This window comes from Luteibacter sahnii, from assembly GCF_034063545.1.
GTDB classification, from domain to species: domain Bacteria; phylum Pseudomonadota; class Gammaproteobacteria; order Xanthomonadales; family Rhodanobacteraceae; genus Luteibacter; species Luteibacter sahnii.
This window is the reverse complement of record NZ_JAQLOK010000004.1, coordinates 57,672-173,014: the sequence shown is the minus strand read 5'-3', so window position 1 is coordinate 173,014 and position 115,343 is coordinate 57,672. Positions and strand designations below refer to the sequence as shown.

The window sequence follows — 115,343 nt, the reverse complement described above, 5'->3', positions numbered from 1 at the left end:
GCGAGGCGCCATCGGCTGGTGAGCCATTCTGCTGCGTCGCAGGATGACAGGGCCGAACCGCTCGCTCATTCTGCCGCCGCGATGCGTAGGGGCGCATCGACCACCCAATCAAAGCAGGGACACCGATGAATCGACGTCGACCACTCGCCGCCTGCGTGGCGGCCGTGTTGCTTACCGCCTCGTTGCACGCCCAGGACGCGACGCAGCCGCCGCCGAACGACAAGCGCCCGGTCAACCCGGACAACGCCAGCACCCTCGACGCGGTGGTGGTCACCGGCATCCAGGCGAGCATCCAGAACTCGCTCAAGGCCAAAGAGAACGCCGACAACATCATCGAGGCGATCTCCGCCGAGGACATCGGCAAGCTGCCCGACAGCAGCATCGCCGAAAGCCTCGCGCGGCTTTCCGGCCTGGCCACCCAGCGCGTGGACGGCCGCGCGAACCAGATTTCCATCCGCGGCCTGTCGCCCGACTTCGCCGGCACCACGCTCAACGGACGCGAACAGGCGACCATCGGCGAAAACCGCGGCGTGGACTTCGACCAGTATCCATCCGAACTGATCAGCGGCGCGGCCGTCTACAAGACGCCCGACGCCAGCCTCATCGGCCAGGGTCTCTCCGGTACGGTCGACCTGCACACCATCCGCCCGCTCGACCTGCCCAAGCGCGCCATCGCGGCCAACCTGCGGGGCGAGAGCACGTCCAACGGCAGCCTCAATCACGGCACCGGCGTGGGCGACGCCGGCCACCGTGCCAGCTTTTCGTACATCGATCAGTTCTTCGATCACACGCTGGGCCTGGCCGTCGGCTTCGCCCAGCTGGATTCGCCCATCCAGGAGAAGCAATACCAGGCCTGGTGGTGGAGCGTGAACAACGGGTCGCAGGGCCTGGCCGGACAGCCCGGCGGACCGGCGCCGACCCCCGGCATGCCCGACAACGTGCTCTCGCAGGAGGGCATGCAGTTGCGTGCCAAGTCGGAGAACCAGTTGCGCAATGGCCTGATGACGGTGCTGGAATGGGCACCCGACGATCATTACCACTCCACGCTCGACCTGTATTACTCGACCTTCGACCAAAAGACCTTCCTCAACGGCGCCCAGTGGGCCAGCAGTCCCTACGACAACGTGTCGTATGACAACGTGGGCGTCACCCCGTCGCAGCCCTTCCCCATCGCGACCAGCGGTCACATCGACGGCCTGAAGTCGATCCTGCAGAACGACCGCACGCGTGAGCACGACAAGCTGTTCTCGGCCGGCTGGAACAACCAGTACGACTTCGGCAACGGCTGGGCGCTGAACGCCGACCTGTCGTATTCGATGGCGCGCAAGCGACTCCACGACGCCTACCTGTTCGCCGGCCTGCCGGGGGAGGCCACCTCGTCGGCCGATTTCTACACGCCACGCGATTACCACTTCCCGCGCTTCACCCCCGGCGTCGACTTCGCCGATCCGTCGGTCATCCAGTTCACCGACCCCAACAACTACGGCTACGACGGCCGCGAGGAGTTCGACCACCAGCGCGACACCATCAAGGCGTTCCGCTTCGAGGTCAGCCACCCGGTGGGTTGGATCTTCAGCGACGTCAACGTCGGCGTGAACTACTCCGACCGCAAGAAAGACAAGCAGGCGGACGTGTTCTTCGCCTGGCTCAACGGCAACGGGTCGACGCAGGCCACCTACGTACCCGGCTTCGCCGCCCCGATCGGTCCGCTGCGAGGCATCACCGACCTGGGCTACGGCGGCATCGGACCGATCGTGAACTACGACGTGCTCGGTGCCCTTTACAGCCAGTACTACCTCACCCAGCGCAACGGCCAGGCGGACTGGAGTCGCAACTACACCGTGCGCGAGAAGGTGCCGGTGGCGTACGTGAAGTTCAACATCGACACGACGATGGGCGAGGTGCCCCTGCGCGGCAACGTGGGCGTGCAGGTCGTGCGCACCGATCAATCCTCGCAAGCGTTGCAGACCAACGGCGACGCGCTGGTCGGGCGCATCGCCGACGGGGTGACATACACCAAGTGGCTGCCCAGCCTGAACCTCTCCGCGCAGATCGGCGACCGCCAATACCTGCGCTTCGGCTTCGCCAAAAGCATGGCGCGCGGCCGCATCGACGACGAGAAGGTCGCCACCTCGGCGGGCGTGGCCCTGGTCACCGAAGGTCCGGGCACCGGTCAGGTGCTGTGGTCGGGCAGCGGCGGCAACCCGAAGCTCAAGCCGTACATCGCCGTGGGAACGGACCTGTCGTGGGAGAAATACTTCGGCACGGCTAGCTACGTCGCGGCGGCCGTGTTCAACAAGAACCTGCTGAACTACATCTACAACGAGACCACGCTCGACTACGACTTCTCCAAGTACGTCAACGACAACCCGACGCTGGTGCCGACCAGCCCCTACGGTTCGTTCACCATGCCCAAGAACGGTACCGGCGGCCGGATGCAGGGACTGGAGTTGTCCGGCACGTTCGAAGGCAGCCTGCTCACCCGCGCCCTCGATGGTTTCGGCGTGCAGGCGAACTTCTCGCTGACCAACAGCACCCTGCCGGTGAGCGCGGTGTCGACGATCCCCGGCAGCCCCTCCACCCTGCCCGGTCTGTCGCGCAAGGTGGCGAACCTGGCGTTCTACTACGAGAAATACGGCTGGTCGGTGCGCGTGGCCGAACGCTATCGCTCGTCGTTCACGGGCGAGGCCGTGGCCCTCTTCGACCAACTCGGCTACACCAAGGTGCTGGCGGACAAGCAGACCGATCTCCAGATCGGCTACGCGTTCGAGCAGGGCCCCATGAACGGGCTGTCGATCCTGCTCCAGGTCAACAACCTCACCAACTCGCCGGTCAAGACCGAGCAGATCTCGTCGCTGCCCAACAACGAAAAGATCGGCCGTCCGCTGGAGTACGACACCTTCGGACGCACCGTGATGTTCGGCGTGAACTACAAGCTCTGACACATGAAAACGGGCGGCCGATGCATCCGGCCGCCCGCACCCCCAAACTGCACCGTGATGCTTAGAAGCGGTACCCGACGCTGAACCCGTAGACCCACGGATCGACGTGCGCGGTGCCGACGCCCGCGCCGTTGACCTTCACCTTCGCGTCGATGTCGATGTAGCGTGCGTCGACGGTAAAGATCAGGCGGTCGCTCAACGCGATGTCGACGCCAGCGTGCCACGCGATGCCCCAACTGTCGTCGACGTCCACCGACGCGCCTTGCAGGGCGTTTTCGCCGTGGGCGCTGAAGAAGTGCGTGCGGTTGACACCCACGCCGAGGAAGGGCGACACCGTCCGCTCCGGCAGGAACCGGTAATTGACGCCCAGCACCGGCGGCAGTTGCTTCACCGAGACCGCGTTGCCGCCGTCCAGCCTCACCTGGTGGCGGAACGGCAACGCGGCGAGCACCTCCGCGCTCCAGTTCGGGGTAAAGCGGTATTCGATGCTCACCGTGGGCTGGCTGTCGCTGTCGATGCCCGCGCGCATGCCGGCCAGACGACCGGTGTTCGAGGTCGGGCTGACCTCATGCGCGCCCACGTGGAGGATCCACGGCAACGTGACCTCCTGGGCGGCGGACACGGCAGGGGCACTCGCCAGCACGGCAGCGGCGATGACGAAACGAAGGTTGAACATGATGGACTCCTTGCGAAAGACGTCGCCCGGCGCGGTATGGGCCGCGGTGCGAACGTGCGCTCAGGCTAGCGTCCGCCGACGGGGGCAGCGCGAATCATCAGGCGGTTGCGGCAATGTGACCGCGAGAGCCTGCCTTCGCGCCGAGGTGACACGCCGGTCAGTACGCTGCGACGATCGATTCACGGAGACTCCCGATGGCGAAACATCCCGTCGTGCTGATCGTCGGCGGTGGCGCCGCCGGCATCGAACTGGCAACCCGGCTGGGCAAGCGCGGCGACCTCGACGTCGTGCTCGTCGATCGCGATGCGAGCCATTTCTGGAAGCCGCGACTGCATGAACTGGCCGCGGGGCTGCTCGGTGACGGCGAAGAAGCCGTGCCGTTTCTCGCGCACGGCCATGCGCACGGCTATCGCTACGTGCCCGGTGCGCTGCGACGCGTGGATGTCGACCGGCGCGTGGTCCACCTGGACGAGGTACGGCTCGCCCAGGACGGTGAGATGATCCTTCCCGCCCGCGAACTGGCCTACGACGTGCTCGTGCTGGCGATCGGCAGTCGCGTCAACGACTTCGGCACGCCTGGGGTGCTCGAACACTGCGACATGCTCGACAGCCCGGCGCAGGCCGTGTCGCTGCGCCGGCGCATCCTCGCGCTGGCCCTGCGTACCGCGGGGGACCCGTCGCGGCGCATCCGCATCGGCATCGTCGGGGCGGGCGCCACCGGGGTCGAACTGGCCGCGGAACTGCATCACGCGTTCAACGACATGCATCGGTACGGCGGCCTGGATCCCGCTTCCAAGCTTGACATCACGCTCATGGACATGGCGCCCCGCGTGCTCCCCGCCGTGGATCCGCGCACCGCGGAGGTCGCACGCCGCGAACTGGAGCGCATGGGCGTGACGATTCGCGTCGGCGTTGGCGTCAAGGCCGTCGACGAAGGTGCGTTCGACCTCAAGGACGGCACGCGCGTGCCGTGCGATATCCAGGTCTGGGCCGCCGGCGTCGTCGGGCATGACCTCGTTGCCGGGCTCGGCCCCTTCCCACTGTCGAAAGATCGCCGGATCATCGTCGACGGTACGCTCGCCGCCCAAGGCGTGGCTCACGTCTACGCCATGGGCGATTGCGCGTACGTGCCCATGCCGGACGGTGGCGTGGTGCCGCCTACCGCGCAGGCGGCCCACCAGCAGGCCGCCTATCTCGCCGAGACGTTGCCCAACGTGCTGCGGGGACACCCCGCCAGGGCGTTCGCCTATCGCTCGCGCGGCACCCTGGTTTCGCTGGGTGCGCGCCACGCCACCGGCGAAGTGCCATCCGCGGGCAAGGGGCATGGCGTGATCAACATGCGGGGCGGTTTCGCGAAGCTCCTGTACGTATCGCTGCAGTACGGTCACCGGGTGACCTTGCATGGCTGGCCGCGGGCGACGGCGCTGTGGCTTGCCGATGCCTTGCGCAACACCACGCTGCCCCCGGTGAAACTGCACTAGCCAGGCGCGAAACAGGCCGCCTCGACCCCGAGGCGGCCTGACGACGGCTACTTCGCGGCGTGCTCCAGCGCTTCGAAATCCTCGTCGGACAGGGCCAGCGATGCGGCCTTGACGTTCTCCGCCAGGTGCGCGGGATCGCCCGTGCCGGGGATGGGCAGCATCACCGGCGAGCGCTTGAGCAGCCATGCCAACGCCACTTCGCCGTTGGACGCATGGAGCTTGCCGGCGATCTTCGACAGCACCGAGCCCTCGGCCGCCAGCTTGCCCGCAGCCAGCGGAAACCACGGGATGAAGCCGATGCCGTGCTGCTCGGCATAGTCGAGCACCGCCTCGCTCTGCCGGTTGCCCAGGTTATAGAGGTTTTGCACGGTCGTGACGGGGAAATACGCCGACGCGGCCTCGATCTCCTCGACGTTCACCTCGGAGAGACCCACATGGCGGATGAGGCCCTCGCGCTGCATCGCGCGGATGGCGTCGAACTGCTCGTCGCGCGGCACGGCCGGATCGATGCGGTGCAATTGCCATAGGTCGATACGCTCCACGCCGAGGCGACGCAGGCTCATCAGCACGCACTGGCGCAGGTATTCGGGACGGCCGACCGGCTTCCAGATGTCCGGGCCATGCCGCGTCAGGCCACCCTTGGTGGCGATCACCATGCCGTCGGCGTACGGATGCAGCACCTCGCGAATGAGGTCTTCACTTACGAAGGGGCCGTAACTATCCGCCGTATCGACGAAATTGACGCCGAGCTCGGGAAGCCGGCGCAGGGTGGCCAACGCCCGGTCGCGATGCTCGGGCTCGCCCCAGATGCCTTTGCCGGTGATGCGCATGGCGCCGAAGCCGAGCCGATGGACCTCGAGATCGCCACCGATCCTGAAGGTGCCGCTTGCGGATGCGTGGATGCCTGACATGGTGATGACTCCATGGTGGGTGGATAACCCCTCCGACATGGGTGCTCGCCCGACCGTTTAAAGACCGCCCGCGACTCAGAGGCGAACGGCGACCTGTTCGAGGAGTTCGTCCAGCGTCGCGCCATCCGCGGCGCGTCCCTGGAGCGCGTGCTCCAGGCGGGACAACTCGCCCGCCAGGCCGTAGGCACCGAACACGAGGGCGCTGCCGCGCATGCGGTGCGCGATGGCCCGGGCGTCGGCGGTATCCGAGGTTGCCAGCGCGTCGCGAAGCCGGTGCAGGTCGGCGAGGGATTCCTTGCGAAAGGCGACACGGGCCGAGGCCATCACCTCCGGGCGCGCGAGCGCCTCGCGAAGGGAAGCGAGGACCAGCGGTTTGCCCAACACCACGTCGACGCCGGCCTGCTCGCAGCGTTGCACGTGGTAGTCACCGGTGGTCGCGGAGATCGCGACGAAACGCGTGCGGACGCCGGGCATCGCCGACTCCTGCGCGCGCAGTTCCATCGCCACGTCGTAGCCGTGCATGTCCGGCAACTCGCAATCGAGCAGCACGGCGTCGAATCGCCCGGGCTCGAAGACGTCGATGGCGGCCTGCCCGCGATCGACCGCCACGGTGTCGAAGCCGATGTAGCGCAGCTGGGCCGCGAGGATCTGCCGGTTGGCGGGGTGGTCTTCGACCAGCAGCACCACCCCGACGGGCGCATCGGCGGTGTCCGGCGGCTCCACGGCGAGCTCGGGGGGAGGCGGGACCAGGCTGGTGGGCAGCACCACGCGCACGGTCGTGCCCGCGCCCTCGCCCGACGTGAGTTCGAGCGTGCCGCCCAGCTGGCGGACGATTTCGCGGCAGATCGGCAGGCCGAGCCCGGTGCCGCCCAGGCGCCGCGAGCGCTCGCCATGCGCCTGGGCGAACGGCTGGAAGATCGCCTTCTGCCGCTCGGGTGGAATGCCCTCCCCGGTGTCGGACACTTCGACGAACAGATGCCTGACCTCGTCGGTGGACGATTCGTCGGCGCTTTGCCAGACCGACAGCCCCACGTGACCCCGCGCCGTGAACTTGACCGCGTTGCCCACCAGGTTGTCGATCACCTGACGCACGCGGGTTTCGTCCAGCAGCAGCCACGGTAGTGGGCCCATCGGCAGGTCGAGCCGGGCTTCGACGCCGCGGGCGTCGAGGGTGAGCCGGTGCGATTCCAGCACGTCACGCAACACGCCGTAGGCGTCGCACGGCGCGAGATCGGGAATGAATCCCGCCGCCTCGCCACGGGAAAAGTCCAGGGCGCTCTTGAGCAGGCTTTGCAGGTTGCGACTGCTCGACACCGCGATGGCCAGGAGATCGCGCTGGGCCCCCTGGCCCGGCTCACGTGCCAGGAGATCGACCGACGAGGTGACCGCGTTGACCGCGTTGCGCACCTCGTGGCTCATGACGGCGAGCAGCAGGGTCTTCTGGCGTTCGCTCCGCCGCGACGCCAGCTGGGCCCGGCGCAGTTGCACCATGGCGAAAAGCAGCACGATCACCAGGGCGATGGCGAGCCCGATCTCGACCCCGTAGGACGCGAGTACCTGCGACAGCGTGGGCGGGCGCAGGTAGGCCAGCTGCAACCAGTGTTCGATGATCCGTTCGCTTTCTTTCGGGCCCACGCTGCGCAAGGCCTTTTCGATCAGGGCGATCAGCTCGGGCGCGTCGGGGCGTGCCGCCACGCGCACCGTGACCGGCAGTTCGGGCACATCGCCTGCCACCCGCAGGCTCGCCGCATAGTCACGGCGCAGGATCGGTCCGAACGAGACATCCGCTCCGATCGCCACGTCGGCGATGCCACTCTCGACCGCCACGAGTACCTGATGCAGGTCGGCCAGGGGCAGCCGGCGCACGCCGGGATGCGCGCGGGCGAGCCAGGCGTCGTAGGCACCCCCTCCCTTGTAGGCGACCTTCATGCCATCGAGGTCTCGCATGGTCAGCGCCGAGGGCCCCACGGTGCGCGCGATGATGAGTGTCCGACCTTCATAGAACGGTGCCGACAGCAGCGCCCTGCCGTCGACGTCCTTCAGCATCGCGTCGTTGGTCGACGGCAGGAGGTCGACCTGGCCGTCGAGAAACGCCTTCACCGACGCATCCCACGAGGCCGTGCGTACGGGCTGCAGCCGGATGCCCGCCTTGCGCGCGGTCAGGGACAGGTAATCGGAGACCAACGGGTTCACGCTCTCGCCGGTGATTTCCGAACCCTGCTGCGCGTCGATCGCCACGCGCACCACGGGATGCGCGACGGCCCAACGGCGCACCGCTTCGGCATCCGGCGGGGACGCCGCCGCTGCCACGCGCGTCGAACCGAGGAGAAAAACCATCACCGCCATCCTGGCGACCGTCGTGCTCACGGATGCGTACCGTCCTGACCGAGGATGTAGGGTTTGAGCCGATGCAGTTGGGCGTCGTTGGCGATATCGAGCTTGCGGTAGGCCGCGCTCTTCTGCGCGCTGATGGTCTTGACGCTGCGATCGAACTTGCGTGCGATCTCCGACACCGCCGAGCCCTGCAAAAGACAACGCACCACTTCGAGTTCCTTCGGCGACAGCAGCCCGACGCCGGGCGGCACGTCCTCGCTGACCGATGAGGAGGACACGAAAGGCTGGCCTGTCATGACCGCGTCGATGGCCCGGATGACGTCGTCCGGGTCCTGGCTCTTGGCGACGAAGCCGTCGGCGCCGGCCGACAGCAGGCCTTGCACGATGAGGCCCTCTTCATGCGCCGACACCACGAGGATCTTCAACCGTGGATGAGCTGCGCGCAGTTGCTTGACGAGCGCGACGCCGTCGACGTCGTCGCGGGACAACGAGTAGTCGATGACCGCGACGTCGACCGGCATGCTCGCGAGCAGGGCCCGGAACGGCTTGCTGTTGCCGTGGCTGCCCACCACGAGAATCGACGGCGACTTCTCGAGTTGCGCGATGAGCCCTTTCCGGACGAGCGCGTGGTCGTCCAGCAAGGCCACGCGCACTGAGCCGATGTAGGATCGCGCGGACATGAGTGGACCTGAATCGTTGAAGCGGAAAGATCAGCCATCGCCCGGATGGACGATGCGTAAAGCAACATATCGCGGGGGACTGGCGTTGTAAACGCCAAGTTCACGTTTCTCCACGCCCCGTTCAGGCGATCGCCCATCGGCCATTCGGCCAGTCGCTTAAGCGATACAGGCAGCGGCCTGGCACGTTGATACGCTTTTGCCCGCCCCTTTCCGGGGCTTGGACAGCCACCAGGGGTAACGAGCCGGCATGGACACTCTCAGCCGCGCGAACGAGGCCAGCGTGCCGACACGCGAGCCGATCGAGACAGGGCAACCCTATGTTGCCATCGAGCCATGCTCGTCGCGCCCCCTTCGGACCCTCCGCGTGGGCGTGGTAGGCCTGGGGTATGTCGGCCTGCCGCTCGCTGTCGAATTCGGCAAACACTATGCAACCGTCGGATTCGACATCAATTCTCGTCGGATCGACGAACTGCGCGGTGGTCACGATGCGACCCTTGAAGTGGACGATGAGGCGTTTCGCAATGCGAGAAATCTCATGTTCTCGTCGGGTAGCGACGATCTCGCCGGATGCGACATCTACATCGTCACCGTTCCAACCCCGATCGACGAGGCGAAGCGTCCCGACCTCGGCCCTCTCGAAAAGGCCAGCGCCACGATCGGCAAGGTACTCAAGCGCGGCGACATAGTCGTCTACGAATCCACCGTGTATCCCGGTTGCACCGAAGAGATCTGCGTACCGATCCTGGAACGGGAATCCGGATTGGTCTTCAATCGCGACTTCTTCGCCGGATACAGCCCGGAGCGCATCAACCCCGGGGACAAGGCGCATCGGGTTACGGAAATTCTTAAAGTTACGTCGGGCTCGACTCCCGGCACGGCGGATGTCGTCGACGGGCTCTATCGTTCCGTGATCACCGCCGGGACACACCGCGCGGGATCGATCCGCGTCGCGGAGGCGGCCAAGGTCATCGAGAACACCCAGCGCGACCTGAACATCGCGCTGGTCAACGACCTCGCCATGCTTTTCAACCGGCTGGGCATCGACACGCTCGAGGTGCTGGAGGCGGCGGGTACAAAGTGGAACTTCCTTCCCTTCCGCCCCGGGCTGGTCGGCGGGCACTGTATCAGCGTCGATCCTTACTACCTCACCCACAAGGCCCAGCAGGTCGGCCACCATCCCGACGTGATCCTCGCCGGCCGCCGGACCAACGACGGCATGGGCCCGTACGTGGCGAGCGAAGTCGTTCGCCTGATGGTGCGCAAGGGTATCAATCCCGTGCATGCCCGCGTGCTGATCCTCGGCCTGGCCTTCAAGGAGAACTGCCCGGACCTGCGCAACACCCGGGTGGTCGATATCGTGCGGGGCCTTGACGGCTACGGCGTCGCCGTCGACGTGCACGACCCGTGGGTAGACGCCGACGAGGCGATGCACGAATACGGGCTGCGGCCGGTCGAGCATCCCGAGCACGGCGACTATGACGCCGTGGTGATCGCGGTCGGTCACCGTCAGTTCGCCGACCTGGGCGCCGACGGCATCCGCGCGTTCGGCAAACCGGCGTCGCTTGTCTACGACGTGAAATACGTACTGCCGCGCGACGCGGTAGACGGTCGCCTCTGACGGAGTGCCGCCATGAAGGTGCTCGTCACGGGGACGGCGGGTTTCATCGGATCGCACGTCGCCCAGCGCCTGCTGGCACGAGGCGACGAGGTGATCGGCCTGGACAACCTCTCCGACTATTACGACGTGGGTCTCAAGCGGGACCGGCTCGAACGCTTCCGCCACCATCGCGGCTACGTGCACGTGCACGCCGACGTCGCCGATCGGGCGGCGGTCGAGCAGGTATTCGCCACGCATCGCCCCGAACGGGTGGTGCACCTCGCCGCGCAGGCGGGCGTCCGCTACGCGGCAACGAACCCGCACGTCTACGTGTCGACCAACGTCACCGGGTTTCTCCACGTACTCGAAGGGTGTCGGCACCACGGCGTCGGGCACCTCGTGTTCGCATCGACCAGTTCGGTGTACGGCGCGGACACGCTGATGCCGTTCAGCGAACGCCAACCCACCGAACATCCGCTCACCCTGTATGCCGCCTCGAAGAAAGCTAACGAGCAGATGGCGCACAGCTACGCGCACCTCTACGGCCTGCCCTGCACCGGACTGCGTTTCTTCACCGTCTACGGTCCCTGGGGCCGACCCGACATGGCGCTGTTTCTTTTCACGCGCGCCATCCTGGCGGGCGATCGCCTGCCGGTGTTCAACCACGGGCAACACCGACGCAGCTTCACCTACGTGGACGACATCGTCGAAGGCGTGCTTCGCACCCTCGACCGCGTGCCTGGCGCGAATCCCGCGTGGCGTGGCGACGCCCCCGATCCCGGCTCCAGCGGCGTCGCTCCCTTCCGCCTCTACAACATCGGCAACGAGCGGCCGGTGGCGTTGCTGCGTTATATCGAGGTGCTCGCGCGCTGCCTGGGCCGCCAGGCGCGGCTCGAACTGATGCCGCTGCAGGCCGGCGACGTGCCCGATACCGAGGCCTGCATCGACGCGCTTCGCAACGACACCGGCTATGCCCCGAAGGTCGACGTGGAGGAAGGCGTCCGCCGCTTCGTCGACTGGTACCTCGGGTATTACGACGTCGCCCTGACGTCGCCTTCCGATCCTCATGGAGAACGCCGTGCTGTTGGATTACCTTGACCCGTCGGTACCCAACGATTACGACGCGGATCTGTGCATCGTGGGCGGTGGCCCCGCCGGCATCGCCATCGCCCGCGCGTTCGCGGGCACTCGCGTCCGCGTCTGCCTGGTCGAGGGTGGCGGACTGACTGGCGAAGACCGCACGCAGGCGCTCTACGACGGCCGATCCATCGGGCCCTACCCGCTCGACGCCGGCACGGCCCGCATGCGGGTGCTGGGCGGGAGCTGCACGTTGTGGGGCGGCGGCTGCATTCCCTTCGCCGACAGTGACCTCGAACCCCGCGAGTGGGTGCCCGATAGCGGCTGGCCGCTGCGTTACGCGGATCTCGCGCCGTGGTACGCGAAAGCGCAGGCATTCTGCCGGATCGACGCGTCGCATGGCTTCGGTCCCGGTGCATTCGACGGCCCTACCGCGCGCCCCCTGCTCGACCTCGCGCCCGAGGCGATGACGAACTTCATCTTCGCGCGCAGCCCGATCACCTTCGGCGACGCTTACCGCGAAGACCTGCACGAACAACCCCATCTCACCGCCTTGCTTCACGCCAACGCGATGGAACTGGACGCCAATACCGATGCCAGCGCCGTGACAGGCCTGCGCATCGGATCGGTCGACGGCCGCCGCGGCCACGTACGCGCCCGGCACTACGTGCTTGCCGCCGGCGGCATCGAAAACGCGCGGATACTGCTGTTGTCAGACACCGTGGCTCCCGGGGGGCTGGGCAACGACCGCGATCTGGTGGGCCGGTATTTCATGGATCACCCCAGCGGCACGATCGGTAGCGTGTACGCCGCGCAGCCGGACCGCCTGACCCGTCCTTACGAGCGAAGCGTGGGCAAGCGACGCACGCCCGTGGCCGCCGAGATCGGCCTGTCGACCGACGCCCAGCGCACCCATCGGATCCTCAACGGGCGCGTGCACCCGTTCGCCGTGGAAGGCGACGTGCCGCGCGGCCTGAGGGCCCTGCGCGACGTGCGCGCCGCGCTGCGCCCCCCGGTGCGCGACGAAAGCGCGCTGCTTGAGGCCCGTCTTTGCGCCGCGCTTCAGAACGGTCCCTCCGGCGCCGCCGCCATGCCGCAAGGGCTCGTCGTCAGTGCTCTCCGGCTAGGCCTCAACCTCGGCGACGTGATCCGCGCGGTGAGCCAGAAAATCAACGACCGTCCCACGGTGCGTAGCGGGCATGTCGACCTGGTCGGTTTCTTCGAACAAGCGCCGAATCGCGACAGCCGGATCACGCTCGGCGACGACCGCGACGCGCTCGGCCTGCGCAAGGTGCAGGTCGACTGGCGCCTGACGGACCTCGACCGCCACAGCTGGCAGACGCTCACCACGATCACCGGCGACCGCCTCGCCGCGACCTGCGATGGTCGGTTCGAGCGCGCGGCATGGCTTTCCGACGGCGACGTGACGGCTGGCATCCACGGCACGGCGCACCATATGGGGACGACGCGCATGGCAACGTCTCCCACGCAGGGCGTGGTCGACGTGCACGGCAAGGTGCACGGCGTGGATAACCTGCACGTGGCCGGCAGTTCGGTGTTTCCCACGGGCGGCTGGGCATTTCCGACGTTTACCCTGGTAGCGCTCAGCCTGCGTCTGGCCGAGCACTTGCGCATGCTGCTGGGCGTCTGCGAAGGCGGCGTGGTCTGAACTGTCGGCGACGCCTGGCACACCGGGTTTACACCCGAATGGCCTAGCCTCACGGCACCCCCAACGACACATCGACGCCGCGAGCGGATGCCCCTAACGTCGTCGCGTCACGCTAGGGGATACCACGATGATTCGCGTCTTCAGGCAACCGATCCTGCGGTGGATCACCCTGCTCGCCACGTGCGAGTTCATGCTGCTGGCCGTGTCGCTGCAACTGGCGACACTCATACGCTTCGCCCCCTCGCCCGAAGACCAGACCGCCTCGCACGGCATGCTCGCCGCGCGCGCCGTGATGTTCGCCGTCGCGATCTTCCTCGGCATGGCCGCGCTCGGCGAATACCGCGCCACGCTGCGCATGAGCTGGCGCGGGCAGCTGGCCCGCCATGCGATCGCATTCGCGCTCGGTGGTCTCGCGCTCGTGGTCGGTTACTACGTCCTGCCGATGGCGTACGTGGGGCGCGGCGTGCTGGGCATGGCGCTGCTCATGGGATTCGCCGCCACTGCCGCATTCCGCGGCCTGTTCATGCGCCTGGTCGAGCTGGATGCGCTCAAGCGTCGCGTGGTGGTGCTCGGCGCCGGGCAACGCGCCGCGCAGATCCATACCCGCATGCGTCGCCGCTCCGACCGCCGGGGTTTTTGCCTGGTCGGTTACGTGCCGGGACACAACGAAACACCGAGCGTACCCGACGACGTGCTCATGCCACGCGGCATGACGCTCGCCGACATGGCCCGGCGCGAGCGGCTCGATGAGATCGTGGTCGGCGTGGACGACCGCCGCGGCGGCCTGCCCATGGACGACCTGTTGGCATGCCGTCAGCTCGGCGTGCAGATCACCGACCTGACGACCTTTGTCGAACGTGAAGCGGGACGCGTGCAGTTGACCCTGCTCGATCCGTCGTGGCTGGTGTTTTCCGGGGGTTTCAACGCGTCTCCGCTCGCGCTGTTCGTCAAGCGCGCCTTCGACATCGCCGCGTCGGTGGCCATCGCCCTGCTCTGCTGGCCGATCATGCTGGGCGTCGCGCTGGCGATCCGCCTGGAGTCGGGGGCCGGACAACCCATCCTTTACCGGCAGGAGCGCGTGGGTGAAAACGGACGCACGTTCTGGCTGTACAAGTTTCGCAGCATGCGCACCGACGCGGAGCGCGACGGTATCGCGCGCTGGGCATCGCGCAGCGACGACCGCATCACCCGGGTGGGGCGCCTGTGCCGCACGTTGCGCTTTGACGAGCTGCCGCAGCTGTGGAACGTGCTGCGTGGCGACATGAGCATCGTGGGGCCGCGTCCCGAGCGGCCGCAGTTCGTGTCCGACCTGGAAACCAAGATCCGCTTCTATGGCCTTCGCCACAGCATCAAGCCGGGGCTGGCGGGATGGGCGCAGTTGAGCTACCCGTATGGCGCTTCCGAGGAGGATGCCGCCGAAAAACTCAAGTACGACCTGTTCTACGTGAAGAACCACAACCTCTTCCTCGACCTGGTGATCCTGATCGAGACGGTGGAAGTGGTGCTGTTCGGCCGTGGTGCGCGCTGATTCAGCGCGGCGCGTGTTCGCTGGCGACGTGCAGCGGTTGCCAGGGCGAGCTGTACCAGTCCTCGACGCGGTCGCCGTCGAAGCGGATCCACGACGTGCCGTATTCCCAGTGCTGGCCGCCCCGCTTCGTGGGCTCACCCTCGATCGCCCACACCTGGTCGGAGGTCATGCCGCGTCGCAGGTCAGGCACGACCTCCCGCGCGGCACCCGCGCCGGATCCCCGTGCATCGGCCGGCGCCGAGGACTCGGTCACGTGCACGGGCAGCGTCGTCATGAGAACCGTGCCCGCCGCCGCGCATCCGGTGGTGAGGGCCGTCAGCCACCCGCGCCATCGGATACGCGGCACGCGTACGCTATCGACGCGGGGCCGCGTTCGGCGTGCGTCGGGGATGGATGGCGGCACGACACGACCTGCCCCGGGCAAACGCCCGTGGCGTCGCTGGAAGGCGATCGCGGCGTCGTATTGCGCCGTGACCCGTTGCAGGCGCGACGTGGCCAGTCGCTGCGCGTTGGGACTGCGGCGTCGATCCGGATGCCACTGGCTGACGTAGCGGCGATAGGCCAATCGGAAATCATCGAGCGAACACTGCGGGTCGACCCGCAACGTGCCGTACAACGCGATGAAGTCGGTTTCGTCGGTCACGCGAATGCCCCTGGCCTGTCCGCACGTATCGCTGCAGCGTGAAGCACGCCTTCACCATTGGCAATTAGACCGTTTGGAGAATCCCATGCTCTTCCACCTCATGGCGATTGCGATGAGCGGGCAGACGCCTCCCGCCCTCGGCGCCCATGTGTTCGTCGCGCAAGCCGAGGGGCTGGGCGTCAGTCCGGCCGTCACGCCGGCGCTGGAGACGCGCCCGCGAGGCAGTGTGTTCCTCGCCTTCACCGCGGGATATGCCAGCAACGACGCGGTGCCCACGGACAATTACCGAAACGCCTGGACTCCCCTGGGACACGCGGTGACCTATGAGGGATATCCGGCGTTCGACGCCAAGGCGTATGTGGTGGTGAATGCGCGTGGCGGGCCGGATTACCGCGTCAGTGTCGTGAAACCCGGCCGACCCGCCGGCGAGTTGTCGCTGCCTTTCGTGGAAGTGACGCATGCGACGCAGGCACCGCACGTGGTGCAAACCTACGCCGCCGTGTCGGCCACGATGCGCAGCGGCGACATCACCGTCGACGGCCCTGCCACGCTGCTGGCTTTCTGGTGGGGCGACGGCGGCGTCAAGCGAATGAGCGTCACGCCGGACGACGGCTTCCGGACCATCGATGCCTTCACGCGCCTGCCGGACGAGAGCGGCGTGCAGGGCGTGGTCGCGTGGCGGCACGTGGAGGCCGCCGGCACCTATCACGTGTCATGGAGCGTTTCGCCTGCGCAAGGCGCGTCGTTGTGGATTGTCGCCGTTCGCTGAAAGGATTAGGGATTGCGGACCGGTTTGTCCGGTTTCGGACACGCCGGGCCAGCACGGAGCGGGATGCGCGATGACCCACACCGCGAAACGCGCTAGGCGCGGTCCGAAAGCGGACACCCGCACCTACAACCACAGCCCTATTTTGCCAATCAAACCAATACGATAACGTAGAACCTCGATACCACCTCCGGTCTTGCCGGCGAGCGAGGGAGGCTCACGGAAGAACACGGGAGGGGAGCCCTGGGAGCCGTTGGCCGGTGTGCCGCGGAGCGCTCAAGGATCACAGGAGTGACCGACACGGCCGGGTGGTATCGACACGAGGCAAGAAAGGCCGGTTTGGCGCCGGCGTCCCTCCGAGGGGGCGCCGGCGCCGGGGGCACGATCGCCCCGTTTGCTCAAAAGGTCACGCGCACGCCCATGTGCCCGCGCCAACCGCGCATGCCATAGCCGCCGACGAACCGCTCGTAGGTCCCCTCACCATACAGCTGCACGTTGGGCGAAAGCTGGCGGGTGATGCCGCCCGAGAGTTCGGCTGCGCTGCCGACGCGCCCCGAGCCGAACCGGTCGGACACACCCCACGCGTCGCTACCGATGCGCACCGACGGATCGCCGCGATCGCTGCGGCTGAGGTCCACCCTCGCGTACGGGCTCCAGGGCGAATCGGTCGTCCGGCTGACGCGGACGCCGATGCGCGTGCGCACCTGGCGGGCCAGCCCGAGGTCGACCGCCAGTCCATCACCATCGGCGAACCGGTTCACGCGCATCGTCTGGTACATCACCTGGGCGCGCGGTTCGATCAACCATCCCGCGCCGGCGGCAAACGGTCGACCGACTTCGACGGACCATGTCGATCCGCTGGCGTGCAGACGGGCGACGTCCGAACCGCGCAGGTCGGTGGCGACATCGCCCCGATACCGGTGGCCGGCGACCACGGCGTCCACCCACCATCCGGCGCCCGATTGCCAGGTCACCCACGCCGCGCCGCCCATGGCCCGGTACCGCGCCGTGCTACGTCCGTCCACCGCCTGCGGCGATACCCGGGTCGTCCCGCGATCGAGCGCCCACCCTGCGCGGAGAGTGCCGTCATCACCATCGAACGAGACGAGTCCGCCACCCCATTGCAGGGCATGGGATTGCTGGTCGAACGCGTAGCCGTAGCGTGCAAACGAATGGTTGGCCCGATAGCGGGACTGGCTCCCCAGATAGCGTACGAACACCTCGCCCGCCAACGGGGCGCCGCGAAGACCATCGCGCAGTTCACCGAGACGTTCCCGCAGCCCCTCGTGCATACCGGCGGCATAGGTCAACAACGCGGCGGGCGCCGACAGATACGAAGGAAGCTGCGGCACGACCGCCGGGCGCGTAGGCGGCGGCTCGACGCCAGGCCCACACGTCTCGCCCTCGCACGGCCCCGGCGGAAGGATCGCCTCGCCCTCCTCCCCGTCGCCCGGCGGCGGTGGTGGCGGTGGCGGCGTGACGCCACAGTCGTTTTCGGTGCATCCCACCGTGCCCAGGCGATAATCCCAAAGCAGCGCACCCGTCGGCAGCACGTTCTGCGACGGATCAGCCTGGCCCGGTCCGAAAGCGTGCAGCGCATATTGGTAGCCACCCACGGCGACGTATCCACCCGGCAAAACGAACGCATCGGGGCGAGCGTCGCCACCGACCTGGATCAACGAGATCCCCTCATCCGCGTCGAGCCGGCCATTGCGGTTCGTGTCGGTATCGATGGCGACGCCCATGGGCACGACGCTGACCCGTGTGGTGCCGGCGCGGGTCACGTTGCCTTCGACCAGGAGGCGGTCGGTGGCCTGCGTGGCGATCGCACCCACCGCGTCCAGACGGGTGTGGAAGGCGATGTCGCCACCCGACCCCGTGAGATCGCCGCGCACGGCCAAGGCGCGATACCGCGCATCCTGGGGGGGCGCGAACGTGATGGCGCCGCCCTCCAGCGCCAACCGGCTGACCGACGACGTGCGGGTCGGCGTCCAGGTCGAACCCGACGAGATCGTGGCCGTGACATCACCGGACACGCCACCGGCGAGGGTGGCGCCCTGGCTCAGGGAAACTGTGGCCCGTGCACCTTGCGCGGCGGAGATGTCGCCGACGATGCGGCTGCGATCGGCGGTCACCACGACGTCGGTACGCTGACGCAGGTCGAACGCGACACCGTTACCACCCTGCACGATAGCGCCGTTCGTCAGCGCGATGACGGCGTCGGTGACCGAGGTTCCCTTACCTGCGTCGACCAGGATACCGCTACCCGTCGAACCGGTGACGGCCGATGCGTCGATCGACACCCGCCGGTAGGTGGGCGTCAGCGCTTCGCCGCGATCGTCGCGACGGATCGACAGGCCGGCGAGGTGTCCCGTGACGGTCGTGCCGCCGGCAAGGCTGACCTTCGCACTGTGTATCGCCATGCCGTATCCCTGGATACCGGAGATCGAACTGCCGGTCGCAACGAGATCTACGCCGGCGGACAGGCTTGCGCCGTGCGTGCCGCCGCTGACCGCGCTGCCGTCGGTCAGACGCACGATGGAGGGAAGGCCTGAACCGGGTTCGCCCGAGGCGTTCGAGACGACGATACCCACGCCGTCGGCATGGACGATGGCGCCTGCCGAGGTGAGGCGCGAGTTATTGGAGAGCATCACACTACCGCTGGCGGCGCCAGGCAGGACGGTCAGCGACGAGCGCTTCAGACGCCATGCGTCCGGGACGTCGCCCGGCGACACGGTGGCCGAGCTATCCACCAGTTCGCCGGCGGATGCGGGCGAACCGGCGATCGACGACGCGATGACACACAACGACAGGGAAAGGGGGCGCCTCCGTGAGCGCCGGAAGAGGCTTTGCATGAAACATCCATGATGACGAGCGAACCGTATCGCCCGATGGGGATCGTCGGGCGGTATCCTTGCGTCCCGTGCCGTCCGGCACGGGGGTGCTATGCGCGGTGATCGATGCCCACGCCGTGGGCCGGAGAATCAGAAGGTGACGCGCAGACCCACGTTGCCGGCCCAGCCACGCATGCCGTAGCTGCCCACGAAGCGCTGGTAGTTGCCTTCGCCGTACAGCTGTACGTTCCGCGTGAGCTGGCTCACCGCACCTGCCGCCACCCGCGCCGACCGGCCGATGCGCCCCGTGCCGAAACGATCGGACACGCCCCAGGCCTCGCTGCCGACCTCCGCCGTCGGATCGCCATGGCCTGCCTGAGTCAGGTCCATCCGGGCATAGGGCATGAAGCGTGGGTTGGCGATGCGGCTCAACGACGCGCCAATACGCGCACTCGTCTGCCGTGCCACGCCCAGGTCGACCGTGAGGCCGTCGGCATCGGTGAAGGGATCGAAGCGTACGGTCTGGTACGTCAACTGCACGCTCGGCTCGAGCGTCCACGCGTCGCCGAGGGCGAAGGGCTTGCCGATCTCCGCCGACATCAGGGTGCCGCTCGCGCGCAGCCGCGCCATGTCGGCGCCGCGCAGGTCCGTGCCCACGTCACCGCGGTAGCGTTGCGCCGACACCACGGCATCCACCCACCAACCGCTCGCTGCCTGCCAGGTCAGCCAGCCCGTGACGCCGTTGACGTCATAGCGCGTCGCACTGCGGCCGTCCACGGCCTGCGGCGACACGCGCGTGGTGCCGTGGTCGACGGCCCAGCCCGCCCGCAGGCTGCCGGTGTCGGCATCCAGCGCGACAAGGCCTCCGCCCACCTGCCATGCGTTGACCTGCTGGTCGAAGTCGAAACCGTAATCCTGGAACGATCGATTGGACTCGTAGCGCAGCTGCCCGCCGAGATAGCGCGCGAACATCTCGCCGGCGATGCCTTCGCCGTCGGCGTCCGCCCGGCGGATATCGCCCAGCCTCTGGCGAATGCCATCGTTGAGCATGTCGCCGTAGCTGAGCAACGCGGCCGGTGCCGAAAGGTACGATGGCAACTGCGGCACCACTTCGGCGCGCTCACCCGGCGGCTCGGGTTTCACCGGATCCGTCGGGCCACCGGGATCCGTTGGACCACCCGGATCGGTCGGACCGCCCGGGTCCGTGGGACCACCGGGGTCGGTCGGGCCGCCCGGGTCCGTGGGACCGCCGGGATCGGTCGGGCCACCGGGATCGGTCGGTCCGCATCCCTGGGCCGTGCATTCGGAGCGACCGAGGCGGTAGTCCCACGAGAGTGAGCCTTGTGCGAGCGCGTTCTGCGCCGGATCGGTCTGCCCCGGTCCAAACGCCTTGAGGCCGTAGCGAAAGCCCCCGATCGCGACATAGTCGCCCGCCAGCGCGAAGGCATCGGCGCGCGACTGGCCCCCGACCTGGATCAGCGAGATGCCCTCATTCGCGTCGATGCGGTCGTTGCCGTTGGCATCCGTCGGCGCGCCCCTGCCCGTGGGCACCACGCTGACCACCGTGGTGCCGGTCGTGGTCACGTCGCCCTCGATCAGCAAACGATCCGTCGCCTGCGCGGCGAGCGGGCCCACCCCGTCGATATCGGTATGCACGGTAAGCCGCCCCCCGGTGCCGGCGAAGTCGCCGGCCACCGTGAGCGACCGATAGGACGCGTTGCCCGACGGCTGGAACGTCAGGTTGCCGTCCTGGAGGTCGAGGCGGCCCACGGTGGACGATTCGCTGATTTGCCACTCGGCCTGCGACGCCACGGTCGCCGCCACATTGCCCTGCATACCGCCCAGCAAGGTCGAGCCGTTGCGCAGTGCCAGCGTGACGACGGATCCGTTCGCCACGCCGACACGGCCGACCACACGGCTGGCATCGACGTCGATCGCCGCGTTGACGTTCGCGCGTATGTCGAACGCGATGCCGTTGTTGCCGGTGACAACCGCCCCGTTCGTCAGGGTGATGGACGCGGTGGTCGTCGTGTTAGCGTTGCGCGCATCGATGAGCACGCCGCTGCCATTCACCCCGCGAACGGTGGATCCGTCGACCGCGACGCGAAGGTAGGATGGCAACAACGTCTCGCCGCGGTCATCGCGGCGGAGCCAGATGCCGGCGAGATCGCCGGTCACCGTCGAGCCATCGGTCAACCGAACGTCGGCGCTCGTCATCGCGATGCCGTAGCCAGCTTGCCCGGATATCTCGCTTCCGCTGGCGACCAGGAGCGCGCCACCAGCCAGCTTGACACCGTCCGTACTGCCCACGACGGTGCTGCCCTGCGCCAGGTTGACCTGAGATACCTGGCCGTTACCGGTTTCCGATGCGGCGTTGGATACGGAAAGGCCCACGCCGCCTGTATTGGTGATGCTCCCCGATGATGCAAGCCGTGAACCGTTGGTGAGGCTGACACCCAACGCGGAGGCGCCGGACTCGATGGTCAGCGACGAGCGTTGACGGACGGTCCAGCTCTCCGGTGTGTCACCGGCGCGAACGGTCGCGCCGCTGCCGCCGACCAGGTCGCCGGCAAAGGCGTCCGTCGCCGCGCAGGACAGCGCCGCGCAGATGGAAAGCATAAGCGTTCGGTGATGGACGTGACGGGGACGCGTCAGCATGTCGGATTCCTCGGTGGGTGGTGATCACGCGCCGCAACGCATCTGACCTCGCCTGATTGTCATCAGCCGAGGCCTACATGGCTATTGGGCGTTGTCCTAAAGAACGCCTCGCGGCGTTCGCGGCCTCTACGGAATCCGGCGTAGAAACCCTCTCCTTCACTCTAGCTTGCGCCAGGGCCGTGAAGCCAGCGTCAAGGCCAGGCCCCTACACCGTTTTGCGTATGGAGCGACGCTTTCGTTCAACCTACTCTGGCATGGCGCAGAAGGAGATCCGCGCGTCGTCCACGTTCGCAATGGAGTGCCCCATGACCGATAGAACCACGCTACCGCCGTTCAAGACCATCCTTCGTCCCCACCGCCGCGCCAGCCATCGCGTATCCGACGCGACGACCGGCGCCGGACAGATCGCTGAATTCGCCAACCCCCTGACGTTTGCGGCCGAGGATCTCGGGTTCCGCCCCGACCCCTTGCCGGTGGACAACCTGCTGAAGGTTGACGTCAAGGACGACGACCTCCTGGTCACCGTGCCGCTGGATCCGGACGAGATGGACACCGGCGACTTGATCTACCTGCAAGTGGACGGCGTCGATCACGAATCGGATGGCGTCGCCGCCGACCTTGACGTGGGCACCGCCGAGGTTCCGTTGAAAGCCGCATGGCGGCAAGGCGATGGCGAACACACCATTCGGTACGTGTGCTACTTCCAGGCCAATCAGAATACGGAAAAAGGCCCGCTACAGCGTTTCATCGTCGACACCAAGGCACCTGGCAGCGCGACGATGGCCGGCCCCCGGTTCACCGTGGATGATGGATTTCTCAAGCCGGAACATCTCGAAGCGGATGGCTCGCTCAAGGGCATGATCAGCGGCTATGAGGGACTCGCCGCGGGTGATCGTATCCAACTGACCATCGATGGCGAGGACGTCGGAGCGCTTCAGGTCGTCGAGGGCCTTCCGGGCGACGATATGCAGATCGAGGTGACCTATCCCGCCGATGACATCGCCGATATGAACGACGGGGAACGTGCGTTCGGCTATCGCGTCATCGACCGTGCCGGCAACGAATCCCTACCGTCGAATGCCACCGTCCTCGTGTCGCTCCTGGAAGGATACCTGGGCTCCGACCTCGCAGCACCGATCGTTCCCAGTTTCGACGACGACGGCATCATCAATGACGCCGATGCGCGGGCCCCCCTGGGTGTTGAGGTCGTCATCCCGGGCAACGTGCGCTACGACACCCTGCCCGGCCTTAAGTTGCGCATCAGCTGGGGCGGCACGTTTAGCCAGTTGGCGAGCGTGCCCATGACCGCCGACGATTTTTCGGCTTACCTCGGTTACGCCGCGGTCGCCGCCCTATGGTTGTACATGGCGGGGGCCGATACCGACACCCCCGTCACAACGGAGGTAAGGTACGACATCGTGATCGAACGCTCGGGAATGGATCCGCTGGTCGTCGGTCGGTCGCTTGCCACGACGGTCATCGTCAACCTGCACACCGCGGGCGGCGTGGACCCGGACCCCGGTACCCCCGAGCACGATCAGCTGGCGGGCCCGACGCTGACGTCGGCCAGCGGCGCCACGAACGCCATTCCCCTGGAGGACTACGCATCGGACGCGACGCTCTCCGCGGCGGCGATGACCGACGAATCCACGCCGAAGCCGATTTTCAGGCCGGGCGACGTCGTCACCTTCTTTCACGGCACGACCGCGCTTCCGGAATACGTTATCCCGGACGACTACGCCGACGAAGATATCGAAGTGGTGCTGGGTGCGGACGTTATCGACGATCAGGGCGTTGGCGACATCGTGGACTACTACACCGTCGCCCGTACGATCACCGGCGGCGACGCAGGCGAGTCCACTAACGTATCCACGTCACGGAAGACGCCCGTGCGGGTCTACGGCCCGGCGGAGCTGCCTGGTGGCGGCACGCCCCCGCCGGAGCCCGTCTGGACCAACCAGAACGACCGCAACACCATCGGTCCGGCCGACGAAAAGAATGGCGTGATCTTCGAGGTGCCGGTCTACAAGAACAAGAAAACGACCGATCACATCTTCCTCCGTATCCCGGTCTACGGCGTTCGCGAACACGGTAGCGATGAGGACGACCAGCAGAACGAGGTCAAGGATCGGTTCATGCTACGCGCCATACCCACGCTGGGCGAGAACGAACCGTCGTCGGTCACGATCACGAGCGGCTTCATCTACATCGGCCAGGATCCCAAGCGAACCCACGCCCACGTCACCTACAAGGTCATCCGCGACGAAGACTATGTGGAAGGCGGCGACCAGGAAACCATGAAGGGGACGGTATCCGAAGCTATCATCGTAAAGATCGACTCTCGCGGCGACTAGCGTCACGCGACGATGTGCCACCGTCGCGCCTCACCACCGTACGCGGCGCCCACGCGTCGCGTACGGCTCGATCTGGACAAGGAACGTCCCATGCCCCCCCAGTCGCCCATACGGATTCTCGAACCCAGGTTGCGTTTCCCCGAGGATGCGCTGGCCCGGCCCGCAGAGGGGCAGCCGCCCGACCAGTTGCTGAAGGCGTCGGTCCAAGACCAGGACATCGTGCTGACACTGACGTACCCGCTGCCCGATCCGCAGGAAGACGACGTGTCGGATGTCATCCAGCTCGTCGTCGACGGAAACGCGATCGGCGAGCCGCTCGAACTGCGCGCGTATGGGCCCGGCGATACGATACCGCTGCGCCTCCCGGCCAGCGAGCGTCCGACCACGACGACGCAGGATCGTCGCACGACCGGTATCAACTACAAGGTCACCTATCTTTCCGGCGGTGCCGGCGTGGAACGCGGTCCGGACGACCAGTCGTTCGTCACCGACATCGTTCGCCCCGGCGACGCGAGCATCGCGTCGCCGGTCTTTTCCGACGACGTGCTGCAACACGGTGTCCTGCTTGGCAGCCTTCGACAGGACGAAGCCGGCGCGCTTTATCTACCCGCGCAGATCAAGGGATATACCCACCAGGCGATCGGCGATCGCATCACCGGTATAATCGACGGCGGGCTTCGCTCCGCACCGGTCGAACTGACCTCGGACGATATCGGGCGCGACATCACGCTGCGGTTCTATCGCGATGTGCTCGCCGTCGTCGACGATGGCCGGTCGCACGCATTCACCTACGATGTCGAAGATCGCGCGGGCAATGTGTCGGTACGCCCCGACGCCATCGACCTGATCGTCAGCATCGCCCCCCGATTCCGTGCCGCCCTCGTCCCCGGTGCCGCGGACGGGCTCGTGACCAGCGAGGACATCGCTCCCGAGGGGGGCGTCAGGGTACTTATCCCAGGCAACGACGTCTTTCGCGGTGGCGATACCCTGCGTGTGACCTGGAACACCCACGCCTACGGGCCGTTTACGATCGACGCCGCGAACGCTGGCAACGACCCCGTGCTGGCATTCGTGGTGCCGTACCGCGATGTCTATGGCGACTGGCACGCCTCGGCCCAGGACAGCGACGTCGATGTCGAGGCCGACGTCGACTACGAGGTGTTTCGCGGCGGCCTTCCCTTCGGCCAGCCGGCGTCCCCCGCCGTCGCGCCGGTCAATCTCTTCGGCCCGGGCGGTGAAGACCCGGCGCCGGAGCGTCCCTGGCACGGCAACCTGCGGCCACCGGTCGTGCGGGCGCGCGAGGGCGATCCGCCGAACACGATTCCCGCCGATGCCATAGGCAAGGACGCCGTCGCGACCCTTCCCGGCGTCACGGCCGCGGACCCGGCCTCGGCATCGTTCCGTGCCGGCGACCGGTTGCAGCTCTACTGGGACGATCAACCCGTGGACGCCGACGTCGTCGTGGTCGACGAAGGGGTGGACGTCTTGCGCATCGTGCCCGGCGATGTCGTCCGCCCGGGAACATGGCGCGTTCATTACCTGGCCCGGCGACGCATCGCCGCCGGCTTCGATAACGTCGCCCGCTCGCCGTCGTGCGACGTCATCGTCATGGACCCGTCAGAACTGCCCGGCGCGGGGGAGCCGCTTCAGGCGGCCGTGTGGATGGAAGGAACGGACGTACCTCCGCAGATCGATTACACCGAAGCGCAAAGCGGCGGTGGTACGCCGGTGAGGATTCTTCGCTACGCCAACATGAAAGTAGGCGACCACGTATCCGCGACCTTCCGCGGCTACCGCACCACGGTTCCGAATAAGGACCCGATTGACGAATCATTGACCACCTTTCGCATCGACGTCACCGACGACGACGAACGCAACGGCTATGTCGAACTCGTGGTCCCCACCGACACGCTCATGCTCATCGATTACGGGAGCGCGACGTTCGACTACTGCGTGACCAATACGGCAGGCAGGGCCCAGGCCAGACAGGCCTGGGTTTACGTGTCGACCCGACACTGACCCAGGCGACCCATCCGCTTTGAGGACATCCATCATGGACGATCGTTACCACACCCCCACGCCTCGCACCCCGCTTCCCGCGGTGATCGTTCCTGCCGCACTCGACGGCGGATTAGGCTACGACGATCTCTACCACGATCCCGCCGGCGGCGTGATCGCCCAGGTCGGGCCGTGGGATGGTTTCGAAAACGGCGATACGGTCCAGCTCTTTCTGAGCGGCGACGATCGCCCCGTGGCCCAGGCGAACGCGGGCGAAGACGACAAGTACAAGGTCGTCACGATGACGATAAACGCCTACGCGATCATCGGCAAAGGCAGCGGTACCTACTCGCTGTTCGCGCGCGTCACCGGCGCTCTGGGCGTGCCGGTGGAGTCCACGCCCATCGACCTGCGGGTCAAGCTCGAGAAACCCGGTGGCCTGGATACCGATCCGGAGACGCCCTTCCGCAACGAGAATCTCGATCCGCCAGCCGTCGCACCGTTGATCGTCGAACCGGGCGATGGCGCCAAGGTCACGATCGCGCCCTACGAGAACATGGCTGCGGGCGACGTCATCACCGTACGCTGGGGGCGGGAGCGTAACGAGCTCGTCGTCGGACCGCTCGACGACGACGCCATCGGCAAGGACATCGTCGTCGACGTATCGCCCGAGGTCGTCGCCGACGGCGGCATCGGTGTCGACATCAACGTGAACTACCAGATCTACGATGCCGTTTCCACGTGGTCGCAGTGGTCGCCCGCCGGCACCGTGGAGGTCAGCGACCCCGACGCACCGGACGCGCCATGGGTCGAGGAGGCCGAGGTGGTCGACGATCGTGTCGTGCTCGACCTCGACACGCTGGGGGAAGCGGATGCCACGGCCAATCTCTTTGGCCTCAAAAGCGGCGACCTCGTGGTGTTGCACCTGGTCGGAACGCGCGCGACCGGGGAGGAGGTCCGCTATGCCAGCGCATCCACACCCGTCGCAAAGCCCGTGATCGACCTCCCGCTACCGAATGCCGTGTTGAGGCAGATGGTGCAAAGCAGTGGCCAGGTCTGGTATGCGCGCACCCGGGGGCAGCAAACCCTGCGATCCAATAGCCTGACCCTTCACTTCTCGGGCCGTGCCGTGACGTTGCCAGCGCCACGCGTCGTCGAGGCCGTCGGGGCCACGATCGACCCGGCGTGGGTCGCCAGCGGTGCGCACGTGGAAGTCGTCGACAACGCCTTGATCGTCAACGGCGCGAAAGTCACCTACACCATGACCGGCACGAATGCCGCCGGCGCGATCGTGTTCGACGAAGACGACCGTGTCGTGAGCGAAGGCACGCCCCGCCCGCTGACCTTTGTCACGCCCGCCGAAAAGGTGCGCGCGTTGGCGGGACGCGCCGCCACGTTCGGCTATGCGGTGGAGATCTATGACGACGTCGCCGGACGGCACCTCCGGCAGGCCGGGCAGCCCTCCCGCCTGTTACGCACCCGCCTGACCTCGCCGACGCGTACGTACACCGTTCTGGGTGACGTGAGCCCGACGCTCCGGGCACCCGAACTTCCCCAGGCGCGTGGCACCACCATCGATCCCGACGACGTCGATGGCGCCCTGGGCGTGGAAGTGACGATTCCCGAACCCTCCCTTGCCGCCGGCGATCGTATCCTCCTGACATGGCGAGGCAGCGTGTCGGGGGTGTTCAACGACGAGGTCACGCTACGCGAACCGTCCGCGCGGTTCTTCGTGGGCAAAGCCGCGCACCTGGTACCCAATCTCACGGGTACGGTCACCCTCAGCTATACGCGAATCCGCAACGGTGCCGTCGAACGCTCCGCGGAAGCGGTGTACACGGTGGGCACCGGCGTCGGCAGGCTACCCGCCCCGACTGTACCCGAAGCCAGCGGCGGTGCATTGAGCCCGGCAGCAGCGAAAGACGGCATCACGGTGCGCGTGCCGGCCTCTGTCGAATTCACGCAGGGTGACCTGGTGACCGCCCAGTTCGGCAGTTACACGTCCACCACCCAGCCGGGCGGTCCGTCCCTTGCGTTTGCGATACCCGCCCCCGAGATCGCGCCTTACCTCGGCCAATCGGTCGTCGTGACCTACACCGTGTTTCGTGCGGGCACGCCGCACGCGTCCGATCCGTTGACTCTGACGATCGGTGAATTCGCCGATGCCGATCCATCACTGCCCCGGCCCCGCTTTACCCAGGCCAACGGCACCGAACTGGATCTTGGCGCATTCGTCGGCGAACCCGTCGCCACCGTGGCGCCGTGGCCGCTGATCGCCGCCGGTCAGGCGGCATGGATCGACGTGCGTATCGACGGCGGCGACGTCGTGCGACTGCGCGATGGCACACGAGTGACGTCTACCGAGGCGATCAGCGGTCTCAGCGACAGCACGGCAATCCGTGCAAGGCTGGAGTCCCTGCCCGACGGCACCGCGCTCACGCTGGCGTGCCGGGTGGCGTTCAGGCCCCAGGGCGGCGAAAGCGACGCGGTGACGTTTCCGGAACAGGTCTACCGGCTACGGCTGCCCATCGTAGATCCGCTCACCCTGTCGGGCACCTCGCCCATGACCGTCGGCGAGACGCAGACGTACGTCGCCGCCGGGGGAACGCCGCCGTACGCGTTCTCGTCCACCCAGTCGTTCGTTGCGAGCATCGACAGCGCGACGGGGTTCTGCGAGGCATTCTCGGCGGGAACCACCTTCATCAAGGTGACCGACGCCCGAGGCGTCGGCGCGCAGGCGTCGCTTGTCGTCGACGCCGTAGCCGCGCCGCTCGATCTGGACGGGCCCAGCGTCCTGCAAAAAGGCGCGAGCGGACAGTTCCAGGCCAGCGGAGGTACGGGCGCTTACGTGTACGCGTCCAGTGTGACATCCGTGGCGATCATCCACCGCACGAGTGGATTGTGCTCCACGCTTGCGGCCGGTACCACGGAGATCTCGGTCACCGACGGCGCAGGCAAGCAGGCCACGAAGACCCTTACCGTGCAGGCCGCCACGCAGCCCCTCACCCTCAGTGGCCCAGATACGCTGAAAGTCGCCGAGAGCGGACAGTTCACGGCAAGCGGGGGCATGGGCGACTACGCATACGCATCCAGCACGACATCCGTCGCCACCATCGCCCCATCGACGGGAGCGTGCAGCGCCCTCCGGGCCGGCACCACCGTGATCTCCGTCACCGACGGTGCAGGCAACAAGGCCACGAAGACCCTTACCGTGCAGGCCGCCGCACCGCCCCTTACCCTCAGCGGTCCCACGACACTGAAAGTCACCGAGAGCGGACAGTTCACGGCAAGCGGTGGCTCGGGCGACTACGCATACGCATCCGGCACGACATCCGTCGCCACCATCGACCGATCAACGGGAGCGTGCCGCGCCCTCCGGGCCGGCACCACCGTGATCTCCGCCACCGACGGCGCAGGCAAGCAGGCGACGAAGACCCTGACCGTGACATCGACACCGCCCGCCTGGGATACGACCTTCGATTTCGACAGCTCACCCATCACCGACATCAGTTCGAAGACCAGCGGCGCACAGCTGCGTTTCGATGGCACCTTCCACTGGTTCTTCGACCGCCATCACTTGCCGTCGCAGGAGCAGTTCATCGGTGTCAAAAGCGTATCGAACGCCGTGGCGGACATGTATTCGGGTCGCGTCCTGCGTATCGGTAACGATCGGTCCAGCACCCTGGTGGAGAAGCGGGTGCTGTGTGAACTGTTCAAAAGCTGGTCACGCATCCGCTTCGCGGTAAGCAGCATCGACGACCCGATCACGCTCGACTTCTACGCCGACCTGGGTAGCAACTTCAGCGATTCGTGGAGTGCGTTGAAGCACGTATCGCTGCAAGCCTCGCCATCGGCGCAGGAGGTGCTCGTCGACGCGCCGTCCGGGAAGCAGATCAAATGGATACGCGTCATCTGCAAAGACACCATCCACCTGGATTTCTTCAAGATGAAGTCGTGATACCGCGCGATGGAACCGACGAAGGCCGCGTCCGGTGTACCGGCACCGTCCACCGGGACTCGTTCGCGGTCGCCGCATGAGGCGACCGCACGGCTAGCCCGCCTGTCGTATAGGCCTGCGTGCCTCCCATGGCTATAAATGATGTGTGAACCAAGGGGCCATCCGGCCCCTTGTCGCATCAGGGGAACCACGTGATGGTCGGTACGAGGAGAGGATGGACGCGACGCGCGGCGACGATGGACGGGACGCCATCGGGTGCCGGCTCGCCACCGTGCCGCCGGCTGGCCGTCCGGCCTAGGCCGCTCTGCCGAGCCCGGACCCGGACGGCGACGTCGGAGCGCGCGCGATGAGCCACGAACGCATGCCTTACGACGCGACCCTCGACCTCACCGTGCATGGCCGCTTCCGGCGCACCGCGAAGGCGTTCGCCGATCGCACCGCGATCGCTTCGGACGCCGGTACCCTCACCTACGCGCAACTGGACACGCGTAGCGACGCGCTCGCGGCCGAGCTTCTCGCCCGAGGCGTTGCGCCCGACAGCTACGTGGGCCTGGCGATGGACCGCTCGCCCGACGCGATCGTCGCCATCTTCGCCATCCTCAAGGCCGGGGCCGCCTACCTGCCGGTCGACACGCGCTGGCCCGACGAACGGTTGGCGTTCGTGCTGGATGACGCGCGGGTGAACGCGGTGCTGTGCAACGAGCCGTCCGGCCTGACTGGGCGGGTACCCCTCGCGCGACGCACGGTGATCGCGGCCGACGTCTCGACACGGCCTGGCACCTCGTCGTCCACATGGCGTCCCGATCACCATAACGGTGAAACGGTGGCCTATGCCATGTTCACCTCGGGTTCCACGGGACAGCCAAAGGGTGTCGAAATCCGGCACGCATCGATCCTGCGCCTGGTGCTCCGCTCCGACTTCATCGATTTCGACGCCCCGCGCTTCCTCCATGCCGCGCCGTTGGGCTTCGATGCGTCGACACTGGAAATCTTCGCGCCGCTGCTCAACGGCGGCGCGTGCGTGATACACGATGCCTGCGTGCCCACGGGCGCCAGCATCGCCGATGCCGTCCGTCGGCATGGTGCCGATCACGCGTGGCTCACCGCCGCCTTGTTCAACGCCATCGTCGACGACGACCCGCGACACCTCGCCAGTCTGCGCTGTGTGCTGACCGGTGGCGAGGCGTTGTCGGTACCCCACGTGCGCAAGGCGCTGGCTGCCCTTCCCGACACCACGCTCGTCAACGGCTACGGCCCGACGGAATGCACCACGTTCGCCACCACCTACACGATCCCTCGCGACCTGCCGGCCGATGCCGCCACCGTGCCCATCGGCACGGCCATCGGGGAGACATCGCTGTACGTCATCGACGGTGAGCTTTACGTCGGCGGCACGGGCATCGCAAAGGGATACCTCAACCGGCCGGAGCTCACGGCCGAGCGGTTCATCGCGTCGGCACACGGCAGGCTCTATCGCACCGGGGACCTCGTGCGGCAACGCGACGACGGCGCCTTCGAATTCATCGGACGTCGGGACGGCCAGGTGAAGATCCGCGGGCACCGAATCGAAACCGGCGAAATCGAAGTGGCGTTGCGTGCCCTGCCTGGCGTCGCCGATGCCGCCGTAGCGGCCCGTGACGGATACCTTGGCGAGAAACGCCTCGTCGCGTGGTACGTCGCGCGTGACGCATCGCTCGATGCCCGGGGCCTGCGCGAACGGCTTGCGGCACGGCTGCCCGATTACATGCTTCCCACGGCGTGGATGCGGCTGGATACCATGCCGATCAATGCCAACGGCAAGCTCGACCGGCACGCGCTGCCGGACCCGGGCGCGGAAAGGCCGGCACTGGCCGAGCCCTACAGCGCCCCGCAAAGCGCGACCGAAGCCCGGCTCTGCGCGATCTTCGCCGATACGCTGGGACTGGCACCGGTGGGCCGCGACGACAACTTCTTCGACCTGGGCGGCAGTTCGCTGCTGGCCACCAAGGCCATGGGACGCATACACGCGGACCTGTCCCGCACGCCGACGCTGGTCGGGTTTTTCGACCGGCCGACGCCCGCGGCGCTGGCGGCGCTCGTCGAGGGCCACGAGGCGCCGACACTGGCCGGGCGCCTCACCGAATGCGAAGCCGCCGTGGGCGAATCGGTCGCCATCGTCGCGATGGCGGGTCGCTTCCCCGGCGCCGCCGACGTGGAAACGTTCTGGGAGAACCTCTGCGCGGGTCGCGAGTCGATCCGCGTCTTCGGTCCCGATGAGCTCGATCCGTCGATCGGCGCGGAACGCGACGAGCCCGGCTACGTCGCCGCACGCGGCGTGCTCGACGGCGTCGACGCGTTCGATGACGCGTTTTTCGGCATGACCCCGCGCGAGGCGGAACTGACCGACCCGCAACAGCGGATGTTTCTCGAACTGTGCTGGGAGTGCCTCGAACGCGGCGGCTACGTACCCGACCGTCATGACGTGCCCGTCGGCGTGTTCGGCGGCATGCATAACGCCACGTATTTCCAGCGCCACCTCGCGGGACGCCAGGCGCTGATCGACACCCTCGGCGCATTCGCGGTGATGCTCGGCAACGAGAAGGATTACCTCGCCACGCGCGTGGCGTACAAGCTCAATCTCACCGGCCCGGCGGTCAGCCTCAACACCGCCTGTTCCACGTCGCTGGTGGCGATCGCCCAGGCGTTCGATGCCCTGCGGGCCGGGCGGTGCGGCATGGCCCTGGCCGGTGGCGTGTCGATCGCCTGCCCGCCGCAAAGCGGGTACGTGGCACAGGACGGTTCGATGCTGTCGCCCGACGGCCATACCCGCACGTTCGACGCGCGGGCCGGGGGCACCGTGTTCAGCGACGGGGCCGCCGTGGTGCTGCTAAAACGGCTTTCCGATGCGTTGCGCGACGGCGACACCGTGCACGCGGTGATCCGTGGCGTGGCGGTAAACAACGACGGCGCCGCTAAGGCCAGCTTCACCGCGCCCCACGCGGCCGGCCAGGCCGCTGTGATCACGATGGCGCTGCGCGATGCCGGCGTGAGTGCGCGAGACATTTCGTACGTCGAGGCACACGGTACCGCGACGCCGCTCGGCGACCCGATCGAACTCGACGGGCTGACCCAGGCCTTTCGCCAGTACACCGACGACGTCGGCTTCTGCGCCATCGGCTCGCTCAAGAGCAACGTCGGTCACCTGGTGATGGCCGCCGGCGCCGCGGGCGTGATCAAAACCGCCATGGCGATGAGCGAACGCCGCCTGCCGCCGTCGTTGCATTACACCGTGCCCAACCCCCGGCTAGGGTTGGACACCTCGCCGTTCATCGTGCAGTCGTCCCTGCGGCCATGGCAGACCGCGTGCACCCCGCTGCTGGCGGGGGTGAGTTCCTTCGGCGTCGGCGGCACCAACGCCCACGTGATTCTCGGCGAGGCGCCGCCACGCGCGCCGTCGGACCCTGCCAGCGGCAGCCAGTTGCTCGTACTCTCCGCGCGAAGCCCGGCGGCGCTGGCGACGTCTGCCGCACGGCTCGCCGACCACCTCGCCGCGCATCCGCAATCCAACCTCGCCGACGTCGCCTGGACGCTCGGCGTGGGGCGCAAGGCCTTCGCACGGCGCTGCCACGTCGTGGCAGGATCGACCGATGCGGCGGTCACGGGCCTTCGCGACATCGCCGCGGCGTCCACCGGCCGCGGCTGCCAGGATCCGCGCCCTGACGTGGTATTCCTCTTTCCCGGCCAGGGATCCCAGTACAGCGGCATGGGCCGCGAGCTGCACGCGACCGAACCGGTCTTCCGCGCCGCCTTCGACGAGGTCGCCACGCTGCTGCGCGACGCACTCGGCGTCGACCTGCGCGAGCGGCTGTTCGACAGCGATGACGAGGCGCTGAAGGCCACCGCGCTGACCCAGCCGGCGACGTTCGCGCTCGAGTATGCGCTGGCGCGACTGTGGATGAGCATCGGCGTGCAACCAGCCGCGCTCATCGGCCACAGCGTCGGTGAATTCGCCGCCGCGGCGATCGCCGGCGTCTTTACGCTGGCCGACGCCGCACGCCTGGTCGTCCGCCGCGGGCGCCTGATGCAGGCGCTCCCGGCCGGCGCGATGCTGTCGATACGCCTGGGCGCCGCCGAACTCGTCGCACGCCTGCCGGCGAATCTGTGCCTGGCCGCCGAAAACGCACCGAACGCGAGCGTGGTGTCCGGCCCCCACGGTGACATCGCGCGGTTCCGGGCCGCCCTGGAAGCCGACGGCGTGGCCTGTCGCCCGTTGCATACCTCGCATGCGTTTCACTCGTCGATGATGGATCCCGCCGTCGGCGCGCTTCTGGCCGACATCGCCGGGATGGCGCGGCGCGCGCCATCCATCCCGGTGATCTCCACCGTGACCGGCCGCCCGCTCACCGACGACGAGGCGATGTCGGCCGACTATTGGGCGCACCAGCTACGTCAGACGGTACGATTTTCGACCGCCCTGTCCTTCGCGCTCGAGAACACCCGGCATGTGTTTGTCGAGGTCGGGCCGCGGGCCAGTCTCACCCACCTCGCGCGGCAACACGCGCAAAGCCGTGGGCGGCTCGTCGTCGCCTCGCTGGATGCCGATGCGGGCGCCGAACGGCGCGTCTGGCTCGACGCCGTCGGCACGCTGTGGAGCGACGGTGTCGACATCGACCTCGGCGTGCTCGATCACCGGAGTCATCGGCGGCGGGTGCGCTTACCCACCTATCCCTTCGAGCGCAAGCGGCACTGGATCGACGCCCGCATCCCGGCATCGGTCACGGCGATCGCCGCCGCGCTTCCCCTCGACACGTCGTCCGCGCCACCCGCCCTGCCCGCCGTACCGGAGCCCCCCATGCCCATCGCCCTCGCGTCTTCCCGCACGCAACGCCTCACGGAAGAACTTTTTGCCCTTTTCGAAGACGTGTCGGGGAACGAACTCGGCGGTGTCGACGCGAACGCACACTTCGTGGAACTCGGGCTGGATTCGCTCGCATTGACCCAGGTGGCGCTGCAGCTGCAGAAAACGTATGCGCTGAAGATCCCCTTCCGCGAACTCATGGACGGCTGTTCGTCGTTCGCGGCGCTGGCGGCGCATATCGATCGGCTCCTGCCGCCCGAGGCGACGGCGCCCGTCGCGGTGCCGGTGGCGACGATCGCCGACCGCGCGCCGCTCACCGCCGCCGCGTCGGCGAACCTGGTGCAGGACGTCATCGCGCAACAGATGCAGGTGATGCAGGCACAACTCGCCTTGCTGTCCGGCCACGCCGCCATGCCAGAAAAGGCGCCCGACGCCAGCATGGCGACGCGGTCGATGCCTCTTTCGTCGCCCGGGCGTGACGACGACGCGAAAGCGCTCGAACACACCCGCTACGACGTCAAGAAAGCCTTCGGCGCCATCGCCCGCATCCACAGCGGCGTGACGGAACTGACGGCGCGGCAGCGTGCACGACTGGACGCCTTCATGCGTCGCTACATTGAACGCACGAAGGCGTCCAAGGCCTACACGAGCGAGCATCGCGATCACCTGGCCGATCCGCGCGTGGTGAACGGGTTCCGTCCCCTGCTGAAGGAAATCGTCTACCCGATCGTCGTCGAACGATCCAAAGGGGCCAAGGTCTGGGATCTGGACGGCAACGAATACGTCGATGCCCTTAACGGCTTCGGCATGAACCTGTTTGGCTGGCAGCCCGACTTCGTGCTCGACGCGGTGCGTGCGCAGCTCGATGCGGGCTACGAGATCGGACCGCAACACCCGCTCGCCGGCACGGTGGCGAAGCAGATCTGCGAACTCACCGGCTTCGATCGCGCGGCCCTGTGCAACACCGGTTCGGAAGCCGTGATGGGTTGCGTGCGCGTGGCCCGCACGGTCACCGGCCGCGACACGCTGGTGATCTTCACCGGCGCGTACCACGGCATCTTCGACGAGGTGATCGTCCGTGGCACGAAGAAGCTGACCTCGGTACCCGCCGCGCCCGGTATCCTTCGCAACACTGCCGAGCACGTGCTCGTACTCGACTACGGCACGCCCGAGTCGCTGGCGATCATCCGCGAGCGCGCCGACGAGATCGCCGCCGTGCTCGTCGAGCCGGTGCAGAGCCGACGCCCCGATTTCGCGCCGGTCGAATTCCTGCGCGAACTGCGCGCCGTCACCGAGGCCTCCGGCGCACTGCTGATCTTCGACGAGGTGGTCACCGGCTTCCGCTCGCACCCCCGCGGCGCCCAGGCGGTGCTCGGCATCGACGCGGACATGGCTGCCTACGGCAAGGTGGTCGGCGGCGGCTTTCCCATCGGCGTCATCGCCGGGCGGCGTCGCTTCATGGATGCGCTCGACGGGGGCGACTGGCGTTTCGGCGACGATTCGGTGCCGACCGTGGGCGTGACCTACTTCGCCGGCACGTTCGTGCGCCATCCGCTGGCGTTGGCCGCCGCGCACGCCGTGCTTACGCACCTGGCGACGCACGGCCCCGCGCTGCAGGAGGCGCTCAACGCCCGGGTGGCGGCCATGGCCACCACGTTGAACGCGTTCTGCGCCAGCGTGGGCGCGCCGATGAAGATCGTGCATTTCGCCTCGGTGTGGAAGACCCAGTTCACCGAAGACCACCCGATGCAGGACCTGCTCTTCGCGATGATGCGCAGCCGCAGCATCCACATCCTCGACCACTTCCCGTGCTTCTTCACCACGGCTCACCAGGACGCCGACATCCAGGCGATCGTGGATGCCTTCCGCGACTCGGTGCTCGAGATGCAGGAGGCCGGCTTCCTGCCGCGCCGGCAGGAGGCGCGGCCGCTCGACGCCGCGCAGCCGCCGGTGCCCGGCGCGCGGCTGGGCAAGGATCCGGACGGCCGCCCTGCATGGTTCGTCCCCCATCCGGACGCTCCCGGCAAATACCTGAAGGTGACCGCATGACACCGCACGAAGGGGCCGCCGCCACGGCGGTCGACTACGATCCGTTCGCCGGCTCGCCGCCCTCGCCGGCGGTGCCGACGACCGCGGCACAGCGCGAGGTATGGCTGGCGTCACGGCTCGATCCCGAGGCGTCGCTGGCCTACAACGAAGCGATCCACCTCACGTTCCGGGGCGTGCCCGACCTGCCGGCCCTCGAAGCGGCGTTGCAGGACGTCGTCGATCGTCACGACGCGTTGCGCGCCACGTTCAGCGAAGACGGCGAACACCAGTTCATCACTGACCGGCTCCTGCTGCCGCTGGTCACCCATGACCTGTCGCGCCTGCCGCCCTTCGACAGCGACGCGCGACTGATGGCCGCCTGGTCGCGCATCGTCACGACGCCGTTCGACCTGGTCGACGGACCGCTGGTGCGTGCGGACCTTTTCCGCCTGGCGGACGACCGCCACATCGTGACCCTTTCGGCCCACCACATCGTGTGCGACGGCTGGTCGTTCGGCGTGATCGTGCGCGACCTCGCCGCGCTCTACGCGCACCGGACGGGCCAGGGAGCCATGCCGCCACCGGCGAGCGCGTTCTCGACCTTCGCACGGCACGAGGCGGCCCATGCCGACACCGTGGAGGCGCGTGACGACGACGCCTACTGGCTGCGACGCCTTGCCGGCACGCTGCCGGTGCTCGACCTTCCCACCGATCGTCCGCGACCGAGGCGCCGTCGCTTCGCCTCGCGCCGCGAAGACCGCACGATCGCCTCCGCCGAACTCGCCGCCATCCGCCACCTCGGCGCGCGTCACGGCGCGAGTCTGTACGCCACGCTGCTGGCCGGCTTCGCGCTGCTGCTTCGACGGCTCACCGGGCAGGACGACGTGATCGTCGGCATCCCCACGGCCGGCCAGGCGGCCGACGGGCTGGATACTCTCGTGGGCCATGCGGTCAACGTGCTGCCCCTGCGCGCGCGGGTGACCGGCGACCTGACCTTTTCCGCGCTGCTGCGCACGCTTCGCGGCGACCTGCTCGACGCCTTCGGGCACCAACGGACGACGCTGGGCCACCTGCTCGGCCAGCTCGCCCTTCCGCGCGACCCGGCGCGCCTGCCACTGGTCAGCGTGCTGTTCAACCTCGACGCGTGCATGGACGACACCACCGCGCGCTTCCCCGGGTTGCGCTTCGACGTGGCGGCGGTGCCGCGCGAGTACGAGAACTTCGAGCTGTTCGTCAACGCGGTGCAGACCGGCGATGGCCTGCGCCTGGAGTGCCAGTACAGCGCCGAACTGTTCGACGGCGCGACGGTGCAGGGCTGGCTCGATGCCTACGCGACGCTGATGCGCCACGCGGCGCTCGCGCCCGATGTACCGGCGATGACGCTGCCCCTGGTGTCCGACGCGGTCTACCGCGAACTGGCCGCCCTTCAGCCAGCGCCGACGCCGTTTCCCGAACTGCGCCTCGCGCACGAATTCTTCGAACGCCAGGTCGATCGCGCCCCGGAGCGTGCCGCCGTCCGCCATGCCGACCGTACGCTCAGCTACGCCGCGCTGGAATCGCGGGCCAACCGCGTCGCCAATGCCCTGCGCGACCGTGGTATCGGCCACGGCGACCTGGTGGGACTGTGCGTCGGCCGTAGCGTCGACATGCTTGCCGCCGTCCTGGGTACGCTGAAGGCGGGTGCCGGCTACGTACCGCTCGACCCGGCGTTTCCGCCCGACCGGCTGGCCTTCATGGCCACGGATGCCGCGCTGGCGGCGTTGCTGGTCGACGACCGCACGCCGGTACCCTTCGCCTTTCCCGGCGGCCGCGTGATGGCGCTGGACGGTGACGAGGTGGCCGCCGCGTCGTTCGAACGTCCCGAACGCGACCGCCGCGCGGCCACGCCGGATTCGGTGGCCTATGTGATCTTCACCTCCGGCTCGACCGGTCGCCCCAAGGGGGTGCGCGTGCCACACCGCGCGGCCGCCAACTTCCTCACCGCGATGCAGCGCGTCCCCGGCATTGCGCCGGATGACCGCCTCGTGGCCGTCACCACGCTGTCCTTCGACATCGCTTTCATGGAGCTGCTGTTGCCGCTGACCAGCGGGGCGGAAGTGGTGATCGCCGGGCGCGACGACGTGCGCGACGGTGCGCAACTGCGCCGGCTCATCGAAGACAGCGACGCGACCATGATGCAGGCCACGCCCGCCGGCTGGCGCCTGCTGGTCGAGGCGGGCTGGCAGGGCCGCCCGGCGTTTCGCGCGGTGTCGGGGGGTGAGCCGCTGCCCGTGGATCTGGCCGAGGCCCTGCTCGAACGTTGCGGCGAGGTCTGGAACGGCTATGGCCCCACCGAGACCACCGTGTACTCGACGTTCTGGCGGGTGTCCGACCCGCGGTCGGGCATCTACATCGGTCGCCCGATCGCCAATACGACGGTGCACGTGCTCGACGACCACGGCATGCCGTGTCCGCTCGGCGTGCCCGGCGAACTGTACGTCGGTGGCGCGGGTGTGACGCTGGGTTACCTCGATCGCCCCGATCTCACGGCAGAACGCTTCGTGACCGATCCGTGGTCGGACATGCCCGACAGCCGCATGTATCGCACCGGCGACAAAGGCCGCTGGCTGTCCAACGGCTTGCTGGAGCACCTTGGCCGCCTGGATTTCCAGGTGAAGGTGCGCGGCTACCGGATCGAGCCGGGTGAAATCGAAGCCGCGCTCGCCGACTCGCCCGACCTCGCCCGCGCGCTGGTCATCGCCCGCGAGGACCGCCCAGGCGACGTGCGACTGGTGGCGTACGTGGTGGCGCGACCCGGCCGCACGGTCGACGAAGACGGGCTGCGTGGCCGCCTGCGCTCGCGCCTGCCGGACTACATGCTGCCGCAGCACATCGTGGTGCTCCCGGCCATGCCGCTTCTGCCCAACGGAAAGACCGACCGGGCGGCGCTGCCACCGCCGATGGCACCGTCTGCCACGGAGCGCGGCGAACGCATCGCGCCCCGCGGCGACGCGGAACGGCGTGTCGCCGCGGCGATGGAAACCGTGCTGTGCCTTCCCGACCTCGACGTGCGCGACGACTTCTTCGCCCTGGGCGGGCACTCCTTGCTCGCCGCGCAACTCACCGCCCGGCTGAACCGTGAGTTCGGCGTCTCGTTATCGTTCCGCACGCTGTTCGACGCCCCCAGCATCGAACAGTTGGCCGCCACCCTCCAGACGCTCTCGGGCCATGAAGCCGAGGCGGTGGAGCCGATCGTGGCGCGCGAGACGCAAGACCGCGCACCCCTCTCCTTGATGCAGCGGCGCCTGTGGGCGCTGGAGACCATGCAGCCGGGCCGCGTGACCTACAACGCGCCCTCGGCGCACCGCCTGCGCGGCCGGCTCGACGAACACGCCTTCGAGATGGCGTTCCAGGCGCTCATACAGCGCCAGCCCGCGATGCGGACGGCCTTCCAGGAGCATGACGGGGAGATCGTGCAGGTGGTGCAGCCCCGGCTCGAGCATCGCCTGTTTCCCGCGGAGGACCTGAGCCATCTCGCCCCGCCTGAGCGCGAAGCGCGACTGATGGCGCGCCTTCAGCAACTCACCGACACCCCGTTCGATCTCGGCGTGGCACCACTGTTCAGCGCACGCCTGTTCCGCCTCGCCGACGACGAACACGCCCTGTTCTTCATGCCGCACCACATCATCTGGGACGGCTGGTCGTTCGACATCTTCTGCAACGAGCTGTCGTCGCTCTACCGGGCGTTCGCCGCCGGCGATGCCTCGCCGCTCGCCCCGCTTGCCGTCACGTATGGCGATTTCGCCCAATGGCACACGCGGTGGCTCCAGACGCCCGCGTTCGAGGCGCAGCTCGACGTCTGGCGCGATCGCCTGGCCGGCATGGGCGCCATTCGCCCCTTGCCGACGGACCATCCGCGCCGTCCGGGTATGTCAGGCCTGGGACGCACGCAGTGGATACGCGTCGACCGCGATACCACTCAGGCCCTGCACGAGGTCGCCCGGCAAGCCGACGCCACGCTCAACATGACCCTGCTGGCCCTGTACTACGCCATGTTGTCCAGCTCCGCCGGCCAACGCGACCTCGTGGTGGGCACGCCGGTGCGCGGACGCAACCAGCCCGAACTCGAAGCGGTGATGGGGTATTTCAACAACCTGCTGCCGTTGCACGTGCATGTCGACCCGTCGCTCTCGTTCGTGGAATTCGTGCGGCAGGTCAAGCGTATCGCCCTGGATGCGTTCGGCCACCCGGACGTGCCCCTGGAGTACCTCCAGCGCGAACTGAAGATCGGGCATGGCAGCGGCGCCACGCTTTACCAGGCGCTGTTCTCGTTCCAGGATGCCCGCCAGCGCACGATCGACTGGGGCGGTCTGGCCCATGAGCAGATCCTGCTGTTCCAGAGCGCGGCCACCGAGGACATGGGGCTTTGGTTCCTCGAGAACCACGCCGGCATGGTCGGCGGTGTGACGTACAACGCTGACCTGCTGCGCGACGACACCGCGAGGCTCATGCGCGAACGCTACCTAGGCATGATGCACACGGTCATCCGCGATCCGTCGATCGCCGTCGGCTGCCTCATCGCCGCGACCGGCGACGAGCGCGACCGCATGCGCGCCTGGAACGCCGATCCCACGGACGCTCCCCGGAATGTTCTCGACGCGATCGATGCCCATGTCGCGGCCTCGCCGGGCGATGTGGCCCTTCGCCTCGATGGCCGCGCGGTCACATACGCGACGCTGCAGGCGCACAGCCTGCGGCTGGCCCGGGCAATGATCGAGCGCGGCGCACGCCCGGGGCGTACCCTCGGCCTCTGCGTGGCGCCCGGCGAAACCCACCTCATCGCGCTGCTCGCGGCGATGCGTACGGGCGCGACGGTGCTGATGCTCGACCGCGCCGCGCCCGCGGCGCACCTGCGCGACGTGGTCACAGACGCCCGTGCGACCCTGATGGTCGGCGACGCCGCGCTCGAAACGCTGCTCGACTGGCCCGCCGATTGCGCAGTATGGACCGACCGCGCGATCGGCGACGACGGCGATCCGATGCCCCGTCCCGCCGTCGCCGACGAGGCGCCGCTGATCGCGTGGTACGGCGTCGGCGCCGACGCGCGTGCTCGGGGGGCGGCGCTTTCATGGAACGCCACCGCGCGTCTGGTCGACGTACTCGGCGGCCTGGTCGCGCCGTCACCCGGGCAAACCGTGTCGGGTGACGCGTCGCCGGCCGATCCGTTTTCGGTGCTCGCGCCACTCGTCGCGCTGACGCGTGGCGCGACCTGGGTGGGCGACAGCCCCCATGGCCGTGCGGACGTCCGGGTCGTCTGTGCCGGTCCGATGCCCCGGCTGGAACGCGGGCAGGAGGCATGGCACCTCTTCGGCGAAGCGTCGGTGGCGCCCGTCATCACGCTCGGCCGAACGGCCCTTGATGGCGAAGGCGTGCACGAGGGTCGCCCGATGCCTGGATGCGCCACGTCGATCGTGGACGACGACGGCGAGCCGTGCCCCATCGGTGCGGCGGGTGCCATCGTGGTGAGCGGCCCGGCGATCGCCCAGCCCTTCGGCCGGCGAGCCCACCCGCAACACGGCGCCTCAGGCACGCATGCCACCGGCTATAGCGGGCGTTGGCTCGGCGCGGGGCGTGTACAGGTCCTTGGACGCGACGGCCGCCGTGTGCGATGCCACGGCATGGACATCGAGCCGGCGGCGATCGAGACCGCGCTGCTCGCGCGGCCGGGTATCGTCAAAGCGCTGGCGGTCGCCCGCCACGACACCGCCGGCACCGTGCGCGTGGACGCCTACGTGGTCGGCGCGCCCGGGATACCGGTAGACGCCGCGCAACTTCGGGCGGCCCTGGCGGACACGCTCCCGTCGTGGGCGATGCCCACCCACCTCGCGGCGCTGGAGGCCTTTCCCCTCCTTCCCCATGGCGAGATCGACACCGACGCACTGCCGCTGCCTGCACCGGTCGGCACGGACGCCGTGGACCACGACCTCACGCCTCGCACCGACCAGGAACGCCTGCTCGCGTCGGTATGGCAGGAGCTGCTCGGCATGCCCCGCGTGCGTACGAGCGACAACTTCTTCGACGTCGGCGGTCATTCGTTGCTGGCGGTGGACATGGCCACGCGCGTGCACAAGCTCACCGGGATACCGATGAACCTGCTGGACATCGCCAACGGCACGCTCGGCACGCTCGCGGCGGATCTGGCGGCCACGCCGCCCGCGGCATCGACGAAGCCGCGTGGTTTCTTCGGTCGCCTGCTGCACCGACGTTGACCGATACGACGGGGGATAACGCCATGACCCACATCGCCTGGTTCCTTTGCTGGTCGTCCGCGGTCCTGCTGGTCCACGTCTTCGTGGGCTATCCGGCGCTCGTGGCGTGCCTGGCGCGCCTGCGTCCCTTGCGGATCGAACGGCGCGCGGCCGTGCCGAGCGTGACCGTGGTGATCGCCGCGCACGACGGCGCAGCCTGGGTACGCGCCAAGCTGGCCAACCTGCGCGCGCTGGACTATCCGCAGGGGAGCATCGAGATCGTGCTGGCCTGCGATGGCTGCACCGACGACACCGCGGCGCTGGCCCGGCGCGTCGTCGACGCACGGCTGCACGTGCTCGAGTTCGCGGTACGCCGGGGCAAGGCGGCCTGTCTCAACGACGCCGTCGCCGCCGCGCGTGGCGACGTGATCCTCTTTACCGACATCCGCCAGCGCCTGGCCCCGAGCGCGCTGCGCGAACTGGTGGCGAACCTCGCCGACCCGTCGGTGGGCGTGGCCGGTGGCGAGTTGCACATGGAAAACGTGCGAGGCAGCTTCGCCCAGGGCGTGGATACCTACTGGCGCTACGAAAAGGCCATCCGCCACGCCGAAAGCCGGTCCGGCTCGACCATCGGCGTGAGCGGCGCGCTGTACGCGATGCGCCGCGACCTGTTCGAGCCCCTGCCCGCCGGCACCGTGCTCGACGACGTGCTGGTGCCGATGCGCGTGGCCGCGCGCGGTTACCGGGTGATCGTCGAGCCGCGCGCCATCGCCTGGGACCAACCGTCCCGCCATCCCCAGGACGAGCGCCGCCGCAAGATACGCACCCTCGCGGGCAACTACCAGTTGGTGCAACAGGCACCCTGGTTACTGATGCCGTGGAGCAACCCACTGTGGTTTCGCTTCGTGAGCCACAAGGTGCTGCGCCTGTTCGCGCCCTGGTTGATCGTGGCCTTCACGGTCGGTTGCGGCCTGCTGTTCAACCGCCACCCGATGTACGCGTCCGGCTTTCTCGGCGTCGTCTTCGCCGCGTTCGCGGTCGCGCTCGCCCGCCTTCGCCCCACCCTGGGCCGGTGGCTGCCGCTACGCATCGCGGTGGCCTTCTTTTATCTCAACCTCTTCGCGGCACAGGCCCTGGTCGCCTTCGCCCGCCATCGAAGGCTGCATCTATGGTGACCGACCCGACCGCCCGCGGCGCACCCGGCATACGGGGCCGGCTCGGCGAGCTCTGCTACGCCAGCGGCCTGCTGCACTCGCTGCAAAAGGTGCGCGCGTGGTGGCAGCACGACCTGCGCATCCTCGCCTACCATCGGGTCATGCCGCTGCCCGATCCGGCGACCTACCCGTTCGACCTGGAACTGATCAGCACGCCGCCGCACGAGTTCCGCGAGCAGATGAAGCGGATCAAGCGCCATTTCCGCCCGATGCGGCTCACCGACGTTGCCGCCGCGCTCGATGCCGGGGAGGCGCTGCCGCCGGATACCGTCGCCGTCACGTTCGACGACGGGTACGACGACAACTACCACGTCGCCGCGCCGATCCTCGACGAGCTGGGCGTGCCCGCGACGTTCTTCGTATCGACCGGGCACATCGACAGCGGCAGGCCCTACGCCTATGACTGGCTGGTGCACATGATCCTGGTGACCGGGGCCCCGCGCCTCGCGCTCCCGGAACTGGGCATCGACGTGCCGATGCCCCGCGAACGGCCGCTGCGCCGCCGCCTCGCCGGCCAGGTGCTGCTGCGCATGAAGTGGCTCGACGCGCTCGGCCAGAGCGCGATGACCGAACGGCTGGAAGCGGAATGGAACCTGCCATCCGCCGACGCCCGCCCCAGGCAGTGCCGGCCCATGACCTGGGACCAGATCCGCGCCATGGAACGCGCCGGACTGGAGATCGGCTCGCATGGCGTGCACCACCGCATGCTGGCCCGCCTGCCGCTGGACGAGATGACGCGCGAGATCCGCCAGTCCAAGGCGACGCTCGATCGCGAGCTGGCCCAGCCCGCGATACTCATGTCGTATCCCGTCGGCGGGGACCGTGCCTACAACGACGCGGTGATCTCCGCGACGCGCAACGCGGGGTTCCGGCTTGCATGCAGCTATGTCTGCGGCACCAACGCGGAACCCTCGGAAAACCGCTATGCGCTCCACCGCCTGCCCGTGGAAAGCACCATGGGTCCGGGCTGGTTCGCGGCGATGCTCGCCCTGCCGCAGTGGATGACTTACCCGACCGTCGCCCACGAGGTGCGCGGACCGCAGGACGCCCCATGTTCCCCCTGATCCTCGTCTACGTGGTGCTCACCATCATCCGGCCGCAGGACTACGTGCCGGGACTGGACCTCGTGCCGATCCTGCCGGCGGTGCTGGTGCTGGCGTTCCTGGCCTGGCTGTTCTCCGGATCGAAGACCTTCGAGGCGCCGCAGTTCGTGATCCTGCCGGCGTTCCTGTTGATCCTGATGGTGTCGCAGGTCACCAACGGGTGGAGCGGCGGCGCCCTGGACGAACTCACCCGCTTCGGCCCGGTGGTGATCGCCTTTTTCGTGTTTGGCGCGGCATGCACCACGCAGCGCCGCGTGAGCGTGGCCATGGCGGTGTTCACCCTCTGCGCCGTCGTACTCGCCCTGCACGGCGTACAACAGGCGCGTACGGGCATGGGCTGGACGGGCATGCCGATCGGCGAAGGCGGGCGCATCCAGTACGTCGGTATCTTCAACGACCCCAACGACCTCGGACTGCTCTTCGTCGCAACACTGCCGATGGCGATGTTCCTCGCGCGTCCCGGGCGGGGCGTGGCGCGCGTCTTCTGGCTGGGCTGTGCGTCGCTGCTGCTTTACGGCACGTACCTCACCAATTCGCGCGGCGCGATGCTTGCCGTGCTGGTGGTCGGGGGAGGCTACCTCTGGTACCGGCGCGGCCTCGTCACGGCCGGCTTGCTCGGGGTCGTGGGGCTAGCGGCGATGAAGGTGCTGTCTTCGCGCATGGACGAACTCGACGCGGGGGAAGAGTCCGCCGCCGGCCGTGTCGATGCGTGGTATGCCGGGCTGGAGATGTTCCGCGACCATCCCTTGTTCGGCGTGGGCGCGGGCAACTTCACCGAATACAACGAACTGACCGCGCACAACTCGTTCGTGCTCGTACTGGCGGAAACCGGCTTCGCGGGCTTCGTGGTGTGGCTGGCGTTCGTGGGCTACGGCTTCTGGATGATGCTCACGGTGGTCCGTCACCGTCCGCCCGAGACGCCGGCCGCCCAGGTCGCCGCGGCTTGGGTGGCCGAGCGGCAGATGGCGCTGACGCTTCTGCTGTCGCTGTGCGGCCTGTTTTCGGCCGCGTTCTTCCTCAGCCGCAGCTACATGGTGGTGCTCTACCTCATCGCGGCCATGGTCGCCGGCTATTACGTCGGCGCCCGTCGCCGCTGGCCGGACCTGCCCGTGTTCCGACTCGCCGACGGCGGCTGGCGCTGGCTACCCGCCGGCGCCTGCGGCGTCGCCTTCATTTTCGCGCTCGTCGCCGTGCTGCTGCGGACTACCTGACATGAGCTTCTACGCCCGCGCCCTTCGGCACGTCATCTGGCCGGCCTACGAAGGCGGCCTGCGCCGTCGCGGTACGCCGGCCCACATGCGCCGCTACGAACGCGACCAGTGGCTCGCGCCCGACGATCTGCGCACGCTCCAGTTCGAGCGGCTGCGCCGGCTGATCCATTGGTGCCATCGCGAGGTGCCTTACTACCGACGTCGCTGGGACGCGCTCGGCATCACACCCTTCGACATCCGCCGGCCGGAGGACATCGCCTTGCTGCCGGTACTGACCAAGGCCGACATCCGCGACAACTTCGAGGACATGAAAGCGGTGTCGTTGAAGGATTCGCTCGCCTATAAGGCTACCGGCGGATCCACCGGCGAGCCTCTGCGTTTCGGCTTCACCCGCGAGAGCAACGACCGCCGCGTGGCCGTGATGTGGCGCGGGTACGGCTGGGCCGGTTCGCGCATGGGACGGCGCACGCTGTTCCTGTGGGGTGGTCCGGTCGGCACGCGACGCCGTGCGCAGGCCTGGAAAGACCGTGCCTACGACGCGGTGTTCGCGCGACGGATGCTCGACAGCTTTCCCATGAGCGAGTCGAACATGGCCGATTACGCTGACGCGATCGACGCCTACCGGCCCGAGGTGATCGTGGGTTACGTCGGTCCGCTCGTGCGCCTGGCCGAGTGGCTGCTGGCCACCGGGCGACGCGTGGCAACGCCAGCGTCGATCATCGGGGCCGCCGAAGCGTTGCATCCGTTCCAGCGCGAGATCATCCAGCGCGCCTTCGGCGCGCCGGCCTTCAACACCTACGGTTGCCGCGAGTTCATGCTCATCGCCTCCGAGTGCGAACACCGCGATGGGCTGCACGTGAACGCCGACCATCTGATCGTGGAGACGTTGGGCGACGACGGGTCGCCCGTACGCCACGGCAGCGGCGAGGTCGCGATCACCGACCTGTTCAACCACGGCATGCCGTTCATCCGCTACGTCAACGGCGACATGGCGACGCCGCGGGCGCGACGCTGTGCGTGCGGGCGCGGGCTGCCGATGCTCGATGCCGTGGACGGCCGCAAGCTCGATGCCATCCGTACGCCGGATGGGCGGATCCTCCCGGGCGAGTTCTTCCCGCACATGCTGAAGGACGTTCCCGGGCTGACCCGCTTCCAGCTGGTGCAGCGCCAACTGGACCGCCTGGACCTGTCCATCGTGCGCGGCCGCGCGTTTGACGACGCCTCGCTCGACTACATCCGGCGCGAAGTCACCCGCGTGCTCGGCGATCGCGCCTCGTTGCATTGCCACTTCGTCGACGACATCCCCCTCACCCGCAGCGGAAAGCTGCGGGTCACCGTTTCGGAGCTTGTCCCGTGAACCTCACCCACTTCGTGGAGAACCTCAATCGCGGCGGCCTGGAGCGGATGGTGCTCGACCTCGTGAAGGCCCAGCATGCTCACGGCGATCGCGTCCAGGTGGTATGCCTTTACGACAGGGGCGTGCTGGCCGACGAGCTCGACGCGCTGGGTATTCCGGTGCATGCCTGCGGCAAACGCGACGGACTTGACCTGCGCGCGATCGCGCGCGCGCGGCTCCACCTCGCCGCGCACCGCACCGAGGTGCTGCACACGCACAACGCCGTCGCCCATTACCAGGCGGTGCTGGCCGCCGTGGGGCTGGGCATCCGACAGGTCATCAACACGCGGCACGGCATGGGCGCGGCGCGGAAGCCGGGCCGACGCGAATGGTTGTTCCGCCGGGCCATGCGGTCGACCGATACGGTCGTGACCGTTTGCGAAGCCGCCCGTGCCGACGCCATCCGCCTCGGCATCGCACCGTCGGCCAAGACCTGCGTGGTGCCCAACGGTATCGTCGTGGATCGCTTCGACCTCGCATCCGACACCATGCACGAACGCCTGGCACGCATGATCAACGTGCCGGTGGGCACGCGCATCGTCGGCACCGTGGGCCGGCTCAACTGGACCAAAGACCACGCCGGGCTCATCCGTGCGTTTCGTGCCGTGCGTCGCCAACGTCCGGACACCGCCCTGGTGATCGTGGGCGACGGCGAACTGCGCGACGCCTTGCGGCATATCGCGTTCGACGAAGGCGTGGCCGGCAGCGTGCACTTCCTGGGCGATCGCGGCGACGTGCGCGAGCTGTTGCAGGGCATGGACCTCTTCGTGCTGTCGTCGGTCACCGAGGGCTATTCCATGGCGCTGCTCGAGGCCTGCGCCACGGGCCTGCCGATCGTGGCCACCGACGTCGGCGGCAACGCGGAAATCGTCCGCGACCGCCGCACCGGCCGTATCGTGCCCGCGGCCGACCCGACGGCCCTGGCCGAGGCCATGCGCGAGATGCTGCACGCCACGCAGCAGGCGTCCGGGCTGGGCCAGGCCGCAAGGGCGTGGGTCGAAACCCACGGCTCGCTGGAACGGATGGCCGCGCGCTACGGGCAACTCTATTTCGGCGGCGTGGAAACCTGCCCATGAAAGTGCTGGTGATCACCAACCTGTTTCCCACCCCGTGGGACCCCCGCCGCGGCACGTTCAACCGCCAACAGTTCCAGCGCCTCGCCCGGCGCCATGCGGTACACGTGCTGACCGCCGTGGATTTTCGCGAACGCCTCGGCCCACGCCAGGCGGACGCGAACGTGCCGGGCATCCACACCGACCATTTCACGTTCTACCACCCCCCGGGCGTGGGCAGGTGCCTCAACGCGGTGTGTTTTTTCCTGTGCGCCCTGTGGCAGCGCGGCCGTGCCCTGCGCGCCGCGCGTTATGACGTGCTGCTGGCCAGTTGGGCCTTTCCCGATGCCGTGGCCGCGGGCTGGATCGCGCGACTGTTGGGCATCCCCTACGTGGTCAAGGTGCACGGCAGCGACCTGAACGTGCAGGCCCAGGCGCGTCTTCGCCGGCCCCAGGTCCGCCAGGCCATGCGCCATGCCGGCGGCGTCGTGGCGGTGAGCAAGGCCCTCGCGGCGAAGGCCGTGGCGCTCGGGGCGCCCGCCGCGTGCGTGGAGACCGTCTACAACGGGGTGGACGCGTGGCTGTTCCATCCCGGCGACCGCGCCGCCGCGCGCCGCAAGCTCGGGGTGCCACCCGAGGTGCCCCTCGTGCTCTATGTCGGCAACCTGAAAACCAGCAAGGGATGCCACGACCTCGTCAGCGCGTTCCCGGCGCTGGCCGCGCGCCACCATGACGCGCGGCTGGTCTTCGTCGGCGACGGCCCCGATCGTGCGAGCCTGGCGGCCGCGGCGCGGTCAGTCTGTGGCGAGCACGTGCGTTTTCAGGGCGCGTGCGAGCACGCGGCGCTGGCCGACTGGTTTCGCGCCGCCGACCTGCTCTGCCTGCCCAGCCATAACGAAGGCGTGCCCAACGTGGTGCTCGAAGCGATGGCCTGCGGCACGCCCGTGGTCGCCACGGCCGTCGGCGGCATTCCCGAAGTGTTGCCTGCCCTGGCGGGCATCCTCGTACCCCCGCGCGATCCGCGCCGCCTGGGCGTCGCGTTGGTCGACGCCCTGGAGGGTCGCTTCGACGCCCACGCCATCGCCGCCCACGCCGCCGCCTTCCGCTGGGACGACAACATCGACCGTCTCGAACGAATGCTGGAGCGGGTCGCGGCACGCCCATCACTGCGCATGAGCGCCAACGCATGATCCGCCGGCCGAAAAAGCACGACCTCCTGGGCCTGCTGCCCGATACGCTGGTGCTGACCCGCACGCGCGACAGCGCCTTGCGCTATCTCACCTTCGACGACGGACCGGACCCCGAGCACACGCCGGACCTGCTCGACGTCCTCGCCCGCCACGGGGTGAAGGCGAGCTTCTTTCTGGTCGGCGAGAAGATCGAGGCCTACCCGGCGATCGTCGCGAGGATCGTCGCCGAGGGGCACATGGTCGGCAACCATTCGTACAGCCACTGGTCGTTCGCCCGCATGGATATCGCAAAACAGCTTGAGGAGGTGTATCGCACCGACGCCTTGCTGCGCCGCTTCGACGACCGTCCGCATCACCGCATGCGACCGCCGAGCGGCTACGTGGGCGCGCGCCTGTTCATGCACTTCGCCGCACACCGGCGCAGCCTCGTCTACTGGTCGTACGACAGCCTCGATTACCAGGACCGCCCCGTCGACGATCTCATCGCCCGCCTGCTCGATCAGCCCCCCGGGCCCGGCGATATCGTGCTCATGCACGACGACAGCGACAAGGCCGCGCGAGCCCTCGACCGCGTGCTGCCCGCGTGGCACGCCCGCGGCATGCGCTTCGCCGCGCTGCCGGGAAATGCGCCATGAACATTCTTTATCACCATCGCACGCGGGGCCGACACGTGGAGGGTGTGCATATCCGCGGCATCGTGCAGGCGCTGCGCGAACTGGGCCACCGCGTGGCGGTGATGTCGTTTCCCGGGGCCGACCCGGAGCGCGAGCCGGACGAGCCCTCGGGCGGCGGCACGCCGGGACGCGTCGCGACATGGGTGACGCGCCTGCCGGGCGCCGTGTTCGAACTCTTCGAACTGCTCTACAACGCGGTGACCGTGGCGCGGATGGCCTGGGCGTGGCGCCGCGGCGCCCCGTCGCTGGTCTACGAGCGCTATTCGCTGTTCCTGTTCGCCACGGTGTGGCTCGCGCGACGGCGCGGCGTGCCTATCGTGCTGGAGATCAACGATTCGGCCCTGGTCGACCGGGTGCGCCCGCTGACCATGAAAGGCGTGGCCCGCCGCATCGAACGGTGGTGCCTGCGCCACGCCACGGGCCTGGTATTCATCTCGACCTACTTCCGCGACCAGGCCCGCGCGGCGTATGGCGACATCGCCCCTTCGGTGGTGTCGCCCAACGCGGTCGACCTGCCCCGTTTCGACCCGGCGCGCTTCGACCGCGCCAGCCTGCGCCGCGAACGGGGCCTGGAAGGACGCACGGTGTGCGGTCATATCGGTGCGTTCGCGCACTGGCATGGCATGGACGCCTTCATCGACGCCATCGCCCACCGGCTGGCGGAGGCCCCCCACCTGGCCCTTGTCTTCGTGGGCGACGGCAAGACCCTGCCGGCCGTGCGCGAGCGCGTGGCCGAGCGGGGGCTCGCCGATCGCGTGCTTCTGCCGGGACGCGTCCCCCACGACGCCGTCGCCAGCTGGATCGCCTGCATGGACTATGCCGTCCTGCCGAATTCCAATCACTACGGCTCGCCCATGAAACTGTTCGAATTCATGGGAATGGGAGTGGCCGTGGTGGCACCCGACTATGCGCCGGTGGCGGAAGTGATCGACGACGGGCGGACCGGCTGGCTGTTTCCGCGCGGCGACGACGCCGCGTGCGTGGAGCGCGTGCTCACCCTGGCTTCCCTGGGTGACGAACGGCGCCGCGTGGGCGAGGCCGCGCGTGCCTACATCGCCAGCGAACGGCAGTGGCGCAACAACGCCGAGCAGTTGCTGACGCTGGTGCCGGGCGGAGCCGCCGCATGATCCTGCTCGCCGCCGGGCTGCTCGCCGTGGCCGCCGCCGTGGTCCTGGCGATCCGCGCGCGCAACATGCAGTACTGGCTGTGGGGCTATCTCACCCGCGTCCGCCCACCGCGGGTGCAGGGTCCGGTGCACGTGCTGTTCTGCTTTGTCGACCACTTCGAGCCTAACTGGGGCCGGGTCGACCTGCCTACCCAGCGGCGGCGCGTGGATCGCTGGTGCCACGACTACCGTGCCATGGCGTCGCGCCATCGCGATGCCGACGGGCGCGTGCCGCAGCACAGCTTCTTTTATCCGGAAGAAGAGTACCTGCCCGAGCACCTCGACAAGCTCCAGGCGCTCTGCGCCGACGGCTATGGCGAGATTGAAATCCACCTGCATCATGACAACGACACCCCCGAGAACTTCGTCGCGACGATCGACCGCTTCAACCGTCTGCTGCACGAGCGGCACGACGCCCTGCCGCGCGATCCGAAGACCGGTCAGCTGCGTTTCGCCTTCATCCATGGCAACTGGTGCCTGGACAACTCGCGTGCGGATGGTCGATGGTGCGGCATCGACAACGAACTGGTGCTGCTACGCGAGCTGGGCTGCTACGCCGATTTCACCCTGCCCTCCGCGCCGAGCGAGACGCAGACGCGGATGTCCAACGCCATCTACTACGCGACGGACGATCCGCACCGACCGAAATCGCACGATACCGGCGTCCGCATGCGGGTAGGCGGTCAACCCAGCGGCGACCTGCTGATCATCCAGGGCGTGCTCGGGCTGAACTGGAAACACCGCCGCTTCGGTGTCATTCCGCGCATCGAGAATTCCGATGTGCGTCGCGGCTGTCCGCCCACCCGCGATCGCGTCGACCAGTGGGTTCGCACCGGCGTGCATGTGCAGGGGCGTCCCGAATGGGTCTTCGTGAAGGTGCACACGCACGGCACGCAGGAGCGCGACATGGACACGCTGCTGGGCAAGCCGGTCGACGACATGCATGCCTACCTGGAATCGCATTACAACGACGGCACGCGCTACGTGCTGCATTACGTGACGGCGCGTGAGATGTACAACATCGCGAAGGCCGCCGAAGCCGGGCGCGTCGGCAATCCGAATCGCTACCGCGATTTCGAGCTGGGCAAGCCGGGCAACGGGGCGGTGCGGCAGCCCCAGGACATGGGAGCGTCCGAAGTCCAGGACGACACCGCCTCGCGTTGATCGGGTAAGAGCGGACGGTGTCCGCGAATGCTCTGCTCGCCTTGGGCTGGCTACCGCCGGATCGTCGATGCGATCGGCTCCCGCCCCTGCGGTAGCCGGGTGCTCGCGTGACCGGATGTCCACACGATGACCTTCGTTGTCATCGATAAGCCATTCTGGCCGAAAAAGCCTATCGATCCCCTGGTGCGCCGCGTCAGCCGACTTCGGCCATGGAGCACACGTTTTCCCAAGAATATCTGCCGCATCGCGCCATCGGCTCTTCACTTTCCGCGTCACATTTGACCATGCCGAGGTATAGACAACGTTGTCATGCAGGACTAAACCGGACTCGCTTTTCGCACGTTCGGCAGTACCTCGGGGGAAGGCATGCACCTTCCCTTCGCGTTGCGTCATCACTCGACCAGGGAGACACACCATGTTCTTGAAGACACGCACATCGCGCCCCGGCGCGGTCGTCGGCGGTTGCGCGGGCACGCTCGGCGTCGCCATCGCGCTGGCCCTTTCCGCCATCGTTCCCACCGGCGTCGCCCACGCCGCCAGCGCCTGCGCGGCGAGCTGGAGCGCCGGCACGGTCTATACGGGCGGTAACGTCGCCAGTCGCAACGGCAGCAACTACATCGCCAACTGGTGGACGCAGGGCGACGACCCGGCCACGCACAGCGGGGGCGCGGGCAGCGGTCAGCCCTGGACGTCGCAAGGCAGCTGCAGCGGCAGCGGCGGCAGCGGCGGCGGCGGCGGCGGCGGCGGCGGTGGCGGTGGCGGCGATGGCGGCGGCAGCGGCGGCGGCAACCCCGGCAATCCGCCTCCGGGCGCGGGCGACCTGCTATTCAGCCCTTACAAGGACGTCACGATCAACATGGACTGGAACACCAACATCATGTCGTCGTCGGTCACCGGCACCCGCCTGCCCGTCGTCGGCTCCGGCAGCCTGGTGTCCACCCAGGTCCCCAACCTCGGCGCCTTGACCCTCGCCTTCGCCACCGGCGAATGCGGCAGCGAAAACTGGGGCGGCATTCCCGGACAGACCTTCGCCTCGGCGAACATCCAGCGCCTCAACAGCGCCGGGGTGAACTACGTCGTCTCCACCGGCGGCCAGGCGGGCGTGTTCACATGCGGCAGCGCGACCGGCCTGAGCAGCTTCATCGCGCGCTACAACAGCGCCCACCTCGTGGGTATCGACTACGACATCGAAGGCGGGCAGAGCGATGCGCAGTTGCAGGCGCTGGTCAACAACTCCGCCGCCGTGCAGGCCACCTATCCGAACCTGCGCTTCTCGTTCACGCTGGCCACGCTTGCGGCGTCCGACGGCAGCTACGGCGGCCTCAACGCCACGGGCGACAAGGTGGTCAAGATGATCCAGGCATCCAGCCTGAAGAACTACACCATCAACCTGATGACGATGGACTTCGGCTCGACCGGCCCCGGCCTTTGCGTCGTGGTCAACGGCAGCTGCGACATGGGCCAGTCGACGATCCAGGCGGTAAAGAACCTCCAGCACACCTACGGCATCCCGTTCTCGAAGATCGAAGTCACGCCGATGATCGGGGTGAACGATACCTCGAGCGAGATCTTCACGATCGCCGACATCGACAAGGTCACGACCTATGCGGAGGCCAATAAGCTCGCCGGCGTGCACTTCTGGTCGCTCGATCGCGACACGCCGTGTTCGCAGAGCACCGCGTCGCCGACCTGCAACTCGCTGCCGAGCACGAGCGTGTTGCAGTACACGAAGCGGTTCCTGAGCAACCTCGGGTACTGAGAGGACAAGGGGAGGCCGGCCCTCACCGGCTTCCCCTCACCGTCATCGTCCTGCCCCGACGCGGGGCGGTGGCACCTTTTCGGCAGTGCTGATCGCGCACGCCCCCGCGCGACGCCATCGAATGAGGACCAGTACGCACTTCAGGCAGCAATCGTGGGAATGGGATGCATCGGCAAGTGCTCTTGGGGCAGACTAATCCCACGGTCTTTGATTTCCCTCGTGGCAGGTTGGCGAGGGCTCGCCTCACACGTGCAGGCACTCTTCGAACGGAATCACCGATGACATCGCGGGGAGAACAGACAAGCCGGGTTCCGCTCGGACATTACGTCGCGGTCGCCGCCGCCTACGCGGCCTGCTACGAAGTGGCCCGTCATTTTTCGTTCTCCCACTGGATGCTCACCGCGGGCCTGCGCCTCGCGTGCCTACTGCTCGTGCCCCGACGCTTCTGGCCCGCCCTCGTCGTCGGCGAGGCGTTGCCCATGACCGAATCGGCGCTCTTGTGCCTGCAGGATTTCGGCGCGGTGTGGACGGTCTTCGCCTCGATGCCGGTGATGTTGCTCTGCATGCCGGTCGTCGCCGCCATACGTCGACGCATGGCCATGTACGACGACGGCGGCCGCCCCCATATGTCGACGATCCTCGCCGCGACCCTCGCCTGTGCGATCGTCACGGCGCTGCGAAACGACATCGGCGTCTTCATCGTCTATCTCGCCCGGCCCGACGGCATGACCGCCTGGTGGAACGAGGCCTTGCCTGACTTCATGGCCTACCTGCTGGGCAGCTACCTCGGCGCGCTCACCCTGACGCCCGTGCTCGTCGCCATCCGCTACAGCGTCGGCCTCCGGGGTCACAGCGTTCACGACGCCATCCGTCATCCGCTGCTGCGCGATACGCTGTTGCTGGCGGTGCCCCTCGTGATGTGCCTGGTCGTCGCGATCGGCACGCACCACAAGGGTGTCCGCGAACTGGCGCGCGTCGCGATGATCGTGCCGGTAATGGTCGCTACCGCACGGCATGGATGGACCGGTGGTGCGGTGGCCGGCATGCTGGCGAGTATCGCCATGGCCGCGACCACCACCGCGTTGCTCGATCCGGCCGTGATCCGCGCCCAGGTCATCCTCTCGCTCGTCATTTCCGGCGCGATGGTGGCGGGCGTCCGAATCGCGCGACGCGCCATCCGGACGCCATGACTCACTTGAAGCTGATGTTGCACTCGCGCGGGTTATCGCAATGCCCGGCGTCGGCCACTTGGACGGGAGCCTTTCCCGTGATGGCCAGCCAGATCTGATCCCATAGCGACATCGACGCGCCCGCGGCGAACGCGGGCGTCGCCGAGGCGACGAGCAGCATGGCGACAGTCAAACGAAACATGCGTTTCATGGCATTCCTTTCTCAGGTGATGGGACGGGCCCGGCATCTGGCCGTGGCGCGCCCATGATCGCACCCCGGGACACCCAGGAATGCCCGCGAAGACGGCAGAAGCACACCGGAGTCGGGTTGAAGATGTGAATGAAAACGTTTACCTTTCATACGTTTAAAGCACCTGGACAGAACAGCCCCGCGTGCCGGCTCCTGTTACGAAAACGGCCTGACCGATTGCGATTTTGATCCTTTTTCACCAGTAAACATCAAATTCATTGACAACGTTGTCACGTGCGGGAAAAACTCAGGGACGTATACCGCGCCCGCGAGCCTCATCCGATGCCCGTCGCGCGGGTCGTCGACGCGTGAGGCTTTTTCGATGGGGACACTTGCCAATCACCCGACCGCCCTGCCCTTGTCGCAGGCGGCGAGGCCGATTCTCGCGGCGGACGTAGGCGGTACGCACGCGCGGGTGGCGCTCGTCGCCCAGGGCGTCGACGCAAGGGCTCCCGTGCAGGTGCTCTGCCACCATCGCTACGTCGGCGCGGAGTGGCCCAGCCTCGCCGCCATCCTCCATGATTTTCTCGGCAAGCACGCCGCGTCGGCGCCGCAGGGGGTGGAACGCTGCGCCATCGCCATCGCCGGATTCGTGCTGGGCGACAGCGTCGCCAACAGCAACCTGCCATGGCGCGTCTCGCTGTCGGAGATCCGCTCCACGCTTGGCACCGACACGCTCGAAGTGGTCAACGATTTCGAGGCCGTGGCCTATGCGAGCCAGTTCGTCGATCGCACCGAGGCCACGACCATCCTCCCGGGCCAGCCGGCCGACCCGCGCTCGCCCGTGATCGTGATGGGCCCGGGCACCGGCCTGGGGTCGGCCGTGCTGCTGCCCGGCGCGCCGCATGCGCAGGTGCTCTCCACCGAAGCGGGCCAGATCGCGCTGGCGCCGGGGGACGAGGTGGAAACCGGGATATGGCGCATCCTCGCGCGCTCGCGCCCGTATGTCTCGTACGAAGCGATCATTTCCGGCCCCGGCCTGCTCAACACCTATCGCGCCGTGTGCGAGCTGCGCGGTGGCGAGCCCTCGCTGACCACGCCGGACGCGGTGAGCGCCGCGGGTATCGCGGGCTCCGACGATGCCGCGCGTACCGCGCTGGACGTCTTCTGCGCGGTGCTTGGCGGCTTCGTCGGCGACCTGGCGATGCTGTATGGCGCGCGCGGGGGCATCTTCCTCGCTGGCGGCATCCTGCCTCAGATGCGTGAGTTCCTGCTGGCCAGCCGCTTTGGCGAACGCTTCTTCAACAAGGGTGTGATGCGGCCGTTCCTCGAACAGGTGCCGGTCTGGCTGGTCGACCACGGTCATCTCGGCGTCGTGGGCGCCGCCACGCTGCACCCGGGCGCGCGCGTCGGCGCCAGTCACTGATCCGATCCGCCGCCGGACGGCGGCCACCTGGCGAACGCCGCACGGAGGACCCGCTTTCCATGATCCACGGCATGAAGATCCTCGGCCTGACCGCCGCCCTGCTGGCCGGCGGCATCGCCCATGCCGCCACGCTGCCGCTCATCCCCCTGCCCGTCGAGGCGCGACAGGCCGACGGCTCGCTGACGATCGACGCGCACACGACGATCGCGTATCCACCCGGCGACTCCGCCGCCGAAGCGGCCGCCCGCTACGTCGCCGATGAGTTGCACCGCAGCCGCGGCCTGGCGCTCGCAGTGACGCCGACGAGCCATCCGGCGCGCGGTGCCGTCGTCTTCGCCACCGACGCCAACGCGACGGTGGACAAGCCCGAGAGCTACACGCTCGACGTGGACGAACATGGGGCGCGCATCGTGGCCCGCGACGGCGCGGGCCTGTTCTACGGCGCGGTGACGCTGTGGCAACTCGCCACCGCGGACGGTCGCCAGGGCGCCGCCACGATCGGCGACGTCGCCATCCGCGACTGGCCGCGTTTTCCGTGGCGCGGACTCATGCTCGACGTGGTACGCCATTTCCAGGACGTCGAACAGGTCAAGCGCGTCATCGACGCGATGGCCGAGCACAAGCTCAACGTGCTGCACTGGCACCTTACCGACGACCAGGGATGGCGCATCGAGATCCGCCGTTATCCCCGGCTCACCGCCATCGGCGCGTGGCGTACACCGCCCGGCGCCGGCACGCACGGCGTACCGATGCGTTACGGCGGCTTCTACACGCAGTCGCAGATCCGCGACGTGGTCGCCTATGCCGCCGCACGGCACGTCACCGTGGTGCCCGAACTCGACATGCCCGGGCACGCCCAGGCGGCCGTCGCCGCCTACCCCGAACTCGTGGGCGTGACCGGCGAGCGACCCGCCGTGTCGGTCGACTGGGGCGTCAACCCCTACCTCTACAACGTGGACGACACGAGCTTCACCTTCATCGAAAACGTCCTCGACGAAGTAATGGCACTGTTTCCTTCCACGTACATCCACCTCGGCGGCGACGAGGCGGTGAAAGACCAATGGAAGAACTCGCCCGCGGTGCAGGCGAAGATGGCGTCGCTGGGCCTCACCAGCGAAAACGCGTTGCAGAGCTGGTTCACCGATCGCCTGGGCGATTACCTCGGCAAGCACGGCCGCCGTCTCATCGGCTGGGACGAGATCCTCGAAGGCGGCCTGCCCCGCACCGCCTCGGTCATGTCGTGGCGCGGCGTGGAAGGCGCCGTGGACGCGGCGAAGAAGGACCATGACGTGGTGCTCGCGCCGGCCGGATGGATGTATTTCGACAACCACCAGAGCGACCGTGCCGACGAACCCAGCGGCCGCCTCGCGCCCTTGCCGCTCGAACGCGTCTACGGGTTCGAACCGGTGGACCCGTCGTTGACGCCCGAACAGGCCCGCCACGTGCTCGGCACCGAAGCCGCGCTGTGGAGCGAGCTGCTGCCGTCGGCGTGGCATGTGCAGCATGCGCTGTTCCCGCGCATCGACGCGATGGCCGAAGTGGCGTGGTCACCCGCGTCGGCCCGCGACTGGACCGGTTTCCTCCTGCGGCTTCCCGCCCAGGTCCGGCGCTACCGTGCCCTCGACCTCGCCGCCTCGGACACGGCCTTCGCGCCGGGCATCCATGTCGACCCGCCCCTGGCCGACGTGCTCGCCTCGGGCAAGGCCACGGTACGCCTCGACAACCAGACCGGCTTCGGCCGCCTGCGTTACACCACCGACGGCAGCACGCCGGACGGCGCGTCGCCGATCTATACCGCACCGTTCACCGTCACGCTCCCCGCCACCGTGCGCGCGATCGCGGTCGCGCCCGACGGCACGCCGATGGCGGCGGTGCGTTCGCGGGTGATCGACCGCGACCATCTGCTCACCCGGCGCAACGGCGAATTCCTCAAATGCGCCGACGGCGACCTCGGGCTGCGCCTGCCCTTGTTGCCCGACATCGGCGACCCGGCCGGCGCCACGTACGACGTCGACCTGTTCCATTCGTGCTGGATCTATCCCAAGGCGCCCCTGGATGGCGTCACGCGCGTGCGCGTCGAGGCGGCGCGCCTGGCCCGCAATTATGGCCTCGCCCACGATCAGTCCAAGGTGGTGTCCTACCCGAAGACGACCGCCAACGGCGAGCTGGAGATTCACCAGGACACCTGCGCCGGCCCGTTGCTCGCCCGCCTGCCACTGCCCGGCGGCAACGCCCTCGGCGCCTCGTTGCCCCTGGAGGGCACCATGGCCCGCGCCGCCGGACAGCACGACCTGTGCATGCGCTTCACGGCACCGATCGATGGCCCCCTCTACGGCCTGGGATCGGTCAAGCTCATCGTCGCACCCGAAAAGACCCCCCGATGATCGATCGTCGCCTTCTCCTGATGCCCCTCGCCGCGGCGTTGATCGGCACGGCGCATGCCGCCACGCCAGCCTCGCCCGAGCAACGCGCCGCCGAACTCGTCGCACGCATGAGCCTCGACGAAAAGGTGGCGCAATTGCAGAGCGGCGCCCCTGCGCTCAAACGTTTGGGCATCCCAGCGTACGACTGGTGGAACGAGGGCCTGCACGGCGCCGCGCGCGCGGGCTATGCCACGGTGTTTCCCCAGGCGATCGGTCTGGCCGCCAGTTGGGACCCCGACCTCATGCATGCCGTCGGCGACGTGGTCTCCCGCGAGGCGCGCGCCCGTTTCGACGCCATCGGCGCGGGACGAGACCACGGGCGTTACGAAGGGCTGACCATCTGGTCCCCCAACGTGAACATCTTCCGCGATCCCCGCTGGGGTCGCGGCCAGGAAACCTACGGCGAAGACCCCTACCTCACGGGGCGTCTCGCCGTGAGCTTCGTGCAAGGGATCCAGGGGCCCGATCCCGACCATCCCCGCGCCATCGCCACGCCCAAGCACTTCGCGGTGCACAGCGGCCCGGAAGCGGGGCGCCACGGCTTCGACATCGATGTCTCCCCGCACGACCTCGAGGCGACGTTCCTGCCGGCGTTTCGCGCAGCGGTGACCGAAGGCCGGGCGGGATCGGTGATGTGCGCCTACAACGCCCTGCACGGCACGCCGGTCTGCGCGGACGCGGGCCTGCTCGACGATACGCTGCGCAAGCACTGGGGCTTCACCGGCTACGTCGTCTCCGACTGCGACGCGGTCGACGACATGACCCAGTTCCACTACTACCGGCCTGACAACGCCGGATCGTCGGCGGCGGCGATCCAGGCCGGCACCGATCTGGATTGCGGCTACGCCTATGCCGAACTCGGCACGGCGGTGCGTCGCGGCGACGTGCCCGAATCGGTGCTCGACACCTCGCTCGTCCGGCTGTTCGCCACACGCTATCGCCTGGGCGAGCTCGGCACACCCGCGGCGACGCCGCGCCCCATGGATGACAAGGCACACGCCGCGCTCGCGCTGCGCGCGGCAGGCGAATCGCTGGTGCTGCTGAAGAATACCCACGACACCCTGCCGCTGCAGGGTACGCCACGCATCGCCGTGATCGGACCCAACGCCGACACGGTCGAAACGCTGGAGGCCAACTACCACGGCACGCCGCGCGCGCCGGTGACGCCGCTGCAGGGCCTGCGCGCCCGCTTCGGTGCGGATCGCGTGACCTACGCGCAAGGCGCCCCGGTCGCCAGCGGCGTACCGGTGCCGGTGCCGGAAACGGCGTTGCGCACCAGCGATGGCGCCGTCGGCCTCACGGGGCACTACATCGCGGGCGTGGACCTCGACGACGCGCCGCGCGTCACCCGTGTCGACCGCACCGTCGACTTCGACTGGGATCACGTCTCCCCAGCGGGCCTGCCCAAGGGCAGGTATGCCGTGCGCTGGACCGGCAAGCTCGTGCCGCCCGGCCCCGGCGATTACATCCTCGCCGCGCACGTCGAGCGATGCTTCGATTGCGCCGGCCACGACCCCGTGCGCCTGTTCGTCGACGGCAAGCCGCTCATCGACGACAACGGCGACGACACGCATACCCAGGCGACGCTGCACGTCGACGACAGCCGGCCGCACGACATTCGCCTGGAACTCGTGCACCGCGGCGACGACCAGGGCGTGCGCCTGCAATGGTTGCCGCCGGCGTCGGTGCAGCTGGCGGAAGCGGAACGCGCCGTGGCCAACGCCGACGTCACCGTGGCCTTCGTCGGCCTCTCGCCCGACGTGGAGGGCGAAGAACTGCACGTCGACGTGCCGGGTTTCGATGGCGGCGATCGCACCGACATCGGACTGCCCGCCACGCAGCAGGCGCTGCTTGAGCGTGCCGCCGCGAGCGGCAAGCCGTTGGTGGTGGTATTGATGTCGGGCAGCGCGGTCGCGCTGAACTGGGCCAGCGAACACGCCCGGGCGATCGTCGCGGCCTGGTATCCGGGTCAGGACGGGGGCACCGCCATCGCCCGCCTCCTGGCCGGTGACGACAACCCCGCCGGGCGCCTTCCGGTCACCTTCTACCGCTCGGTCCGCGACCTGCCGCCGTTCGCCAGCTACCAGATGAAAGGCCGCACTTATCGCTATTTCGACGGCACGCCGCTCTACGGTTTCGGCTACGGACTGAGCTACACGCGCTTCGACTACGCGGGCGCCTCGGTCACCACGCGCACGCTACGGGCGGGCCAGTCCTTGTCCGCCAGCGTCCAGGTTCGCAACAGCGGCGAGCGTGACGGCGACGAGGTCGTGCAGGCCTACCTCAGCTACCCATCGAGCGACGCGCTGGCCCCGAAGCGCACGCTCGTGGGCTTCGAACGCGTCCACCTCAAGGCCGGCGAAACGCGCCAGGTGAGCTTCACGCTCGACCCGCGCCGTCTGAGTTCCGTCGACGCGGCAGGCCGGCGCGCGGTGGTCGCGGGCGATTACACGCTGTTCCTGGGGGGTGGCCAGCCGGGCCAGGCCGTCGGCGACACCGTGCCGTTCCACATCGACGGCACGCAGGACCTCCCGAAATGAGCCTGACCCGACGCGACTTCCTGCGCGGTACCGTCGGCACCGCCCTGCTGGCCGGCCGCCTGCCCGCCCAGGCTTTTGCCGCCGCGAGTCCGACGACCGCGCCGGACGATGCGGTGCGCCGCTACGTCGATCCGTTCATCGGCACCGGCAGCCATGGCCATACCTACCCGGGCGCTACCACGCCGTTCGGCATGGTGCAGTTGAGTCCGGACACCTACAACGCCGACTGGGACGTCTGTTCGGGCTATCACACCGGGTACGGTTCGATCATGGGTTTTTCCCACACCCATCTCTCGGGCACCGGCATCGGCGACATGATGGACGTGCTGCTGATGCCGGCGACGGGTGACGTGCGGCTGGTTCCCGGCGCGCCCGACGCACCGCCCGGCAGCGGCTACCGCTCGCGATTCGACAAGGCGGACGAGACCGCATCCCCCGGCTTCTACCGCGTGCGGCTGAAGGACGACGGGATCGATGCGGAACTCACGGCCACGGCGCGCACCGGACTGCACCGCTACACCTTTGCGCACGACGCGTCCGGTCACGTGGTGCTCGACCTCTGCCACGGCATGCAGGACAACCCGCAGACGCCAACGCGGGTGAGCGACGCCACCCTGCGCGTCGTCGACACACGCACCGTCACCGGCGGGCGGCGCGTCCATCAGTGGGCGAAGGGCCGGCACATCTATTTCGCGCTGCGCACCTCGCGTCCGTTCGCCAAAGCGGCGTTATACGCCGACGATGCGAACGTGCCGGATGCGCACGAGGTCGCTGGCGCGCACCTCAAAGCCGTGCTGCATTTTCCCGATGCCGGCCACGCGCCGCTGCTGGTAAAGGTCGGCCTGTCCAACGTCAGCGCCGATGCCGCCTTGCGCAATCTCGACGCCGAACAACCCGGTTTCGACTTCGAGCGCGTGCGCGGCGCGGCGGAAGCGGCCTGGGAACAGGAGCTCTCGCGCATCCGCGTACAGGGCGGCTCCGAGCGCGACAAACGCATCTTCTACACGGCCCTCTACCACAGCATGGTGGCACCGACGCTGGCCAGCGACGTCGACGGCGGGTACCGGGGCATGGATGGCCAGGTGCATCGCCTGCCGCGCGGCACGTCGACGTATACGACCTATTCGTTATGGGACACCTACCGCGCCGTGCATCCGCTGCTCACCCTCGTGCAGCCGCGCCGGGTTCCCGCCCTTGTGAACAGTCTCGCGCGCATGGCGGTGGAGAGCCCCGACGGCCCGCCCGTGTGGCCGCTGCAAAGCGTCGAAACCGGATGCATGATCGGCTACCACTCCGCCGTGGTACTCGCCGAGGCGCAGGCGAAGGGGTTCACGGGCATCGACTACGCGAAGGCCTGGCCGGTCTATCGCAAGCGCGCCATGACCGACGACTACCGCGGTCTGCCCGATTACCGGCGCCTGGGCTTCGTGCCTGCCGACAAGGAGTGGGAAGCCGCCAGCAAGACGCTCGAATACGCGTACGATGACTGGGCGGTAGCGCACCTGGCCCGGGGCGTGGGGGCGGACGACGACTACCGCCACCTGGTGGCACGCTCGCGCAACTACCGCAACGTGTTCAACCGCGACAGCGACTTCGTGCAGCCGCGCCTGGCCGACGGCCGCTGGGCCACGCCGTTCGACCCGCGTGCGCTGGGCCATGGCAAGGCGTGGCATGACTTCACCGAGTGCAACGCGTGGCAGGCCACCTTCCTCAACCAGCACGACCTTTACGGCTACATTCCCCTGTTCGGCGGCGATGACGCCTTCGCGGCCAAGCTCGACGGCCTGTTCAACGCGAACTCCGAACTGCCGCCGGACGCCCCGCCCGACATCGCGGGCATGGTCGGCCAGTACGCGCATGGCAACGAGCCCAGCCATCACGTGGCTTATCTCTACGCTTACGCGGGGCAACACCACAAGACGCAGGCGCGCGTGCGTTCGCTGCTCGCGTCGATGTACCAGGACACGCCCGAGGGCCTCATCGGCAACGAGGATTGTGGCCAGATGAGCGCGTGGTATGTCATGAGTGCCCTGGGCTTCTACGCCGTGGACCCGGTCAGCGCGAACTACGTCATCGGCAGCCCGTTGTTCGAGCGTGTGCGGATCGATGTCGGCCAGGGCCGCACGCTGATCGTGGAGGCGTTGGACAACGGCCCCGACCACGTCTACATCCAGTCGGTCACCTGGAACGGCGCCCCGTACACCCGCACCTGGCTGCGCCATGCCGACCTCAGCGCGGGCGGTCATCTGGTCTTCCGGATGGGTCCGCGACCCGCGCCGGACTACGGCACCGCCCGGGCGGACCGTCCGCCGTCATTCGTACCGGAGGCCGGATGATCCGCCTTGGCAAGCACCTTCTCGGGGCGGCGATGGCGCTCGCGCTCGTCGCCCCGGCCTTCGCGAACGCACCCGTCACCGTGCAAGGTGCGCAGTTCATGCGCGAGGGCAAGCCTTACCAGATCATCTCCGGTGACCTGCACTTCCAGCGTATCCCGCGTGCCTACTGGGCGGATCGCCTGCGCAAGGCCCACGCGATGGGGCTGAACACGATCACCACCTATGTGTTCTGGAACCTCATCGAGCCGCGGCCCGGCCAGTTCGACCTCAGCGGCGGCAACGACGTGGCGGCGTTCGTGAAAGCGGCGCAGGCCGAGGGGCTGAACGTGATCCTGCGCCCCGGCCCGTATATCTGCGGCGAGTGGGACGCGGGCGGATTTCCCGCCTGGCTTTTCGCCGAACCGGGCATGCGCGTGCGCTCGCGCGACCCGCGTTTCCTGGCCGCCTCGGAACGCTACCTCCAGCGCCTGGGCAAGGCACTGGCGCCGCTCATGGCCAGCCGCGGCGGCCCCATCGTCGCCACCGAGTTGGAGAACGAATACGGGTCATACGGCAACGACGCGACCTATCTCGCCGACGTGCGCGCGATGCTCCAACGCGCCGGACTGGCCGACGACCTGCTGCTGACCTACGACGGGCCGGACATGCTCGCCAACGGCACCCTGCCGGGCGTGACCGCGGTGATCGATTTCGCGCCGGGCGAGGCGACGAAGAGCTTCGCCACCCTCGACCGTTTCCGTCCCGGCACCCCGCGCATGGCGGGTGAGTACTGGGCGGGATGGTTCGACCACTGGGGCGAAACGCACGCCCACACCGATGCGAAACGTGAGGCCGACGAACTGGCCTGGATGTTGGCGCAGGGATACTCGGTCAACATCTACATGGTGCATGGCGGCACCAACGTCGGCTTCATGAACGGCGCCAACTTCCAGGGGAATCCCTCGGACCATTACGCACCGACCACCACCAGCTACGACTACGACGCCGCCCTGGACGAGTCCGGGCGCCCCACCGCGAAATACGCCCTGTTCCGCGATGCGATCGCGCGTGCCACCGGCCATGCGCCGGCCGCGGTCCCGGCGTCGCCACCGGTGCGTACCCTGCCCGCCTTCGCCCTCCGCGACGCCGCGTCGTTATGGGACAACCTGCCCGCGCCGCAGGTGTCCGACATGCCTCGGCCCATGGAGGCCTATGGCCAGGCGTATGGGTACATCCTCTACCGCACTACCGTACGGGGGCCTTTCCGGGGCGCGCTCTATCTCGGCGACGTGCGCGATTACGCGGTGGTGTACGTCGACCGCAAGGCCAGCGGCACGGCCGATCGCCGGCTGAAGCAGGTGTCGATCGACGTCGACCTTCCCCCCGGCGACCACACGCTCGACGTGCTGGTGGAGAACACGGGGCGAGTGAACTACGGTCCGCACCTGGACGACGGCCGCGCCGGCCTGGTCGACCCGGTGATGCTCGGCGGCGACATCCTGCATGGCTGGCAGGTGTTCCCCCTGCCCATGACCTCGCCCGAGGCGATCCGGGGCTGGACAACGGCCCACGTCGAGGGCCCGGCCTTCCATCGCGGCACCGTGACGGTGGATACCCCCGGCGACACCTTCCTCGACACCCGCGCCCTCGGCAAGGGCTTCGTCTGGCTCAACCAAACGAACCTCGGCCGCACCTGGTCGATCGGCCCGCAGCACGATCTCTACGCCCCCGCGCCGTGGTTCCACCGCGGCCAGAACACGGTGGTGGCCTTCGATCTCGACACACGCGATGCACCCGTGCTGCGTGGCGTCGACCGTCGTCTCTGGGCCGATCCGCCGGCACGCCCCTGATACCGTCCAAGGAGTCTTCTCCCGATGCCCACGCACGCCCCCTTCCGTCGCCTCAAGACCGTGCTCGCCAGCGCGCTCCTCGTCGCGCTTCCCACGCTCGCCCACGCCGAGTCGTTCGCGGACGTGACGCCGTCGCCACAACAGGTGGCCTGGCAGGATCTCGAGTTCGGCGTGATCGTGCATTTCGGCACCAACACGTTTCTCGACCGCGAATGGGGCGACGGCACGGCGGCACCGTCGGTATTCAACCCGGACAAGGTCGATCCCGACCAGTGGGCCCGCGCGGTCAAGGCGGCCGGCGTGCGTTACATGGTGCTGGTGGCCAAGCACCACGATGGCTTCGCTCTTTGGCCGACCGAGCAGACCGACTATTCGGTGAAGGCCAGCCCGTGGAAAGGCGGCAAGGGCGACCTGGTCCGCATGGCGTCCGACGCGGCGAAGAAGAACGGGCTGGGGTTCGGCATCTACCTGTCGCCATGGGATCGCCACGATCCGCGCTACAAGGACGCCGCGGCCTACGACAGGTATTACCTGGCGCAGATGGAAGAGCTGGTGCAGCACTATGGTCCGCTCACCGAATGGTGGCTCGACGGTGCCGGAAGCGCGGGCCACGTCTATGACTTCCTCAAGTACATCGAAACGCTGCGCACCTACCAGCCGAACACCATGGTCTTCGCCGACGTGGCGCTGTTCGATTACGGCGACATCCGATGGGTCGGCAACGAGCAAGGCGTGGTGGAAGGCGAAAACTGGAACGTGATCGACCGCCACGGCCAGCTGCGTTGGCGTCCCCTGGAAGTCGATACCCCGTTGCACAAGGGGCACTGGTTCTTCAGTTCGAAACCGGATTTCGCCCGTTCGCTGAAGACGGTGGACGAACTGATGGACAACTGGGAAAGCAGTGTCGGCCATGGCGGCCAGCTGATGCTGGGCGTCGCCCCGGATACGCACGGGCTGATACCGGCCGCTGACGTGCGCCGCCTCGCGGAGCTGGGCCAGGCGCTGAAGGCGCGTTACGGCAACGACGCCAACCTCGCCGCCCGACACGCGCCCACGGACGAAAACACGGCCGCGGCGCTGGACGACGATCCCTCCACCTTCTGGTCAGCCCCCGAGGGCTCGGCGCATGCCACGCTGGAGGTCGACCTGGGACGGGACGTCACCTTCAACACCGCGATGAGCATGGAACGCCTGGACGACGGCCAGAACGTGCGCGGCTACGCCGTGCAGGTGTGGGACGGACAGGGCTGGAAGACCGTGGCGCAGGCGCAAGCCATCGGCCACATGAAAATCGACCACTTCGCCCCCGTGACCGCGAGGAAAGTGCGCCTCGACATCCTGTCCGCCGTCGGCACCGCCCGCATCCGCGAATTCAAGCTGTTCGACGTCAAACCCTGAGCTCAGGCGCCCGCCCCGCGGGCGCCCCCGCTTGACTAGCAGGGGACGGGAGCCGATCGCATCGGCGATCCGGGGACAGCTGGCCTGGTGCGAGCGAGGGCATCGCTCACCCGATACCACCGCCCTTACCCGACCAAAACCGCTCCGGCGTGCCGGAGCGGTCGACGATGACCTCAACGCACCGCGTTGGGCAGTTCGTCCCATACCTTCGGATCTTCCGCGCCGAGTACCCAGGCGCAGAAACCCTGCAAGTCATACTGGCGGACCAGCGCATAGCGATCGCGGAACGAGCGCGCGTCGGGCAGGAAGACCCACTCGCGCATCTGGTCGCGGTAGAAGTAGAACCACGACTCGTGCTCGACCGGGTCCCACTGCATCGTCACGTTGAACTGCTTGGCCAGCGGGAACGACTCATCGGCGTCGATGTAGTTCGCCGCGATGTTCGAATCTTCCTTGCCGTCCGGCTTGACCGGATTGCCGGCATACCAGTGGTAGCCATACAGGCCGATGCCCAGCGAAAGCTTGTCCTTGGGCACGACCTTGAGCGCGTACTGGAGGTTCTCCATCACCCACGGCATGCCCGCGACCGGGCCCGGCGTGGTCCAGCGGGTGTGCTGGTCGTACGTCATCAGGCAAACGATATCCAGGACCTTGGCCAGTTCCTTGAGATCGTAGGCGCCGCGCCAGTATTCCCACAGCCACTTGCTGAACGGGCCCTCGCCCGCGTGACCCGGGGCGTTCGGCACCACGGCCATCGACAGCTGCAACCCGTGCTTGTGCAACGCCTCGTACGTCTGCTTCGTCAACAGGGTGAGCGCGTCACGGTCGGTCCAGGCGATGTTCTCGAAATCGAACTGGAAACCCACGTAACCGTGCAGTTTCGCCTGTTCGATGAGGCTTTCGATCATCGCCTTCTTGGCCGTCTCGTTGCCCAGCAGCGCGTGGAACTTCGCCCGATCGCCGTTGGCCGAGATGATCGGCATGATCGGCAGGCGGTGCGTCTTCGCCAGGTCCACGACGTACTCATTGGGACCACCCGAGACCAGGCCGTTCTCGTCGACGCCGTACCAGGTCGGCACCAGCAGGTCGATCTTGTCGACGTGCGCCTCCAGGGACGCGACCGACTTCGGCGTATTGATCATGTAGAACAACGCCACCGGTGCCTTCGCCATCGCGGCGAACGGCATCCAGAGCAGGCAGGCGGCAAGGGTGAACAACCAACGTTTCATGGGGAAGCCTTGATCGGGTTCGCCAGCGTGATGCGATAGACATACGCATCGGTGCCGACGGGGTGGGAAGGAAGACGCAGGTGCAGGCCCTTGGCGTCCTGCGTGAAGGCGATGGTGCTGCCGTCGGCGACGAGCTCGACCCGCGCGACCTTGTCGGAGGGCTGGATCGAATGCACGGTCACCGCGTTGCCGGCGGGCCAACCCAGCTCGATCGCGTAGAGCTTGCCGTGACCCGTGGTGAAGCGGAAATCGCGCGCGGTATACGGCTTGGTCTTGGTGTCCTGGAAGGTGCCGCCCACCACCTCGGTCGGCCCCTCGCCATACACGCGCCACGGCGTGCTGCCGTAGATGGCCTCGCCGTTGACCTTCAGCCAGCGGCCGATACTGCGCAAGGTGTCCTGCGCCGCATCGGGAATGGTGCCGTCGGCGCGAGGCCCCACGTTGAGCATGAGGTTGCCGTTCTTGCTGACCACGTCGACCAGCAGGTGGATGATGAACGTGGGCGACTTGTAGGTGTCGTGCTCGATGTAGCCCCACGAATCGTTGCTGATCGAGGTGTCGGTCTGCCAATGCGTAGGATGGATGCCCGTCAGCTGGCCGCGTTCGATGTCGAGCGTGCCCGCGCCCTCGGGGAAGTCACCCAGCTTGTAGTTCACCACGACGCCGTCGCGCTTCGCGCCGTCGTTGTAGTAGTACGCGAGCAGGCGCGGCAAGGTATTGCGGAAGGTAGGATGGCCGATCCACCAGTCGAAATAGATCAGGTCGGGATGGTAATCGTCGATGAGTTCGGCGGTACGGGCGAGCCAGTCGTCGAGCCAGGCCTGCGAGACGTAGGTCCAGTCGTCGGCGAGGTTCTCGTCTTTCTTGCTCAGGTGGGCGACGGCCGGCCCGTAGAGTTCGGCGTTGGCCGGGTCGTTCACGTCGGAGTCGAACGTGCGGCCGCCGTCGAAGAACCAGTCGTGCTCGGCGCGATGGGACGACACGCCAAAACGCAGTCCCTGGGCACGAATGGCCTTGGCCAGCTCGCCGATGACGTCGCGCCGGGGCCCCCTCTTCACGGCGGTCCAGTCGGACAGCTTCGAGTCGTACATCGCGAAGCCGTCGTGGTGTTCGGCCACCGGCACCACGTACCGGGCGCCCGCCTCGCGGAACAGCGTGGCCCACGCGTCGGGATCGAAGCGCTCGGCCTTGAACATCGGCACGAAATCCTTGTAGCCGAAGCGCGACTGCGGGCCGTAGGTGGCCACGTGGTGCGCGAATTCCTTGGTGCCTTTGAGGTACATGTTGCGCGAATACCATTCGCTGCCGAAGGCCGGCACCGCGTAGACACCCCAGTGCACGAAGATGCCGAACTTGGCGTCGTCGTACCACGCCGGCGAACGGTATCCCTGCAGCGAGGCCCAGTCGGCACGGAACGGACCGGCGGCGATGCCCTCGGCCACTTTCGCCAGCAACGCCTGGCGCTCGGGCGCGAACTTGGCGGCGGCTTTTTGCCAGGCCATGTCCTGCGCCTCGGGCGTGGACGGTGCGGTGGCGGCCTGGACCGCGCCGCCGAAGAGTACTCCCGCCATCAGGCAAGCCCATCGTACGCGCCGCATGGGGATCTCTCCTTCCGAAACATCGTGAACGCCGGAGCATGGCAGCGGAACGGTTCCCTGTCATGCCCCGGCGGTAAATTCGTCGCGAAAAAAAGACCGGCGGGGCCCAGGGATGAAGCCCCGCCGGGTTCGCACTAAAGCTTGAAGTTCAGGGTCACCGAATACGTGCGACCGTTCTTGTATTCGCCGATCGGCGCGTACTTGATGTCGGCGTACTGGTAATAGGTGGAATCGAGCAGGTTGGTCGCGCTGACCGTCACGCCGGCCCACTCGGTGAACTGGTACGACGCGCTCACGTCGAGCTCTTTGTAGGCGTCCGAGAACACGTTGGAGTTCAGGCGGCCCACCTGGGTGAAGTACGGCGAGCGGCGGCTGTAGTTGATGCGCGCCGACCACGGGCCGTGCTCGTAGTACGGGATGATGTTGATCGTGTTCTTCGACAGGTACGGCAGGTTGAGCTTGCCACCGTCGTCCTGCGTCTGCGTCGTGGCCTTGCTGTAGGTGTAGTTGGTCTGGATACCGAAGCCGTAGCCGAGATCCTGCTGGTAGATCAGCGACAGGCCCGACACCTTGGCGTTGGACGCGTTGACCGGGCCGGTCACCGAGTACACGTTGGTCTGGCCGGTGGTCGGATCGGTGAGCGAGCGGTCCGAGGTCGTGCTGACGATGTAGCTGTCGATCTTGCGCACGAACACTTCGGCCGAGAGCAGGCTGGCCGGGGCGAAATACCATTCGGCCGACAGGTCGAAGTTGGTCGACTGGTAGGGCTTCAGGTTCGGGTTGCCCGCGCTGGCGGTGAAATTACCCGTGCTGGCACCATTGAGCGAGACCGAACCGGCCAGGTCGCTGTAACGCGGACGGGCGATCACCTTGGCCACCGAGAAGCGGGCGACCTTGTCCTCGTCGATGTCGTAGGCGATGTTGAACGCCGGCAGCGGCTTGTAATAGTGCGTGCTGGTGCTGGTGCGGCGGTAGGTCGAATCGCTGGCGGTGTTGAGGTAGTAGGTGGACGTGTCACGCGTGTCCACGTACCGCACGCCGACGTTGCCGCGCCACGGGCCCGACTCGTAATCCATCTGCAGGTAGGCGGCCTTGGTCACCTCGGCCACGCCGAACATCGACGGATAGTTGAGGTTATACGGGCCCTGCGGCTGGTTCTTGAGGTAGTCGACCACGGCGCCCTGGCTGGCGGTCGGCCAGTCGGTGAGGTCGCCGCTCGCATGCAGGCCGTCGAACAGGCTGCCCGGCGTCATGCCCGGGTTGAACTGGTCGAGCGTGATCGCATCGGTCGTGTTGATGCGGTTGCCGCGCGAATCGGTGCCGTTGAAGTGGTTGGTGTACTTCACGCCCATGCGGATCTGGTTGATCGGGCCCCACTCGAGGTCACGCGACGCGTCGAACTGTGCGTAGCGCTCGCGATCCTTCGTGGTTTCGTAATAGATGCCGCCAGCCTGGTACTTGCCGTTGAGGGTCGGATCACCCGGGGGCGAACCGGCGGGCGAGGCAGGCAGGCCCCAGTTGCCGGCCGAACCGTCCTGGTAGTCCACGTTGGTGTTGCGGCCGTCGTAACCGAAGTTGTAGCCGCCGTTCTGCAGCAGGTACTTCATCAGGTATTCGGGACTCTTGCCGCCGCGGGCCGACGTGTAACCGAGCTGGCTGCTGAAGGTCCAGGCGTCGCCGTTGAAGTCGTGGCGCAGGTTGATGCTCTTGGTGGAGACGGTGGTCTCGCGGTAGTTCGCGTCGAGCTCGGCGTACGGCTGGCCGTTGCCGGTGGTGGACGACACCGTGCCGGAGGTGATGTAGCCGTTGCTATTGTTGATGTTGGTGAGCTTGTTCAGGTCGCCGCAGCCGGGGCAGACGTAGCGCGACTCGCTGAAGTTGTTGTAGTTGCCCTTGACGTAAAGGCCCGTCAGGTTGAACTCGTTGTAGTCATCCGGGCGCCACTGCAGCGCCGACTGGATGCCGTTGCGCTCGCGCTCCTGCTGGAAGTAGGCGCTGTTGATGCCCACCGGGATCTTCGAGTTGGCGTAGTTCGGATCGCCCGTGACGGTCGGGTTGCTGGTGATGCCCGAACCCTTGGTGTAACCGAAGAACTCGATACCCGCGCGCGACAGGTCGGCCTTGTCATGCGTGACGCTGGTCAGGAAACCGAAGGTGCTGTCGCTGTTCTTCCAGCTCCACAGGGCCGACGCACGCGGGTTGCCCTGCTCGGAACGGTCGTTGTAGTTGTAGCCGAGCGAACCGCGCAGCGTGTTGGCCGGCAGGTCGAGCGGCTTGCGGGTATGGATGATCACCGTGCCGCCGATGCTGCCCTCGTCGATACGGGCTTCGGGCGACTTGTAGACTTCCATGAGGCCGATGATCTCGGGCGACAGCAGCGAGTAGTTGAACGTACGGCCGCTGGTGTCCGTGGGGTTGCCGCCCCAGTCGCCCGATGCGATGGTCTGGCCGTTGAGCAGCACGCGGTTGAGCGCGGCGTCGGTGCCGTTGACGCTGATCTTCTCGCCTTCGCCGAACTGGCGGTCCACGGTGATGCCCGGCAGGTGCGAGAGCGACTCGGCGGCGTTCGTGTCGGGGAACTTGCCGATGTCGGTGGCGCTGATGGCGTCGACGACCGCATTGGCGTTGCGCTTGACGTCGATGGCCTTCTCCAGGCTGCCGCGGTAACCGGTGACGGTCACTTCCTGCAGCTGCTGGGCCTGCTTTTCCGCCGCTTTCTGCTGGGCGGTCTTGGGCGTGGCGTCCTGCGCGGGCGCGGGCGCGGGTGCCGCGTCCTGCGCATAGGCGGCGCCGGCGAGCGCGCAAAGGATGCTCGCGCACAGCAAGGTCTTGCCGTTGATCATGGTGTCTCCCCCGAAAACGGTGTCGTGTGATTCGGGCCCTGGCGGGCGCGCGAGTGCTGGGTTTTAGGTCTTGGTCTTGTGCGTTGGAACGTCGCGGCACGAACGGCGCCGCGCGATGCCTTGCGGAAAACGGGATCGCGGGATGCGATCGCCCGGCCCCTCAGCCGGTCACGCGATGCCCCTGATGCCCGTTTCCTGCGAGTCCGTTCACTGGCGAACATAGTATTCAGATACGCGACGCAAGGAATCAAGTTGCGACGCAGCGGAATTTTTATGAAAGGGTGCGGTGAATTTCACAAAACCGTTACCGTGGGCCGGTTACGCCGTCGATGAATGGGTACTGGACAAGTTCACATATAAACGTAGTATTTATTTCTGCTCATATGGTTCGGGAGCCACGATGTCCCTGGGAAAACCGCTCTCGCCCCTCGCCTTCGGTGGCGCACCGGTGGGTAACCTCTTTGCGGAGGTGTCCGACGAGGAGGCGACGCGAGCCTTGCGGCATGCGTGGGAAGGCGGCATCCGGCACTTCGATACGGCCCCGTACTACGGTTTCGGGCTGAGCGAGACGCGCATCGGCCAGGCGCTGGCCGGGGTACCGCGTGACAGCTACACCCTGTCGACCAAGCTCGGCCGGGTGATCGAAGATGACGACGGACGCGACGGCATGGCCGACGGCTTTGCCGTGAGCGGACGGCGCGCCCGCTTCGATTACAGCCGCGACGGCCTCCGTCGTAGCCTCGACGCGAGCCTGCGTCGTCTCGGCACCGACTACATCGACATCCTGTTCCTGCACGATATCGGCACCCTCACCCATGGCGCCGACCATCCGCGTGTGTTGGCCCAGGCGCTGGACGAAGCCCTGCCCGAAATGGCGCGCATGCGCGATGAAGGCGTGGTCGGCGCAATCGGCCTGGGCGTGAACGAACAGGCCGTGTGTCTCGACGTCATGCCGCGGTTTCCCCTCGACGCGATCATGCTCGCGGGCCGCTACACCCTGTTCGAGCAGCACGCCAGCCGCGAGGTCATGGCCCGCGCCGGTGCGGACGACGTGGCGGTACTCGTGGCGGGACCCTACAACGCCGGACTGCTCGGTGGTGCCGCCGGTCCCGGCGATACCTATGATTACGCGCCCGCGACGGCGGAAGTCCGTACCCGCGCGCAGCGTTTTTATGATGTCCTTCGCGACACCGGTGTCGAGGTGGGGGCGACCGCGCTTCAGTTTCCGCTCGCCCATTCCGCGGTCGTGAGCGTAGTATGCGGTTTGCGCTCGGTCGACGAAGTCGACGCCGCGCTGCGCCGCCACCGCGCGACGGTGCCCGCCGCCGCGTGGAACGCGCTGCGCGCGAGCGGCCTGATCGAGGCCGAGGCCCCCACGCCGTGATCGTGGACGCGCACCGACACTACTGGAACCCGTCGCGCCTGCACTACGGCTGGCTCGCCGACGCGCCGTCGTCGCTACAGCGTGCATTCCTGCCCGAAGACGCCGCCCATCTCACCGATCCCTGCATCCTCGTGCAGGCGGCGCCGGACGAACGCGAGACGCGCTACCTGTTCGAACTGGCGCGCACCACGCCGAACGTGCTCGGCGTGGTCGGCTGGGTGGATATGGCGTCGGCCGACGTGACCTCGCGCCTGGACTGGCTCATGCACGACGGCGGCGGGCTGCTGCGCGGCATCCGCCCGATGGTGCAGGACATCCCCGATACCGGGTGGCTGGGCCTGCGTGCGCTTGATGACGCGTTCGACGCATTGCGCGATCGCGGCCTCGTCTTCGATGCGCTCGTCGACGAACGTCACCTGCGGGTACTCCAGGACCGCCTGGTGCGCCACCCGGGCCTGCGCACCGTGATCGACCACGCGGCCAAACCGGACATCGCCGGCCACGCGTTCGCATCCTGGGCCGGGGCCATCGCGCGTCTGGCGCAGATGCCCGACGTGCACTGCAAGCTCTCGGGCCTGCTCACGCTCACGGGGCAGGCCCCCGACGACGACCGGCTCGAGCCTTACGTGGCCCACCTGTTCGAGGTATTCGGCCCGAACCGCCTGATCTGGGGCAGCGACTGGCCGGTGCTGACCACGCACGCCACCTATGAAGATTGGCGAACCTGCGCTCACGCGCTGGTGCAGCGCCTGGCGCCGGGCCACGTCGATGCCGTCTTCGGCGGCAACGCCATCGCTACCTATTCCATCGCATCGAGGAGTTCGCCATGACCCAACGTCTTGCCGGCAAACGCGCGCTGGTCACCGCGGCCGGGGCCGGCATCGGCCGCGCCACCGCCCTCGCCTTCGCCGCCGAAGGCGCGTCGGTGATCGCCACTGACATCGACGAGGCCGCCCTGGCGAGTCTCGTCCACGAAAACGCGTCCATCACCGCCCATCGCCTGGACGTGACCGACGCCGCGCAGATCCAGGCCGTGGTCGCCGCCGCGGGCGACGTCGACGTGCTCTTCAACTGCGCGGGCTACGTGCACGCGGGCACGCTGCTGGACACGGACGACGCCGGCTGGCGCCGCTCGTTCGCGATCAACGTGGACAGCATGTTCCACACCTGCCGGGCCGTGTTGCCGGGCATGCTCGCGCGCGGCAAGGGCAGCATCGTGAACATGTCCTCGGTGGCCTCCAGCCTCAAGGGCGTACCCAACCGCTTCGCCTACAGCACGACCAAGGCCGCCGTGATCGGCCTGACCCGTTCGATTGCCGCCGACTACGTGGCGCGCGGCGTGCGCTGCAACGCGATCTGCCCGGGCACGGTGAAAACGCCGTCGCTAGGCGATCGCGTGCGCGCCCTGGGCGGCGACGAAGAGGCCGCCTGGCGCGGCTTCATCGAGCGTCAGCCCATGGGCCGCCTCGGCGATGCCACGGAAATCGCCGCCCTCGCCCTCTACCTGGCCTCCGACGAATCGTCCTTCACCACCGGCACCGTGCACGTCATCGACGGCGGCTGGTCGAACTGAGGAAACGCCCATGAAACTCGCACGCTACGGCGCGCCCGGCCACGAGAAGCCGGGCCTCATCGACGGCGACGGCCGACTGCGCGATCTCTCCGGCGTGGTGCCGGATCTGACGGGCGACGTGCTCGGCAACACCGGACTGCGCCGCCTGGCCGCCATCGATCCGGCCAGCCTGCCGCTCGTCGAGGGCGAACCGCGCTACGGCGCGCCGGTGTCGGGCATCGGCAAGATGCTCTGCGTGGGCATGAACTACGCCGACCACGCCGCCGAAACCGGCGCGCCGGTGCCGGAGCAGCCCGTGCTCTTCATGAAGGCCACCACCGCGATCGGCGGACCGAACGACACCGTGGTCATTCCGCGTGGTTCGGTGAAGACCGACTGGGAAGTGGAATTGGGCGTGATCATCGGCGACGTCACGCGCGAGGTCTCCGTCGAACAGGCGCTGGAGCACGTGGCGGGCTACGCCGTGATCAACGACCTCTCCGAGCGCGCGTTCCAGCTCGAGCACGGGGGCCAGTGGGTGAAGGGCAAGAGCTGCGACACCTTCGGTCCGATCGGCCCCTGGCTGGTCACCCGCGACGAGGTACCCGAGCCACAGGATCTCTCGCTCTGGCTGGAGGTCAACGGCCACCGTTACCAGAGCGGCAACACCCGCACGATGGTGTTCGGCGTGGCCGCGCTGGTGAGCTACATCAGCCGCTACATGACCCTGATGCCCGGCGACGTGATCAGCACGGGGACGCCCGCCGGCGTGGGCCTGGGCCTGAAACCGCCCACCTATCTCAAGCCCGGCGACGTGATCGAGCTGGGCATCGACGGCCTCGGCCGCCAGCGACAGCAGGTCGTGGCGCATCCGTCGGACCGATCCTGATCCTTTTGACGTACCCGGCACGGGAGGCCGGACCGCATGGTGACAATTACGGCGCTGGACACGTTCGACGTCCGCTTTCCGACATCGCTGGCCCATGACGGGTCCGACGCGATGAACCCCGACCCGGACTATTCCGCGGCCTACGTCGTGCTGCGCACGAACAGCCCGGATGGCCTGGCCGGCTATGGCCTGGTGTTCACCATCGGTCGCGGCAACGACGTGCAGACGGCCGCGCTCGCCGCGCTGGAGCATTTCGTGGTCGGCCGCACGGTCGACGGCATCGTGGGCGACCTCGGCGCGTTCGCGCGGGAGCTCAACGGCGACTCGCAGTTGCGCTGGCTGGGCCCCGAGAAGGGCGTGATGCACATGGCGATCGGTGCCGTCATCAACGCCGCGTGGGATCTCGCCTCGCGCCGCGCGGGCAAGCCCTTGTGGCGCTTCATCGCCGACATGACGCCAGAGCAGATCGTCGACCAGGTGGATTTCCGCTACCTCACCGACGCGCTGACGCCGGCACAGGCGCTCGAGATCCTGCGCGCGGCCGAACCGCACAAGCGCGAGCGCATCGCGCAGCTGGAGGCCGAGGGCTATCCGGCCTACACCACGTCGCCGGGCTGGCTCGGGTATTCGGACGAGAAGATGCAGCGCCTGGCCCGCCAGGCGGTCGAGGACGGCTTCCGCACCATCAAGCTGAAGGTCGGCCTGCGCCTGGAAGACGACATCCGACGCTGCCGCCTCGCCCGCGAAACGGTGGGGCCGGACATCGCGATCGCCGTCGATGCGAACCAGCGCTGGGACGTGGGCACCGCGATCGACTGGCTGCGCCCGCTCGAAGACGTGGGCCTGGCCTGGGTGGAAGAACCGACCAGCCCGGACGACGTGCTCGGCCACGCAGCGATCCGGCACGCGGTGTCGCCCACGCCGATCTCCACCGGTGAGCACGGCCAGAACCGTGTGATCTTCAAGCAGCTTTTGCAGGCCGGTGCGGTCGATCTGATCCAGATCGACGCCGCGCGCGTGGGCGGGGTGAACGAGAACCTCGCGATTCTGCTGCTGGCCGCGCGTTTCGGCGTGCGCGTCTTCCCGCATGCCGGCGGCGTGGGGCTGTGCGAACTGGTGCAGCACCTGGCCATGGCCGACTTCGTCGCCATCACCGGACGCAAGGAAGACCGCGCCATTGAGTTCGTCGACCATCTGCACGAGCATTTCGTCGATCCGGTACGGATCGAGCACGGCCGCTACCGCGCGCCGACGGCGCCGGGGTTCTCCGCGCAGATGCACGAGTCGTCGATCCGCGATCACCTGTTCCCGCACGGCATCGTGTGGAGTGCGCTGCCGCTCGCGGCGGGCGGCTGAGCGCAACGCATTTCCCTGCGCCTCGCCGTGGGCCACGGCCTGCGCCGAGGCGAGGGGTTGTGGGGGACCGTCGTCTCTCGATGCGCGATACCTCTCCTACCCGTCGCACCGGTGCAGGCCGGTGCCCACGGTGGGGCGTGTGAAGGTGTGAGCGGTGGCGTAACGACCCGAAGGCCATCGCGTTGACGCCGTCCGAGTCAGTCGCCCTCGCGCGCAGCGGCCCGCGCCGCGCGCAGCGCGGTCAGCTTCTCGCGCAGTTTCAGTTCAAGACCGCGATCCACGGGATCGTAAAACACCGTGCCGACCAGTTCGTCCGGCAGGCACTGTTGGCCGAGCGCGATGCCGCCTTCCACGTCGTGGTCGTACTGGTAACCGCTGCCGTAGCCGAGCCCTTTCATCAGCTTCGTGGGCGCGTTGCGCAGGTGCATGGGCACGTCGAGGCTTCCCATGCGCTTCACCACGTCGCGTGCCTTGTTGTAAGCCATGTACGCCGCATTGCTCTTGGGCGATACCGCCAGCCAGATGGCCAGCTGCGCAAGGCCCAGTTCGCCCTCCGGACTGCCGAGCCGTTCGAACGTGTCCCAAGCATCCAGCGCCATGCGCCATGCACGAGGTTCCGCGAGGCCGACGTCCTCCACCGCCATGCGGGTCAGGCGCCGCGCGAGGTAGAGCGGATCGCAGCCACCGTCGAGCATGCGCGTCAGCCAGTAGACCGCCGCATCCGGATCGGACGAGCGAACGGATTTGTGCAGGGCCGAGATCTGGTCGTAGAACTGCTCGCCGCTCTTGTCGAACCGGCGCGTGCGATCGGCCAGCACCTGTTCGAGCGTGGCATCGTCGATCCGCCCGCCGTCGGCCAGCTCCGCGGCGATCTCCAGCAGCGTCAACGCACGACGCACGTCGCCGTCCGCAGCGGTGGCGATGAGCCTGAGCATGGCGTCGTCGACATCGAGCCCGAGGTCGCCCAGGCCACGTTCGGCATCGGTCAGCGCACGGCGCAGCGCGGCGACGATGTCGTCGGCCTGCACGGCATCGAGCACGTGCACGCGACAGCGCGACAGCAGCGCGGAGTTGAGTTCGAACGACGGATTCTCCGTCGTCGCGCCCACGAAAAGAATGACCCCACGCTCGATGTACGGCAGGAACGCATCCTGCTGGGCCTTGTTGAACCGATGCACCTCGTCGACGAACAGCACGGTGCGCCGTCCCTGGGCGAACTTGCCTTCGGCGTCGGCGAGTGCCTTGCGCACGTCGGGCAAGCCGCTCATCACCGCCGAGATCGCACGGAAGTCGGCGTCGGCGTAGCGGGCCACCAGCAAGGCCAGCGTGGTCTTGCCGCAACCGGGCGGCCCCCACAGGATCATCGAATGCACCCGGCCCGCTTCCAACGCGCGACGCAAGGGCTTGCCCTCACCGACGACACGCTGTTGCCCCACGATCTCGTCGAGGGATCTCGGGCGCATGCGCTCGGCGAGCGGCTTCAGCGCATCGGGTTCGGCAAACAGGCCGGGGGATTGGGAAAACATGGGGTTCGCTGCGTGCGGTGAACGCGCATTATCGCGCGTTCGCCGTGCAGGGTGCCTCAACGGTCGCCCGGGCCCTTGCGACGCAGCAGGCTGGCGGCCATGCCGATGATCACGCCTGCGCCCAGCAGCAACACCGCCCAGAGCAGGGGTCGCGTCCAGTCGAACGGTGCCGGCGGCGCGTCGAGCGCCTGACGGCCCGCGAGGGGTTCGCCCGGTCCCACGGTCGCGGCGGTGGGGCGCCACTGAGGGCCGCCCCGCTGCCGCAGGCCTGCCAGCGCATCGCCGATCGGCCAGTCGGGGCGACGCGCCGAGCGGCTGCCGACCAGAAGGCGATACGGCGGCTGCCCCTCGGGAAGAAACACGAAGCGATCCGGTTGCCAGCCGAGGCTCAGCCGGGGAGCGTCGCGCAGGGGTGTCGACACGTGCACACGCAGGTGGTTGCGCCGATAGGGTGCCAGCACGAGCGTTGGCGGCGCCGCACCCGGGGCGATCACCAGGCTGCCCAACGCGTCGATCGCCGCGCCATCGACCGCCGCCACGTCGAGGCGTGCCACCTGGTCGTCGGGGCCGAGCGTGGCACGCACCTGGCTCAGGGGGAGCGCGGCGGGCAGGAGAACATCGTAGTCCACGCCCTGCCCGCCCGCGGCCTGGCTCGTCGGCGCCATGTCGAACCAGCGCAGGGGCGCGTCGTCGCGCGTGCCCTCGTCGGTGACGACGCCGGTCAGCGTCGCGGTCCACGCATGGCCGGTGTCCCAAGGAGCCTCGCCCTGGCGGACACGCACCCGGTAATAGCGCCATGCGGCGCCCGATAGCGTCGCAGTGAGCGCCTGCACCGCGCCGTCGCCGCGACCCACCGTGACGATGGCGACGTCTCGCGCGAGCGGCGCCCATTGCTGCAGGTCGGCACTGCCGTCGATATCCACGCTGAGGTTGGCTTCGCGATCCCCGGAAGGGAACGCCAGGGACTCGGCGGCGATCGGCCGTTGCGCGTCCAGCAACCATTCGCGGGGCGCCCCGTTCACGGGCGCCGCCCCCGGCTCGATGAGGATGTTGCCCTGGGTGTCCCGGCGAATGCTCGGGCCGACGGCCCCCGCCGCCACTGGAGGTACCGGCAGGAGCGCGACGGTGACCGGCATCCGCCGCTGCTGGGCACCGGCTGCGCGATACGGTCCCATCGCCACCGGACGATTCGATGCGTCCACCACGATCACGTCGGCCAGGCCGGCGTCCGCCACCGCCCAGCGGTAGGCGTCCTGCGGCAGTTCGACGAGATAAGCGTTGGCGCCCGGCGGCGTGGCGAGCGGATAGGCGTACGCGAAACGCGGCGCGTCCGCGGCGTGGGCCGTGGCAAGACCCGCGATCAACGCGACGAACGATCCTTTACGACGCATGGGGCGACTCCGCGATCTGCCGCGGCGGTGCCGGGGCAAGGTATCCGACGAGGGTGCACAACAGGCCGTAGGCCATGAACGAACCGATGCCGAACAGGTTGCCCAGGTGGTCGCGATCGACCAGCAGGAGCTTCGCCAGCACCAGGCCCATGATGCAGGCGCCGGCCAGCCAGAGCGTGCGTTGCCCGCGACGTGATCCGGCGACCCAGGCCAGCACGCCCACCGCGCTCCACACCACGGTAAGCGACAGTTGCGCGAGGCTCGATCCCATCAGCGCCCCGCTCCAAGGCACGCCGCCCAGCTGATGCACGGCGCGCAGCGTGGCGCTCGTGGCGAGCATGAACACCCACGCGGCCACGATCGGCGGACGGATCCTGCGGAGCCCGACCGGGGCCAGGGAATCGGACATCCCGCGAAACACCAGCACACCCACGGCGACAAGCAACAGGTCGACGGGATTGAGCAGCGGCACGAACGGCAACGGCCGCACGCCGCCCGCGTTGCCCAGCAAGGCCAGGCCGATGATGGCGGTGCCTGCGAGCAACACACCGCCGAGCATCAGGCGAAGCGCCGTCGTCGACGTCGGTAACGGTGCCATCACGGGCCGAGGCCACCACAGCAAGGCGGCGGTCAGCAGCAACGTCGGCGCCCCGAACATCGCCGCGACCCACCCGGGCCCGAGCGCAACCGACGTACCGATGGCCACGTCGGTCGCTACCGCGACAAGGGCCAGCCAGCGCGCCCACCACAGTACGTTGGCGGCGACGACGGCCACACGGTGGCCGTCGCGGATCGCCCGCATCGCGAACCATCCGGCGATACCGGCGACGATCACCGCCAGCAACGCATACCCACTGAACGGCTGCACGTGGCGATCGTCCGCCGCCTGCGCCATGAAGACCAGAAGCAGGAAGATCACCGGCACCAGGAAGGCCAGCGTGAGTCCCAGATCGAGTTTACGCACGCGACGGCTGGCTTCGCCGATCACCCACGCGGTCACCCCGGCCAAGGCGATCCACGCGGCAAGGTTGCCGGCACCCTGCAGGTGGCGGCCGATCTCGCGACCGACGCCGATATCCCACCAGAGCAGCGCCCACAGCGCGAGGCCGACGCGAGCGATGCTGGAGACGCCTTGCGAGCGCCCATGCCGATCGAACTGCCACGCGCCCAGCGCGCCGCCCGCCACGATCAGCATGGCGCCGATGAAGTGCCCGTTGAGCAGCGCCCAGCGATCACGATCATCCAGCATCGCTGCGAGCAGCCACGCCCCGGCGGCCGCGACCTGCAGCAGGACGCCCATCCAGCGCGACAAACGGCGCGACTGCCGGAAGCCGAGCCAGATCAGCCCGGCCCCTTCCAGCGCGAAGACCGCCGCCGTCGCACTCGCGCTCAGGGCGAGCGGCACGGCGACCGTGGCGAAGGCCACGGCAAGCACGGCCCAGGTGTCGCGCAAGAGGCGCATGTCCTCGCGATGGCGAAGCGCGAACGCGATGCCGACGTAGATCGCCGCCGCCACGAGCGCGGAGAGCGCGAGCGGCATCGGCGCCCAGTCGAGCAGCGCCGCCTGGAGCACCAGGCACGCGATCGGGTTGCCGAACATCAGGCAACCATCGAGCACCGCGCGACGGCGATCGGGCGAGCGCATCACGTGCAGCCAGGGCGCAGCGAGGTAAAGCAGGAAGAACAGCACAAGGAACGGCTCGGTGCTGGAGAACAGGCCGGCGTTGTACTTGAGCACGCCCCAGGCGGTGCCGACGCCGAAGGTGGCGACAAAACCGAGCACGTTCAGCACGCGCCAGGCTTTCTTCCAGGCGATGCCGAGAATGCCGAGGTTGAGCACGGCGTAATACGTGAAGAGGGCTTCGTGACTGCCCTGCCCGCTCGACGCGATGATCGGCGCGGCGAAACCGGCGACCAGGCCCAGCACGGCCAGGGCGAGCGCATCCTGGAGCACCGCGAGCATGCCCAGGCCACCGACGAAGATCACCAGCAAGGCGAACGCGGGCAACGGGCCAATCAATCCATAGAGGCGATAGGCGGCGAACACCGTCATCACAAGCACGCCGATGGAGCCACCCTGGAGCGACAACGCGAAGGCCCGCCGCCTGTCGCGCTGGAACCAGCCGAACGCCGTGCCGGCAATGGCGAACAGCGCCACGAGCATCAGGCGCACCGGGAGGGGAACCCGCAGCAATCCCGCGTCCGTGGCGTACTTGAGGAAGGCCGCCACGCCTGCGAAGAGCACCAGCATGCCGACCTTGACCGGCACGTTGCCCTCCGTGAACCAGCCTTTGATCGCCTGGGCGAGGCGCTCGCCACGCGTCGGATCTGCGGGTGCCTCGGGTAAGGGCGCCATGGGCGGAGGCACCGAGGGCGGCCTGTCGGCCGCGACGGGTTCGGCCGGCATCGGGGGTGGGACGATCGCCGGTTGCCCCATGCCAGGGGCGGTGGCCTCGGGCCAGGGCGTCACGTCGTCGGCCGACACCGCCGCAGGCTCGGCGATCGGAATGATCGACGCGGGCGTGGTCGTCGCGTCGAGGCGGCGAAGCGCTTGGTCAAGTTCGTCACGCAGGAGGGACGTGCGCGCCCAGAGCACGCCGATGGCGAATCCCGCGACACTGCCTGCGACGCCTTGACCCACGAAAGCGCCGATGATCGCGCCGATGATTCCGAAAAGAACGTACACGCCCTATCCCTCGACCCCGTCCGATATCCGGGGCGGAGTCTGGCATGAAATCGCATGATCGTGCGGCGTGTCAGGCGGGTCGCATGGCGATACCGGCGGCCGCCGTATCGCCATGCGATCGGCGCCCCCTTCGGTTGGCGGCCCGGTTAGCCCGCGGGGCGGGCTCCTGCAAAGCGGGGCAAACGCCTTGTCAGTGCAGCGGCTGGGTCTCGATGACCGGCTGGTCGCCGATGACGTCAGCGCCCGGCGGTGGCACGAAGTGGAAGGTGTCGGCGGGGATGGGGCCGTTCTTCTGCCAACCCGCGAACTGGATACGCGTGGTGTTGCCGAGTTGGTCGCGGAACTCCATGCGGGCCAGGCCCGAGGCGTCGAAGCCCAGGTCCGCGTAGTCGAATTGCGGATCCTTGCTGGTGGACTTCAGGCGCAGCCATTGCAGGCCGTCACGCTCGCCCTGCTCGGTCACCTTGAAGTCGCGGTCGAGCAGCGAGAGGTCGGTCAGCACGGTGAGCGGACTCTGCGCCTCTTCGGTACTCTGCTTGCGCACGGTGACCTGCTCCAGATCGGGGTCGTAGAGCCACACCCGGCTGCCGTCGGCAACGATGGTCTGCTTGTAGGGCGCGAGCGTCTCCCAGCGGAATTCCCGCGGCGCCTGCAAGGCCAGGGTACCCGAGCTGGTCTTGCCCGGGTCGCCGTTGGCGTTGGAAAGGGTCTGGCTGAAACGCCCGGTCACCGAATGCAGCCCCTTCGCGAAGGCGTCGAGGCGTTCGCGGGCCGGGCCGGCGGCGAACGCCGGAAGGCAGGAGAGGAACAGCGTCGCGGCGAGCAGCAGGCGTTTCATGGGCGGTTTTCCGTGAGTGGCGGCGCGGATTGTCAGCGATCGGTCTCGAACAACGACTTAAGCATGTCGATGGCCTCGCCAGGGCTGATCTCGCCCGAACGCATCTTGTCGCTGATGTCGGCGATGGCCTTGCCGTCGCGGTGCCAGAACGGCGCCTCGCGGGTGGCAACATGCTGGGGACGGGCCTCCTGACCAAGCACGACGATTTCGGCCACCTCGGGCTGCTCGGCAAAGATCACTTCGAGGGCGTCGTCGACCTCGGCCGTATGGCCGGCCGGGTAGTCGCGCACCACCGTGCAATGGCGGCCATCGTCCGAGCGAAGCTCGAGCCCGGGGATGGACGGATTGAGTTCGAACACGTTCTCGATTTCGTCGAGCACTTCCGGGGTGGGCGTCAGATCGCCGCTGACGAGCAGGCTCCAGGGACGCTGGCGCAGCGACCCCGGGGGGATGGCATTCATGGGGTTCAGTCCTTCGGCGGCGGCGGCGCGAGCACTTCGCGGTTACCGTTGTGCTGCGGCGCGCTGACGATGCCGTCCTGCTCCATCTGTTCGACGAGGCGGGCGGCCCGGTTGTAGCCGATACGCAGGTGGCGCTGCACGCCGGAAATCGACGCGCGGCGGGTCTCGGTGACGACTCGCACGGCGCGATCGTAGAGCGCGTTGTCGCTGTCGGCGTCGCCGTCGGCGTCCTGCGGCAGGCCGGCGTCGTTGATGATCTTGCCGTCGGCGGTGGACTGCACCTCTTCGAGCACGCCCTCGATGTAGTTGGGCGTGCCCTGCGCGCGCAGCCACTCGACCACGTTGTGCACCTCGTGGTCGTCGACGAAGGCGCCGTGCACGCGCTCGGGCGTGGCGGTGCCCGGCGGCAGGTAGAGCATGTCGCCGTGACCCAGCAGCGCCTCGGCGCCAGACTGGTCGAGGATGGTGCGCGAATCGATCTTCGACGACACCTGGAAGGCGATGCGGGTGGGAATGTTGGCCTTGATGAGGCCGGTGATCACGTCCACCGACGGGCGCTGGGTGGCGAGGATCAGGTGCACGCCGGCCGCGCGGGCCTTCTGCGCGAGACGGGCGATGAGTTCTTCGACCTTCTTTCCGACGATCATCATCATGTCGGCGAACTCGTCGATGATGATCACGATGTGTGGCAGCGGCTCGAGCGGTTCGGCCACCATGCCCGGCATGTCGGGGTTGGGACGGAACAGCGGGTCGAGCAGCGGCTGGCCCGCGGTCTCGGCTTCCTTGACTTTCTTGTTGAAGCCGCCGAGGTTACGCACCCCCACGGCCGCCATGAGCTTGTAGCGCCGCTCCATCTCGGCCACGCACCAGCGCAGGGCATTGGCGGCTTCTTTCATGTCGGTGACGACCGGCGCGAGCAGGTGCGGGATGCCCTCGTAGACCGAGAGTTCGAGCATCTTCGGGTCGATCATGATCATGCGGACGTCTTTCGCGCTGCTCTTGTAGAGCAGGCTCAGCACCATGGCATTCACCGCCACCGACTTGCCCGAGCCGGTGGTACCCGCGACGAGCAGGTGCGGCATCTTGGCCAGATCGGCCACCACGGCCTTGCCGCCGATGTCCTTGCCCAACGCCAGCGCCAGCGGCGACTTCACCTGGTCGTAGCGTTCCGAGCGCAGGATCTCCGACAGGTAGACGATCTGCTTCTTGGTGTTGGGGATTTCCAGGCCGATGACGTTCTTGCCCGGAATCACGTCGACCACACGCACGCTCACCACGGACAGACCGCGGGCGATGTCCTTGTCGAGGCTGGACACCTGGCTGCCGCGCACGCCGGCCGCGGGCTCAAGCTCGAACCGGGTGATGACCGGACCCGGATACACCCCGGCCACGCGTGCCTCCACGCGGAAATCGCGCAATTTCAGCTCCACCTGCCGCGAGAGCACCTCAAGGGTTTCTTCGGAATACCCCGGGCCTTGTGGCGGCGCCTCGTCGAGCAGCGACAGCGGCGGCAGTTCGCCGTCCATGGACGCGCCGGTGAACAGGGGAATCTGATTTTCGCGGGTGGCGCGCTCGCTCTTGACCACCACCGCAGCGGCCGGGGCCTCGATGCGTACCGGTTCGCGACGGGCCTGCTTGACCGCCTCGGCCTTTTTCACCACCTCGCGCTCGGCGCGAGCCGACCGCGCGGCCATCACCTCGGGCGCCTGGCGCACCTTGCCGCCGAACCAGCCGCCGATCCGCACGACCCGCTCGCCGGTGGCATCCATCAGCCGGAACCACGACAACCCCGTGGCCAGCGTCACCGCCACCAGGCACACGGCCAGCAACAGCAGGGGCGCGCCCTTGTCCCCAAACGCACCGTGCAGTCCCCGCCCCACCCACTTGCCGACGATACCGCCCGGCCCTTCAGGCAGCACAGGCGCATCGACGTTCAGGTAGACGAGCGCGGGCGCCGTGATGAAGAAGAAAACGAAGCCGATCAGGCGCAGCGACGGCTCCCACGGCTGCACGTCGCGCTCGCCGCGGTGGCGGATCACGCGGATGCCCAGCGCCAGCAGAAGCAACGGGAAGCCGTAAGACACCAGGCCGAAGATGTAACGCAGCAGGTTGGCGATGTTGGCGCCCACCGCGCCACCGAAATTGGTGGCCCGTTCGGCCACGCCCATGTGACCCCAGCTGGGGTCCTGGTCGTTGTAGCTGATCAGGCAGACCAGCAGGTACAGGGCGATCGGCAGCAGCAGCAGGGCTCCCGCCTCGCGCAGGCGGCGCTTGAGCTCGTCGCTCAGTCCCGCGCGCTGGGCCTTGACCTGGGCCTTGGCCTGTTTCTTGACGACTTTCGCGCTGCGCGCCACGTTTGACGAATACCTCGGTGAACGGATCGCGGCATGATGCCACGCCCGGGGGTGTCTTGAATCATGCCCGCCTGTTCCCCATTCTTGCGGGCCAGATACGCGCGGGCGAGAGGTCGGATCGCGCGTTACGCACTTATTAAACCAAGGATTATACATGAGCACCCCCAAGCACAGCCGCCTGCTGATCCTCGGCTCCGGTCCCGCCGGCTACACCGCGGCGGTGTATGCGGCGCGCGCCAACCTCAAGCCGACCATGGTGACCGGCCTGCAGCAGGGCGGCCAGCTCATGACCACCACCGAGGTGGACAACTGGCCTGGCGACGAAAAGGGGGTGCAGGGTCCCGAGCTCATGCGCCGCATGGCCGAGCACGCCGAGCGCTTCGAAACCGAGATGGTGTTCGACCATATCCACAAGGTCGACCTGTCCAAGCGTCCCTTCACGCTCAAGGGTGACAGCGGCGAATACACCGCCGACGCGCTCATCGTCACCACCGGCGCCACCGCGAAATACCTGGGCATCGCCTCGGAGGAGAAGTTCAAGGGTCGCGGCGTGTCCGCCTGCGCCACCTGCGACGGTTTCTTCTTCCGCGAGCAGGACGTCGTGGTGGTGGGCGGCGGCAACACGGCCGTCGAAGAGGCGCTCTACCTCGCCAACATCGCCCGCAAGGTCTACCTGGTGCACCGCCGCGACAAGCTGCGCGCCGAGAAGATCATGCAGGACAAGCTCCTGGAAAAGGCTGCCGCGGGCAAGGTCGAGCTGGTCTGGAACCACCAGATCGACGAGGTGCTGGGTGACGATTCCGGCGTGACCGGCGTGCGGGTGAAGGACGTTAACACCGGCGCCACCCGCGACATCGCCGCGCACGGCTTCTTCGTGGCCATCGGCCACACGCCGAACACCGGCATCTTCGAAGGCCAGCTCGAGATGAAGGATGGCTACATCCAGATCAAGTCGGGCCTGAACGGCATGGCCACCGCGACCTCGGTCGAGGGCGTTTTCGCGGCGGGCGACGTGGCCGACCACGTCTATCGCCAGGCGATCACCTCGGCCGGTTTCGGCTGCATGGCCGCGCTGGACGCCGAGCGCTGGCTCGACCAGCAGATGCCGGTCAACCCGTGACCGACAGGCCCCGCGCGACACGCGGGGCCGCCTCCGGCATGAACGGGATCCGTTTCCTCGACGGCCTCGCCGGCATCGCGTCCTCCGACTGGGACGCCATGGTGCCTGACGGCAATCCGTTCGTGTCGCATGCGTTTCTCCACGGCATGGAGACCTCCGGCTGCCTGCGCGAAGACTACGGCTGGCGAGCGTGCCACGTCGTCCTCGTCGAGGACGGCCGGCTGCTCGCCGCGGCGCCCACATACCTGAAAGGCAACTCGCACGGGGAGTTCGTGTTCGACTGGAGCTGGGCGGCGGCGTGGGAGCGCGCCGGGGGCGATTACTACCCCAAGCTGCTGGTGGCGTCGCCGTATTCGCCGGTGTCCGGACCACGCCTGCTCGTGCGCCCCGGTGAGGATGCCCCTGCCCTGCGCCGGCGCCTGGTCGCGGCGCTCGTCGACGAGGCGGACCGGCTCGGCCTGTCGTCGGTGCATGCCAACTTTCTTCGCGACGACGAACGGGATGCCTTCGACGCGCGCTGGCTCGCGCGATCGGATTACCAGTTCCACTGGCACAACCGGGGCTACGGCGATTTTGCCGAGTTCCTCGCCGCGCTGACGGCGAAAAAACGGAAAAACATCCGGCAGGAGCGCGCCCACGCGCAAGCAGCCGGTCTCACCCTGGACATGCGCGGCGGTGACACGCTCGACGACGACGCGTGGGCGCAGATCCACGCGCTCTACGAGCTCACCTTCGACATGAAGGGCAACCACGCCGCACTCACCCTGCCGTTCTTCCGGCACCTCGGCCGGACGATGGGCGCGAACGTACAGGTGGCGATGGCGCGCGACGAGGACCGCATCGTGGCGATGGCGCTGTTCCTGCGCGGCGGCGACACGCTCTACGGCCGCTACTGGGGTGCGCAGGTCGAGGTCTCGGGCCTGCACTTCGAACTGTGCTACTACCGGGGCATCGACTACGCGATCCGCGAGGGGTTGGCCCGCTTCGAACCCGGCGCCCAGGGCGAACACAAGCTGGCGCGGGGTTTCCTGCCGAGCCTGACCCACTCCCGGCATTACATCGCGCACGAGGGCTTCCGGCAGGCCGTGGCCGACGCGCTCGTCCACGAGGCGCGGCACCGCGAAGCCTACCGCGCCGAGTTGCTCACCCATTCACCGTACGCGGAACGATGATTCACCTGCCCCAACTCCATCCGTCGCGCCCCGGGCTCTTTCCGCTGCCGGACAGCGCGCTCGACGAGCCCAATGGCCTCCTCGCGTGGGGCGGGGATCTTTCCCCCGAACGGCTGCTCGCGGCCTATGGCCAGGGGGTGTTCCCCTGGTTCAACGACGACGAGCCGATTCTTTGGTGGTCGCCGGACCCGCGCTGCGTGTTCCGCACCGACGGCGTGCACGTGAGCCGCAGCTTGCGCAAGCTGATCGATCGCTCAGGCTGGCGACTGACCGCGGATACCTCGTTCGGCCGGGTCGTGCGCGCCTGCGCCGCGCCGCGCAACGGCGAGCCAGGCACGTGGATCGGCGCGGGCATGATCGCGGCGTATGAAGAGCTGCACCGTCGGGGTCACGCGCACAGCGTGGAAGTATGGGATCGCGGCTCGTTGGTCGGTGGTATCTATGGCGTCGCTGTAGGCCGCCTGTTCTGCGGCGAGTCGATGTTCTCCGCGCGAAGCGGCGGTTCGAAGGTCGCCCTGGCCGGGTTGTGCCAACTGCTGCACCGCTGGGGATTTCCCTGGCTCGACGCGCAGGTCACCAATCCTCACCTGCTGAGCATGGGCGCGGTGGAAGTGCCCCGCAAGGCGTTCGTGGCGCAAGCGCGGCGCCTCTGCGCGATGCCGGGCGTGGAGGGGTCGTGGCTCCGCCACCCGGTGCCGCTCCCCTGAGGCGGTCGGCGTCGAAGCGGCCCCCGCCCGCGCCCCATGCAACGAGGAAGCGACCGACGCCGCGCGCCAGCCCCTGGCAGACGAACTACCGGGACCGATGCCCGCTCATCTCAGCCCCGGCGTTGCGCGGCAACAGGGCACAAACCGGCGCGGCGATCACCGAGATCAGGGTCACCACCACGAAGGCCACGCTGAAGTCGGGCAACTGCGCGTGGTCCCGACCGTGCCAGACCACCGACAGGTGCAGTGCCGCGGCGGCCACGCAGATGCCCAGCGAGAGCATCAGCTGCTGGAACGTCGAATAAAAACTCGTGGCGGCGGAGAAGCGCTCGCCAGGCACGTCCGCGTAGGCCACCGTGTTGTACGCGCTGAACTGCAACGACTGGAAAAACCCGCCCAGGAGCAGGATGGTGTAGATGGTCCACAGCGGCCAGTCGGGCCGGAACGCCGCGCACAGCGCGATGCAGATCATCGAAAACACGCCGTTCCAGATCAGCGTGGCGCGGAAACCGAACAGGCGCAGTACCGGCGCCGCCGTGGCCTTCATAAGCATCGCCCCCAACGCGGACACGAACGTCACCACGCCGCTGTGCGCCGCGGACATGCCGAACCCCAGCTGCATCATCAGCGGCAGGAGGAACGGCACCGAACCCGCCGTGATACGCGTCAGCGAACCGGCGACCACCGACAGGCGGAAGGTGGTGAAGCGCATGAGCGACAGGTCGATGATGGGGTTGGCCACGCGACGCGAATGCCAGACGTAAAACGCCCCCGTCACCAGCCCCGTCGCGATGAGCCCGTAGGAACCCATCGCCGAGGTCACGCCGCGGCTGGCCATCTCCAGGCCGAACACGATGCACGACAGCGACACGCCGGACAGCACGAAGCCGACACGGTCGAACCGCGTGGCCGACGCGGCACGCACATCGGGGATGTAGCGGGTGGCGAGCCAGATGCCGACAAGGCCGATGGGCACGTTGATGTAGAAGATCCAGCGCCACGACACCCAGGTGACGATGAAACCGCCAAGCGGCGGACCGACCACGGGCCCGATCAGCGCGGGCACCAGCAACCACGACATCGCGCTGACCAGTTCGGACTTGGGCACCGAGCGCAGGATCACCAGACGGCCCACCGGCACCATCATGGCGCCACCGATGCCCTGGAGCAGGCGCGACAGCACCAGTAGCGGCAGGTTTTCCGCTGCGCCGCACAGGATCGAGCCCAGGGTGAACAAGGCAATGGCGGCGCGAAACACGTTGCGCGAGCCGTAGCGGTCGGCGATGTGGCCGCTGGCCGGAATGAACACGGCCAGGCTCAGCATGTAGGACGTGAGCGCCACGCTCATGTGCAGCGGCGACACATCGAACGACCGCGCCATGGCGGGCAAGGCCGTGGCGAGGATGGTGCCATCCAGCTGTTCCATGAACATCGCGCTGGCGATGATCAGGGCGATGGTACGAAAGCCGGGGGCGTGGGTCATCGGCGGTATTTTGCGCCCGCGGCCGGGTGAGGGGAACCCCGTGCCCTTACGCCCCTGCCACGGATGCCAGGCTGTCGCGCGATATGTCGGCGATCGCATGTGCACCGGTCAGGGTCATGGCGACACGCATTTCGCTCGCGATCAGGTCGAGCAGGCGGGCGACGCCCTGCTCGCCCGCGGCCGCCAGGGCGTAGATGTAGGCGCGGCCGAGCAGCACGCCCCGGGCGCCCTGCGCGATCATCCGCACCACATCCAGGCCGGAGCGGATGCCGCTGTCCGCCAGGACGGTCAGGTCGTCACCTACCGCATCCGCGATGCGTGGCAAGGCCTGCACCGTCGACGACACGCCATCGAGCTGCCGCCCGCCGTGGTTGGACACCACGATGCCGTCCGCGCCGAACGCCACGGCGTCGCGGGCGTCCTCCGGATCGAGGATGCCCTTGAGCACCATCGGTCCCTTCCAGTACTCGCGCACCCATTCGAGATCGCGCCAGCCGATCGACGGATCGAAGTTGGCGCCGAGCCAGCCGACGTAGTCTTCGAGCGTGGTCTTCTTCTTGAGATACGCGCTGACGTTGCCCAGGTCGTGCGGACGCCCCATGACACCGACGTCCCAGGCCCAGCCGGGATGCAGCATGGCCTGGAGCATCCGGCGCTGCGGCCCGCGCGGACCGGACATGCCCGAATGGGCATCGCGGTAACGCGCGCCCGGCACCGGCATGTCGACCGTAAACACCAGGGTACGGATGCCCGCCGCCCATGCGCGATCGAGCGCGTTTCTCATGAAGCCACGATCCCGGAGCACGTAGAGCTGAAACCACATGGGTCGTTCGAGCGTCGGCTGCACCTCCTCGATCGGACACACCGACACCGACGACATCGTGAAGGTGACGCCGCGCGAGATGGCCGCGCGGGCCGCCTGTGTTTCGCCACGACGGGCATACATGCCGGTCAGCCCGACCGGTCCCAGCACGACGGGCAAGGCGAACGACTCGCCGAGGATCTCCGTGGAAAGATCGACCGAACCGACGCCCTTCAGCACGCGCTGGCGCAGCGACAACGCCTGCAGGTCGTCCTGGTTGCGGCGCATGGTCTGCTCGGCGTAGGCACCGCCGTCGATGTAATGGAACAGGAACGGCGGCAGCCGGCGTCGGGCCGCCTCGCGATAATCGGTGGTCGAGGAGATGATCATGGCGGCGATGGGGTGTCCATAGGAAGGTGACGCAAGGCGTTCAACGTGCGCCGATGACGCTCGGCGTTCTGCTGCAGATGCTCGATGCGGTCTTCGACGAAACGCAGATGATCCAGCGCCGCGGCGCGCGCGGCATCCGGCTTGCCGTCGAGCACGGCGTCGAGGATGCGCCGATGCTGGGCGTCGAGGCGCACGGCCACGCCCGGCAGGCGATACAGTCGGACCAGCGTGTCGGAAATGCTGGCCGCGAGCAGGCCCTCCAGGCCCGTCATGACCTGGTAGAGCACCACGTTGCGGGCGGCCCGCGCGATGCTGCGATGGAACGCGGCATCAAGCGTCGCCAAGGCAAGCGGCGAGCCGGCGTCGGCCGGATGTTCCGCGAGCAAGCCCGCCGACAGCCTGTCGTAGGCGGCGGTCATCGCGTTGCGGTCGGCAGGGTCGGCGCGCGATGCGGCGTGCGCGGCCGCGTCGCCTTCGAGCGACTGGCGGATCTCCATGACATCCCGCCAATAGCCCGACTCGCTCTGCGCGAGCGTCTCAAGCGGAAGCAACGCCTCACGTATCGGGTCGACGTCCCCGGGGGCGGTGACGTAGGTGCCCCCGCCCCGGCGGCTGGTCAGGCGGCCCCGGCTGCCCAGTTGCTTGATAGCCTCGCGCAGTTGCGAACGCGACACGCCGAGCTCGCTCGCCCACGGACGCTCGGCGGGCAGCCGGTCCCCAGGCGCGAAGCGACCGGCGTCGATCATCGCGTCGATGCGCGTGGCGAGGGCGGACAGCGTCAACACGACATGCCGCCCGCCCAACGGTTTTTTTGGTCTGACCAACGTAGCAACATGACGCACAATCTACGCCGAACCGGCTCGCCCAGCCATGGAATTGGTCTGACCAGTGAAGAACTCAGCAGAACGCCCGCTCACTCCGGAACACCCGCTCGACACCGCTCAGCGGATCGACGAAGCGAAGCTCACGGGCGAGCAACCGTAGCGGACGATCGAACCCTACCCCCTCCGGCCGGAGTACCGGGTAATACGCATCGCCTTCGATCGGTGCGCCCAGCGTCGCCATGTGCACGCGCAGCTGGTGCTTGCGGCCACTGACCGGTTCGAGCCGATAGAGCCAGCGGTCGGCGTCGCGGGCGATCACGTCCACCCGCGTTACCGCATTGGGGGCGCCCGGCGCCTGACGCATACGGAAAAACGGTTCGCCGCGCTCCAGTCGGCTGGCATGCTCGAACGGAAACACCCGCCCGGGCATCGGCGGCGCCCAGGCCTCGTACACCTTCACGATGCGCCGCTCGCGAAACAGCGCCGCGTAGGCGTCGCGCGTCGCCGGGCGCGCGGAAAAGATCACCAGACCGGCCGTCTCACGGTCGAGCCGGTGCAGCGCGACCAGGTCCGGATGGCCCAGGCGTCGGATGAGGCGCGCCGACAAGGTCTCCTCCACGTGTGCGCCCGTCGGCATGACCGGGAGGAATGGCGGCTTGTCCGCCACGACGAGGTCGTCGTCCGCATGCACCACGGTTTCGTCGAACGGTATGCGAGGCTCCGCCGCCACCTCGCGGCGATAGGTCAGCGTGGCGCCCGCGCGGTACGGCGCGTCGCTCGCCACCGCGTTGCCGTCGAGACGGACGGTGCCGCGCGCCATCCGGTCAAGCCAGTCCACCCGCGAGATGCGAGGAAACCGTGAAAGCAGGAAGTCGATCAGCGACACCCAGTCGCCCTGGGGCAGCACGAGGCGACTCGGTGGGACGATAGTCATGCGTCATTCTAGAACGCGCGGCCTATACTCGTTTCGACTCCCCATGACACGAGGACGTGCCGCCGTGATCGGCCGGTTCTTCAGGAAGTGGTTCGGCCGTCGTGCCCCCGTCCTTCCGGTTTTGCCCGGCCCGGTCGCCTGGCCGCCGTTCGACGCGGTGCCGACCGAGCCCACGCAAGCGGTCGACGCGATGGACACGGTCGACGCCGCGGACATCGAGGACCGCTTCTACCGCCTCGTGTTCGGTTTTCCTCCCTCGTCGGCGCGGGCGCCCTCGTTCGCCGAGCAGGCGGTGCTGAGACGGGTCCGTGACGCGTTCGGCGGCGAGCGGGTGGACGCGGCCACCCTGCCCCGCGTCGGCGCGATCCTGCCTCTGGTCATGCGCTCTCAACGAAGCGATGGTCCTGATGCTCGCGCCGTGCTCGCCTGGATACAGAGCGATCCGACGCTCGCGGGCGACATACTGCGCGTCGCCAACGGGCCGCGTTATCGCCGTGGGCACGACGTGTCGACGCTGGCCGAGGCCGCGACGGCGATGGGCCCGGACGGGATGCTTCGTGAGGTGGCCCGCGCCACGGTGCGGCCCCTCCTGCGCAGCGACGCCGGTCCGGCGAGTCGACTCGCGGGCGACCGCCTTTGGGAACACGCCGAGCGTTGCGCACACGCCTGCGCCGTGCTCCACGGGGCCGACGACATGGCGCTCGAGCCGTTCCTCGCGGGCATGGTGGGCCATGTCGCGGCGCAGACCGTGCTGGCGGAGCTGGCCCGCCGCGACGATATGCTCGGCCTCGAATTCAGCCGCCCCTTCGTCGCGTCGCTCGCCCGCCAGGTGGAGCGCCTCTCGTTGCACGCGGCCCGGCATTGGTCGTTTCCGTCCCGCGTGGTGCAGGCGCTGGCCGAGCGCGCCGACCCCGCCGATGCGGGGGCGCGCACGCCATTGGGCCGCGCACTGCTCGCCGGAAGCCAGCTCGCGATGCTCGACGTGCTCGCCGAACAGGGTCTGGTCGGTACGGACGCCGCGCTGCTCGCGACCCCTCGTCAGGGCTTCGGCCAGGCGACACTCGGCGCCTGCCGGAAAACGTTGCGGCAACGCGCGCCGGCCCATCTGCTGACCTAGCCGAAAACGTGCTTCCGCGACGACGGGAACTCCCCGATACTCGCCCCATGTATCAATGGCTCACCATCATGGCAGGCGGTCCCCAGGACGGGCAGCAACTCGTTCGACGCTACGACGCGCCTCGCTTTACGCCCCCGGCCATGCGTGCCAGCGACGGCAAGGTGTGCTGCCCGATCGCGACGCACACGGCGGCCGAGGGCGGCTGCTGCGTGGTCGTGCATCCCGGCGCCACCGACAAGCAGGTCGAGCGCGCGATGGACGCGATGCTGGCTACGCCTTAGCGGTATCATGCCCGGCTAAACCGGCAAGTGACCTTCAACATGTTCGCGGCGCACATCCCCTCGCCCGGCTCGAAAGATGCACTCGTGCTGCTGAGCTGGCAGGATTTTGAACATCTCGTGTCCGAGCATTACCGCGACCAGGGGTTTCGCGTGGAGCGGGCCGCGCCGGTGGTGTCGCTCAAGGCGATCGGCCAGGGACTCGACCTGCGCCTGCATCGCGGCAGCGAGTCGGTGGTGCTGGTGTGTCCGGGCGACGAAACCGCCGACGTGGACGCCCCCGAGCTGAGCGAACTGCTCAGCACGATGCTCAACGAGGCCTCGACCGGCGGCATCCTGCTGACGCGCCGCCGTTTCACCCAGAAGGCGCAGACGCTCGCGCGCCGGCAACCGCGCCTTCAGCTCGTGGACGCCGACCTGCTCCGGGTCATGCTCAAGCTGCCCGACCATCTCGACGCGAGCCTGCCGCCGTCGCGCCGCAAGACGCGAGGCGGCAGGCGGACCGCGGCCCGCACCGGTGCCGCGTCGTCCGCGCTGCTGCCGGTCGGCCTGGGCGTGGCGATCCTGCTTCTGCTGGGCCTGTTCGGCTGGAAAATGACCCACTCGCGGGAGGCCACGACGAACGCCGCAGCCACCACGGCCATGCCGGACACGTTCCGTACGCAGGTCGCACCGACGCCTCCGTCCTCCGCGATGCCCCGACCGGTGCGGGCGAGTCGTTTGGCCGACGAGAAGGTGGCGCGTGAGCTCGCCGCACGCGAGCGACTGCGCGACACGACGCCCCCGCCGCGCCAGGTGCACCAGACGTCGGACGACGCGATGCAGATCATGGAACGCAATACGCGCGCGGTCGGCGCGGCCCGATAGCGTTTCACGTGCCCGCCATCCCGGCGGGCCTAGGCTTTCCGAAGCCCCGTCCCTCCGGAAATCCCATGAACGAGAAGACGCTATCGCCCGATTTGCTGCGGCGCATGCACGCGTACTGGCGCGCCGCCAATTACCTCTCCGTCGGGCAGATCTACCTGCGCGACAATCCTCTGCTCGACGAGCCGCTCTCTCGTGAGCACATCAAGCATCGCCTGCTCGGGCACTGGGGCACGACCACCGGCCTCAACTTCATCTACACCCACCTCAACCGCGCGATCGTCGAGCGCGACCTGGACATGATCTACGTGATCGGCCCCGGCCACGGCGGACCGGGACTGGTCGCGCATACCTATCTCGAAGGTTCCTATACCGAGATCTATCCGCATATCGAGCGCAGCGCTGCGGGCATGCGCGAGCTGTTCCGCCAGTTCTCGTGGCCGTACGGCATCCCCAGCCACGTCGCGCCGGAAACCCCCGGCTCGATCCACGAAGGCGGCGAACTGGGCTACTCGCTCTCGCACGCGTTCGGCGCGGCGTTCGACAATCCCGATCTCATCGTCGCCTGCGTCGTCGGCGACGGCGAGGCGGAAACCGGCGCGCTGGCCACGAGCTGGCATTCCAACAAGTTCCTCAACCCCGCCCGCGATGGCGCGGTGCTGCCGATCCTCCACCTCAACGGCTTCAAGATCGCCAACCCGACGGTGCTCGCCCGCCTGGAGCCGGACGAATTGCGCGACCTCATGCGCGGTTACGGCTACGAGCCGCACGTCGTCGAAGGCCACGAGTTCGAGCCCATGCACCAGGCCTTCGCCGCCACGCTCGATCGATGCCTCGACGAGATCGCGCGCATCCAGGCCGAGGCCCGCCGTGGCGACGCCGCGCAGGCAAAGCGTCCGCGCTGGCCGATGATCGTGCTGCGCTCGCCCAAGGGCTGGACCGGTCCGAAAGAGGTCGATGGCAAGCCCGTGGAAGGCACGTGGCGCTCGCACCAGGTGCCCATCGCGACGTTCGAGAACGACGATCATGTGCGGATCCTCGAGCGCTGGATGCAGAGCTATCAACCCGACGAACTGTTCGACGAGCAGGGCCGCTTCCGCGAGGAATTCGCCTCGCTGGCGCCGACCGGCCGCCGGCGCATGGGCATGAACCCGCATGCGAACGGCGGTCTGCTGTACACGCCCCTGCACATGCCCCATTTCCACGATTTCGCCGAAATCGTGACGACCCCGGGCGACCACAAGGCCGAAGCGACGCGCGTACTGGGTCGGTTCCTGCGCGAGGTGATGCGGCGGAACATGACGAGCTTTCGACTGTTCGGCCCCGACGAAACGGCCTCGAACCGCCTCGAGGCCGTCTACGAGGCCAGCCCCAAGACGTGGCTCGGCGAGTACGAGGCGGTCGACATCGACCTCGCACCGGATGGCCGCGTGATGGAGATGCTCAGCGAGCACCAGTGCCAGGGCTGGCTGGAGGGCTACCTGCTCACCGGCCGCCACGGCTTCTTCTCGTGCTACGAAGCGTTCATCCATATCATCGATTCGATGTTCAACCAGCACGCGAAGTGGTTGAAGGTGACGCGACAGATGGCGTGGCGGCCGCCGATCGCGTCGCTCAATTACCTGCTCAGTTCACACGTGTGGCACCAGGACCACAACGGCTTCTCGCACCAGGACCCGGGCTTCATCGACCACGTAGCGAACAAGAAGTCACAGATCGTGCGCGTCTACCTGCCGCCCGACGCGAACTGCCTGCTTTCGGTGGCGGACCACTGCCTGCGCAGCCGGCACTACGTCAACGTGATCGTGGCGGGCAAGCAGCCCGACTGGCAGTGGCTCGACATGGAAAGCGCCGTGCGTCATTGCGCGGCGGGGGCCGGCATCTGGGAGTGGGCGGGCCGCGGCGGCGATGACCCCGACGTGGTGATGGCCTGCGCGGGCGACGCCCCCACCGTGGAGGTGCTGGCGGCGGTGATGCTGCTGCGCGACTACGTACCGGACATCCGCATCCGCGTCGTCAACGTGGTCGACCTGATGTCGCTGGAGACGCCGGACGAGCATCCCCACGGCATGGACGACGACGTGTTCGACGACCTGTTCACCCGGGACCGTCCGGTGATCTTCGCCTTCCACGGCTACCCCGGCATCATCCACAAGCTGACCTATCGCCGGCACAACCACGACAACATCCACGTGCGTGGCTACAAGGAAGAAGGCACCACCACGACGGCCCTGGACATGATGGTGCTCAACAACATGGACCGCTTCCAGCTCGCCCTCGACGTCATCAACCGCGTGCCACGTTTCGCCGGCGAACGCAAGAAGGCGGCGCAGCGCTACTGGTCCGATATCCAGCGGCACAAGCTCTACGTGAGCGAACATGGGCAAGACCTCCCCGACGTGCGCGATTGGCAATGGCAGCCCGAGGCATGATCGTGCTCGCCCTCAACGCCGGCTCGTCGTCGTTGAAGTACGGCCTTTACCGTGTCGACGGCGACGCGTGCCAGCCCCTGTTCGCCGACCAGACGGATACCCCCGGCGGCGACGCCGTCGACGCGGTCATGGCGACGTTGCGGTCAAGGTCGCTGCCCGAGCCGGACGCCATCGGCCATCGGCTCGTGCACGGCGGCCCTAACGTGCGCACACACACGCGGATCGGCGATGAGGTGATGGCCCACCTGGCCGAGGCCGAGGCGTTCGCGCCGCTGCACGTGCCACCGGCCCTGGCGATGGTCCGGCGGGCACGCGAGGCGTTTCCCGAGCGACCCCAGGTGGCGTGTTTCGACACCGCGTTTCACGCCAGCCTGCCGAAGGTCGCCCGGACCCTGCCCCTGCCTGCGAACCTGCGCGAGGGCGGCATCGAACGGTACGGGTTTCACGGGCTGTCGTATGAATCGATCGTGCGGCAGCTGGGCGACGCGCTGCCTCCACGCACGGTGATCGCCCACCTGGGCAACGGCGCAAGCCTGTGCGCGGTACGCGACGGCCGCTCGATCGACACCACGATGGGCCTCACCCCGACGGGAGGCCTCGTGATGGGCACGCGGCCCGGGGATCTGGATCCCGGCGTACTGCTGTACCTCATGCGCGAGAGGGGCTACGACGCCGCGAGGCTGGAGACGCTCGTCGACCGCGAGTCGGGGCTGAAGGGGCTGTCGGGCGGCACCAGCGACATGCGCGAACTGCACGCGATGAACGACGACAACGCCCGCCTCGCGCAGGACGTGTTCGTGCATGTCGCGCGCAAGCAGGTGGCGGCGATGGTCGCGTCGCTGGGCGGGCTCGACCTGCTGGTGTTCACCGGCGGCATCGGTGAAAACGACGCGGTGACGCGCGAGGCCATCGTGTCGGGCCTGCATTGGATCGGGCGCTTCCAGACTCGCGTGATGCGCACGGAAGAAGACGAGCAGATCGCGAGGCACACCCAGCGCCTCGCGATGTAGGAGCGAGAGCCCGGTGAAGGGGGATTGCATCCGCGAACCCTCAGGGCGGATCGGGGAAGTGAGGCCGCTGTCTCGACAGTGCGAGGCGCCGCGTCGCCCGCACCGGGCTGGCTGCGGCCGGATCGTCAGCAGGCCGATACCTTGCGGCGTGCCCCGCGCGCGATCGTGTCTGCCGATCACGCGCGGGACGATGCGCCGGTTATTCGACGACGACCGGAATCTTGCCGATCTTCGTGCGCCATTCCTTCGGCCCGGTCTGGTGCACCGACGTACCCTGGCAGTCCACCGCCACGGTCACCGGCATGTCCTGCACCTCGAACTCGTAGATCGCTTCCATGCCGAGGTCTTCGAAGGCCAGCACGCGCGAGGCCTTGATCGCCTTGGACACGAGATAGGCCGCTCCGCCAACCGCCATGAGGTAGACGGCCCGGTTGTCGCGGATGGCCTCGATCGCCGTGGGCCCGCGCTCGGACTTGCCGACCATGCCGAGCAATCCCGTGGTTTCGAGCATCTGGCGGGTGAACTTGTCCATGCGCGTGGCCGTGGTGGGACCGGCCGGGCCGACCACTTCGTCACGCACCGGGTCGACCGGGCCGACGTAGTAGATGAAGCGGTTGGTGAAGTCGACCGGCAGCGTTTCGCCCCGGTTGAGCATGTCGATCATGCGCTTGTGCGCGGCGTCGCGACCGGTGAGCAGCTTGCCGTTGAGTAGGATCACCTCGCCCGGCTTCCAGCTGGCGACGTCCTCGCGCGTGACCGTGTCGAGGTTTACCCGGCGCCCCTTGGACGCGTCGTAGGTAAGCTTCGGCCAGTCGTCCAGCGACGGCGGATCGAGCGCGACCGGACCGGTGCCGTCGAGCACGAAGTGCGCGTGGCGCGTGGCGGCGCAATTGGGGATCATCGCCACCGGCAGGTTGGCGGCATGGGTCGGGTAATCCTTCACCTTGATGTCGAGCACGGTGGTGAGGCCACCCAGGCCCTGCGCGCCGATGCCCAGCGCGTTGACCTTGTCATACAGCTCCAGGCGCAGCTCTTCGGCCCGGTTGGACGGCCCGCGCGCGATGAGGTCGGTGATGTCGATGGGCTCCATCAGGGCTTCCTTCGCCAGCAGCATGGCCTTTTCGGCCGTGCCGCCGATGCCGATGCCGAGCATGCCCGGCGGGCACCAGCCCGCGCCCATGGTCGGCACGGTCTTGAGCACCCAGTCGACGATCGAGTCGGACGGATTGAGCATGGCGAACTTCGATTTCGCTTCGGAACCGCCACCCTTGGCCGCGACGATGACGTCGACGGTGTCGCCCGGCACGACCGACACGTTGACCACGGCGGGCGTGTTGTCCCGGGTATTCGTGCGCTTGCCGGCGGGGTCGGCCAGCACCGACGCGCGCAGCTTGTTGTCCGGATGGTTATACGCCCGGCGCACGCCCTCGTTCACCATCTCTTCGACGCCCATCGTGGCATCGTCCCAGCGCACGTTCATGCCGATCTTGAGGAAGACGGTGACGATGCCGGTGTCCTGGCAGATGGGCCTGTGGCCCTCGGCGCACATGCGCGAGTTGATGAGGATCTGCGCGATGGCGTCTTTCGCGGCCGGGGAAGCCTCCCGCTCGTACGCGGCGGAGAGATTCCGGATGTAGTCCACCGGATGGTAGTAGGAGATGTACTGGAGGGCGTCTGCGACGCTCTGGATGAGGTCGTCCTGCTTGATCGAGGTCATGGCGCTGGGCTGGCTCACGGGGCTGGCGAAGCGCGGATTTTAGCGCACCGGGCCGCTGTAAGGTGTCGGTGCCCCGGCCGGTCTGTTCACGGCACCCCCAAGAACCACGGAGTTTTCATGCGCCACTTCCTCCGCAAGGCCCTGATCGTCGTCGCCCTGGTGGCGGCCGCCCTGCCCGCCTTCGCCGCCCAGACGGCCCCCGAATTCGCCGGCATCGCCGCATGGCAGAACACCAAGCCGCTGACGATGAAGTCGTTGCGCGGCAAGGTCGTGCTGATCGACTTCTGGACGTACTCCTGCATCAACTGCCTGCGTACGCTGCCCCATGTCACCCGCTGGTACGACCAGTACAAGGACAAAGGCCTGGTGGTGGTGGGCGTGCATTCGCCGGAATTCCCCTTCGAAAAGCAGGAGGCGAACGTCCGCGACGCGATCAAGCGCTTCGGCATCCACTATCCCGTGGCCCAGGACAACGACCTGGAGACGTGGGACGCCTGGGACAACAAGTACTGGCCGGCCGAGTACCTCGTCGACCAGCGCGGCAACGTGGTCGCCCACCATTACGGCGAGGGCAACTACATGGAGATGGAAAACGCTATCCGCACGCTGCTGGGCCTGCCGCGCCTGGACGACAAGGGCGGCGCCGACCAGGACGCACCGGACTTCACCCAGCTCGGTTCGCCGGAGATGTACTTCGGCAGCGATCGCAGCCAGAACAACGCCAGCCCCGAAGGCGACCGCACCGGCACGCGCGACTTCACCGCCCCATCGCGCCTGGACCTGAATCGCTTCGCCCTCGTTGGTCGCTGGGAAATCGGCCGGGAGAACGCGAGCCTGGTCGGCCCCAGCGGTGAAATCCGCCTGCATTTCAAGGCAAAGAAAGTGCACATGGTCGCCAGCGCGAACACGCCGATCACCCTTGAGGTGCTCGTCGACGGCAAGCCGCAGCCGCCCGTGACCGTGCAGGCGTCGATGCTCTACACCCTGTTCGACGGCGACGGTTACAAAGACCACGTACTGACGATCAAGGTGCCGAAGGCGAACTTCCACGCCTTCACTTTCACTTTCGGTTGAGGGCGGCCACGCGTCTCGCCCAAGGGACTGAGTCTATGGGCACCGGCCTGCGCCGGTGCGACGCAGTGTCGAAGGACCGACCACGGCAGTGCACAGCACGCAGGCGGATCGGGATATTGCAAGAGTGTTTCTTACGATATATCTTACGCTTACTACGTACGATATATCGGAGAGCGCTATGCACTTTTTCCAGCATGACAGGCACCACTTCCACGAGCCCATGGCGGCCATGGGCCGGAGCGGCGGGCGGTTCGGCGGGGGCCCGTTCGGTTTCGACGACAGGGACGGCATGCGCGGTGGCCGCGGCGGTGGACGCTTCGGTGGACGCATGTTCGGCACGGGCGACCTGCGGCTCTTGCTGCTCGCCCTTATCGAAGAACAACCGCGCCACGGCTACGAACTGATCCGCACGATCGAAGATATGTTCGACGGCCAGTACAGCCCGAGCCCGGGTGCCATCTATCCCACCCTGACGATGCTCGAGGAACTGGCCTACGCCCGGGTCGAGGCCGAGACCGGCGGCAAAAAGCTCTACGCCATCACCGGGGAGGGCAAGGCGTTCCTCGACGAGAACCGCCATAACCTGGATGCGCTCATCGAGCGCCTGCAGGTCATGTCGCGGCACATGCGCCGCATGGGCGTGCCCGACGCGGTCCGCGAAGCCATGCACGGGCTGAAACACCAGCTCCTCAACCATCACAAGGGTTGGGACGAGGCCGAAGTGCAGCGCGTGGCGGCCATCGTAGCGAACGCGGCGAAAGCCATCGCGGAGCGTGAGGCATGAGCGAGCGTCACGCGATCCAGCGCGTCAGGCACGAGGTGAAAATGCGCATCCTGGAGGTCGTGGGCGTCACGCGGCTCACACCGCGAATGGTCCGCATCACCCTGCACGGGACCGAGCTGACCGGATTCCCGTCCGCATCGCCCGACGATCACGTCAAGCTGTTCTTTCCCACACCGGACGGCGAACTCAACCTGCCCACGATGGGCCCGGAGGGCCCCGTCTATCCGGAGGGCAAAACCCCGTCCCCCGCACGCGACTACACACCCCGAGCCTTCCGCCCGGACACCCTCGAACTCGACATCGACCTCGTCATCCATGGCGAGGGCCCGGCGTCGACCTGGGCGGATCGCGCCAGACCGGGCGACCGCCTCGGCGTCGGCGGCCCCCGGGGCTCGATGATCGTGCCGGCCGATTACGATCATTATGTGCTCGTCGGCGACGAGACCGCCCTGCCCGCCATCGGTCGCTGGCTGGAGGAGATGCCTGCGGAACACCGGGTTACCGTGCTGGCGGAAGTCCCCTCTCTCGACGAGCGACAGGCCCTGGCCCGCGACGTGCGCTGGTTCGTTCGAGGGCAGGCGCCATCGCTGGACGAAACGCTGGCGACGATGCCCCTGCCCAAGGGCGATACGTTCTGGTGGGTCGCCGTGGAATCCGCCCGCGCCCGCACCCTGCGCTCGCTGCTGGTCGAGACACGGGGCATCGACAAGGACGCGGTCAAGGCCACCGGGTACTGGCAGGCGCGCTAGACGGCGCGGCTTGGACGGACGACCAGACCACGAGGCTTAACGGCTCGCCGCCGCAAACACATAACCTTGCCACGCTCCACGCTTACCCTTGCCGCGGGATGTCGGGAGAGGAGAGCGGACTGATGCGGCGAGCCAGGAAAATTCTGACGTGGGTTGGGGGGATCCTGGTCCTCCTCATCGTGGCGGTGATCCTGTTCATCGCGTTCTTCGATTGGAACCGGCTCAAGCCCACGATCAACGAAAAGGTCTCTGAAGCCATCGGCCGTCCGTTCGCGATCCAGGGCGACATCACGGCGCACTGGGCCCGCGAGCCCGGCGAGGGCGGACTCGTGGGGTGGATTCCCTGGCCGCATTTCACTGCCCGCGACATCGTGGTGACCAACCCGAGCTGGGCGAAGAACAACCGATTCGCCTCGCTGAAGACCATCGATTTCCGCCTGTCGCCCTTCCCGCTCATCGCCCATCGCATCGTCATCCCCGAAGTGCGGCTGGGCGAGCCGACGATCGATCTGGAGCGCCAGAAGAGCGGCGACAACACCTGGACGTTCAAGCTGCCCGAAAGCAGCGGCCCCTCGCAATGGCAGCTCGAACTCAACGCCATCGCCTTCGACAAGGGCCACATCGACTTCAGCGACGCCCAGAACCAGATCGCCACGGGCATCGACGTGACGCCACTTGGCCAGGGTATCCCGTTCGACCAGATCATGGACCAGCAGGAGAAGGACTCGCGGGCGCAGGCCCGCAAGACCACCGGCGCCAGCGAGAAGACCATGGCCCGTGGCGACGGTGACGAGAAGGACCGCCAGGACGACACCAAGCGTCAGCAGCTTTACTGGTTCGCCTGGGATGCCAAGGGCACGTACAAGAAGTCCACGGTGGAGGCCAAGGCACGCACCGGTGGCGTATTGGCGCTGCGCGACGCGAAGCGGCCTTTCCCCGTGCAGGCGGATACGCGCTTTGGCGACACGCACATCGCGTTCGTCGGCACGCTGACCGATCCGATGAACCTTGGCGCGCTCGATATCCGCCTGTGGTTCTCGGGCACGAGCATGTCCCATCTCTACGATCTCACCGGCGTCACCCTGCCGGATACGCCGCCCTTCGCTACCGAAGGTCACCTCATCGCCAACCTGAAAAAGGGCGCCAGCAAGTTCACCTACGAGAATTTCAGCGGGCGCGTGGGCGGCAGCGATCTCGGCGGCACACTGGTGTTCGACACGGGTGGGCCGCGGCCGAGCCTCACCGGTACGCTGAAGTCCCGCCAGTTGCTGTTCAGCGACCTCGCGCCCCTGATCGGCGGTGGCACGAACGCCGAAAAAGCGGAACGGGGCGACGCCGTCAAGCAGCCGGCGGACAAGGTACTTCCCGTGGAACCGTTCAAGACCGATCGCTGGAACGCGATGGACGCTGACGTGCATTTTACCGGCGCGAAGATCGTGCACGGCGAACGCCTGCCCATCGAAAACCTCGATACGCACCTGGTGATGAAGGACGCTGTGCTGACCCTCGATCCGCTGAAGTTCGGCGTCGCCGGCGGCACCGTGGGCAGCAACCTGCGCCTGGACGGCTCGTCGTCGCCGATGAAGGGACGCCTCAACCTCGGCGCCCGCCACCTTAAGCTCAAGGAGCTGTTCCCCAGCTTCGAACCGATGAAGACCAGCTTCGGCGAAGTCAACGGCGACGCCTCGCTCACCGCCACCGGCAATTCGCCGGCCGCGCTGCTGGGTAGCTCGAACGGCGAGGTCAAGCTGCTGATCAACGACGGCGCCATCAGTTCGTCGCTGCTGGAAATCGCCGGCCTCAACGTCGGCAATTACGTCGTCAACAAGCTGTTCGGCGATGACGTGGTGAAAATCAACTGCATGGCCGCGGACCTCGTCTCCACCGACGGCGTCATGGCGTCGCGCCTGTTCGCCTTCGATACCGAGAAGGCGCTGATCAACGTCACGGGCGATATCGATTTCCGCGACGAAAAGCTCAATCTCGACATCGTGCCGCATACCAAGGGCTTCCGCCTTTTCTCGCTGCGCTCGCCGCTTTACGTGCATGGCACGTTCAAGAACCCCTCCCCCGGCGTGCACGCTGGCCCGCTGATCCTGCGCGGGGGCGGCGCGGTGGCGCTGGCGGTGTTCGCCGCGCCGGTGGCCGCGCTGCTGCCGCTGGCGGTGCCCGAGAGCGGCAAGGCCGACGCGACGCAATGCAAGCCGCTGCTGGACGACCTGAAGAAAACGCCGCCGAAAGCGTCCGCCAAGTAACCCGTTCGCCTTTTCAGCCGTCCATTCCCGGCCGAAAAGGCGAGGCGCCGGACCCCACATCGTCACGGTGATGCCGTAAGCTTCGCGGCATGTCGCCGACCCGCAAAGCCTTCCTGCATATCCATTTCTGCGTCCTGCTCTGGGGCTTTACCGCGATCCTCGGCAAGTCGATCACCCTGGCCGCCATCCCGCTGGTGTGGTGGCGCATGCTGCTCGTGTCGGGCGCGCTGCTCTGCGTGCCGCGCGTATGGCGAGGGCTGCGGGCCACCCCGTGGCGATTGCGCCTGATCTACGCCGGCATCGGCGTCATCGTGGCCCTGCATTGGCTGACGTTCTATGGCGCGATCAAGCTGGCCAACGCCTCGGTGGCGGCCACCTGCATCGCCACTTGCCCGGTGTTCCTGGCCTTGGTGGAACCCTGGATCGCAGGGCGGCGCTTCGAACCCAGAGAGCTGCTGATCGGTGCCGCGGTCGTGCCGGGCGTCGCGCTGGTCGCCGGCGGCCTTCCTGGCGACATGCGGATGGGACTCGCGATGGGCGTGCTATCGGCCATCTTCGTTGCCTTCTTCGGCGCGCTCAACAAGCGTTACATCGAACACGCCGACGCGTTGACGGTGACCTTCCTTGAACTGGGCGCGGGCACGTTGTTCATCACCCTGGCCGGCCCGCTCGCCACCCCGACGTTCGTGCTGCCGGATCTCCACGATGGCCTTCTGGTGTTGCTGCTGGCGTTCGGCTGCACGCTGCTTCCGTTCGCCCTGGCCCTGTCCGCGTTGCGGCACCTGTCAGCGTTCGCCACCCAGATGATCACCAACCTGGAGCCGGTCTACGCGATCGTGCTAGCGATCCCCCTCCTGGGAGAACAGCGGGAACTGGGCTGGACCTTCTATCTCGGCGTGGCGGTGATCCTCGGCGCCGTGTTCGCCCATCCGTTTCTTCACAAGGGCGAGCCGGCCGAGCCCTCGGATCTCGTCACGCCGTAGGCGCCCGTCCTTCGGGCAATCCATGGCGCCGACACCTCAGCCACCGAAGGGGTGGACGGCGATCGTATCGGCGGTCCCGGCGGCGCGGCCTCGCTCGCGCCGTGCACGCCGTGAGGCTCACCCGGTCGAGGCGCGGCTCGTGTGGGCGCCCGCGTTGCGGGCGACTCCAGCACACCTCGCGATTACGAGCGGCCCCGTGCGCGCATCGTGCGCTGGCGACGGACGCGCTGGGCGTTGGAGCGGGATGAGCGGCGCTTGGCGATTGTCACGGGCATCTCCACGGCGCGAACCGAAAGGGGCGAGATTCCGCCCCTCACGGTGAAGACGCCGCCAGCGCCACGTCAGATCAGCTTGATCTCGCGCAACCGTTCCTGCAGGTACTCATGCGCCGTGATCGGCGTCTCGTAACGCTTGGGATTGTCCGGCGTCACGCAGGACGGCAGCACGTCGAGCACCACGTCCGGGTTCGGATGCAGGAAGAACGGCACCGAATAGCGCGGCTTACGCGCGGCCTCGCCGGCCGGGTTGGTCACCCGGTGCGTCGTGGACGGATACACGTGGTTGGTCAGGCGCTGCAGCATGTCGCCGATGTTCACCACGATGGCGTCGCCTTCGCTGGTGATGGGAAGCCATTCGCCTTCGCGGGTGAGCACTTCCAGGCCCGCCGTGCTCGCACCGACCAGCAGCGTGATGAAGTTGATGTCCTCGTGGGCACCGGCACGTACGTTGGGCACGTCGTCCTGTTCGATCGGCGGGTAGTGGATCGGGCGCAGGATCGAATTGCCCACGTTCACCTTGTCGTCGAAGAAATGCTCCGGCAGGTCGATGTGCAGGGCCAGGGCGCGCAATACGCGCCCGCCCAGATCGTCCAGCGCCTGGTACAGGCCATAGCCCTTGTCCTTGAAGCCGGGCACCTCGGCGGGCCAGACATTGGGCGGCATCACGTCGGCATACGCCGAATCGCGCGGAATCTCACGACCGACGTGCCAGAACTCCTTGAGGTCGGCGAACGTCGAATCCTTGGCCGTCTCGACCTTGAACGGCGTATAGCCGCGCGCACCGCCCCCACCGGGGATGTGGTACTTGCGCTTGGTCTCGTCAGGCAGCGCGAAAAAGGCCTTGAACACGTCGTAGGCCGCGTCGATGTCGGCCTTGGGAATGCCGTGGCCGCTGATGCAGCAGAAGCCGAATTCACGATAGGCCGCGCCGAGTTCGGCGACGAAGGCGTCGCGATCGGTGTCGTAGCGGCGGATGTCGAGCGTGGGAACCTTCTTCATGGAATGACCTGCTTGCGGGCATGACCAAAACCGGCGTGGGGCACCCCGCCGGCCGGTGTCGGGAATTGGTTCAGGCGAGCGCCTGGGCCGCCGATTTTACGGCCTCGGCGAGCCGCGAGGCCAGCCGGTCCACTTCCGCCGCGTCGGCGGCTTCGATGGTCACGCGCACCAACGGCTCGGTGCCCGACGCGCGCAGCACCACGCGGCCGCGGCCCTCCAGCACGCTTTCCACCTCGGCCAGCACCTGTTTCACCGCGTCGCTGCCGAGCGCCGCCTTGGCACCTTCGGCACGTACGTTGAGCATCGTCTGCGGCAGCTTCGTGAGGCCCGCTCGGGCCTGGGCGAAGGTTTCGCCCTCGCCCACCAGCGCTTCGAGCAGGGCCAACGCGGCCACGATGCCATCGCCGGTCGTGAAGCGGTCAAGGCACAGCACGTGTCCGGAGGTTTCGCCGCCGAGCAGCCCGCCGTGCTCCTTCAACTGCTGGAGCACATAGCGATCGCCGACGTTGGCGCGCACGAGGGCGATATCCATCTGCCTGAGCGCGCGCTGGAGCCCGTAGTTGCTCATGAGCGTGCCGACGACCGGCCCCTTCAACAGGCCTTTTTGCTTCCAGTGTCGGGCGATGACGTAAAGCATGTCGTCGCCATCGGTCACCGTGCCGTCATGGTCGACGATACGCACGCGGTCGCCGTCGCCGTCGAAGGCGATACCCAGGTCGGCCCCCCGCGCGAGCACGGCCTGGGCGAGCGCCTCGGGCGCCGTGGAGCCCACCTCGCGATTGATGTTCAGGCCATCCGGTTCCGCACCGATGGTGAACACCTCGGCGCCCAGGTCGGTGAAGACCTTGGGAGCGACCTGGTAGGTGGCGCCATGCGCGCAGTCGAGCACGATGCGCAGGCCCGCCAGCGAGAAGTCGTCCGACACCGTGGATTTGCAGAACTCGGCGTAGCGGGTCACCGCATCGTCGACGCGGCGGGCCTTGCCCAGCGCTTCGGACGCCACCGTGGCGAATTCGGCCTCGAGTTCGGCCTCGATCTCCGCCTCGAGGGCGTCGTCGAGCTTCTCGCCCTGGCCGGAAAAGAACTTGATGCCGTTGTCCTGGTGCGGGTTGTGCGAGGCACTGATGACGATGCCGGCATCGGCTCGGAGCGAACGCGTAAGGTAGGCGACCCCCGGCGTCGGCATGGGACCCAGCAGGCGAACGTCGGCGCCGGAAGCGACGAGCCCCGCTTCGAGCGCGGACTCGAACATATAGCCGGAGACCCGGGTGTCCTTGCCGATCACGACCATCGCATGGCGCCGCGGATCGCGGCGCTCCGGGCCGGAACCAGCCGGACGATGGTCCGCGGCGCGGCGCCGGGCGAGCACGGCGCCCACGGCCCGGCCAAGGCGCAGGATGAAATCGGCGCTGATCGGATAGGTGCCGACGTGGCCCCGGATGCCATCCGTACCGAAGTATTTACGTTCGCTCATGGCGGTAATTCCTTGTTCAACCGGGGAATCATACGCCAGAAGATTCCCACCGCGCGCACGCTACTCGTCGTCGGGCCAGCGCGGCATCGACGGGGCGTCGCGGCGCGGGGCGACGTCGCCCTCCTTGACCGCGGCCCACACCGCGAGCGCATCGACGGTGGCCGCCACGTCGTGCACGCGGACCATCACCGCACCCCGTTGCACGGCGACCAGGGCAGCAGCCAGCGAACCGGCCAGACGCGCGGCCGGATCGTGGCGACCGGTGAGTTGGCCGATCATCGACTTGCGCGAGAGACCGGCGTAGGCGCCCGCCCCGAGTTCGACGAAACGGCCCATGGCACGTAGCAGGGCCAGGTTGTGGTCGAGGCTTTTGCCGAATCCGAAGCCCGGGTCGACCAGCACGCGACGGCGATCGATGCCGGCCAGTTCGCAGGCGAACAGGCGATCGGTGAGAAAACGGTGGACCTCGCCCACGACGTCGTCATACCGGGGGGCGTGCTGCATGTCGCGCGGCTCGCCCTGCATGTGGGTCAGGCACACCGGCACGCGCAGGTCGGCGGCGGCATCCAGCGCGCCCTCGCGACGCAACGCGTAAACGTCGTTGATCATGCCCGCCCCGGCCCCCACGGCGGCACGCATGACCTCCGGCTTGGAGGTGTCGATGGCGATCGGGAGCGTGGTAGCGGCGACAAGCCGCTCGATGAGCGGCACGGTGCGGCGGATCTCCTCGTCTACCGGCACCTCGTCGGCACCGGGCCGGGTGGACTCCCCGCCGACGTCGAGCATGTCGGCGCCCTCCTCGGCCAGGCGCATCGCGTGGGCGTAGGCCGCCTCGAGCGTGTCATGGCGTCCGCCATCGGAGAACGAGTCGGGCGTGACGTTGACGATGCCGACCACGCGCGGACGGTCGAGCGACAGCGCCCGGCCGTTGCAGTCCAGCACGGTGGCGAAGGGGTCGAAGCTCATGCGGTCAGCCCTGCTGCGGGCCGCCGAGCGGACCCATGAAGCGGCGGTAATAGCGCAGTTCGTCGATGGAGTCGCGGATGTCGGACAGCGCGGTGTGCGCCGAGTCCTTCGTGAAACCGCGCGAGATCTCGGGCGACCAGCGGCGCGAGAGCTCCTTCAGGGTGGACACGTCGAGATTGCGGTAGTGGAAGTAGCGTTCCAGCGCCGGCATCTCGCGGTGCAGGAAGCGGCGATCCTGGCAGATGGAATTGCCGCACATGGGCGACTTGCCCATCGGGACCCACGCGCGCAGGAAGGTCAGCGTGGCCTCTTCGGCCTCTTCGCGGGAAACATCGGACTCGACCACCCGCGCCCACAGGCCGGAGCGGCCATGCTGGTTGCGGTTCCACGCGTCCATCTGCTGCAGGCGTGCATCGGTGTTGCTGATGGCGAAGACGGGACCTTCGGCGAGGACGTTCAGATCCTTGTCGGTCACCACGGTGGCGATTTCGAGGATCGAGTCGTTGTCCGTATCCAACCCCGTCATTTCAAGGTCGATCCAGATGAGGTTGTCGTCGTTCGCTGGGGTCATGGGGTCTCCTTGCAATGGGAGGAGTCTACCGCGCCGGACGTCTGCGCTGTGCGATCATGAACGGATGGCCGAACCGACCTTCTTCTGGCACGACTACGAAACCTTCGGCGCCGACCCGCGCCGGGATCGCCCCTCCCAGTTCGCGGGCATCCGCACCGACGCGAACCTGGAGATCGTCGGCGAACCGCTGATGATCTACTGCAAGCCGCCACGCGACGTGCTACCCCATCCGGTCGCCTGCCTGATCACCGGCATCTCGCCCCAGCTCGCCGAGCGAGAGGGCCTGCGCGAGGCCGACTTCGCCGCGGCCATCCACGAGGAGATCGCCCGGCCGGGCACCTGCACCGTCGGCTACAACTCGCTGCGCTTCGACGACGAGTTCACCCGGCACCTGCTTTACCGCAACTTCTACGACCCGTACGGGCGCGAGTGGGAAAACGGCAACTCCCGCTGGGACCTCATCGACCTCGTGCGCATGTGCGAAGCCCTGCGTCCGGAGGGCATCGCCTGGCCCATGCGCGAGGACGGAGCGCCGAGCTTCAAGCTCGAACACCTCGCGACGGCCAACGGGCTCAAGCAGGCCCGGGCGCACGACGCCCTGTCCGACGTGGAAGCCCTGATCGCCCTTGCCCGCCTCATCCGCGCGAAACAGCCCAGGCTCTGGGACTGGTACTACGCCCTGCGGCGCAAGCAGCGGGTGTTCGAGTTGCTCGACGTGGCGGCGATGACGCCGGTGGTGCACGTCTCCTCGCGTTATCCGGCCAGCCGTCACTGCCTCACCGTGGTGGCGCCGTTGGCCGCGCATCCCTCGCGGGCCGGCGAAGTGATCGTCTACGACCTCACCGCCGACCCTGCCGACCTGCTCGCGCTCGACGACGACGACATCGCCGACCGGGTGTTCACGTCGCGCGCCGACCTGCCCGAGGGCGTCGAGCGCATCGCCCTGCGGACCATCCGCGCCAATCACGCGCCGGCGCTGGCGCCGCTGTCGGTGCTCAAGGATGTCGACCACGGCCGGCTGGGCCTCGACATGGCAAGTGTGGAGCGCCACCTTGCCGCCCTTCGCGAGGCGCCCGGCCTGGCCGAAAAGCTGCGTCGCGTCTATGGCCACGCGGCGAGCCTGCCGCCTGCCGACGATCCCGAACTGGGACTTTACGGCGCATTTTTGCCCGACGCCGATCGCCGCCTCCTCGCCGACGTGCGTGCGACACCGCCGGATCAGCTCGGAGGGCGCCCGTTTCCGTTCCGCGACGCGCGCTACCCGGAGCTGCTATTCCGTTACCGGGCGCGCAACTGGCCCGAAACGCTCTCGCCCGACGAGCAGTCGCGCTGGGATGCGTTCCGCCTGGACCGCCTGACCCGCGACGGACCGCTGACCACCCTCACCTTCGACACCTACGCCGCCGAACTCGCCCAGGCGCGCAGCCGGCCGGACGCGCCGATGGCGCTGCTGGACGATCTGGATGCCTGGGCCCGCGAACTCCACTGACGCCGACATGCCGCATACAAGCTATTTCACCCCCGCCACCTTCCGCTTCTTCAAACAGCTGATCCGCAACAACAGCCGCGAGTGGTTCCAGGCGCACAAGGACGACTATGAGCGCCACGTGCGTGAGCCGTTCACCCAGCTCATCGTCGACATGCAGGCACCGCTGGCGAAGATCAGCCCCCACTTCCGCGCCGATCCGCGCAAGGTGGGCGGGTCGCTCTACCGCATCCATCGCGACACGCGCTTCGCCAACGACAAGCAGCCTTACAAGGGCTGGCAGGGATCGCGCTTTTTCCATGAGCGGCGGCATGAGATCCAGGCGCCGGG

At 67.9% G+C, this 115,343-nt stretch carries 75 protein-coding genes (1 of these 75 only partly in view); 49 read left to right on the top strand and 26 right to left on the bottom strand.

Translation table 11 applies throughout. The features are described from left to right. Window positions 1–125 precede the first annotated feature (125 nt). The gene (locus PI246_RS13510; protein WP_320551830.1) at window positions 126–2,942 is read left to right on the top strand and encodes a TonB-dependent receptor; all 2,817 of its coding nucleotides are present in this window, start codon (window positions 126–128) and stop codon (window positions 2,940–2,942) included. 61 nt (window positions 2,943–3,003) lie between these two features. On the opposite strand, the gene PI246_RS13505 is transcribed toward PI246_RS13510, so the two are convergent. Then, window positions 3,004–3,618 (bottom strand): OmpW/AlkL family protein, encoded by a 615-nt coding sequence (locus PI246_RS13505; RefSeq protein WP_320551829.1) that lies wholly within the window; start codon window positions 3,616–3,618, stop codon window positions 3,004–3,006. Window positions 3,619–3,812: 194 nt separating this feature from the next. Here PI246_RS13505 and PI246_RS13500 point away from each other — a divergent pair, with 194 nt between their 5' ends. Continuing rightward, the gene (locus PI246_RS13500; protein ID WP_320551828.1) at window positions 3,813–5,099 is read left to right on the top strand and encodes an NAD(P)/FAD-dependent oxidoreductase; all 1,287 of its coding nucleotides are present in this window, start codon (window positions 3,813–3,815) and stop codon (window positions 5,097–5,099) included. A gap of 47 nt (window positions 5,100–5,146) precedes the next feature. On the opposite strand, the gene PI246_RS13495 is transcribed toward PI246_RS13500, so the two are convergent. From PI246_RS13495 to PI246_RS13485, 3 genes are all read right to left on the bottom strand, one after another. Beyond that, window positions 5,147–6,010 carry an aldo/keto reductase gene (locus PI246_RS13495; RefSeq protein WP_320551827.1) on the bottom strand — a complete coding sequence of 288 codons (864 nt, stop codon included), beginning with the start codon at window positions 6,008–6,010 and terminating at the stop codon, window positions 5,147–5,149. Window positions 6,011–6,085: 75 nt separating this feature from the next. Further along, complete coding sequence (locus tag PI246_RS13490) at window positions 6,086–8,377, bottom strand: ATP-binding protein (RefSeq protein ID WP_320551826.1); 2,292 nt, start codon at window positions 8,375–8,377, stop codon at window positions 6,086–6,088. After that, on the bottom strand, window positions 8,374–9,024 hold the full coding sequence (locus tag PI246_RS13485) for a response regulator transcription factor (protein ID WP_320551825.1): 651 nt from the start codon (window positions 9,022–9,024) through the stop codon (window positions 8,374–8,376). The genes PI246_RS13490 and PI246_RS13485 overlap by 4 nt, the downstream gene beginning before the upstream one ends. A 247-nt stretch (window positions 9,025–9,271) precedes the next feature. Between PI246_RS13485 and tviB the strand changes: the two genes are divergently transcribed. The 4 genes from tviB to PI246_RS13465 all read left to right on the top strand — a co-directional run bounded on the left by tviB (window position 9,272) and on the right by PI246_RS13465 (window position 14,895). Next, window positions 9,272–10,642, top strand: coding sequence for a Vi polysaccharide biosynthesis UDP-N-acetylglucosamine C-6 dehydrogenase TviB (gene tviB, locus PI246_RS13480; RefSeq protein ID WP_320551824.1), 1,371 nt, complete (start codon window positions 9,272–9,274; stop codon window positions 10,640–10,642). A 12-nt stretch (window positions 10,643–10,654) separates the two neighbouring features. Continuing rightward, entirely contained in the window at window positions 10,655–11,719 is a 1,065-nt protein-coding gene (locus tag PI246_RS13475; RefSeq protein WP_320551823.1) for an NAD-dependent epimerase, read from the top strand. Next, complete coding sequence (locus tag PI246_RS13470) at window positions 11,688–13,367, top strand: GMC family oxidoreductase (protein ID WP_320551822.1); 1,680 nt, start codon at window positions 11,688–11,690, stop codon at window positions 13,365–13,367. Before PI246_RS13475 ends, PI246_RS13470 begins: the two co-directional genes overlap by 32 nt. A 127-nt stretch (window positions 13,368–13,494) precedes the next feature. Further along, window positions 13,495–14,895 carry a TIGR03013 family XrtA/PEP-CTERM system glycosyltransferase gene (locus PI246_RS13465; protein ID WP_320551821.1) on the top strand — a complete coding sequence of 467 codons (1,401 nt, stop codon included), beginning with the start codon at window positions 13,495–13,497 and terminating at the stop codon, window positions 14,893–14,895. 1 nt (window position 14,896) lies between these two features. On the opposite strand, the gene PI246_RS13460 is transcribed toward PI246_RS13465, so the two are convergent. Then, a complete protein-coding gene (locus tag PI246_RS13460; RefSeq protein WP_320551820.1) occupies window positions 14,897–15,538 on the bottom strand; it encodes a J domain-containing protein in 642 nt (213 codons plus the stop codon). A gap of 85 nt (window positions 15,539–15,623) precedes the next feature. Here PI246_RS13460 and PI246_RS13455 point away from each other — a divergent pair, with 85 nt between their 5' ends. Further along, entirely contained in the window at window positions 15,624–16,307 is a 684-nt protein-coding gene (locus PI246_RS13455; protein ID WP_320551819.1) for a hypothetical protein, read from the top strand. 395 nt (window positions 16,308–16,702) lie between these two features. Here PI246_RS13455 and PI246_RS13450 read toward each other — a convergent pair whose 3' ends face one another. Then, complete coding sequence (locus PI246_RS13450) at window positions 16,703–19,159, bottom strand: autotransporter family protein (RefSeq protein WP_320551818.1); 2,457 nt, start codon at window positions 19,157–19,159, stop codon at window positions 16,703–16,705. 129 nt (window positions 19,160–19,288) lie between these two features. Beyond that, the gene (locus PI246_RS13445; RefSeq protein ID WP_320551817.1) at window positions 19,289–21,757 is read right to left on the bottom strand and encodes an autotransporter outer membrane beta-barrel domain-containing protein; all 2,469 of its coding nucleotides are present in this window, start codon (window positions 21,755–21,757) and stop codon (window positions 19,289–19,291) included. Window positions 21,758–21,852: 95 nt separating this feature from the next. Here PI246_RS13445 and PI246_RS13440 point away from each other — a divergent pair, with 95 nt between their 5' ends. The 16 genes from PI246_RS13440 to PI246_RS13365 all read left to right on the top strand — a co-directional run bounded on the left by PI246_RS13440 (window position 21,853) and on the right by PI246_RS13365 (window position 56,316). After that, window positions 21,853–24,150 (top strand): hypothetical protein, encoded by a 2,298-nt coding sequence (locus PI246_RS13440; RefSeq protein WP_320551816.1) that lies wholly within the window; start codon window positions 21,853–21,855, stop codon window positions 24,148–24,150. 90 nt (window positions 24,151–24,240) lie between these two features. Next, window positions 24,241–26,169 carry a hypothetical protein gene (locus PI246_RS13435; RefSeq protein ID WP_320551815.1) on the top strand — a complete coding sequence of 643 codons (1,929 nt, stop codon included), beginning with the start codon at window positions 24,241–24,243 and terminating at the stop codon, window positions 26,167–26,169. Between the two features lie 34 nt (window positions 26,170–26,203). Further along, window positions 26,204–30,106 carry a hypothetical protein gene (locus PI246_RS13430; RefSeq protein ID WP_320551814.1) on the top strand — a complete coding sequence of 1,301 codons (3,903 nt, stop codon included), beginning with the start codon at window positions 26,204–26,206 and terminating at the stop codon, window positions 30,104–30,106. Between the two features lie 346 nt (window positions 30,107–30,452). Then, window positions 30,453–36,992, top strand: coding sequence for a polyketide synthase (locus PI246_RS13425; protein WP_320551813.1), 6,540 nt, complete (start codon window positions 30,453–30,455; stop codon window positions 36,990–36,992). Further along, window positions 36,989–43,219, top strand: coding sequence for a non-ribosomal peptide synthetase (locus PI246_RS13420; protein WP_320551812.1), 6,231 nt, complete (start codon window positions 36,989–36,991; stop codon window positions 43,217–43,219). Before PI246_RS13425 ends, PI246_RS13420 begins: the two co-directional genes overlap by 4 nt. A 23-nt stretch (window positions 43,220–43,242) precedes the next feature. Next, the gene (locus PI246_RS13415) at window positions 43,243–44,373 is read left to right on the top strand and encodes a glycosyltransferase family 2 protein (RefSeq protein ID WP_320551811.1); all 1,131 of its coding nucleotides are present in this window, start codon (window positions 43,243–43,245) and stop codon (window positions 44,371–44,373) included. Further along, window positions 44,367–45,476 (top strand): polysaccharide deacetylase family protein, encoded by a 1,110-nt coding sequence (locus PI246_RS13410; RefSeq protein WP_320551810.1) that lies wholly within the window; start codon window positions 44,367–44,369, stop codon window positions 45,474–45,476. Before PI246_RS13415 ends, PI246_RS13410 begins: the two co-directional genes overlap by 7 nt. Continuing rightward, window positions 45,464–46,726: an O-antigen ligase family protein gene (locus PI246_RS13405; RefSeq protein ID WP_320551809.1), complete on the top strand. Its 1,263-nt coding sequence runs from the start codon at window positions 45,464–45,466 to the stop codon at window positions 46,724–46,726. The genes PI246_RS13410 and PI246_RS13405 overlap by 13 nt, the downstream gene beginning before the upstream one ends. Window position 46,727: 1 nt before the next feature. Then, the gene (locus PI246_RS13400) at window positions 46,728–48,083 is read left to right on the top strand and encodes a phenylacetate--CoA ligase family protein (RefSeq protein WP_320551808.1); all 1,356 of its coding nucleotides are present in this window, start codon (window positions 46,728–46,730) and stop codon (window positions 48,081–48,083) included. Further along, window positions 48,080–49,198 (top strand): glycosyltransferase, encoded by a 1,119-nt coding sequence (locus tag PI246_RS13395; RefSeq protein ID WP_320551807.1) that lies wholly within the window; start codon window positions 48,080–48,082, stop codon window positions 49,196–49,198. The genes PI246_RS13400 and PI246_RS13395 overlap by 4 nt, the downstream gene beginning before the upstream one ends. Beyond that, window positions 49,195–50,364 carry a glycosyltransferase gene (locus tag PI246_RS13390; protein WP_320551806.1) on the top strand — a complete coding sequence of 390 codons (1,170 nt, stop codon included), beginning with the start codon at window positions 49,195–49,197 and terminating at the stop codon, window positions 50,362–50,364. Before PI246_RS13395 ends, PI246_RS13390 begins: the two co-directional genes overlap by 4 nt. Then, a complete protein-coding gene (locus tag PI246_RS13385; protein ID WP_320551805.1) occupies window positions 50,361–50,999 on the top strand; it encodes a polysaccharide deacetylase family protein in 639 nt (212 codons plus the stop codon). Before PI246_RS13390 ends, PI246_RS13385 begins: the two co-directional genes overlap by 4 nt. Beyond that, window positions 50,996–52,165, top strand: a complete 1,170-nt coding sequence (locus PI246_RS13380) for a glycosyltransferase family 4 protein (protein WP_320551804.1) — start codon at window positions 50,996–50,998, stop codon at window positions 52,163–52,165. The genes PI246_RS13385 and PI246_RS13380 overlap by 4 nt, the downstream gene beginning before the upstream one ends. After that, window positions 52,162–53,367 carry a hypothetical protein gene (locus PI246_RS13375; protein WP_320551803.1) on the top strand — a complete coding sequence of 402 codons (1,206 nt, stop codon included), beginning with the start codon at window positions 52,162–52,164 and terminating at the stop codon, window positions 53,365–53,367. The genes PI246_RS13380 and PI246_RS13375 overlap by 4 nt, the downstream gene beginning before the upstream one ends. 415 nt (window positions 53,368–53,782) lie before the next feature. After that, window positions 53,783–55,126, top strand: a complete 1,344-nt coding sequence (locus PI246_RS13370) for a carbohydrate-binding protein (RefSeq protein WP_320551802.1) — start codon at window positions 53,783–53,785, stop codon at window positions 55,124–55,126. Window positions 55,127–55,404: 278 nt separating this feature from the next. Continuing rightward, on the top strand, window positions 55,405–56,316 hold the full coding sequence (locus PI246_RS13365; RefSeq protein WP_320551801.1) for an MASE1 domain-containing protein: 912 nt from the start codon (window positions 55,405–55,407) through the stop codon (window positions 56,314–56,316). 1 nt (window position 56,317) lies between these two features. Here the strand turns inward: PI246_RS13365 and PI246_RS13360 are convergent, their stop codons facing one another. Continuing rightward, window positions 56,318–56,497, bottom strand: coding sequence for a hypothetical protein (locus PI246_RS13360; RefSeq protein ID WP_320551800.1), 180 nt, complete (start codon window positions 56,495–56,497; stop codon window positions 56,318–56,320). A 370-nt stretch (window positions 56,498–56,867) separates the two neighbouring features. Between PI246_RS13360 and glk the strand changes: the two genes are divergently transcribed. The 6 genes from glk to PI246_RS13330 are packed head-to-tail and all read left to right on the top strand — an operon-like array spanning window position 56,868 to window position 68,437. Beyond that, the gene (gene glk, locus PI246_RS13355) at window positions 56,868–57,911 is read left to right on the top strand and encodes a glucokinase (RefSeq protein WP_320551799.1); all 1,044 of its coding nucleotides are present in this window, start codon (window positions 56,868–56,870) and stop codon (window positions 57,909–57,911) included. A gap of 59 nt (window positions 57,912–57,970) precedes the next feature. Further along, window positions 57,971–60,295 (top strand): family 20 glycosylhydrolase, encoded by a 2,325-nt coding sequence (locus tag PI246_RS13350; protein ID WP_320551798.1) that lies wholly within the window; start codon window positions 57,971–57,973, stop codon window positions 60,293–60,295. After that, window positions 60,292–62,874, top strand: coding sequence for a glycoside hydrolase family 3 C-terminal domain-containing protein (locus PI246_RS13345; RefSeq protein WP_407069819.1), 2,583 nt, complete (start codon window positions 60,292–60,294; stop codon window positions 62,872–62,874). The genes PI246_RS13350 and PI246_RS13345 overlap by 4 nt, the downstream gene beginning before the upstream one ends. After that, entirely contained in the window at window positions 62,871–65,210 is a 2,340-nt protein-coding gene (locus PI246_RS13340) for a GH92 family glycosyl hydrolase (protein WP_320551797.1), read from the top strand. The genes PI246_RS13345 and PI246_RS13340 overlap by 4 nt, the downstream gene beginning before the upstream one ends. Next, window positions 65,207–67,039 (top strand): glycoside hydrolase family 35 protein, encoded by a 1,833-nt coding sequence (locus tag PI246_RS13335; protein WP_407069818.1) that lies wholly within the window; start codon window positions 65,207–65,209, stop codon window positions 67,037–67,039. Before PI246_RS13340 ends, PI246_RS13335 begins: the two co-directional genes overlap by 4 nt. 24 nt (window positions 67,040–67,063) lie before the next feature. Then, the gene (locus PI246_RS13330) at window positions 67,064–68,437 is read left to right on the top strand and encodes an alpha-L-fucosidase (protein ID WP_320551796.1); all 1,374 of its coding nucleotides are present in this window, start codon (window positions 67,064–67,066) and stop codon (window positions 68,435–68,437) included. 173 nt (window positions 68,438–68,610) lie between these two features. Here PI246_RS13330 and PI246_RS13325 read toward each other — a convergent pair whose 3' ends face one another. From PI246_RS13325 to PI246_RS13315, 3 genes are all read right to left on the bottom strand, one after another. Then, the gene (locus tag PI246_RS13325) at window positions 68,611–69,666 is read right to left on the bottom strand and encodes a glycosyl hydrolase family 18 protein (protein ID WP_320551795.1); all 1,056 of its coding nucleotides are present in this window, start codon (window positions 69,664–69,666) and stop codon (window positions 68,611–68,613) included. Continuing rightward, window positions 69,663–71,264, bottom strand: coding sequence for an alpha-L-fucosidase (locus tag PI246_RS13320; RefSeq protein ID WP_320551794.1), 1,602 nt, complete (start codon window positions 71,262–71,264; stop codon window positions 69,663–69,665). The genes PI246_RS13325 and PI246_RS13320 overlap by 4 nt, the downstream gene beginning before the upstream one ends. Before the next feature lie 134 nt (window positions 71,265–71,398). Then, complete coding sequence (locus PI246_RS13315) at window positions 71,399–74,107, bottom strand: TonB-dependent receptor (protein WP_320551793.1); 2,709 nt, start codon at window positions 74,105–74,107, stop codon at window positions 71,399–71,401. Between the two features lie 400 nt (window positions 74,108–74,507). On the opposite strand from PI246_RS13315, the gene PI246_RS13310 reads away from it, so the two are divergent. From PI246_RS13310 to PI246_RS13290, 5 genes are read left to right on the top strand one after another with little or no spacing between them, the layout of a single operon-like run. After that, window positions 74,508–75,491: an aldo/keto reductase gene (locus PI246_RS13310; protein ID WP_320551792.1), complete on the top strand. Its 984-nt coding sequence runs from the start codon at window positions 74,508–74,510 to the stop codon at window positions 75,489–75,491. Further along, window positions 75,488–76,321 carry an amidohydrolase family protein gene (locus PI246_RS13305; RefSeq protein ID WP_407069817.1) on the top strand — a complete coding sequence of 278 codons (834 nt, stop codon included), beginning with the start codon at window positions 75,488–75,490 and terminating at the stop codon, window positions 76,319–76,321. Before PI246_RS13310 ends, PI246_RS13305 begins: the two co-directional genes overlap by 4 nt. Continuing rightward, a complete protein-coding gene (locus tag PI246_RS13300; protein WP_320551790.1) occupies window positions 76,318–77,064 on the top strand; it encodes an SDR family oxidoreductase in 747 nt (248 codons plus the stop codon). Before PI246_RS13305 ends, PI246_RS13300 begins: the two co-directional genes overlap by 4 nt. A gap of 10 nt (window positions 77,065–77,074) precedes the next feature. After that, a complete protein-coding gene (locus PI246_RS13295) occupies window positions 77,075–77,932 on the top strand; it encodes a fumarylacetoacetate hydrolase family protein (protein WP_320551789.1) in 858 nt (285 codons plus the stop codon). 36 nt (window positions 77,933–77,968) lie between these two features. Beyond that, complete coding sequence (locus PI246_RS13290; protein WP_320551788.1) at window positions 77,969–79,288, top strand: L-fuconate dehydratase; 1,320 nt, start codon at window positions 77,969–77,971, stop codon at window positions 79,286–79,288. 197 nt (window positions 79,289–79,485) lie between these two features. On the opposite strand, the gene PI246_RS13285 is transcribed toward PI246_RS13290, so the two are convergent. From PI246_RS13285 to PI246_RS13260, 6 genes are all read right to left on the bottom strand, one after another. Then, window positions 79,486–80,814, bottom strand: coding sequence for a replication-associated recombination protein A (locus PI246_RS13285; protein WP_320551787.1), 1,329 nt, complete (start codon window positions 80,812–80,814; stop codon window positions 79,486–79,488). A 56-nt stretch (window positions 80,815–80,870) separates the two neighbouring features. Then, window positions 80,871–82,205: a DUF3999 family protein gene (locus tag PI246_RS13280; protein ID WP_320551786.1), complete on the bottom strand. Its 1,335-nt coding sequence runs from the start codon at window positions 82,203–82,205 to the stop codon at window positions 80,871–80,873. Beyond that, window positions 82,195–84,891, bottom strand: a complete 2,697-nt coding sequence (locus tag PI246_RS13275; protein WP_320551785.1) for a DUF2339 domain-containing protein — start codon at window positions 84,889–84,891, stop codon at window positions 82,195–82,197. Before PI246_RS13275 ends, PI246_RS13280 begins: the two co-directional genes overlap by 11 nt. Window positions 84,892–85,081: 190 nt before the next feature. Then, window positions 85,082–85,729 carry an outer membrane lipoprotein chaperone LolA gene (gene lolA, locus PI246_RS13270; RefSeq protein WP_320551784.1) on the bottom strand — a complete coding sequence of 216 codons (648 nt, stop codon included), beginning with the start codon at window positions 85,727–85,729 and terminating at the stop codon, window positions 85,082–85,084. A gap of 32 nt (window positions 85,730–85,761) precedes the next feature. Beyond that, window positions 85,762–86,190, bottom strand: a complete 429-nt coding sequence (locus PI246_RS13265; protein ID WP_320551783.1) for a hypothetical protein — start codon at window positions 86,188–86,190, stop codon at window positions 85,762–85,764. Window positions 86,191–86,195: 5 nt separating this feature from the next. After that, window positions 86,196–88,544, bottom strand: coding sequence for a DNA translocase FtsK (locus tag PI246_RS13260; RefSeq protein ID WP_320551782.1), 2,349 nt, complete (start codon window positions 88,542–88,544; stop codon window positions 86,196–86,198). Window positions 88,545–88,698: 154 nt separating this feature from the next. Between PI246_RS13260 and trxB the strand changes: the two genes are divergently transcribed. From trxB to aat, 3 genes are read left to right on the top strand one after another with little or no spacing between them, the layout of a single operon-like run. Further along, complete coding sequence (trxB, locus tag PI246_RS13255) at window positions 88,699–89,664, top strand: thioredoxin-disulfide reductase (protein WP_320551781.1); 966 nt, start codon at window positions 88,699–88,701, stop codon at window positions 89,662–89,664. A gap of 38 nt (window positions 89,665–89,702) precedes the next feature. Beyond that, window positions 89,703–90,836, top strand: coding sequence for a GNAT family N-acetyltransferase (locus PI246_RS13250; protein WP_320551780.1), 1,134 nt, complete (start codon window positions 89,703–89,705; stop codon window positions 90,834–90,836). Then, window positions 90,833–91,543, top strand: a complete 711-nt coding sequence (gene aat / locus PI246_RS13245; protein WP_320551779.1) for a leucyl/phenylalanyl-tRNA--protein transferase — start codon at window positions 90,833–90,835, stop codon at window positions 91,541–91,543. The genes PI246_RS13250 and aat overlap by 4 nt, the downstream gene beginning before the upstream one ends. 85 nt (window positions 91,544–91,628) lie before the next feature. Here the strand turns inward: aat and PI246_RS13240 are convergent, their stop codons facing one another. The 4 genes from PI246_RS13240 to PI246_RS13225 all read right to left on the bottom strand — a co-directional run bounded on the left by PI246_RS13240 (window position 91,629) and on the right by PI246_RS13225 (window position 95,976). After that, window positions 91,629–93,026, bottom strand: a complete 1,398-nt coding sequence (locus PI246_RS13240) for an MFS transporter (protein ID WP_320551778.1) — start codon at window positions 93,024–93,026, stop codon at window positions 91,629–91,631. A gap of 46 nt (window positions 93,027–93,072) precedes the next feature. Next, window positions 93,073–94,218: an FMN-dependent L-lactate dehydrogenase LldD gene (lldD, locus tag PI246_RS13235; protein ID WP_320551777.1), complete on the bottom strand. Its 1,146-nt coding sequence runs from the start codon at window positions 94,216–94,218 to the stop codon at window positions 93,073–93,075. Then, window positions 94,215–95,003, bottom strand: a complete 789-nt coding sequence (locus PI246_RS13230; protein ID WP_320551776.1) for an FCD domain-containing protein — start codon at window positions 95,001–95,003, stop codon at window positions 94,215–94,217. The genes lldD and PI246_RS13230 overlap by 4 nt, the downstream gene beginning before the upstream one ends. Before the next feature lie 112 nt (window positions 95,004–95,115). Further along, entirely contained in the window at window positions 95,116–95,976 is an 861-nt protein-coding gene (locus PI246_RS13225) for a pseudouridine synthase (protein WP_320551775.1), read from the bottom strand. Between the two features lie 43 nt (window positions 95,977–96,019). Here PI246_RS13225 and PI246_RS13220 point away from each other — a divergent pair, with 43 nt between their 5' ends. From PI246_RS13220 to PI246_RS13200, 5 genes are all read left to right on the top strand, one after another. Further along, complete coding sequence (locus tag PI246_RS13220; protein ID WP_320551774.1) at window positions 96,020–97,093, top strand: HDOD domain-containing protein; 1,074 nt, start codon at window positions 96,020–96,022, stop codon at window positions 97,091–97,093. A gap of 47 nt (window positions 97,094–97,140) precedes the next feature. Beyond that, window positions 97,141–97,374, top strand: coding sequence for a hypothetical protein (locus PI246_RS13215; RefSeq protein WP_320551773.1), 234 nt, complete (start codon window positions 97,141–97,143; stop codon window positions 97,372–97,374). A 27-nt stretch (window positions 97,375–97,401) separates the two neighbouring features. Continuing rightward, window positions 97,402–98,238: a restriction endonuclease gene (locus tag PI246_RS13210; protein WP_320551772.1), complete on the top strand. Its 837-nt coding sequence runs from the start codon at window positions 97,402–97,404 to the stop codon at window positions 98,236–98,238. Window positions 98,239–98,303: 65 nt separating this feature from the next. Beyond that, the gene (locus tag PI246_RS13205) at window positions 98,304–100,667 is read left to right on the top strand and encodes a phosphoketolase family protein (RefSeq protein WP_320551771.1); all 2,364 of its coding nucleotides are present in this window, start codon (window positions 98,304–98,306) and stop codon (window positions 100,665–100,667) included. Next, on the top strand, window positions 100,664–101,677 hold the full coding sequence (locus tag PI246_RS13200; protein WP_320551770.1) for an acetate/propionate family kinase: 1,014 nt from the start codon (window positions 100,664–100,666) through the stop codon (window positions 101,675–101,677). Before PI246_RS13205 ends, PI246_RS13200 begins: the two co-directional genes overlap by 4 nt. A gap of 199 nt (window positions 101,678–101,876) precedes the next feature. Here PI246_RS13200 and PI246_RS13195 read toward each other — a convergent pair whose 3' ends face one another. Next, on the bottom strand, window positions 101,877–103,394 hold the full coding sequence (locus PI246_RS13195; protein WP_320551886.1) for a fumarate hydratase: 1,518 nt from the start codon (window positions 103,392–103,394) through the stop codon (window positions 101,877–101,879). A 117-nt stretch (window positions 103,395–103,511) separates the two neighbouring features. Here PI246_RS13195 and PI246_RS13190 point away from each other — a divergent pair, with 117 nt between their 5' ends. The 5 genes from PI246_RS13190 (at window position 103,512) to PI246_RS13170 (ending at window position 109,239) form a co-directional block, all read left to right on the top strand. Beyond that, window positions 103,512–104,468 carry a thioredoxin family protein gene (locus PI246_RS13190; protein WP_320551769.1) on the top strand — a complete coding sequence of 319 codons (957 nt, stop codon included), beginning with the start codon at window positions 103,512–103,514 and terminating at the stop codon, window positions 104,466–104,468. A 178-nt stretch (window positions 104,469–104,646) separates the two neighbouring features. Next, window positions 104,647–105,252: a PadR family transcriptional regulator gene (locus PI246_RS13185; protein ID WP_320551768.1), complete on the top strand. Its 606-nt coding sequence runs from the start codon at window positions 104,647–104,649 to the stop codon at window positions 105,250–105,252. Then, window positions 105,249–106,001, top strand: a complete 753-nt coding sequence (locus PI246_RS13180; RefSeq protein WP_320551767.1) for a siderophore-interacting protein — start codon at window positions 105,249–105,251, stop codon at window positions 105,999–106,001. The genes PI246_RS13185 and PI246_RS13180 overlap by 4 nt, the downstream gene beginning before the upstream one ends. A gap of 98 nt (window positions 106,002–106,099) precedes the next feature. Then, window positions 106,100–108,256 carry an AsmA family protein gene (locus PI246_RS13175; RefSeq protein ID WP_320551766.1) on the top strand — a complete coding sequence of 719 codons (2,157 nt, stop codon included), beginning with the start codon at window positions 106,100–106,102 and terminating at the stop codon, window positions 108,254–108,256. 89 nt (window positions 108,257–108,345) lie between these two features. Next, window positions 108,346–109,239, top strand: coding sequence for a DMT family transporter (locus PI246_RS13170; protein WP_320551765.1), 894 nt, complete (start codon window positions 108,346–108,348; stop codon window positions 109,237–109,239). Between the two features lie 341 nt (window positions 109,240–109,580). On the opposite strand, the gene PI246_RS13165 is transcribed toward PI246_RS13170, so the two are convergent. The 4 genes from PI246_RS13165 to orn form a co-directional block, all read right to left on the bottom strand. Next, window positions 109,581–110,516, bottom strand: a complete 936-nt coding sequence (locus PI246_RS13165; protein WP_320551764.1) for an isopenicillin N synthase family dioxygenase — start codon at window positions 110,514–110,516, stop codon at window positions 109,581–109,583. Between the two features lie 70 nt (window positions 110,517–110,586). Next, window positions 110,587–111,990, bottom strand: a complete 1,404-nt coding sequence (gene glmM, locus PI246_RS13160) for a phosphoglucosamine mutase (RefSeq protein WP_320551763.1) — start codon at window positions 111,988–111,990, stop codon at window positions 110,587–110,589. A 60-nt stretch (window positions 111,991–112,050) separates the two neighbouring features. Continuing rightward, complete coding sequence (gene folP / locus PI246_RS13155) at window positions 112,051–112,956, bottom strand: dihydropteroate synthase (RefSeq protein ID WP_320551762.1); 906 nt, start codon at window positions 112,954–112,956, stop codon at window positions 112,051–112,053. Window positions 112,957–112,960: 4 nt separating this feature from the next. Further along, window positions 112,961–113,527 carry an oligoribonuclease gene (gene orn, locus PI246_RS13150; RefSeq protein WP_320551761.1) on the bottom strand — a complete coding sequence of 189 codons (567 nt, stop codon included), beginning with the start codon at window positions 113,525–113,527 and terminating at the stop codon, window positions 112,961–112,963. A gap of 64 nt (window positions 113,528–113,591) precedes the next feature. Here orn and sbcB point away from each other — a divergent pair, with 64 nt between their 5' ends. Both sbcB and PI246_RS13140 read left to right on the top strand, forming a co-directional pair. After that, entirely contained in the window at window positions 113,592–115,016 is a 1,425-nt protein-coding gene (sbcB, locus tag PI246_RS13145) for an exodeoxyribonuclease I (protein ID WP_320551760.1), read from the top strand. Window positions 115,017–115,023: 7 nt separating this feature from the next. Then, window positions 115,024–115,343, top strand: the beginning of a protein-coding gene (locus tag PI246_RS13140; protein WP_320551759.1) for a DUF2461 domain-containing protein. It continues 370 nt past the right edge of the window; only the first 320 of its 690 coding nucleotides appear in the window; the start codon lies at window positions 115,024–115,026; the stop codon falls past the right edge of the window.

Coding starts and splice junctions, on each gene's coding strand:
- PI246_RS13420 (WP_320551812.1), top strand. CDS start 36,989: ATGACACCGCACGAAGGGGCCGCCGCCACGGCGGTCGACTACGATCCG.
- PI246_RS13390 (WP_320551806.1), top strand. CDS start 49,195: ATGAAAGTGCTGGTGATCACCAACCTGTTTCCCACCCCGTGGGACCCC.
- PI246_RS13185 (WP_320551768.1), top strand. CDS start 104,647: ATGCACTTTTTCCAGCATGACAGGCACCACTTCCACGAGCCCATGGCG.
- PI246_RS13280 (WP_320551786.1), bottom strand. CDS start 82,205: ATGCGTCGTAAAGGATCGTTCGTCGCGTTGATCGCGGGTCTTGCCACG.
- PI246_RS13350 (WP_320551798.1), top strand. CDS start 57,971: ATGATCCACGGCATGAAGATCCTCGGCCTGACCGCCGCCCTGCTGGCC.
- glk (WP_320551799.1), top strand. CDS start 56,868: ATGGGGACACTTGCCAATCACCCGACCGCCCTGCCCTTGTCGCAGGCG.
- PI246_RS13455 (WP_320551819.1), top strand. CDS start 15,624: ATGCTCTTCCACCTCATGGCGATTGCGATGAGCGGGCAGACGCCTCCC.
- PI246_RS13295 (WP_320551789.1), top strand. CDS start 77,075: ATGAAACTCGCACGCTACGGCGCGCCCGGCCACGAGAAGCCGGGCCTC.
- PI246_RS13500 (WP_320551828.1), top strand. CDS start 3,813: ATGGCGAAACATCCCGTCGTGCTGATCGTCGGCGGTGGCGCCGCCGGC.
- PI246_RS13410 (WP_320551810.1), top strand. CDS start 44,367: ATGGTGACCGACCCGACCGCCCGCGGCGCACCCGGCATACGGGGCCGG.
- PI246_RS13495 (WP_320551827.1), bottom strand. CDS start 6,010: ATGTCAGGCATCCACGCATCCGCAAGCGGCACCTTCAGGATCGGTGGC.
- sbcB (WP_320551760.1), top strand. CDS start 113,592: ATGGCCGAACCGACCTTCTTCTGGCACGACTACGAAACCTTCGGCGCC.
- PI246_RS13215 (WP_320551773.1), top strand. CDS start 97,141: ATGTATCAATGGCTCACCATCATGGCAGGCGGTCCCCAGGACGGGCAG.
- orn (WP_320551761.1), bottom strand. CDS start 113,527: ATGACCCCAGCGAACGACGACAACCTCATCTGGATCGACCTTGAAATG.
- PI246_RS13320 (WP_320551794.1), bottom strand. CDS start 71,264: ATGCGGCGCGTACGATGGGCTTGCCTGATGGCGGGAGTACTCTTCGGC.
- PI246_RS13380 (WP_320551804.1), top strand. CDS start 50,996: ATGAACATTCTTTATCACCATCGCACGCGGGGCCGACACGTGGAGGGT.
- PI246_RS13325 (WP_320551795.1), bottom strand. CDS start 69,666: ATGAAACGTTGGTTGTTCACCCTTGCCGCCTGCCTGCTCTGGATGCCG.
- trxB (WP_320551781.1), top strand. CDS start 88,699: ATGAGCACCCCCAAGCACAGCCGCCTGCTGATCCTCGGCTCCGGTCCC.
- PI246_RS13310 (WP_320551792.1), top strand. CDS start 74,508: ATGTCCCTGGGAAAACCGCTCTCGCCCCTCGCCTTCGGTGGCGCACCG.
- PI246_RS13290 (WP_320551788.1), top strand. CDS start 77,969: ATGGTGACAATTACGGCGCTGGACACGTTCGACGTCCGCTTTCCGACA.
- glmM (WP_320551763.1), bottom strand. CDS start 111,990: ATGAGCGAACGTAAATACTTCGGTACGGATGGCATCCGGGGCCACGTC.
- PI246_RS13300 (WP_320551790.1), top strand. CDS start 76,318: ATGACCCAACGTCTTGCCGGCAAACGCGCGCTGGTCACCGCGGCCGGG.
- PI246_RS13430 (WP_320551814.1), top strand. CDS start 26,204: ATGGACGATCGTTACCACACCCCCACGCCTCGCACCCCGCTTCCCGCG.
- PI246_RS13175 (WP_320551766.1), top strand. CDS start 106,100: ATGTCGGGAGAGGAGAGCGGACTGATGCGGCGAGCCAGGAAAATTCTG.
- PI246_RS13445 (WP_320551817.1), bottom strand. CDS start 21,757: ATGCTTTCCATCTGCGCGGCGCTGTCCTGCGCGGCGACGGACGCCTTT.
- PI246_RS13345 (WP_407069819.1), top strand. CDS start 60,292: ATGATCGATCGTCGCCTTCTCCTGATGCCCCTCGCCGCGGCGTTGATC.
- PI246_RS13285 (WP_320551787.1), bottom strand. CDS start 80,814: ATGTTTTCCCAATCCCCCGGCCTGTTTGCCGAACCCGATGCGCTGAAG.
- PI246_RS13195 (WP_320551886.1), bottom strand. CDS start 103,394: ATGACCTCGATCAAGCAGGACGACCTCATCCAGAGCGTCGCAGACGCC.
- PI246_RS13335 (WP_407069818.1), top strand. CDS start 65,207: ATGATCCGCCTTGGCAAGCACCTTCTCGGGGCGGCGATGGCGCTCGCG.
- PI246_RS13220 (WP_320551774.1), top strand. CDS start 96,020: ATGACACGAGGACGTGCCGCCGTGATCGGCCGGTTCTTCAGGAAGTGG.
- PI246_RS13250 (WP_320551780.1), top strand. CDS start 89,703: ATGAACGGGATCCGTTTCCTCGACGGCCTCGCCGGCATCGCGTCCTCC.
- PI246_RS13360 (WP_320551800.1), bottom strand. CDS start 56,497: ATGTTTCGTTTGACTGTCGCCATGCTGCTCGTCGCCTCGGCGACGCCC.
- PI246_RS13265 (WP_320551783.1), bottom strand. CDS start 86,190: ATGAATGCCATCCCCCCGGGGTCGCTGCGCCAGCGTCCCTGGAGCCTG.
- PI246_RS13180 (WP_320551767.1), top strand. CDS start 105,249: ATGAGCGAGCGTCACGCGATCCAGCGCGTCAGGCACGAGGTGAAAATG.
- folP (WP_320551762.1), bottom strand. CDS start 112,956: ATGAGCTTCGACCCCTTCGCCACCGTGCTGGACTGCAACGGCCGGGCG.
- PI246_RS13330 (WP_320551796.1), top strand. CDS start 67,064: ATGCCCACGCACGCCCCCTTCCGTCGCCTCAAGACCGTGCTCGCCAGC.
- PI246_RS13405 (WP_320551809.1), top strand. CDS start 45,464: ATGTTCCCCCTGATCCTCGTCTACGTGGTGCTCACCATCATCCGGCCG.
- PI246_RS13340 (WP_320551797.1), top strand. CDS start 62,871: ATGAGCCTGACCCGACGCGACTTCCTGCGCGGTACCGTCGGCACCGCC.
- PI246_RS13435 (WP_320551815.1), top strand. CDS start 24,241: ATGCCCCCCCAGTCGCCCATACGGATTCTCGAACCCAGGTTGCGTTTC.
- PI246_RS13425 (WP_320551813.1), top strand. CDS start 30,453: ATGAGCCACGAACGCATGCCTTACGACGCGACCCTCGACCTCACCGTG.
- PI246_RS13510 (WP_320551830.1), top strand. CDS start 126: ATGAATCGACGTCGACCACTCGCCGCCTGCGTGGCGGCCGTGTTGCTT.
- PI246_RS13385 (WP_320551805.1), top strand. CDS start 50,361: ATGATCCGCCGGCCGAAAAAGCACGACCTCCTGGGCCTGCTGCCCGAT.
- PI246_RS13190 (WP_320551769.1), top strand. CDS start 103,512: ATGCGCCACTTCCTCCGCAAGGCCCTGATCGTCGTCGCCCTGGTGGCG.
- PI246_RS13470 (WP_320551822.1), top strand. CDS start 11,688: ATGGAGAACGCCGTGCTGTTGGATTACCTTGACCCGTCGGTACCCAAC.
- lolA (WP_320551784.1), bottom strand. CDS start 85,729: ATGAAACGCCTGCTGCTCGCCGCGACGCTGTTCCTCTCCTGCCTTCCG.
- PI246_RS13200 (WP_320551770.1), top strand. CDS start 100,664: ATGATCGTGCTCGCCCTCAACGCCGGCTCGTCGTCGTTGAAGTACGGC.
- lldD (WP_320551777.1), bottom strand. CDS start 94,218: ATGATCATCTCCTCGACCACCGATTATCGCGAGGCGGCCCGACGCCGG.
- aat (WP_320551779.1), top strand. CDS start 90,833: ATGATTCACCTGCCCCAACTCCATCCGTCGCGCCCCGGGCTCTTTCCG.
- PI246_RS13370 (WP_320551802.1), top strand. CDS start 53,783: ATGTTCTTGAAGACACGCACATCGCGCCCCGGCGCGGTCGTCGGCGGT.
- PI246_RS13365 (WP_320551801.1), top strand. CDS start 55,405: ATGACATCGCGGGGAGAACAGACAAGCCGGGTTCCGCTCGGACATTAC.
- PI246_RS13485 (WP_320551825.1), bottom strand. CDS start 9,024: ATGTCCGCGCGATCCTACATCGGCTCAGTGCGCGTGGCCTTGCTGGAC.
- PI246_RS13315 (WP_320551793.1), bottom strand. CDS start 74,107: ATGATCAACGGCAAGACCTTGCTGTGCGCGAGCATCCTTTGCGCGCTC.
- PI246_RS13465 (WP_320551821.1), top strand. CDS start 13,495: ATGATTCGCGTCTTCAGGCAACCGATCCTGCGGTGGATCACCCTGCTC.
- PI246_RS13375 (WP_320551803.1), top strand. CDS start 52,162: ATGATCCTGCTCGCCGCCGGGCTGCTCGCCGTGGCCGCCGCCGTGGTC.
- PI246_RS13205 (WP_320551771.1), top strand. CDS start 98,304: ATGAACGAGAAGACGCTATCGCCCGATTTGCTGCGGCGCATGCACGCG.
- PI246_RS13475 (WP_320551823.1), top strand. CDS start 10,655: ATGAAGGTGCTCGTCACGGGGACGGCGGGTTTCATCGGATCGCACGTC.
- PI246_RS13170 (WP_320551765.1), top strand. CDS start 108,346: ATGTCGCCGACCCGCAAAGCCTTCCTGCATATCCATTTCTGCGTCCTG.
- PI246_RS13225 (WP_320551775.1), bottom strand. CDS start 95,976: ATGACTATCGTCCCACCGAGTCGCCTCGTGCTGCCCCAGGGCGACTGG.
- PI246_RS13400 (WP_320551808.1), top strand. CDS start 46,728: ATGAGCTTCTACGCCCGCGCCCTTCGGCACGTCATCTGGCCGGCCTAC.
- tviB (WP_320551824.1), top strand. CDS start 9,272: ATGGACACTCTCAGCCGCGCGAACGAGGCCAGCGTGCCGACACGCGAG.
- PI246_RS13165 (WP_320551764.1), bottom strand. CDS start 110,516: ATGAAGAAGGTTCCCACGCTCGACATCCGCCGCTACGACACCGATCGC.
- PI246_RS13450 (WP_320551818.1), bottom strand. CDS start 19,159: ATGCAAAGCCTCTTCCGGCGCTCACGGAGGCGCCCCCTTTCCCTGTCG.
- PI246_RS13415 (WP_320551811.1), top strand. CDS start 43,243: ATGACCCACATCGCCTGGTTCCTTTGCTGGTCGTCCGCGGTCCTGCTG.
- PI246_RS13505 (WP_320551829.1), bottom strand. CDS start 3,618: ATGTTCAACCTTCGTTTCGTCATCGCCGCTGCCGTGCTGGCGAGTGCC.
- PI246_RS13240 (WP_320551778.1), bottom strand. CDS start 93,026: ATGACCCACGCCCCCGGCTTTCGTACCATCGCCCTGATCATCGCCAGC.